The following is a 111,200-nucleotide window of genomic DNA, read 5'->3' on the forward strand; positions in this document are numbered from 1 at the left end:
CATCGAGCAGACCTTCGTCGAGCAGCGCCGCCACCATGGCGTTGGCCTTGCTCTTTGAATAGGCCAGGCGCTGCGCCAGCGCATTGCGCGACGCGCCAGCGGACCAAAAGATGGTCTGCAAGACGCCCAGGTCTTCGGCGCCGCAGTGACTCCAGCGGGTGGATGGCAAGGCTTGTCTCCTGTCGTTTTTTGTGCAGCACCTCATGGGATGGGTGCTTGACAGGGATGCTATGCGGTCTACTTTGGCCGGGCAAGACTGAACTTCGACCAAAATTAGGCCAATTGATGCTGCTATCGGTTAGCGTAATCTCTGATCACACTTTCTATTCTTTCCAGGATTGGCTTGAAGCCACTGAAATCAATCGTCGCGGCATTTTTCGCAATTACGTCGCGGGCAAATGCTGCTTTCCCATAGTGATGCTGGTTGTCAGCGTCATTCTTTCGCTCGAAAGTCTTCCCATTCAACTGCGTTGCAAGGGTTTTCGCGTCGAAAAAATCTTCAATGCTCGTTTTCTCGCCATTTTGCCCAAATGGTGTTGGCACCACGTAAAGGTTTTGATAGACATGGATAAATGGCTTCTTCCCTTTTGGTTTCTGTGCACCTAGGATTCCCGCAATAGCGCCATAAATAGAATCCGCACCCATATCATTATCAATCAAAATTATCACTGGATGTCGAGGAGGAGGTGCTCGAAACTTATTTATTATATCTGCATTATAGTATTTTATTAAATTACACAACCCTCCAACACCGCCGCTTAGTTTTGAAATAGTTGCCGTTTTTCTTTCGGCATACTTAAACAAGCGAACTTGTAGCTCCGGCTTACCCTCTCCATCCAACTTACCCAATAACGGATAATCCACAAAAAGACGCTGTATAGCGTTTTTTAAATACGTATTATCTGTTTTCCCCTCACAGACAATTACAGGCCGCTCTGGATTATAAAATAGGTCAAAATATATAACCCTTCGATACAACTCGAGTCTGCCGGGGGCCTCGACTACAGGCTGATTGTTTTTGACTGCGATTGCTTCGTTGTATAGATCTACTTGATGTATAAAGCTCAGCATTCCAAGGAGTTGACTTGCTTTACCATCTCGTTTTGATACAACCTCATCGCCGGTAGCGTTTTTATATTTTGTGATATGTTCAAAGCTCCCGGTCCTAAACAGGTTGCTAGCCATCGCTCGAACTGTATACCGATAGTCCGCCGGAACATTGACTTTTCTATTTACAGATAACCCCGTGACCTCTTGACGAGAGTCTCTATACTGCATGCGAGTTTTTTTCTCGTTAAAGTCAAAACCATTACGCTGCACTATTTTTACCAACCTTACCCCTAGAGCCCAGGAATCTTTATCATCATCGACTGGCAATGCAATTTCTGACGGGAATACGCGCTGATTAGTGCTAAATGTAAGGTCATCGGCATATCTACTGTATGTGCACTTATTTTTTCGCGCTAATTCGACGAGTGCAACATCAAGAATGTGTCCTAGCAAATTAGATATAACCGGAGAGCACGGGCTTCCTTGAGGGAGTTTATTCTCAAAACAGGCAATTTGGGCAAGAATCGTCGCTACTGCCTCTGCCAGCGCGAAATTATTATCCTTGATAAAAAAACCTCGCACTCTACCAAAATTTATACTTCCAAAAAAATCGGATAAATCGACATTAAAAACAAAACGCCGCGTCACATGCGACTGCCCATTAGTCATAATATTATGACCCGGCATGAAGCCGTGAGAAACACCCCTAAGTTCGAAGTTTTTGTTTTTTGAACTGCTTGCATGTTTTTGGCGCAGTTCTTTAGTACATTCAATTAATACAGCAGCCAACCTCTGTTGTATTAGCTTCAGGTGATTATAAGGTGCTGATATTTCTCGAACGCCGCCAGTGCGTTTTGGAATTTCGAACTTTGTATATAGTTCGATCTTAGGCTTTGTATATAAGATATACGACAGCATTGCAGGCTTAACTTGCAGAAGTCTCGCTACATCGCGCAAGCTAGTTGCTGCTTTAAGTTCGTTAAGCATGATTGTTAGTTGGACTCGCAAACACTCCTACGCGTACGCAAGGATCGCGCGTGGCCGAATGGCGAGGAACACCGAGGAGCATTTCCTGCGGACGTTTGTTTCACATGCCATGAAGCATGGCAAAAAATCTGTCTGCGAGTCCGCTGCTACTCTAGCATTGCTTCCCACACTGCTGCATTAATCGCTCGCCAAGCCTGCGATGCGCGCCCAGGGCTTCAACCGCCGCCGGATCTCCGCCACCATGGGCACACGCTCTTCGCGGGACGAGGTGAAAAGTCAGCAGACGCGTAGCGCAATCAATCGGCCCGGCCGCTGCACTTTCCACCTGGCCTTAGTGGAGTGCCACGTGGCCGTCTGGCACGCCCCGCGCTCTGCAACCGCTGTACCGCCAAGTTTTGCATGGGCTGGCTAGTATCCACGCCGTCGAACCGCCAGCCGGGGTGCGCCAGCGTCATGTCTTCCAGCTCCAGCCCGCCGCCTGCGCCCACCACCCGCACGCGACTGAGGGCCTGGAGAGTTCGCTCTGTATTTGATAGCTATCAACGCTTTAGCAATAAGCGCTAGAGTCTGCTTTCAATCATGTTTCTGCGCGCCATGTGCTTGCCTGCACTGCATTGAGTGCCCTGCACGTCATCAGCGCAAATCACGCGGTACCACGCCCACCCCTTCGCACCAGCTTTGGTAATCCGCCCGCCGATCAGCCGTAGTAATCCGCTGGAGCACCGTGTGGTGCGGGCCCAGGTACTCCACGCTGCCCTTGACCACCACATGCACCAGCAGCGTTTCGGTGCCCGTCGCCTCCCACCAGTCCACATTGCCGGCGGGCTCGTGGATGTAGTCGCCCGGCCGCACCACGCGGCCGTCGTTCAGGCGGCGCTCGCCTGCCAACGTCAGGGCGTGCACTTCGCCCGTGTGGCGGTGCAGGCCCAGCCGCGTGCCGGGCGACAGGCGCATCAGTTCCACCCAGCCGGCATCGTCGGGCAGGAACTGGATGGGCAGGGACCACTTGCCTTCGCCCTCGGGAATCCAATCCGCCAAGCCCGCGCGCTCCAGCGCCTGGGTCACGATCACGTCGGCAAGGTGGTTGTTCGTTGTCGTCATCGTCGTCATGTCGGTGCTCCTGGGTAGCTATTGGTTGATGGCTTGCTTGATTGCTTGACCGCTTATTGCTCGGGGTGCTGGTGGCGGTATTCCTGCGTGCGGCCGCCAAAGCCGTAGGCGGTGGCGCGCACGTCCTGCACGTAGACATAGCTTTCGGGGTGCAGCGTGCCCAGCAGGCCTTCAAAGGCTGCGAACGCCTCGGCGATGTAGCGCGCCTTCTCGGCCTTGGTGTTGGTCTCGTCCACCACCTTGACGTCGAAGTAGAAGCTCGACTGTTTCAGGTCGGCCAGCGACCGGCCGGCGACGTACCAGTCGGCGGGGTCGACAAAGGTGATGACCACGGCAGTGAGGTCGCGCCGTTTGCCGAGCACGCGGGTGGTCAGGTCCAGCAGGGTTTCTGCAATGCGGGCAGACAGCTCGGGCGTGCGTTGGGCAGACACTTTGACGTTGAGGATGGGCATGGAGGGCTCCTGTTGAATGCATTGGGTTGAACGAGCCTTCACTTTAGAAATTGCGCCCCGCCACGGAAACCGCCCGTGGCGATAATGGCTTTTGCTCCGCACGCAAAGGCGCGCATGATGAAACAAGAACCCCGCTCCTTCCTCCCCGACCCAGCCGACCTGCGGTGGCTGGTGCGGTCGCTCGACCTGCGCTCGTTTTCTGCAGCGGCGCGTGAAATGGATGTGGCGGTGTCGGTCGTCGCGCGCGGTGTGGACCGGCTGGAGGCCGGCTACGGCGTGCGCTTGCTGCGCCGGTCCACACACGGTCTGTCGGCCACGCCCGAGGGCGCAGAGCTGGCGCAGGAAGCGCGTGGCTTGCTGGCGCAGCTGGAGGACATCGGGGCATCGCTGTCGGACCAGCGCAGCCGCGTGGCGGGCACCTTGCGCCTGGCCTCCAGCCAGGAGATTTGCGAAGCGCTGGTGCTGCCCCACCTGGCAGACCTGCAGGCGCGCTACCCCGCGCTGCGGGTGGAACTGCTGGCCGATGACCGCGTGGCCGACCTGGTGACGGAGGGCATCGACGTGGCGCTGCGCACCACCGTGGGCCACAGCGACCTGGTGGTGGCGCGCGCGCTGGGCCGGTTCGAGCGGCGTCTGTACGCGGCCCCGGAGTATTTGCGCCTGCACGGCACGCCCGCCGACCCCAGCGATCTGCAGCAGCACCACACCGTCACGCACACCGCGCAGGGGCCGGCGGTGACTTGGGCGTTTCGCAATGCACAAGGCAAGCCGCTGGAGGTGACCGTGCGCTCGCGCCTGGCCGCCAGCAGCTCAGCACTGGTGCACCACGCGCTGGTGGGCGGCGCGGGGATCGGCATGCTGTCCTGCCCGCTCGCGGCGGCGGATGTGGCGCAAGGGCGGTTGGCGGAGGTGCTTGCGCCTTTTGCCTCGCGCACCGTGCACACGCTGTACGCGGTGTCGTCACCGGGCCGGCGCAATTCGGCCAGGGTGAAGGCGGTGATTGATTTTCTGGTGAAGGCGTCGAAGGACCGATGGGCGCTGGCGCCTGTGCGTTGAAGATTTTTTTATGCACCACCGGCTGGCTGGACGGGGCCGCTAACCCCAGCTGCAAGACAGCCTAGCGGTGAGCAAGGTGCAAGCATGCGGGGTCAGTGAGTTGGCCCGCTTTCGTTGGTTGCTAGCAGGCCGATGCCACCCAGCCTCTGAACGCAAACCCCATGTAAAACATCTGCACATCGGTGAAACCGGCCTCGCGAAGGATCGCTTCATCTTCCTGCGGCGTCAGCACCGCCAGCTCTGCCGCAATCTTGTCTCGCGCTCTGGCCGCATGCTCCGGCGGCACACCGGACGCCACCTGAAACGCGGCGTAGCGTGACAGCCACAGATCGCGCTCCCCTGCCCCGCCCTCACCGCCTGGGCCTGCGCCATCCGCCACGCTCAGATGCGCCACCACCAGCGGCGCACCGGGCTTGAGCCGCCCCCGGATCTCCGCCGCCATGGCCGCACGCTCCTCGCGCGGCACAAAGTGAAAAGTCAGCAGGCACGTGGCTCCGTCGAACGGCCCGGCCGGTGCGCTCTGCACGTAGCCGTGGTGCAGCGCCACGCGGTCGCCGGGCACGCTGGCGCTTTGCAGCCGCTGTGCCGCCAGGGCCAGCATGGGCTGGCTGGGGTCCACGCCGTCGAACCGCCAGCCGGGGTGCGCCCGCGCCATGTCTTCCAGCTCCAGCCCGCCACCTGCGCCCACCACCAGCACGCGACCATCGGCGGGCACATGCTCGGCCAGCAGGATGCGAACCATGGGCAGCAGGCTGTCGTAGCCGGGCACGTTGCGGCGGGGGCCTTCGGCGTAGCGGGCGACGGCGGCGGGGTCGGAGAAGGGGGATGCGGCGGGATGGGTCATGTGCAGTCTGGTGTGCGGCGGGTGCGACGGTTGGCGATGGGCTGGGTCCGCCGGTTTGCCAAGCCCGCGCAGGGTTTTGCCCGGCTCAGCCCGAACGGTTGGGGTGGGCAACGTGTCAAAGAAATCAAGCCAAATTGGCCTCTAGCCCTTGTCCATCAAGCGCTAGAAGCTATCAATTCAGAAGCATTCTGTTCGTGCGCCAGCACTGTTTCTGGTTGCATGCTAGCATCACGCAACTTTTAATGTTGCATGAAACGAGATAGCCGACTTTCCAATGTTCTCCACGCACTGCTGCACATGGCAGAGATGGAGGGGCCAGCCACGTCTGAGGCCATGGCGCAGGCCATGCAGACCAACCCCGTGGTGGTGCGCCGCCTGATGGCGGGGCTGCGGTATGCGGGCTTTGTGTCGTCGGCCAAGGGGCATGGCGGCGGGTGGGTGCTGTCGTGCCCGCTCACCGACATCACGCTGCGCGACATCTACGAGGCGCTGGGCGCGCCCACGCTGCTGGCGGTGGGTAACCGCGTGGAGAGCCCCGGCTGCATCGTGGAACAAGCGGTGAACCGCGCGCTGACCGACGCCTACCAGGCGGCCGAAGAAGCACTGTTGGCGCGGCTGGGCGCGGTGACGCTGGCACAGCTGTCGGCCGAGTTTCATGAACGCATGGTGGCCGGGTGCCACGGTCACAAGGAGATTGAGCATGGCGAGAGCAGCAATGACAACCACCCAGGCGTATGAGGTGATCGTGATAGGCGGCAGCTTTGCCGGCCTGTCGGCCGCGATGCAACTGGCGCGTGCCCGGCGGCGGGTGTGTGTGGTGGACGCAGGCCAGCCGCGCAACCGGTTTGCGGCAGCGTCGCACGGCTTCTTCGGGCAAGACGGCGAGCCGCCGCTGGCGATGATCGAGCAGGCGCGGCGCAAGCTGGCGGCCTACCCCACGGTGGTTTTTGTGCAGGGCACGGTGGTGTCGGCCACGGCGCAGCAACGCGCTGGGTCACCCGAGAACGGGTTTGAAGTGGTGCTGGACGATGGCGCAACCATGGAGGCCCACAAGCTGGTGCTGGCGTTTGGCGTGCAGGATGGCTTGCCTGAGATTGCAGGCCTGCGCGAGCGCTGGGGCGCATCGGTTTTGCACTGCCCGTATTGCCACGGCTATGAATTTGCAGGCCAGCGGCTGGGCGTGCTGTACCACTCGGCAGGCTCGGCCATGCACGCGCAGCTGATTGCCGACTGGGGGTCGACCACCCTCTTTCTGAATGGCGACACCACGCTGGAGAGCGCCGAGCGGGAGCGTCTACAGGCGCTGGGCATAACCATCGAGCCCGCACCCATCGCCGCGCTGGAAGGCCCAGGCCAGGTACTGCAGGGCGTGCGCCTGCAGGCCACCGGCAGCGGTGATGCACGCTTGGTGCCGCTGGCTGCGCTGTATGTGGCAGCCACCACCCGCCCTGCCAGCCCGCTGGCCGAGCAACTGGGCTGCGCGTTCGACGATGGGCCCATGGGCCCCTGTATCCGCACCGATATCAACAAGATGACCACCGTGCCAGGCGTGTATGCCGCTGGCGACCTGACGCTGATGCGGCACAACGCCACGCTGGCATCGGCCGAAGGCGTGCTGGCGGGTGTGGGGGCGCACCAGGCGCTGGTGTTTGGGGCGTGACCCAGCTTGCCGGGTGCGCGCAGGGTTTGACTGGAGGACTCAACACACGGCGCACGGACCAACGGTTGACGCAGCCCGCAGCGGGCACCTACACTGCCCTATCGCGTCCGGCCCTTTGGGCCTGAGCGAACCGCAAAGCCCTCCACCGCCGTTGAGGGCTTTTCTTTTTGGTCCATCGCATTGAAGGCTCTCCCTGCTTGCAGAGAGGGCTTTTTGCATTTCTGGAGCCTTTATCTCATGCACACCGCTTCAACCCACACCACCCACGCAACCGTTGCAGGCACCGCCCCCCGCATCCACCTGGTCATCGGGCCCGTGGGTGCGGGCAAGTCCACCTTTGTGCGCCAGCTGGTGCAGCAGCAAAGCGCCGTGCCGCTGAACCTGGACGACTGGATGGCCACACTGTTTTCGGCCGACCGGCCCGATGCGGCGGACGTCATGGCCTGGTACGTGCCCCGCACGCTGCGTTGCTTGGCGCAGATCTGGAAGACGGCCGAGGCCGTGCTGAACGCGGGTGGCGATGTGGTGCTGGAGGTGGGCCTGATCCAGCAGCACCAGCGCGATGCGTTTTACGCCCGCATGGGGCCGTGGGCCGATGCGATGGTGGTGTATGTGCTGGACGCCCCGCGCGAGGTGCGGCGCGCGCGTGTGTTGCGGCGCAACGCCGAACAGGGCGCAACGTTTTCGATGGTGGTGCCGCCGCACATCTTTGAGCTGGCCAGCGACCTGTGGCAGCCGCCGGACGAAGTGGAGTGCGCGAACCACACCGTGGTGTGGGTGCCCGTGGCGGACCACGGGGCTTGAGGACATGGCGCAGGCCTGGTTGCAATTTGCGCTGTGGGCAACGGCGCAGCCCGTGCCGCACCGTCCCAGCCGCGCCGCTCAGGCCTGGGCCACCTGCTGCAGCAATGTGTCGAAGTTGCCGTGCAGGGCCTGGCTGCCCAGCACACGGCGGCGGCCGGTGGCGGCGTCGCCCACTGCCAGTTGCGGCACGCCTTGCGCACCCAGGGCTTGCATCTCGGCACGGGCGGCGGCCACGCGCTGCAGCATGGCGGCGCGCAGGGCATCAGTGGGCTGGCGCACCAGTGCAGCAGCGGCATGCAAGCCCAGTGCGCTCAGCACATCGGCCAGCACGGTGGGCGCCGCGGTGTCGCGCCCGTCCACATACCGTGCGTGCTGCAAGGCGTGCAGTGCCTCCAGCTCGCGCGCGGGCTCGGTCTGCGCGACGGCGGTGAGGGCCAGCGTGGCAGGGCCCGAGTCAAAACGCCCGGCCGGCTGGCCCAGCACCTGCTCGCGATAGGCCTGGCTGAACGGCTGGCCGGTGAGCTGCGCGATGCGCTGGTCGTTGGACCAGGCGTAGGCGGCAAATTGCGCGTCCATGGGCCGGGCGCCTGCGCCTGCAAACAAGCCCGTGGGCGCCAGCACCACCTGCACGCCGGGCGTGGCTTGCAAGCGGGCCAGCACGGGTGCGGCGGCGTAGCACCAGCCGCACAGGGGGTCGAACAGGTACGTCACGGTGACGGTGGGCGTGGAGGGCATGGATCAGGGTCTCTCTTCAGAATCTTCAGGATCAGGCGGTGTGGCGGCGGCCGGTGCCGCTGCGGGTGCAGCCTGGGCAAGCTGGGTAAGGTGTGCGGCCAGTGCGGCCTCAAACGCTGCGATTTCTTCGGCCAGCGTGCCCCGGCTGCGGAAATGGCGGGCGGCGCGGTCGTACCAGTTTTCGGCGTCTTCCAGGTCGCCCTCTTGCAGGTGCAGGATGCCGTGCAGCCAGGCGCCGAGCATCGTGCCGTCGTGCTGCACCAGATCGTGCGCCGCGTTCCAGCGCCCGGCGTGCAGGTGCTGCAGGACTTGTTGGAGCGGGTGTGTGGCGGTCACGATCTGGTTCCTTTCAACAAACTGCTTTGACAGCTTTCAGCACGTCATCTCACCACTTCATCTCGCCCTTGTTCACCTTGGCGCCGATGTCCAGCGACAGGCCCATGGGCGCTGCGGGGTAGGCCTTCTTCATCGCGTCGATGAGTTCGGCGCTGGTCTTGGTGGCGGCGGCGTTCTTCTCAAACGCTTGCAGGTAGCCCTTGGTGTAGCTGATGTTTGCGGCATCCAGCGCGCCACCGGCGGGCATGTGGCCGGGCACCACCACCGAGGGCTGCAGGGCGGCCATTTCGTCGAGCTGGGCCACCCAGGCGCTGCGCTCGGCCACCGTTTGCGTGTCGGCCGTCCACACATGGGTGTTGGTGCCAAACACGCCGATGGTGCCCACCACGGCCTTGATGGACGGAATCCACGCATACGGGCGGTGCGCCAGCAGGCCGGTGGTGCCGCGGATCTCGACCGTCTGGCCGTCCACGCTCAGCGTGTTGCCAGCAATCGCCTTGGGCAGCACGGGCGTGCGCGGTGCGTTGGCGCCCATCTTGGGGCCCCAGAAGGCGAGCTTGCCAGCCAGCTTGGCGTTGATCTTCTCCAGCACGGCGGGCGTGGTCACCACGTCGGCCTTGGGGAAAATTTCTTTCAGCGTCTCCACGCCAAAGTAGTAGTCGGGGTCGGCCTGGCTCACGTAGATGGTTTTCAGCTCTTTGCCCGTGTCGAGCACGTTGGCGGCAATGCGCAGCGCGTCGGCACGGGTAAAGCCGGCGTCGATGACCATGGCTTCTTTGTCGCCATAGACCAGCGTGGAGTTCACGTTGAAGCTGTTGCCGTCGGCGTTGTAGACCTTGACCTGCAGCGGCTGGGCGGCCTGGGCGCCGGTGAAGGCAACGGCGAGGGTGGCGGCGATGAGGGTGGTGCGGAACATGGTGGTTTCTCCGGTGTGTTGAGCGGTGGTGCAGATGACGGAATGAAGTTTATTTGCGCCAATCGATCCAATAAACCTGATAATTCGCGCATATTTGTTTCGCCAATCGATCAAATAACCCCAAAACTTCCACGTTATGGACCGCCTGACCGCCATGCATGTGTTTGCCGAAGTCGCCACCAGCGGCAGCTTCAGCGCCACGGCCGACAAACTGGAGATGTCGCGGGCCATGGTCACGCGCTATGTGGGCGAGATGGAGCAGTGGCTGCAGGCCCGCCTGCTGCAGCGCACCACCCGCAGCGTGACGCTGACCGACGCGGGCGAACACGCGCTGCGCCGCTGCCAGCAGATGCTGGCACTGTCGCAAGACCTGGAAGAAGAAACCGCCACCACCACCGAAGGCGCATTGCGCGGGCAACTGCGGCTGACCTGCAGCGTGTCGTTTGCGTTTGCGCAGATGGGTGCGGCGATTGCGGACTTTCTGGCGCAACACCCTCAGCTCAAGATCGACCTGGACGCGAGCGAGGGCTCGCTCAACCTGGTGGAAAAGCGCATCGACCTGGCCATCCGCATCAGCGCCGAGCCCGACCCGTTGCTCATCGGTCGGCCGCTGGCGCGGTGTGATTCGGTGCTGGTGGCATCCCCCGCCTACCTGGCCGCCCACGGCGTGCCGCAGCAACCTGCCGACCTGGGGCAGCACCGGTGCCTGAGTTATGCCAACTTTGGCAAAAGCGTGTGGCAGCTGACGCGCGGCGATGAGGTGGAGCGTGTGGGCGTGAGCGGCCATTTCAGCGCCAACGAGGCCACCACGCTGATGCGCGCCGCGCTGGCGGGCGGCGGCATTGCGATGCAGCCGACGTATCTGGTCAACCCCTACCTGCACAGCGGCGAGCTGCAGGCCGTGTTGCCGGGCTGGGACTTGCCGGTGATGACGATCTATGCGCTGTACCCGTCGCGCCGTCACTTGTCGCCTGCGGTGCGGGCGTTGCTGGATTTTCTGGTGGCCCGGTTTGCGGGGGTGCCGTGGTGAGGGGCGGTCGCCTCGGCTGAAGAACTACTAATTTGATAGCTGCTAGCGCTTATCCATCAGGCGGTAGAGGTCAATTTGGCTTGATTTTTCACAGGCCTTTAAAGCGCTGGCACGCCTCTCCCCCGGTGGGAGAGGGGGGTGTATTGAGGGCGGCGCCCCGAAGAAGTGCCCCCTCTCCCCCGCCCTCTCCCGCGAGGGGAGAGGGAGCGGAAACGAGCCCCCCGCCGCTCAGGGCAACACCGCAGCGGCCTTGGCGCGCGCAATCTGCAGGTCCGCATCGCGCGGCAGCAGCAGGCGCTGTGCCACCAGGTCATTGGCGGCCTGCGTCACCGCAGCGACGTAGCCCTCCTGCGTGCCATACAGTTCTTCCAGCGACGGCCGTGCATCGCCCGCCGCCAGCCGCGCGGCGCGCGTCTTGTGGAAGGGGATGAAGCTGCCCGTGAGGTTGGCCAGGTCGGTGATGCCGGGTGTGGCCACGTAGTTGAACTCGATGCTGGTGCCCAGCGGCGCACGCGCCTCCACGCTGCGGATGCCAGCGCGGGTGAGGCCCGTGGACGCATCGACCTGCGGCACCAGGATGGCGTAGTCGCGGCCCAGGTTGTGCGGAGGCAGCACGGTGGCAATGCCGGCCTCGTCCTGCGGGATGTACTGCGGGCCAAAGTCGAACAGCGGGAAGTTGTTGTACAGGCCCCGGTAGCTGAAGTCCGGGATCGCCGTCTGCACGCCGCCCACCGCCCAGGTCAGCCCCTTCATGGCCGGGAAGGCCAGCGCCTCGGGCCTCACCAGCGTGCCGTCGGCCAGCTTGGGCACCTGGCTGGCGGGCGGCTGCGTGCCGCGCACCACCCAGTCTTCCAGGCTCAAGAACAGCGCGCGGAAGGTGTCGTTGAACTGCACCACCGTGCCCGTGGGGTACGTGGCGCGCGTGGGTGCATAGGCAATGCTGGCCGTGCCCCCTGCCCCGCCGTGCTGGGTGCTGGAGTAGTAGTAGATGCGGGCGTTGTCGGGCTGCGCCAGGTCCTTGGTGCCGTTGGCGTCGGTCAGCACGGGCGAGCCCTGCAGCTGCCAGAACTCCGTGCCCGACAGGCCCAGGAAGAACTTGGGGCAGGTGTTGGTGGCGGCGCAGCGCTTCATCACGCCGCCCTGGCGGCCGCTGATGTCGTCCTGGTAGTCCTTGTCCAGCCCGCGCGGTGCCGTCTGGCCGAAGGCGGTGTGGTCGGTGCGCAAGCCGCCGCCGCCACCGGGCACGGCAAAGCGGGTGTTGATGTTGGTCTGGCGTGCCGCCACGTGGGCGTACATGCCGTCGAACACCTTGCCACCATCCAGCGCCTGGTTGAAGCCCAGGTGCAGAAAGGTCTTCATCGCATTGCCCGACTGCGAGGTGCCCTGCCCTAGCGTGTGCGTGATGCGACCTGCGAGCGGGTTGGGGGTGCCGGTGGAATCGGCCGCCTTGCTGCGGAAGAAGCTCACCGTGTCGCGCAGCGCAGCCAGGCCCACGCCCATCACTTTGGGGTCTTTGGCGACGTAGACCAGCTCGTACAGATAGGCCGGGTCAAACCCGCCCTTCAGGCACACGCTGGTGGGGCTGGGCGTGCCGGGGAAGGCGTTGGTGCCCGTGTCGCAGGTGGCGAACTTCCAGTCGCTGGCGGGCACAGGCACGCGCGCATCCGTCTCGTTGGCACGGCGGGTAAGCGAGTAGCCGGGCTGGGTGTTGTCCAGGCTGGCGGGTTCGTACGGAATCATCGTGCCGTTGAACACGCCGCCGGGCAGCGTCATTGCGGGGCTGGCGGTGGTGGGCACCAGCTCGGCGCGGTAGGGGCCGGTGATGCTGCTGCCGTCCTTGTTCTTGGCCACGGGCACCGTCACCGTCAGGCGCGCGGCGGTGCTCTTGGGCACATCGCCCTGCCAGGCGGAATAGAGCATCACATAGCCGCGCTCCAGGTACACCGCATCGCTGGGCGTGGCCGTGGGGTTGAGCATGGTGAGGATGTTGCCGCGGTTGGGTGCGTCGTAGCGCAGCACGCCGCTGGCCTTGGCCATGTTCTTGGGCTTGAGCATGACGAAGTCGGCCTGGTACTCGACCATGCCGTTGGCGTTGGTGGGCGCCAGGGCCAGGTCCTGGATGACGGCGTTCTTGGGGTCCTTGGGGTCCACCTCGCCGCTGATGGTGCCGGTCACGCGCTCGTATTCGCCCACGTCGCCATAGGTGCCCGGAAAGGCCTCGGTGGCGGTGATGGCCAGCTTGAGCGCGGGGCCCTTGGGCGCATCGTTGCTGGAGCCCCCGCAGGCCGTGATGGCGGCTGCAGCGGCGGCCGTGAGCGCGAGTTTTCCGAATGCACGAAGAGGTTTCATGGTGTCTGTCTCCTTGGATGGATGGTGGTGCGTGCCGCTGGAACGGCTCTGGAACAAAACGGCAGCGTCTGGTGCGCTGCGCGCGGGCAAGGCTTCGCCCAGACCTGCCAGCAAAGGCAGGCTGAGAGAAGCTAAAACGGGAATGAAACGGCCCGGTGGGTGGGCCTGGCTGGTGAGCCGGTGGATGGGCCGGTGGCTTATTCGGCCTCGATACCTGCGGCCTTGATCACCTTGCCCCACTTCTGGGTTTCGGCGGCCTGGAACTTGGCGAGTTCATCGGGCGTGGTGGTCCAGGCTTCGGAGCCGGCGTTGTCATAGAAGCTCTTGGCCGCAGCGCTCTTCGTGGCGGCTGTCAGCAGCTCGTTCAGGCGCGCCACCACCGGCGCGGGCGTGCCCGCTGGCACGTAGGCCGCAAACCAGTAGCCCATGTCGTAGCCCTTCACGCCGGCTTCGTCGATGGTGGGCACGTCGGGCAGCTGGGTGCTGCGCTTTTGCGTGGAGTAGCCCAGGGCGCGCAGCTTGCCCGCCTTGACCTGGGGCACGCCGGTGGAGGTGTCGGTGATCATCAGGTCGATCTGCCCGCCCAGCAGGTCGGTGATGGCCAGCGGATTGCTCTTGTAGGGCACGTGCAGGATGTCCACGGCCGCCAGCTGCTTGAGCATTTCGCCCGCCATGCGGCTCGATGAGCTGCCGCTGCCAAAGCTGAGCTTGCCGGGGTTCTTCTTGGCAAAGGCCAGCAGCTCGCCCACGTTTTTGTAGGGTGCGCTGGCGTTGACCACCAGCACCTGCCCCCCTTTGCCCAGGCCGGTGACGGGGGCGAAGTCCTTCACCGGGTCGTACGAGAGCTTTTTGTACAGGTGCTCGTTGGCGGCGTGTGTGGTGTTGGTGGTGATGAGCACGCTGTAGCCATCGGCCGCTGACTTGGCCACGGCCGACGCGGCGATCATGCCGCTGGCGCCCGCCTTGTTGTCGATGACCACGGGCTGCTTGGTGTCGTTGGTGATGGACTGCCCCAGCGCGCGCGCCAGCTGGTCGGTGGCGCTGCCTGCGGCAAAGGGCACGACAAAGGTGATGGCCTTGGCCGGGTAAGCACTGGCGGCCTGGGCCAGGGCGGCGGGGGCGTGCAGTGTGCCCAGCGCCAGTACGGCAGCAGTGGCGAGCAGAGCGCGGCGGGGGGATGAAGGGGTCATTTTGTCTCCTGGTGTTGGTATGGATGGAAAAGCGAAATCGAAGGTCTAGGCCGTGGGGCCGCCAAAGTGCGGCGCCAGATCGGCGGGCACGGTGATAGGCATATCGAGCAGCAGATAGCTCAGGGCCTTGCCGTGGCTGTCGAGGTTGAGTGAATCGTTTACACCGCCGTCAAGCACATCGTCCAGCACGATGTTCATGGCCTGCAGCTGGGGCAGCAGGTAGCGGGTGACCTGGCGCGGGCGGCGCTGCGCAAACTGCTGTGCCACGGCGGCTTCGGTAACCTGATCGACCAGCACATCCCACAGCGCGGGGTGCCAGGCGATGACGCTGATGTTGGAGCGGTTGCCTTTGTCGCCGGTGCGGCTGTGGGCCAAGCGATACAAAGGAACAGTCACAGTGTGGTGTGTTGTGGTCATAGTTTGAGTCCTCAATCCACCATCTCAAAACGCACGGCCACGGCATCGCGCGGCACCAGGCACGACACGGTGCCCAGGCGGGGCCGCATGGCGGTGCGCACGCCGCCGCCGCCTGCGGGGCCGCAGGTGTAGAGCGCGGTGACCTCGCGTACCAGCTGCTGGGCGCTTGCGTGGTCGCGGTGCTGCAGGGCCACGCGCAGGCGCACATCGCGGTTGTCATTGTGGGCATCGCCCGCTCCGGAGTCGTCCAGCCAGCGGCTGGTGTCGTCGCCAAAGATGCTGGTCACGCCGATCAGGTCGATGCGCAGCGGGCCCAGGCCGTGCAGGCGCTCGCGCAGCACCTCGCCCGCCAGGCGGGCGCGGGCCTCTGCGCGCGGGCCGGCGTAGGAGATTTCGCCCTCGGCAAACCAGCCCGATTCAAAACACACGTTGACCTTGAGCGTGGCGGGCCGCGCGTGGCCCTGCACGCCCTCCAGCCGCACCGCGTCAGCGCCCACCGTGGTCACGCGGGCGGTGGTGATGTCGGCCACCACATCGGGCGTGAGGTACGCCGCCGGGTCGTGCAGCTCGTACAGCAGCTGTTCCTTCACCGTGCGGTCGGTGATGCAGCCGCCCGTGCCCGGGGGCTTGGTGATGGTGCAGTGGCCGTCGGCGTCGATCTCGGCGATGGGGTAGCCCAGTTGCGCCAGGCCCTCCACGTCTTTGTAGCCAGGGTCGGCAAAGTAGCCGCCCGTAACCTGTGCGCCGCATTCCAGCAGATGCCCGGCCATGGTGGCGCGGGCCAGCCGGTCCCAGTCGTCCAGCGCCCACCCGTAGTGCGCCAGTGCGGGGCCCAGCACCAGCGATGGGTCGGCCACGCGGCCGCACACCACGATGTCGGCGCCTGCGCGCAGCGCATCGGCAATGGCCTGCGCGCCGATGTAGGCGTTGGCGCTGACGATGGGCTCGGTGGGCATCGCGCTGCCCAGCGCGCCCTGCAGCAGCGCGCGGTGTTCGGGGCCGCTCAGGTCGTCGCCCTGCAGCACGGCAATGCGCGGGCGGGCCAGGCCCAGCTCGGCCGCCAGCGCGTGGATGCGGCGCGCGGCACCGTGCGGGTTGGCCGCGCCAAAGTTGCTGACGATGCGCACGCGGTGCGCCAGGCACTGCGCCAGCACGGGGCGCAGCAGGTCCACCAGCAGGGGTTCATAACCTGCATCGGGGTCAGTGCGGCGCGCCAGCTGGGCCAGCGCCAGCGTGCGCTCGGCCAGCGTCTCGAAGATGAGCACCGCAGGCTGGCCGCTGGCGATGAGCGCCTGCACCACGGGCAGGGCCGCGTCGGTGCGGTCGCCCGAGAAACCGGCGGCGCAGCCCACCAGCAGCTTGGTTTTTTGGTCGTTCGGCATGAATCCGTTGTCTCCTGACCGTGAATGTAGGAACATGGCTGTATTCTGTAAAATCGATTGTTACGATGAATCCATCTGAAAACCAGATGAATCACACCCACCCCGCATGAGCGCCCCCCATCTCTCCAGCCGCCAGCTCGATGCGTTCCTCGCGCTGGCCGAGCAGCGCAGCTTCACGCGCGCCGCCACGTTGTGCCACCTGTCGCAGCCCGCGTTCAGCGCCCTCATCCGCGCGCTGGAGGACGACCTGGGCCTGCGCCTGTTCGACCGCAGCACGCGGCATGTGGACCTCACGCCCGAGGGGCAGAACTTTCTGGAGTCGGCCCGCCGCATCCGCGCCGAAATCACCAGCGCCCTGGCCGCCGTGCGCAGTGCCGCCACGCTGCAGCGCGGGCGTGTGGCGGTGGCGCTGCTGCCGTCACTGGCGGCGGGCTGGCTGCCGGGCGTGCTGGCGCAGTACCGCACCGCTCACCCAGGCATCGAGATCGACATTGCCGATGTGCTGTCCGAGCCCTGCATCGACCGCGTGGCCAGCGGCCATGCCGACTTTGCACTGGCCGCGATCCGCGCCGACACGCCCGCGCTGCAGGCCGAGCCGTTTTGCAGCGACGACTTCTACCTGGTGTGCCCGGCCGACCACCCGCTGGCGCGCAGGCGCAAGGCCATCACCGCGCAGGACCTGGCCGCCTGGCCCTTCATCCACCTTGCGCGCACCAGCAGCGTGCGCCAGTACCTGGAGGCCGCCCTGCACCCGCAGGCCATGCACACGCTGATGGAGGTGGAGCAGCTCGCCACCGTGATGGGCATGGTGCGCGCGGGGCTGGGCATCAGCGTGGTGCCAGCGCTCACGCTGTTCCACTTTGACCAGCCGGGGCTGGTCACGCGGCCGCTCTCGCTGCCGGGGCTGACGCGGCAGATCTACCTGGTGCGGCGACGGGACGAGAGCCTGTCGGTGGCGGCGCAGGCGCTGTATGCGCTGGTGATGGCGCAGCGGCCTTGAGGCGGCCTGCCATCTGCTATCTATTCAATAGCTGCCAGGGCATATTAAATAAGCGCTTAGCGGTCATCCGGCTCAAAATTTTGCAGCGATTGCGCCGCAGCACTCCATGCGCTGCTCAATCCGTATCACGGTCGCGCGCCAGCACCGCCAGCTCCTGGTGCAGCAGCAGTTCCACCTCCGCCGGTTCAAACTGGTCCTGCAGCAGCGGGATGGCAAAGCGGTAATCGCCGCCCTCGTGTTTGCGCAGCACATAGGCCAGCTGCAGGCGTGCCAGTGACTGGCGCAGGGCCTGCGCGTCGCCCGCGATGCCATGGCTTTGCAGCAGCTGGGCCAGGGTGACCAGGCTGGACTGGCCCGCCTGGGCCGTGTGATAGACCACCATGCGGTCGAGGCGGCAGGCGGCTTCGTCGTGGCTCAGGCGGCCCCAGCCGGCCAGTGCGTCCTGCACGGCCTGCGAGGCCAGGGCCTGGTCGAGATGGCGCTTTTCGATCACGCGTTCGCCGGGCAACAGGGCCTCCAGGCATTCCTGGCAAAGGATGGCGACCAGGTTGGCGCGCTGGCCGCTGGCGTCCACCAGGCGGTTCACCAGGTGCTCGTTGTCAAAACCCAGCCGCAGCTTGCGCAGTGGCTCGGTGGCCAGTTCGCGGCAGGCATCGCGCTCCAGGCCGCCGATGGTCAGCACCTCGCCAAAGTTGCGCAGCGGGCTCTGGTAGTCCAGCACGGCGGTGGCGTACAGGTCCCAGAAGCCCGCGAGCATGAACCAGCAGCGGCCCTCCTCGCTGAGCGCGCGCAGGGTGGACAGCTGCACGTAGCCGTTGGCCGATTCGTCACGGAAGAACAGGTCGGCCTCGTCGATGAGCAGCACCAGGCGCTTGCCCTGGTACTGCGCCTGCAGGTGGTCCACGATGGCTTCGAGCGGTGTGTCGGCGGGCAGGCCAAACTGCAACGCCATGCGTGGCGCCAGGCGGTGGTCGCGCAGCGAGACGTAGTGGCACACAGTGTGCGGGTGGCCCGCCATGCGGCGCTGCACGGCCTTGAGCAGGCTGCTTTTGCCCAGTTGGCGCCCACCCACCACCAGGTAGTTGGCGGGCTCGCGGTTGATGACGCGGGCCAGCAGTTGCGCGCGGCCGAAGAAGGCGCCTTCGCGCGTGACACCACCGCGGGTCTGGTAGGGCGAGATGCGGGTGATGCGCAGCTGCGCAGCCAGCAGGCGCAGCAGCACTTGCAGGGCGTCGCCGCCAATCAGCCATTCGGTCTGGCTGGCGCTGTCGGCCATCACATGCAGGTTGGCGCGGTCTTGTGCGTGGGCGTGCAGCAGCGGCCAGGGGGTGTCCACGCTGTGCTCGCTCAGGATCAACAGCACGTCGCTGCCGGTCTGCACGGCGCGCAGCTGGCGCAGCACGGTGGCTTCGTCGATGCCGTGCGTGGGCACAAAGACCAGGCAACGGTCCAGCGACACGGGCAGGTCGGGCGGGAACGACCACTCAAACACCGCACCGGGCAGCGCCCAGTCGGTGCTGGGCTGGCAGCGGGCGGACACGCGTTCGGCCAGCGCGCGGGCCAGGGCCGGGGCGCGCTCGCTGCCCGTGGCCTGGGCGCAGGCCACCGCGCGGCGCCAGTCCACCAGGCGGACATCGGCGGCCTGCAGCGTGGGTTCCAGCCGCCGCAGCCAGCGCAGCAGCCGGTCGATCTGCGGCAGGCGCGCCAGCGGTGTGCGGCGCAGGCGCGCGGGTCGCAGCTGGCCCGCACCGATGAGCGGGTGGCGCACCACCCACAGCACTGCACCCACGCCAAAAATGACCGCGCACCACGTGATGAGCGAGCGCATCCAGCCGAAGGGGTCTGCGTCCGGCACCGGCTTGGCAGGCTCGAAATCGTCGGTGCTTCCTTGCTGGCAGTTGATGGGCAGGTAGCCCTGCGGGATGGGCGGGCTGCCGGGGCGGCAGGTCCAGGTGTGGGTGCCGGGCTGCAGCTCCACCACCACCTGCGTGCCCGCCAGCTTGCCAAACTCAGGGTTGTGGGCAATGTCGGCCTGCAGCACATTGGGGCGCGGGGAGGTAACGCGCAGCTGCGGGTTGGCAATGGGCGGCGCGTACTTCTGAATGTCCGCGGGCCAGGCATCCAGCTCGTTGCGGGCGTTGACCATCGCCACACGCCACTGCACAAGCTCGCCCCACAGCGGCCCCACATTCATCGCCGCCATGAACCTGCCCCGCGTGGCCGGGTTGTGCTGGGGCGTGAACACGGCGCTGGCCACAAACAGCGTGACCAGCGCAATGACCACGGCGCGCACCACGGGCCGGGACAGCCAGGGCGTCAGTCGGCCGAGCATGAATCCAGCACCATCCAGCCGGCCTCGCGCACCGTGGGGCTGCGCCAGTGCAGCCGCGCCACGTCTCCCACGCCGCGCGCAAGGATGAGGTTGCCCCAGAACAGGCTGCGCAGGTCGTCGTCCTGCAGGTAGGGTCGTGCGCGGCCGAGGTCGTCCGCGCCCAGCAACTGCTGCAGGCGGGCCCGGCTGGCTGGCACCTGCGCCAGCGGCAGAAACGTTTGCCACAGGCGCGGGCTGCTGGCCAGGTGGGTGCGCAAGGCGCTGAAGGCGGGCTGGCCTTCGTGCAGACTGGCGCCCGCGCCGGGGTGGTCCACCAGCCATTGCAGGCCTTCTTCAAACAGCGCGGGGTGGCCGCCGCTCAGGGCCTGCAGCGCGGCCACCACCGGCTCGGACCAGGGCTGCTCGGGCCAGCGGTGGCGGGCCATTTGCAGCAGGTCGGCAAGCGACGGGTCGGGCCAGTGGTGGACCTGGGCGATGTTGAGCAGCGACAGGTCGCCACTGCGGTACTTGAGGTCGGCCAGCGCCTGCCCGCCGCACAGCAGCAGGTGCAGGCGGCCGCTGTGCATTTCGCTCAGGCTGCGCAAAATGCCCGCCAGGGTTTCGCGCAGCGCGGGCGTGCCCTGCTCGAATCGGCTGACCAGGCAGAAGATGCGCTCGCCCGCCAGCAGGCGGCGCTCCAGCGCGGATTCAAACTCGTAGTCCGACGCCACATCGCCCAGCCCGCATTGGCGGCCGATGGCCGCGAAGTATTCGGCAGGCACCGTGCTCACGCTGTAGGGCGGCTGGATGTGCAGCACCGAGCCCTCGCCGTACTGCGCGCGGGCGCGCTGCAGCAGCTCGTGCCGGAACGGCGGCTGCCCCCAGTGCGCGGGCGACAGCAGCAACGAGATGGGGTATGGCACCGCCTGGGCCAGTTGCGCAAACAACTTGTCCTGGAACGCGGCAAACGGCTGCGCACCGGTGGATTCGGCCTGCAGCGGAAATTCTGGCGCAAACCCTGCGGCGCTGAGCAGGCGGTTGGCCTCACTCTCCGTCAGGCGCAGGTACCGGGTGCAGGCCACCAGCTTGTCGCGCGAGCGCGGGTTGGGCACCGAGATGCCGTTGCGCCAGTTGTTGACGGCCTCACGGCTCAGGCCAATTTCGGTGGCCACGCCGGAGGCGCTGGCGCGGATGCGGCGCATGTAGACCGACAGAAGATCGGCAAAGGAATCGGGGGACATGGAGTTGTGGACTAACGAAGGCGGGTACACCGAGCCAAAACCAAGGGCTGCGAAAAACATGGGGATGGTGGGCAGGCATTGTCAGCCTTGCCAGACCACCGCCATCCCACTGCGCACTGCGGATGCACTACGCCAGGCGCTGCACCATGGGCCAGGCCTTGTAGCTGGCGAGGCCACAGGCCGTGAGTACCGGGCTGTACAGCACCATGGCGCCGACCACCGACATCAGCCAGCCGGGCTCTTCGTACTCGTCGGTATCGTCGGCCTTGGCTGTCGCGCCCTCCTTCAAGGGCTCCTTGCTGCGCCCCTCTTCTTGGCCCTCGCCCGAATCGCCGGTCATCTCCTGCACCAGCATCACGGCCACCACCAGCAGCGAGACGGCCAGCAGCGCCAGGTAGCCGTATTGCAGCGCGGGCTGCGTGAGCGGGTAGAAGTAGCCCGCCAGCAGAGCGGCCGGGGCCAGAAAGAACACGTGCATCATGAGCCGGTACCAGGGAAAACCGTCCGTCGGCCTTTCCAGCGCCCCCATGACCATGCGGTAGGTCAGCGCCCCCAGCACAAAGATCACCCCACCCCACCATTCGATTTGCGTCAGCATGTTGTTGTTCTCCTGAGATGCTTTTACTGCGCTGCCATCACCGTGGCGGGGCCATCGTCGCCAGGCGGGGCGGCGTCATCGTCTCCGTCGTCCCCGCGCAGCGCCTTGTGTTCGGTGGCCATGTAGTAAAGCGGCAGCGCCACGGCCAGCACCAGCCCCAGGCCCATCCACAGCCAGAAGCCCTTGAACAGCAGCACAGTGACCACCGTGAAGACCACTGCGTGCACCAGCCCCTTGAGCCCGGCGCGCAACAGCAGCACGGCCATCAGGCCCTGCACGGGCGACTTGCCGCTTTTGCCCATCGCCTTCGCCATCTCGACAAACGCTTCGGCCGCCTCCTGGGCCTCGCGCTTGCGCTTTTCTTCCTGCTGGCGCAGCTTGGCCACGGCCAGCGGCTTGGCCGGGTCTTTGGAACAGGCGTAGCGGTCTTCGGCCTCCCCGTCCTGGCCTTCGCCGTCCTGGTGCGCGGGCTCCACCACAGCGCGCCACTGCGGGTTGGCGTCCATGAACGCCCGGCGCGACACCCACTGGCCCCGGTCAAAGTGCATGCGCTCGGTTTCACCGACCTGGTCGTAGAACACCTCCAGCACCGCAGCCCGCAGGCCGTGGGCGAACAGGGTCTCCAACGCGCGCAGCGGCAGGTCGTCGTGCGTGCCGGTGTCGAACCGCAGCGTGAGGTGACCGGGTTCGGCAACCGCCTCTTGGTTGAACCATTGGGCATCCCACAGCGCATCGAGATCGGCGCCACCAAGCTTGTCGGCCCAGCGCCGTGCCTGCTCGGTGTTGCCCGTGGCAAGGTACTGGTAGACCAACTGGCCCATCTTGAGCTTGATCGGGTCTTCGAAGAACAGGTGCAGGGTATGGGTGTTTTGCGACATGGCTCTGGGGATGGGGTGGGTACGTGTGAAAGTGCACGAATTGTTACCGCCCGATCAGGACCTGTCCCTCACGACGTTGTCCACCCCCCACACCCTGTGCACTGGACAGGATGTCAACCGCCCACGCCGCCCGCAGGTGCGGCGCACCGGGCGCGCTCAGCCCTGTGCGCGCTGGGCCTGTAGGCGCGCCCGCATGCGCAGCGCCACGTCCTTCACCCAGGGTTGGGCAGCCCAGTGTCGCTGGGCAAAGGCCTGTATCTGATCGGCATACGACAGCGATGCGCCGATCACATCTTGTCCCTGCAGGAACATGCCCTGGTGCCGGTCGGACAGCACAAACTGCGCGCTGTGCCCCGCGCTGCGCACCATGCGGTGCTGCACATCAATGGTGATAGCCAGGGGGCCCCGCACCTGCGCAGCCTGCGCCTTGAAGGCCTGCACATCCGCCTCGGAAACCATGGCCAGCAGCAGGCGGTTGTTGAGCGCATTGGAGTAGAAGATTTCGCCAAAGCTAGACGCCACCACGGCCCTGAAGCCGTACTGCTGCATGCCCCACACCGCGTGCTCGCGGCTGGAGCCGCAGCCATAGTTGGAGCCCGCGATGAGCACGTCCACCCCCTGGAAAGCCGCCTGGTTGAGGACGAAATCCGGGCGTGGCAATCCTTCCCCGTCAAAACGCAGATCGTAAAACAGACCGGGAGCCAGACCCGACTTGTCGATGCCACGCAGGAACTGCTTGGGCATGATCTGGTCGGTATCGAGGTTGGCAATGTCGAGCAGGGCCGCCTGGCCGTGCACGATGGTGTGGTGATCGGCGCTCATGCTGGCACCTCCAGGGTACGGACGTCGGTGATGCAACCGGTGACGGCGGCTGCTGCAGCCATGGCCGGGCTCACCAGGTGGGTGATGGCGCCCCGGCCCTGGCGGCCTTCGAAATTGCGGTTGGTGGTGGAGGCGCAGCGCTGGCCGGGGGCGAGCACGTCGTCGTTCATGGCCAGGCACATGGAGCAGCCGGGCTGGCGCCACTCAAAGCCTGCGGCCACCAGGCGCTCGGCAATGCCTTCCGCCTCGGCCTGGGCCTTCACTGCGCCGGAGCCGGGCACCACCATGGCGCGCACGCCGTGGGCCACGTGGCGGCTGCCCACAATGCGGTCCACCTCGCGCAGGTCCTCGATGCGCGCATTGGTGCAGGAGCCGATGAAAACATGCTGCACGGGAACACCCTGCAAGGACTGGCCAGCGACGAGCCCGGTGTAGCGCAGCGCTTGCTCGGCGCTGCTGCGCTGCACGGCATCGGCCAGTTCTTCGGGACGGGGAACCGTGGCGTTGATGGCCATGGCCTGGTCGGGGCTGGTGCCCCAGGTGACGAACGGGGCGACGTCAGCCGCGTCAAACACATGTTCCGCATCGAATGCCGCGCCCTCGTCACTGTGCAGGGTGGCCCAGTGCGCCAGTGCCTGCGCGCGCATGTCGCCCGCAATGTCGGGGGCCTTGGCCAGCACGTAGTCAATGGCGGTGGCGTCGGGTGCGATCAGTGCGCCTCGGGCGCCCGCCTCCACGGCCATGTTGCACAGCGTGAAGCGCGCCTCCACCGACAGCGCGCCAATGGCGCTGCCGCAGAACTCCACCACGTAGCCGCGTGCGCCCTGCGCACCGATGCGGCTGATGACCATGAGGATCAGGTCCTTGGCCGTCGTGCCGCTGGGCAGCGCGCCGTCCACGCGGATGCGCATGTCTTTGGCCAGGCGGTAGACCAGCGTCTGGGTGGCCAGCACATGCTCGACCTCCGAGGTTCCGATGCCAAAACCCAAGGCGCCCAGTGCCCCGTAGGTGGTGGTGTGGCTGTCGCCGCAGATGATGACCATGCCCGGGCGCACCATGCCGTGTTCGGGCGCGATCACGTGCTCGATGCCCTGCAAAGGGTCGTTGGTGTCGAACAGCGGGATGCCGTGGCGGTCGCAGTTGGCCTTGAGGTTGGTGGCCTGCAGGGCCGAGGGCGGGTCCTGGATGGTGCGCCAGCGCACCGGGTGCGTGGGGATGATGTGGCTCACCACCGCCACGTTCTGCCCCGGCACGGGTACGCCGCGCCCGGCCTCGTGCAGGCCGGCAAAGGCCTGGGGGCTGGTGTATTCGTTCATCAGGTGCAGGTCGCAAAACAGCAGCACGTTCTGTTCGTCCAGAACGGCCACGGTGTGCGATGCCACCAGCTTCTGGTAGAGCGTTGAGGGAGTGGTCATGGTCAGCGTCGGGGGTTGTCGTTGGGTGCGGCCTTACCGGTCGGCCAGCAGGAAGGGCAGCGCCGCGTCAAGCAGCGCATCAGGGGCCTCCTCGGCGATGTAGTGGCCACAAGGCAGTGCATGGCCGCGCACGTCGGCCGCCACGCGCTGCCACTCGGCCAGAGGCTGGAAGCACTGGTGCACCACGCCCTGCTCGCCCCACAGCGCCAGCAAAGGCATGGGCAACTGGCGGCCCGCATCGCGGTCGGCACGGTCGTGCACCAGGTCGATGCCCGCAGAGGCACGGTAGTCCTCGCAGATGCCATGGGCCGTGCCGGGCAATGCCAGGCAGCGCACGTACTCGGCCAATGCCCGCGCATCGAACGGGGCCAGACCCGCACTGCGTCGGCCCATCACATCGCGCACGTAGGCTGCGGGGTCGGCCTCGATCAGGCGCTCGGGCAGCGGCGCGGGCTGGATCAGGAAGAACCAGTGCCAGTAGGCGCGGGCGAAGGCATTGCTGGTTTGCTCGTACATGGCCAAGGTGGGCGCTATGTCCAGCAGCACCATGCGCTGCACGGCCGCCGGGTGGTCGACCGCCAGGCGGTGCGCCACGCGGGCGCCCCGGTCATGGGCCAGCACGGTGAAGCGCGGGTGGCCCAGGTGCTGCATCACGGCCAGCATGTCGGCGGCCATGGTGCGTTTGCTGTAGAGCAGGTGCTCCGCGTCGCCCTCGGGCTTCGCCGAATCGCCATACCCACGCAGGTCCGCCAGCACCAGGGTGAAGTGCTGCGCCAGCTTTGGCGCCACCTTGTGCCAGATGGCCGAGGTCTGCGGGTGCCCGTGCAGCAGCAGCAAGGCCGGGCCTGTGCCGCCCACCAGCGTGTGGATGTGCTGGCCGTCGGGCGTGGGCACGCGGCGGGCGGTGAAGCCGGGGAAAAGCGGGGTCGTCGTGGTCGTGGTCATGGGTGTCGGTGGGTATTGCAGCGCAGGCGTGTTCACTCTGCCGTGATGCCCCGCTCCTTGATGAGCTTGGCCCATTGCGGCATTTCCTGCTCCAGCCGGGCGCGGGCCTGCTCTGGCGTCGAAGGCGTCGGGTCGAATCCATCCCTGGCCATGCGCTCTCTCAGAGCGGGGGTGTTGAGTGCCTGGTTCAGGCTGGTGTTGAGCTTATCGATGACTGGCTTGGGTGTGCCGGCCGGCGCAAACACGATGAACCAGGTTTCAAACGTGTAGCCCGGCAGGCCAGCCTCGGCAATGGTGGGCACGTCGGGCATGAGTGGCGAACGTTTCGTGCCCGTGACGCCCAATGCGCGCAGCTTGCCCGCCTGCACATGCGGCTGCGCTGCAGACAGCACCGAGAAGCTCATGGCCACCTGGCCGGACATGGTGTCGATCATGGCCGGGCCGCCACCACGGTAGGGGATGTGCACGATGGGCGTGCCTGCCACGGCCTTGAACAGCTCGGCTGACATGTGGAAGGTGCTGCCCGCCCCCGCTGAACCATAGGAGTATTGCCCCGGCTTGGCCTTGAGCAGGGCCACCAGTTCCTTGACGTTCTTGGCTGGCAACACGTTGTTGACCACCAGCACATGCTGCGAACTGGCCACCATGCCGATGGGCGCCAGGTCCTTCAGGGTGTCGTAGGGCATCTTGGCCGTCAGGCTGGGGTTGATGGCCAGGGACACGGTCTGCAGGCCGATGGTGTAACCGTCCGGTGCGGACTTGGCCACCATGTCCACGCCGATGTTGCCGCCCGCGCCGCCCTTGTTCTCGATGAACAGCGAGCCGCCCAGGGCCTTGCCCCATTCGTCGGTGATCAGGCGGGCCGCAATGTCCGCGCTACCGCCGGGTGCATAGGGCACCACGAGCTTGATGGCCTTGGCGGGGTATGCCTGGGCCCATGCGCCAGCGGCGGCAGACAAGGTCAGTGCGGCCGTGGCCACGGCGCGCCATGTTCGTGCCCGCCAGGGGTGGGATGTGTTCATGGGTTTGTCTCCTGCAAGGTTCTTGTGTTGTGTTGCAGTGGCATCTTATGAGTGAGCAGGATTCACATAAAGTCATTCAAAATTACTTCATTCGTAAATCAAACACACTAATCACCCATAAGCCCATGGACGCTTTTTCCGACTTGCGGTTCTTTGCACTGCTGATGAAGGAAGGCAGCCTCGCTGCTGCCGCCCAGCAGATGGGCATCACTCCGCCGGCCGCCAGCAGGCGCCTGGCGCAGCTGGAACGGCGGCTGGGCGTGCGGCTGCTGCGCCGCACCACCCGACGCATGAGCCTGACGCCCGAGGGTGAGACCTACCTGCTCGACGGCGCGCGCATCCTCGGTGACCTGGATGCGCTGGAGCGCACCGTGGCTGGCGCGCGCAGTTCGCCACGCGGGCTCATCAAGCTGGCAGCCACGCTGGGTTTTGGCCGAATGCACATTGCCCCCGCCCTGTCGGCGTTTGCACGCGCCTACCCCGAGGTGGAGGTGCAGCTGCACCTGACCGACCGGCCCGTGAATCTGGTGGAACAAGGCTTTGACGCCGCCGTGCGATTTGGTGACCTGCCGGACTCACGCCTCACGGCCCGCAAACTGCTCGCCAACCGGCGTGTGCTGTGCGCATCGCCCACCTACCTCGCCCAGGCAGGCGAGCCCGTGCAACCGGCAGACCTGCTGGCCCACCAGTGCATCGTGATCCGCGAAAGCGACGAGACCTACGGCACCTGGCATCTGCGCCAGGGCGAGCGCCAGGAGACGGTGAAGGTGCGCGGCATGCTGAGCACCAACGATGGCGCAGCTGCCACCACCTGGGCACTGGAGGGCCACGGCGTGCTGATGCGATCCGAATGGGATGTGGCGGTCCACCTTTCTGCAGGCCGCTTGCTGCGCGTGCTGCCAACATGGTCGCTGCCGGCGGCCGATGTGACGCTGGTCTACCCCACACGCAGCGATCTGTCGGCCAAGATGCGCGCGCTGACGGACTTCCTGCGGGAGTGGTTCTCGGCACCGCCGCACGCATGAAGGCCCGCAGGCTGAAGTCATCGCGCGGGCCACGGCTTGAGATTTCTGCGGATGTGCCGATAACACAGCATGCAGATCTCAAGTGCAACCCCTTCGACGGGCACAGCGTCCAGCGCCAGTGCAGCCAGCAACATCAACAAGCTGCAAAAACGGATGCGCGAACTGACCGACGAGCTGCGCAACGTCGCCGGACAGGACATGGAGCCCAAGGCCAAGCAGGAGAAGGTCAAACTGCTGCAGGCCCAGATCCAGATGGTGCAGCAACAGATAGCAGCCATCCAGCGCCAGATGCAGCAAGAGCAGATGGACCGAGCCCAGGCACAACAACAGGCCAAGGCCAGCCAGCAGCCACGATCCACCCCGGTGAACAAGCCGCAGAGCCTGCCTGGGCTGGGAGAGTCGGTCGATACCTTTGCTTAGTGCTCTGGCACTACGCGAGGACATGCTGCGGAGCGTGCAGTCTCACGCAGTTTTGAATAACGGCTAGGGTCTGTTCACCAGGGTCAGCGTGGCAAACGGCAGGTGGTGCATCAGCTCGCGCAACACCAGCAGCGTGCCCGCAAAGACAGGATCCTCCGGCAGGCCTTCGTGTGCGGCGGGCCGCCCTTCGGCCACAGCGGCCAGGCGGTTGAAGAGACGCTCCATGGCCTCCAGCGTCAGCACGCGCTGGGCCCCCGGCGGTACGCCCCCCAAGGTGGCCAGGTCATGCAACGCCGCATCTGCAGACCATGGGGCCCACACCTGCCCGCCGGGCAACAGGCCTTGCAATTGCTGGTGGCCCACATGGACCTCATCCTCCACTACGGCAATGGCGTTCTCCAGTTCCAGAGGTGTGGGCACGGCATGGCGGAAAAACTGGCGCGCCGTGCGCTCGCCACCCAGCGGCAGACTCAGCCGCACGGACGGCATGGGGGTATCTGCCCCCGCAGCCCAGAGCACCTGGTGAGGCCCCAGGTGCAAGCCACAGCTCCATGCACCCGGCAGGCCGTTGCGCCGCGCCTGCTGGTAGCTGCGTGTGGCCGGGTCGTCGGCAGCAAGACTGTGTTGCTGCGCCTGTGCCGAGGCGGCAGGGAGCGCAGAAAGGGATGGAGAGCTGGGATGGTTCACGGGACCTCCTTGACAACATAACGGCCGAACGCGGGAGGGGTGGAGAGGCCCCACTGCCGTTGCCCTGCAGCACTCTAACCCCGCAGGGGCAGGCTGCATGCATACATCGATGACAACCCACAGGACATGCCACACGCGGGCTGCTCAATGCCCACGCTACGGCGACAACGACCGGACAGGGACACCAGACCCGCCACACCGCCGACACCGGGCGCCAGCGCCTTCCTACACCGGGCGCATTCCACGGTCCCTACAGTCGGTTGCGAAGAGAGGGGCACAGCCAACGCGCTGGCCCCAACACCAGAACCCACCCACAGGAGAACCCGCCATGCAAGCCATCCGCACCGCACCTCGCCGCTCCCCCTGGCCGCTCATCGTGGGCGCGGCTGCGTTGATGGGTGTGCTGGTGCTGTCAGCGTGCTCGACGCCACGCACACCGGATGGCGTGCAACCTGTCACGGGCTTTGACGTGGACCGGTATGCAGGGCACTGGCACGAGCTGGCGCGCATTGAAAACTCGTTTGAGCGGGGGCTGACCCAGGCCAGCGCCACGTACAGCCGCAACGCGGACAACACCATCAAGGTGGTGAACCGAGGGTACGACCCGGTGCGCAAGCAGTGGAGAGAGGCCGAAGGCCGGGCAGAGTTTGTGGACAGCCCCGACCGGGCCGCACTCAAGGTGTCGTTCTTCGGACCGTTCTATGGCGGCTACAACGTGGTGGCGCTGGACGAAAACTACCAGTGGGCGATGGTGGTGGGCTCCAGCACCGACTACCTGTGGGTACTGTCACGCACCCCTACCCTGCCCTGGCATGTACGCGAAGACCTCATGGAGCGCGCGAAGGCCCTGGGAGTGGACGTGAGCAAGATCGTCTGGGCGCAGCCCGGTGCAGAGCAACATGCGCGCCGGGTGGCGGTCAGGACCTGATGACAGCGCGGCGGGGCCTGAAGGCTTGCGGCGCCCAGTCAACAGCTCGGCGCCGACGGCACCAGATAATCAAAATTGATAGCAACCGGCGCTTGTTGCACTAGCGCCTGCGGCAGATTTGGCCTGAAACTCACCCACTAGGCACTGTGGCGGCAGCTACCAGACGCTGGGTGTACGGGTGCTGGGGGGCATCCAGCACATCGGCCACGCTGCCACTTTCTAGCACCGCGCCGTCCTTCATCACCACCACATCGTGCGCCATGGCGCGGATCACATCCACGTCGTGGGTGATGAGCAAGTAGCTCAGGCCCTTTTCTTTTTGCAGGCGCTGCAGCAGGCCCAGCACCTGCTGCTGGATGGTCACATCGAGCGCGCTGGTGGGCTCGTCGAGCACCAGCACCTGGGGCTGCACGATCAGGGCGCGCGCAATGGCCAGCCGCTGCCGCTGGCCGCCGGAGAATTCATGCGGGTAACGCTCGAGCAAACGCGGGTACTGAATCTCGGCCAGGCCCACCTCGTCCAGCGCGGCCTCGACGCGCACGCGGCGCTGGGCCACGGTCAGTGTGGGCTCGTGCACCTTCAGGCCCTCGCCCACGATCTCTTCGACTGTGAGACGCGGTGACAGCGATGAAAACGGGTCCTGGAACACCACCTGCACCCGGCGGCGCAGCTGCTGGTTGGCTGGTGTGTTGCGCGTGGCAGGCTGTTGCCACGCCTGCCCTCCCACCTGCAACTCACCTGCGTATGGCAGCAGCCCCAGGATGGCCTGTGCCAGCGTGGACTTGCCCGAGCCGGATTCGCCCACCACGCCCAGCGTCTGGCCGGGCAGCAGTTGCAGCGTGGCACCTTGCACCGCCACAAACTCACCTTTTTTGAACCAGCCCCTGATGCCCGGCAATGGCGTGGGGTAGACCACGCGCAGATCCTGCGTCTGCACCACCGGCGCGGTGCCTGCGGGTGGGTCGGGCTCGACCACATCGCGGCGCGGCTGACTGGCGATCAGGCGACGGGTGTAGGCATGCTGGGGGGCGCCGAACACGTCGGCCACTGGGCCCTGCTCTACCAGCACCCCCTGCTCCATCACGGCCACACGGTCGGCAAAGCGGCGCACCAGATTCAGGTCGTGCGTGATCAGCAGCACCGCCATGCCCGTCTGGCGCTGCAAGTCGCTCAGCAGGTCCAGGATCTGGCCGCGCAAGGTCACGTCCAGTGCGGTGGTGGGCTCGTCGGCCAGCAAGAGCTTCGGCGCGCTGGCCAGGGCCATGGCGATCATGGCGCGCTGGCGCTGGCCGCCCGAGAGCTGGTGTGGAAAGCTGTTGGCGCGGCGCGCGGGCTCTGGGATGCCGGTTTGCGCCAGCAGCTCGATGGCGGCTTGCGCGCACTGGGCGCCGGTGAGCCCCTTCTTGAGCAGCAGGATTTCGGCGATCTGCTGGCCTATCGTCATCAGCGGGTTGAGCGCGGTCATGGGCTCCTGGAACACCATGGCGATGTCGCCGCCACGCACGCCGCGCATCTCGCGCTCGGTCATCGCCAGCAGGTCGCCCCGCCCTTGCAGCAAGGCCTGGCCGGTGATGGCGGCATTGCCCGCCAACCGCAGCAGGCTCAACGCCGTGATGGTCTTGCCCGAGCCAGACTCGCCCACCAGTGCCAGCTTTTCGCCCGCAGCCAACGTGAAGTTGACGCCGCGCACCACCTCTTTGGAGCCAAAGCGCACATGCAGGTCGTGGACGCTCAACAGCGGCAGACCTGCAGCCGAGCCGCCGCCGAGCCGACCCAAGGCGGCGAGAGCCCCCTCGGGGGGCAGCGAGGACACGCCAGTGCCGAGCGTGGGGGACGTCATTGGTCTGCCTTTCGCGGGTCGAGGGCATCGCGCAGCGCATCCCCCATGAAGGTCAGCAACAACAAGGTGACCACCAGCACGCCGAAGGTGGACAACGATATCCACCACGCATCAATGCTGTTCTTGCCCTGGCTGAGCAACTCGCCCAGCGAGGGCGTGCCGGGCGGCACACCCAGGCCCAGAAAATCCAGCGATGTGAGCGCCAGGATGGCCCCGCTCATGCGGAAGGGCAAAAACGTGACCACGGGCGTCAAGCTGTTGGGCAGGATGTGGCGCCAGATGATCTGGGCATTGCTCACCCCCAGGGCGCGCGCCGCCTTCACATAGTCAAGCTGGCGGTTGCGCAAGAACTCGGCCCGCACATAGTCCGACAGCCCCATCCAGCCAAACAGGCTCAGCAAGATGAGCAGCAGCGCAATGCTGGGCGCGAATACCGCGCTGAAGATGATGAGCAGATACAGCTCGGGCATGGAGCCCCAGATCTCGATGAAGCGCTGAAACGCCAGGTCGGTCTTGCCGCCAAAAAATCCCTGGATGGCGCCGGTGAGCATGCCCAGCAACACGCCTGTGATGGTGAGCGCCAGACCAAACAGCACACTCACACGGAATCCGTACAGCAGCTGCGCCAGCAGGTCACGCCCGCGGTCGTCCGTCCCCAGCCAGTTGTCTGACGTGGGCGCCGAGGGGTTGGGCGCCTTGGCGAAGTAATTGAGCGTGTTGGGACCGTAGGGGTTCAAGGTGTAAAGCGCCCAGTTGCTGCCAGCGGAGAGGCGCTCCTTGATGAAGGGGTCCAAGTAATCGGTTGGTGTCTCGAAGTCTCCGCCGAAGGTCTTTTCGGGGTAGTCCCTGAGCATGGGGAAGTAGGTTTGCCCCTCGTAGCGCACGATAAGAGGCTTGTCGTTGCTGACCAGCTCGGCGCACAGGCTCACCAGCACCAGGGCGCAGAAGATCAGCAGGCTCCAGTACCCCAGGCGATTGCGCTTGAAGCGCAGCCACGCGCGGCGGGAGGGCGAGAGCGAAGACGATGCGGGAGCAGAACTCATCAGGGCCATGGGTTCGTTCGGGCTAGTCAAACTTCACGCGCGGGTCCACCCACACATAACAAAGGTCGCTGACGAGCTTGGTGACCAGCCCGATCAGCGTGAACAAATACAGCGTGCCCAGCACCACGGGGTAGTCGCGGCGGATCACGCTCTCGTAGCTGAGCAGGCCCAGGCCATCGAGCGAGAACAGGGTTTCGATGAGCAGCGAGCCCGCAAAGAACGCTCCGATGAAGGCAGCGGGAAACCCGGTGATGATGGGGATGAGCGCGTTGCGGAACACATGCTTCCACAGCACCTGGCGCTCGCTCAGGCCCTTGGCACGGGCCGTCAGCACGTACTGCTTGCGGATCTCCTCGAGGAACGCGTTCTTGGTCAGCATGGCCGTCACGGCAAAGCTGCCCAGCACCATGGCGATCACCGGCAGCGTGATGTGCCACAGATAGTCCACGATGCGCGCACCCCAGGACAGCTCGTCCCAGTTGGCCGACGTGAGCCCCCGCAGCGGAAACCACTGCAGCTGCCCGCCAAAGATGACCAGCAACGCCACACCCAGCACAAAACCCGGAATGGCATAGCCCAGCAGGATGAGCAGCGTGGTCACCAGGTCAAACCGCGACCCGGCCCGCACCGCCTTGGCCACACCCAGCGGCACGGCGACGAGGTAGCTGATGAAGAAGGTCCAGAGGCCGAGGCTGATGGAGACCGGGAGCTTCTCGACCACCAGTTGCCACACGTCCTTGTTCTGAAAGAAGCTCTTGCCCAGATCAAAACGCGCGAACTGGCCCAGCATCTGAAAAAAACGTTCATGTGCAGGCTTGTCAAAGCCGTACAAGGCCTTGATCTGCTCCAGCCGCTTGGGGTCCACGCCCTGCGCGCCCCGGTAGCTCAGGCCGCCGCCTTCGGCACCACCGCCCCCGCCAACGCCAGCCTTGGCTTCGGCCATGTACTGCTCAACAGGGCCGCCCGGCACAAACTGGATCACCACAAAGGTCAGCAGCAGCACGCCCAGCAAGGTAGGGAGCATCAGCAACACGCGTTTGAGGATGTAGGCAAACATGGGTGGGCTGGCGGGTGGTTATTTTTTGTCGGGCGCGGTCTGTGGCGGTATGCGTGCCCACCAGGTGTCAATGACCCAGCCCTCGCCGCTGGAGTACGGCGGCACCGTGGCGGGCTTGGCCAGTCTCCAGGCGTTGTAGGCCATGCGGTGCGTGGCCGCTGTCCATTGCGGAATGAGGTAGTGGCTGTGCGCAATGATGCGCTCCAGCGCGTGGCAGGCGGGCAGCAGCTGGGCTTCGGTTTTGGCCGAGGTCATGGCCTTGATCATGGCATCCACCGCCGGGTTCTTCACGCCCGCAAAGTTGCCGGAGTCCTCCACGTCGGCCGCCTGGCTGCCGAACATGTCGGCAAACTCCTGCCCTGGGTTGTGGGTGCCCTGGAAGGCCATCGAGGTGATGTCGAAGTCAAACTTCTGCAGGCGCTGCTGGTACAGCGCAAAGTCCACGGAGCGGAAGCGCAAGGTGACACCGATCTTTTCGAGGTTGCGCATCCAGGGGGTGATGGTGCGCACTCCACCTTCGTTGCTGTCCATGTATTCCAGCACCATGGCCTCGCCCTTCGCGTTGCGCAGGGCGCCATCGCGCACCTCCCAGCCCGCCTGTTTGAGCAGGGCCTGCGCGCGGCGCAGGTTGGTACGCAATGACGAATCGCCGTCGGTGCGCGGGGGCACGGTCATGGGGCCAAAGGCGGTTGCGGGAATGTCTTTGCGGTAGGGCTCCATCAGCGCAAGCTCCTCGGGCGACGGGCTGCCCCTGGTTTCGCACGCGGTGTTGCCAAACAGGCCGTTCACGCGCTGGTAGGCGCCGTAGAACATCTGGCGGTTCATCCACTCATAGTCCATCGCCAGGCCCAGGGCCTCTCGCACGCGCGCATCCTGCAGCAGCGGGCGGCGGGTGTTGAGCACGTAGCTCTGAAAGCCCGACGGCAGCTTGTGCTTGAACTCGCCCTTGACCAGCTCGCCGGTGTCGAATTTTTTGCCCGTGACGCGGCGGGCCCAGTCGCCCGCGCTGAAGAACCGCATGAGGTCGAACTCGCCCGCCTTCAGGGCCTCCAGCCGCGCCGTGTTGTCCTTGTAGATCTTGACGAGGATGCGGTCGAAGTTGGCCGTGCCCTTGCGCACATTGAGGTCGCGCGCCCAGTACTGCGGGTCGCGCACATAGGTGATGTCCTTGCCAAACCGCACGGGCCCGATCTTGTAGGGGCCGCTGCCGATGGGGATGTCCATCACCACCTGGTCAAAGGGCTTGGCCTTGCCGTTTTCCACGCCCCAGTCGCGACTGAACACCGGCAAGCCGCCCACGGTGATGGGAAGCTCTCGGTTGGGTTGCTTGAAGCGGTAGCGCACGGTGCGGTCGTTGATCACATCCACGCCCGCCACCTCGATCAGCAAAGTCTTGTACGCAGGCGAGGTGAAGGGACCCACCAGCGTTTCGTAGCTGTGCTTCACGTCCTGGGCCAGCACGGGCTTGCCGTTGTGAAAATGCGCCTCGGGCCGTAGGCGGAAGGTGGCAGACAGCCCATCGGGGGCGACTTCCACGTCCTCGGCCAGCAGACCGTAGCCGGTCGCGGTCTCGTCCATGGAGCCCACCAGCAGCGAGTCGAACATCAGCGACGACAGGTAAGCGGGTGCGTTGCCCTTGATGGTGAACGGGTTGTACTTGTCGAAGGTGGAGACGCGCAGGTTGCTGACCAGCCGCAACTCGCCGCCCTTGGGGGCGTCGGGATTCACGTAGTCGAAATGCGCAAAACCCGCCGGATAGCGCGGCGCGCCCCACAAGGCATACGCATGCGCTGCCCACGCTGGAACAGCACACCCCATCAGCAACAAAGCCAGCCAAAACCGCATGCGACAATTCTGCACTACGTTCGCAGGGGCTTGCAGCCAAAGCCGCATATCCACATGCACCGGGCGCCAAGCCTGCATTCCGCTATTCCACAAGGAGATTTCACATGGGTTTTCTGACCGGCAAGAAGCTGCTCATCACGGGCGTGCTGTCCAACCGCTCCATTGCCTACGGCATTGCCAAGGCCTGCCACGAGCAAGGCGCCGAACTGGCGTTCAGCTACGTGGGCGAGCGCTTCAAGGACCGCATCACCGACTTTGCGGCCGAGTTCAATTCCCAGCTGGTGTTTGACTGCGACGTGGCCAGCGACGAGCAGATCGCGCGCATGTTCGCGGATCTGTCGCAGACCTGGCCGAAGTTTGACGGCTTTGTGCACAGCATCGGCTTTGCACCGCGCGAAGCGATTGCGGGCAACTTTCTGGACGGCTTGAGTCGCGAAGGCTTCCGCATTGCACACGACATCAGCGCCTACAGCTTCCCGGCCATGGCCAAGGCGGCCCTGCCCTATCTGAACGACAAGTCGTCGCTGCTGACACTGAGCTACCTGGGCGCGCTGCGCTCCATCCCCAACTACAACACCATGGGTCTGGCCAAAGCCAGCCTGGAAGCCAGCGTGCGCTACCTGGCAGAGGCCGTGGGCCGCACCGAAGACGGCCGCAGCATCCGCGCCAACGGCATCAGCGCAGGCCCCATCAAGACGCTGGCTGCCAGCGGCATCAAGGACTTTGGCAAGCTGCTCAGCCGCGTGGCCGATGCCTCGCCCCTGCGTCGCAACGTCACGATTGAGGACGTGGGCAATGTGGCGGCCTTCCTGCTGTCGGACCTTGCCTCGGGCATGACCGCAGAGATCACCTATGTGGATGGCGGCTTCAGCCAGACGGCGGGCCTGAGCGCCGACCAGGTGTAAATCCTTACCAGGGCTATACGCTCACTACGCAATTGGCTTCTAGCGCACGTAAATCATGCGCTAGAAGCTATTTTTTGATAGCACCACGCTACCTATGCTCCGCAGACACTGGCTGGCCTGTATGGGCCTTGCACCCCTGGCGGCACTTGCAATACCCCAGGCCTGGGCCGCCGATGCACCCCCCCTGTTGCTGGCCAATGTGTACCGCCCCGGCATGCGGCTGGCGGACTACTGGGTGAGCGAAAAATACGATGGCGTGCGAGGCTATTGGGACGGCCACACACTGCGCACGCGGGGCGGCGAGACCGTGGCGGCCCCGGCATGGTTCACCGCCGGCTGGCCTGAAACTCCCATGGACGGCGAGCTGTGGGCAGGACGCGGCCGGTTCAGCCACGCCCAGTCCACCGTGCGCCAGCAGCGGCCGGACGATGCCGCATGGCGCGAGATGCGCTTTATGGTGTTTGACCTGCCCGCCCATGGTGGCACGTTTGACCAGCGCCTTCCTGCACTGAACAAGTTGGTCGAAGCGCTGGACCAGGCTTGGGTGCAGGCGGTGCCACAACAGCGTGTGGCGAGTGACGCCGCACTCCAGAAGTTGCTGCTGCGCACCGTGCGTGCGGGTGGCGAAGGACTGATGCTGCACCGTGGCGCATCGATGTACCGCGCAGGACGCAGCGACGATCTCATCAAGGTCAAGACCCACGAAGACACCGAGGCCCGCGTGGTGGCCCATCTGCCCGGCCAAGGCCGCCACGCGGGGCGGCTGGGTGCCCTGGTAGTGGAGATGCCTTCGGGCCAGCGGTTCCGGCTGGGCGCAGGGTTGACCGACGCCGAGCGCGATCACCCGCCGCCCGTGGGTAGCTGGGTGACCTACCGCTTTCGGGGCACCCACGACAGCGGAGTGCCGCGCTTCGCGAGTTTTGTGCGGATGCGGGACGACATGCCGCCGATCCGCTGACAGGGCCACAGCGACCCCTGGCCGATCCCGGCCCTGCGATGCGGCGGCCATGCCAGCGGGCGGGCAGCCCCTCCCATCAGTTGCGCAATCAGTTCGGCAACAGGACCTTGTCCACCACGTGGATCACGCCGTTGGACTGGTACACGTCGGCAATCGTCACCGTCGCCGTACCGCCCTTTTCGTCCGTCACCATGACGGCATTGCCGCTGGCCTTGGCGGTGAGCGTACCGCCCGCCACCGTCTTGAGGCTGGCCATGCCTTTGCCGTCAGCAATCATCTTGGACAACGCAGCAGCGTCGTACTTGCCCGCCACCACGTGGTAGGTGAGCACCTTGGTCAGGGTGGGCTTGCTCTCGGGCTTGAGCAGCGTGTCCACCGTGCCGGCGGGCAATGCGGCAAACGCCGCATTGGTGGGCGCAAACACGGTGAACGGACCGGGACCCTTCAGCGTCTCAACAAGGCCTGCCGCCTTGACCGCCGCCACCAGGGTGGTGTGGTCCTTGGAGTTCACGGCGTTGTCGATGATGTCCTTGCTGGCCAGCATGGGCGCACCGCCCACCATGACCTGCGCCATGGCAGGCATTGCGGCAGCTGCCATGGCAGCCGTCAGAGCGATGGTGGCAAGGCGGGCGTTGAATCGAAGGGTCATGAAGATCTCCTGAGTGGTTTGTGAAGACAGTCACCGCATGAGAATCACGCGGCTGATAGTCAATACGACCTCAACACCACAACGGATTCAAGCGCATAAAAAAATCGCTCCACCAGCCAAGCCGGGGGAGCGATTTTTGAGACGCTGGTGCACCCACACACCAGCGCCAAGACGTGCTTACACGTTGCGCCCGTACGGGCCGTCGTCGCCCACCTGCACCAGGTTCTTGGCCGTCGCCAGTGGCTTGGGGTTCTTGCCGGTCTTGCCTTGCTCTGCCACGCAGTCGGCGTAATAGCGCACCTGGCCGTTCTCGTCTTCCACTTCCACCAGACCGTGGATGTCGGTCTCGAAACCGGGGCACAGCTTGGCGAATTCGCGCGCAAACTTGAGGTAATCCACGATCTTCTTGTTGAACACTTCGCCCGGAATCAGCAGCGGAATGCCAGGTGGGTACGGCGTGACCAGGCCCACGGTGATGCGGCCTTCCAGGTGGTCGATCTCCACACGCTCGGTGGTGCGGTGCGCGATGTGCGCGTACGCGTCCGAGGGCTTCATGGCGGGCGTGAGGTCCGACAGGTACATCTCGGTGGTCAGGCGTGCAATGTCGTACTTGGCATACATCTCGTGCACGTGCTGGCACAGGTCCTTGAGACCCATGCGTTCGTAGCGCTTGTGCTGCTGGCAGAACTCGGGAAGGATGCGCCACATGGGCTGGTTCTTCTCGTAGTCGTCCTTGAACTGCTGCAGCGCAGTCAGCAGCGTGTTCCAGCGGCCCTTGGTGATGCCGATGGTGAACATGATGAAGAAGCTGTACAGGCCCGTCTTCTCCACCACCACGCCGTGCTCGGCGAGGTACTTGGTCACGATGGACGCGGGGATGCCGGTCTTGTCGAACTTGCCGTCCAGGCTCAGACCCGGCGTGACGATGGTGGACTTGATCGGGTCCAGCATATTGAAGCCGTCAGCCAGCTGGCCGAAGCCGTGCCACTTGCTGCCCTTCTTGCTCTTGCTGTCGCTGCGGATGATCCAGTCTTCTGCGCGACCAATGCCCTCGTCGGTGAGCTTTTCAGGGCCCCAGACCTTGAACCACCAGTCGTTCTTGCCAAACTCCTCCTCCACCTGGCGCATGGCACGGCGAAAGTCCAGTGCCTCCAGAATGCTTTCTTCCACCAGCGCGGTGCCGCCGGGCGGCTCCATCATCGCGGCGGCCACATCGCAGCTGGCGATGATGCTGTACTGAGGGCTGGTGCTGGTGTGCATCAGGTAGGCCTCGTTGAACAGGTGGCGGTCGAGCTTGGTGGTCTGCGAGTCCTGCACCAGCACATGCGATGCCTGGCTGATACCGGCGAGCAGCTTGTGGATGGACTGTGTGGCGTACGTCACCGAATGCTTGGGGCGCGTGCGCTTTTTGCCCATGGCGTGGTAGCTGCCATAGAACGGGTGGAACGCCGCGTGCGGCAGCCAGGCCTCGTCAAAGTGCAGGTTGTCCACATAGCCATCGAGCATGCCCTTGATGGTCTCGGTGTTGTACAGCACGCCATCGTAGGTGGACTGCGTGAGCGTCAGCACGCGGGGCTTGACCTTCTTGGCATCCACGCCTTTGAGCAGCGGGTTGGCCTTGATTTTGGCCTCGATGGCCTTGGGCTCGAACTCGCTTTGCGGGATGGGGCCGATGATGCCGAAGTGATTGCGCGTGGGCTTCATGAACACCGGGACGGCCCCGGTCATGATGATGCTGTGCAGGATGGACTTGTGGCAGTTGCGGTCCACCACCACCACATCCCCGGGCGCCACAGTGTGGTGCCACACCATCTTGTTGGATGTGGACGTGCCGTTGGTCACAAAGAAGCAGTGGTCGGCATTGAAGATGCGCGCGGCGTTGCGCTCGCTCTCGCCAATGGCGCCGTTGTGGTCCAGCAGCTGGCCCAGCTCTTCCACCGCGTTGCACACGTCGGCGCGCAGCATGTTTTCGCCGTAGAACTGGTGGTACATCTGGCCCACGGGGCTCTTCAGGAACGCGACGCCGCCGGAGTGACCAGGGCAGTGCCAGCTGTACGAGCCGTCTTCGGCGTAGTCCAGCAGCGCCTTGAAGAACGGTGGCTGCACGCTCTCCAGGTAGCTCTTGGCCTCGCGGATGATGTGGCGCGCCACGAATTCGGGGGTGTCCTCGAACATGTGGATAAAGCCGTGCAGCTCGCGCAGGATATCGTTGGGCAGGTGGCGACTGGTCTTGGTCTCACCGTGCACATAAATGGGCACTTCGGCGTTCTTGCGGCGCACTTCGCCAATGAAGTTGCGCAGGCTCAGCACGATGGGGTCCAGCCCTTCGCCCTCGGAGAATTCTTCATCGTCGATGGACAAGATGAAGGCACTGGCGCGGCTTTGCTGCTGCGCAAACTGCGAGAGGTCGCCATAGCTGGTGACCCCGACCACTTCAAAGCCCTCGGCCTCAATGGCCTGTGCAAGCGCACGAATGCCAAGCCCCGAGGTGTTCTCGGAACGATAGTCTTCATCGATGATGATGATGGGAAAGCGAAACTTCATGCGCAGCCTCCAAGGAGCCGTGGCCTGCCCGGCCAAAAAACGAAATAGGCGCGAAGTGTAAGGAATAACGTTGACGCGCCTTTGAACTGCCATCCTTTTGACCCAGAATGTGGTGCACTAAACACAACCACACAAGGAGGTTCTACATGGAGGCATCCACCATCTGGTGGCTGGCAGCAGGGGCCGTGGTCGTGGCAGAACTGCTCACCGGCACGTTCTATTTGCTGATGGTGGCCTTGGGGCTGGTAGCCGCCGCCCTGGCCGCCCACCTGGGCCTGGCGTCCGCAATGCAGATGGTGTCGGCCGCCATCGTCGGCGGCGGGGCCGTCGTGGCCTGCTACCTGCTGCGGAGAAAGCGCCCCGGCGATCCGTCTGCACGTGCCGACCGCAGCGTCAACATGGACGTAGGCGAAACCATCCTCATCGAAAGCTGGAGCCCCGACGGCACCACCACCGTGAAGTACCGGGGCGCCCAATGGACGGCCATGCACCGCCCCGGCGTCACCCCGTCTACTGGCATGCATCGCGTCGCCGAGCTGGTGGGCAACCGCTTGCTGGTGGACCCGCTGTAAACACCGAAGACTCCCTGTCGATCACCCAAGAAAGGCTTCCCATGGAAATTGCCATCGTCATCCTGATCATTGCCGTGATCTTCATCGCCCGCTCGGTCAAGGTCGTGCCCCAGCAAAACGCCTGGGTCAAGGAACGCCTGGGCAAATATGCGGGCACGCTGACTCCCGGGCTGAACTTTCTGATCCCCTTTGTGGACAAGGTCGCCTACAAACACAGCCTGAAGGAAATTCCGCTCGATGTGCCCAGCCAGGTCTGCATCACGCGCGACAACACGCAGCTGCAGGTGGACGGCATCCTGTACTTTCAGGTCACCGACCCCATGCGCGCCAGCTATGGGTCGAGCAACTACATCATGGCCGTGACCCAGCTGGCGCAGACCTCTCTGCGCTCGGTCATCGGCAAGCTCGAACTCGACAAGACCTTCGAAGAGCGCGACATCATCAACGCGCAGGTGGTGCAGGCCATCGACGAAGCCGCCCTGAACTGGGGTGTGAAGGTGCTGCGTTATGAAATCAAGGACCTGACCCCGCCCAAGGAAATCCTGCACGCCATGCAGGCCCAGATCACTGCGGAGCGGGAGAAGCGCGCACTGATCGCCGCCTCAGAAGGCCGCCGCCAGGAGCAGATCAACATCGCCACCGGCGAGCGCGAGGCCTTCATCGCCCGCTCCGAGGGCGAAAAACAGGCCGTCATCAACAAGGCCCAGGGCGAGGCCGAATCCATCAAGGCCGTGGCCGAAGCCAACGCCCAGGCTATCGAACGCGTGGCCGCAGCCATCCGCCAGCCCGGCGGCGAGCAGGCCGTGCAGCTCAAGGTGGCTGAAAAAGCCGTGGATGCCTACAGCCAAGTCGCGTCGGACGCCACCACCACCCTCATCGTGCCCAGCAACATGACCGAGGTTTCGGCGCTGATCGGCTCGGCGATGAAGATGGTGCAGACATCCCAAAAGACAGGCTGACAACGTGTCGGCCCACTGAAATTTTCAGGCGATACCGATCAGTGACCGGAATGCACCCAATCCTGTGGCTATAATCGAGGGCTCCGGAGAGGTGGATGAGCGGTTTAAGTCGCACGCCTGGAAAGCGTGTGTGGGCTAATCCCCACCGCGGGTTCGAATCCCGCCCTCTCCGCCACATATCAACCCAGGTGATTCCGGTCACCTGGGTTTTTTGTTGTGGGGGCTGGCTTTTTGCACACAGGACCCCGGCGCTTTGGGCTGAACATCAGCGACTTTGCGCCCCGCTCGGCGCATGGCAGTGTCTGCGACAGCCATGGCCATTCATGTCAACGACCCAGCGATTGCGGGGCTGGGGCTGACCTCCAGCGTGGTGCGCAGGAGCACACCGGGTGCAGTGCCCACACAGGACCTGCAGGCCATACAGGTCCCGGTACTGGTCGACCACCATGCCAGGGACGGCTGCAGACACTGCCAGGCCAGCGATACGCCCGCCATTCTGAGAGAGCTGGCGCGGGCGCCGGTCAAAAAGCTCATGGTGGTCCATGGCGTCGCCAACCCCCATCGGTGATGAGGGTGCTGGCCAACATTGGCGCGGCTTCATTGGCATCGAGCAGGAGGCCATTGCCCAGATCACCGCTTGGATTCAGACGCCCGAGCCCTGGTCTATGCATGCCGCGATGACCGCTGGACGGCTCCACAGGAGCCCTCTGCAATCCGTCCGCCTGGCACTCCATCCGCCTCCAACTCAAGGCCCTGAACCGGACGTCCGGACGCTTGCAGGGCGCGGAACGTTTCTGGCAGGTTTGTAAAGGCAACAGGCCGTAACAGTTGCCCATGGAGCCCTGTTATGGCACTTGTCTTACACGCGGAACTGCGGCACTTTGCTGAAATCATAGCCAGCAGCCATTGAGGTTGCACCGGGAGGTCATTGCGGCCCCCACCCCTTTTTTCAAAAGGACTTCACCATGAAACGCCATTCCTTACCGCCGGGAGCGCGCGCGTTGATAGCGTTCATCGGAACCGTGGTGCTGGCAGTGCTGGCGGCGGTGTCATTGCTGATGCCGGACGTGGCCGTGCAGTCTGTGGATTCGATGTCGCACGGGCTTACCGGGCTCGACCAGATTTTGTCCACCAGCTTTCTGGACCACTGAGTTGTGATGCGTGCAGAAGTGGCTGGCGCTGCGCTGCAGCGCGTGTGGGTCCAAACAGCAACACAGTAGCAAAAAGCATAGCATCGGAGTACCATTCGGCGCTGCACACCGGGACTTTTCGGTGGCATTCTGGAATGGAGGACGATCGTGACCACACGTTTTCGCATCTCTGCAAACCGTTTTTCCTTGATTCACTCCCCGAAATTCTGGGGTTCGATGGTGTTGCTGGCCGCTGTGGCGGGCTGTTCCAGTCCCCGCGACAACGCCTTGGACGAGTTCTCGCGCTGGTACGACGGTGCCAGGGCCCAGGCCCAGGCAGGGGCCATGAGCTGGAGCGAGCTTTACAAGCAAAGCTTTGACCGCCTGACCGCCCTGCCCCCCTCCCTGCAACAAGACACACGTCTCGAAAACACGGTGCTGCTGCTGTCTGTGGCCCGCAAGCTGGAGTCCAACGAAATCAGCCCCCAGCAGTTCGCCATGGAGCGAGACGACATCGAGACCCAGTTGCAGGCTCGCCTGCGCTGACGACGCCACCAGCAGCGGCAATGCAGCTTCTGGCGGCCTGGCTAATGGCTTGAGTGGCGGTTGCTGAAGCAACTGGGGCAGCTTTTTGCCCGCGCCACGGCTCGTTACCTGCATCCTCCCTAGCGTGGCGGCCAACGCTATCGAGACGTAGACCCCGACTGCTCCACCACCCCCACGCGACGGCGCAACGCATCGGCTGCCGCAGTGTCCCCAGCAGCCTCTGCCCTTTGCACCTGCAGCAGCAACCATGCCATCAGCGGCCTGCGCCAGCCCTGTGCCGACGCGGTATCGGTGGCTGTGGCGATGACTGCCGGGCTGGCGTGCCCCGTCTGCAACAACACGCCCGCCGCCACCAAGCGCGAAAGGGGGTCGGCAATGCCTGCCAAGGTGGCAGCGTTGCCTGCCGTGGCGACCGCACGCTGCGCCGGTGGCAATAGGGCCACGTGGCCGGCCTGCACGCGGCCCGCCAGATAGTCGGCGTAGGCCTGCTCGGGCGCAGCGGCGTCGGCGCGCAAGGCCTCAAAACGCTCGCACGGTTCGGTGACCAGACTCGCCACCTGGGCCGCGCAGCGCATCAGCTCCAGGCGCGCCAGCAGATCGAGGCGCCCCGTGCGCGCCACTTCGGCGCGGGCCCGGTCCCATTCGAGCTTCTCCACGCGCGCGTTGCCGGACAGGTAGGCCTCGATGGCCTTCTGGGACGCACCCTGGGCGTTCATCTGCCAGTCAGGCACCGGGGGTTGGCTGGAACACGCAGCCAATGCGAAGGCACAGCCGATGGACAGGAGCCGCAATGCAGCCCGCAAACGAGGTGCAGCAGAGGGGTTCATGGCAGCTTCAGCTCCGTGTCGCGTGCAAAGGGCCATTTGCGGTTGATCTCGTTGACCAGGCTTTCCACCTTGCGCAGATTGCTTTCCACCTCGGCGCGCAGCGCGCCCAGGTCCGTCGTGGCTTCGCGGGCATTGGCGCCAATGGCCTGGGCCTCCACCAGCACGGCATCCACCTTCTTGAGGCTGGTGCGGGTGTCGGACAACAAACCATTGAGCTGGGCCACGGTGGCGCGCACCTCGGGCACCAGCGCGTCCTTGTTGCCCTCGCTGCCAAACACCTGTTTGTCGGCGCGGGCGGCCATACCGTCCAGGCGCGCCAGCAGCGCGTTGGTGCGCTCCAGCGTGGCCACAATCTTCTTCGCGTCGGCTTCGTTGCCCATCAGCACGCCCAGGGCGCCGCCCGGCCCGTTCAGGCGCTCCGTGAGGGCCTTGACGTTGGTCAGGGTGTTGCCCAGCGCGGCGTCGGGCGACGTCAGGGCGTTCAGGTTGGTCAGCAGCTCGCGCGCGGTGGCCATGAGCTGCGGGATCTCCGCCGTGGCATCCCCGCGCAACACCGGCCGCACGGCGCCATCGGGCAGTGCGGGGTCGGTCAGGATGCCGGAGTACGCCCGGATGTTGGTGCCCCCCACCAGACCGCGTACCAGCGTGAACACGCTGGACTCGCGCAGCCAGTGCGCGTCCTTGCGGGGCACGTCCACCAGGATGCGGGCATTGCCCGATTCGGCCAGCTCGATGCGCCGCACGCGGCCAATGGGAAAGCCCGAGAAGGTCATGTCCATGCCCACCACCACGCCTTCGGAGTCATCGGCCGTCAGCACCAGCGTCTGCGTGGGCTCAAAAGCACCCCGCGCATACAGCAGGTACAGGCCCGAACCCACGATGAGGGCCAGGGTGAACAGCAGCAGCGCCGCAGCCTTGAGTTCCAGATAGGCCACCGGGCGCAGGGTCTCGACCGGAGGCGCGTCGGCCCCGGCGGGGCCATGCGATGGGGGAGGAGGATGGTCGTTCATGTCGTGGGTTTATGCGGGTGGGTGCGACCGGCGCGGGCCATCAGTAGTAGTTGCCCATGAGCGAGGCCACCTCGATCAGCAGCAGCACCGCAAACATGCGGGCCAGGCCGCCCAGTTCCGAGTCGGGCTGGGTGCGTTCGCCGCTGTCATACAGCCCGGCAGCCATGGGGATCAGCGCCACGGCCAGGCTGAAGAACAGGGTCTTGAGCACAAACATCATGGTCACGCTGGGCGAAAACACCTGGCCGAACATGCGCGTGTAGCTCGGCAGCCCCGCCATGTTGAAGCCGTACACCCCCAGGTACGCCAGCACCAGCGCCACCACGCAACTGAGCGCAGCCAGCGTGACGCAGGCAAACACCCCGGCAATCACGCGGGGCAGCAGTTCGATGCGCACTGGGTCGGAGCCCTGGCGGCGCAGCGCCTCGAACCGGCCCGTGAGCCGCAGGTGCGCCAGTTGCGAGCCGTTGGGAATGGTGCAGCGCATGGCCACAAACAAGGCGGCTGTGAGCGGGATGAGCTCCAGCACCAGCACGCGGATCACCATCTCCAGCGCATAGCGCGACAGCCCGTAGCTCAGCGCCGTGACCACCACAATGCGCGTGAGCACCAGGCTGATGAGCGCCGCCAGCACCGTGAAGCCCAGCAGCACCGGCGCGGTGTCCAGGTACAGGTGCCGGGCCAGCGCGCGGCGGGTGCCCTTGCCGTAGCTGGACGGCGACAACACCAGCACCAGCACCACCGCGCCCAGGTACAGGATGCGCCACCAGGCCACCGCCCAGCGCCGCGCCGTGTTCCACACACGTTCGGGCAGGGAGAGGCCGGGAAGGCGCGAGATCATGGGCGGATCATAGCGGGGGCATGCGCCAGGGCAGCCCATGGCAGGCTTCTGGAGATATTTGGGCCATTTTCGGGCGGTAGCGCTACAAACATATGCCCAAGCAGCTATTAATTAAATAGCAAACAGCACACACGCAGCCACGCCGTACAACAACTGCTCACACATGGCGCTTGCCCTGGCCGGGAGGGGCGTTGACGCCCACGGGCTGCGCGTCAGCCCGCGCATGCAGCGCTTCGATGATGTGGCAGGTGGCGTCCGCGCCATCGCAACGGCTGCGCAGCGCCTGCAGGTCGGCCTCCAGCGCCTGCAGCTCGGCCAGGCGCGTGCGCACATGCACCAGGTGTGCATCCAGCGTGTCGCAGGCGGCATGGCAGTCGGTCTTGCTGTCCCAGTCCAGCGCCAGCAAGGTCCTGACCTCGTCCAGCGACATGTCCATGGCGCGGCACAGGCGGATAAACCGCAGCTGGTGCACGTCGGCGCTGCTGTACAGGCGGTAGCTGTTATCGCCGCGCGCACCGGGCGGCAGCAGCCCCTCTTTTTCGTAGTACCGGATGTTGGCGGCCGACACGCCGGACTGCTGGGCGGCCTCGCCAATGCGGAACTGTGCAGCGTGGGGGTCCATGGGCTTGACCTTCAAGTGACTTTAAGGTTTCCAATGATGCCATCGCTTTCCAAAACCGCCAGGAGAAAACACCATGTCCGCCCATTGCCATCACGGCCACCACGACCACAGCGCCCCCGGCCACAGCCACGATGTCCCCGCCAGCGCAGACCCGCGCTACCGCCGCATCCTGTGGATTGCGCTCGTCGTCAACGCCGCCATGTTTGTGGTGGAACTGGGCGCGGGCACCCACTCGGGCTCGGCGTCGCTGCTGGCCGATGCCATCGACTTTCTGGGCGATGCGGCCAACTATGGCCTGTCGCTGTGGGTGCTGGCCATGGCGCTGACCTGGCGTGCACGCGCCGCGCTGCTCAAAGGCGCCAGCATGCTGGCGTTTGGCGTGTTCGTGATCGGCCGGGTGGCCTGGGGGGTGTGGCAAGGGGTTCCGCCCGAGCCCTTCACCATGGGTGGCGTGGGGCTGCTGGCGCTGGCGGCCAACCTGGGTGTGGCCGCCCTGCTCTACGCCTGGCGCGAGGGTGACGCCAACATGCGTGGCGTGTGGCTGTGCACCCGCAACGACGCGCTGGGCAACCTGGCCGTGATGGCGGCCGCGCTGGGGGTGCTGGGCACGGGCACGGCCTGGCCCGACCTGGCGGTGGCGGCCGTCATGGCGGGCCTGGCCATCAGCGGCGGCTGGAGCGTGATCCGCCACGCGCGGCAGGAGCTGGCCAGCACCGCCGGCGCCCCCGCAGCACACGGGCACTGATCCATGCGCGTACGCCTGTCCACTCCGCTCCATGCACCGCCCCAATGGGTGGCTGCGCAACTGCAAAGCACATCAGTGTTCCGCCACGTCACGGCGCCTCTGGTGCGGTTCAAGCGCCCTGGCGGCGCGCCCTGGCCCACCCACTGGTCTCCCGGTGATCTGCCGTTGCAGATGCGGCTGCTGGGGCTGCTGCCCATGGGCTCCCAAACCGTGCGCATCTCCATCGAGCCATCTGCCCAGGCCGGTGCCTGGCCCACGCTGCGCGACAACGGCGAGGGCACGCTGATGCGGCGCTGGGACCACCGCATCACGCTGCAGCCGCTGCCAGACGGCCGCACGCTCTATACCGACGACATCGACGTGGTCGCGCGCCACCTGCCCGGGCTGATGACGCACCTGAGCGCGGCGTTTGCCCAGGTGTTCTACCGGCACCGACAACGGCGCTGGCGCCAGCTGGCGGCGCGCCACGCTGCAGCACCCATGGCTGACCCCTTGCAGAGGGAGCGCGCATTCGACCACCTGCTGGCAGCGTTTGCGCGCGATGCCGGGGCACCGCCTGCCGCCCGCTGGCATTGGCTGGAGGCCGCGCACGTGCTGGGGCAGACCACGCTGTCCCTGCATTGGCGGTCACACAGCGCCATGCTGCGCTACGCACTGCAGTTGCGCGACCTGCGCGAGGCCGGCGGACAGGTACTGCGGCTGGCACTGGTGCCCCTGGGCCACGCGCTAGCGCGGCTGCCCATCGGCAACACGGGCCGGGCGCAGATCAGTGCGCTGGCGCCCATGGCGCCGCAGCCGCACATCACGCAGCTGATCGACGGTGCGTTGACAGCTGCCAGCCTATCGGCCACCCAATTTCAGCCAAAACCCGATGCTAGCGCTTGAATCATATGCGCCGGCAGCTATCAAATCAGGAGTGATCGGTTGACCGGCGCGATGGCAAGCTGGCACCCGGAAGTTGACGCACGACAAGCCCGGCATGGGGCTTGCATGGTCCAATCCCATGCCTGTGCGCCGCCCTCTGCCCCGGGGGCCGCGAGCACAGCCTTCATCCCTTTGCCCTTTGCCCATGCCATCCCGCTCCCCTGCCGCCCCCACAGCCCCCGCCCCGCTGGTCGTGCCCCACAGCCTGACGGAAGACGCCGTGGCCATCTTCACCGGGGTGCTTCTGATCTCGGTGGGGGTGGCGTTTTTCACCAGCGCGGGGTTGCTCACGGGTGGCACGGCGGGGCTGGCGTTTTTGCTGCACTACGCCACGGGAATCGGCTTTGGCAAGATCTTCTTTGTGCTCAACCTGCCGTTTTACTGGCTGGCGCTGCGCAAGCTGGGCCGGGCCTTCACCGTCAAGACTTTCATCGCGGTGCTGCTGTTGTCACTGCTGACCGAGCTGCAGTCGCAACTGCTGCAGTTCGCGCAGTTGCAGCCGCTGTATGCCGCCATTGCGGGCGGGCTGATCACGGGCACGGGGTTTCTGGTGCTGTTCCGCCATCGCTGCAGCCTGGGCGGCGTGGGCATTGCGGCGCTGTACCTGCAGGACCGCTACGGCTGGCGCGCAGGCAAGGTGCAGATGGCGGTGGACTGCTGCATCGTGCTGCTGGCCCTGTGGACGGTGGAGCCCGTGCGCGTGGCCTGGTCGATTGCGGGCGCCGTGGCGCTCAACCTGGTGCTGGCCATGAACCACCGGCCGGGCCGCTACATGGCGGTGTAGGCCCCGGCCAAGGGCGGTTGAGCGCCCTGCAGAGACACACCTTCTACGTGGACACCTGCCAGCCCAGCCCACTGTGCAGCCGGTGCTCCAGCACCTCGATGGGCACCGGGCGGCTGAACAGGTAGCCCTGCCACAGCGTGCAGCCGTGGCGCTCCAGAAACGCGCGCTGCGCCTCGGTCTCCACCCCCTCGGCAATCACGTCGATGCCCAGGCTCTGCGCCATGCCGATGATGGTCTGCACGATGAGCGCGTCGGTGTGCTGGATGCCAATGTTGCGCACAAAGCTCTGGTCGATCTTGAGCTGGTCCAGCGGCAGCCGCGTGAGGTACGACAGCGACGACTGGCCGGTGCCGAAGTCGTCCATCGAAAAGCGCAGGCCCAGCGCGCGCAGTGCATTCATCTTGGCGATGGTGTCGTCCACGTTGTCCAGCGCCAGACTCTCGGTCAGCTCCAGCTTCAGGCGGTCGGGCCGCGCGCCGGTCTGCCGCAGCACGGCCACCACCTGCTCCATGAAGTCGGCCTGGCGGAACTGGCGGGCGCTTACGTTCACCGCCAGTTGCAGGTCGGCCGTGGCAGGGTGGTCCTGCCAGCGGCGCAGCTGGCTGCAGGCGGTCTGAAGCACCCACAGGCCGATGGGCAGGATCAGCCCGGTCTCTTCGGCCAGCGGGATGAACTCGAACGGCGGCACCATGCCGCGCGCCGGGTGGTTCCAGCGGATCAGCACCTCGGCCCCCACCACATGCTTGCCGCAACCCACCTGCACCTGGTAGTGCAGTGTGAACTGGCCCTGTTCCAGGGCCGTGCGCAGGTCATTCTCCAGCGCCGCGCGGGCAGTGACGGCGGCCTGCATGCGCGGGTCAAAAAAGCGGATGCCATTGCGCCCGGCGGTCTTGGCGGCATACATGGCCAGGTCGGCGTGCTTGACCACATCTTCCACCGTCTGCGCCTGGCCGCTGAACAGCACGGCGCCCACACTGGTGGTGCTGTGCACATGGTGTGATGCGAGCTGGTAGGGCTGGTTGAGCGCGGCCAGAATCTTTTCGCCCACCATCTGCGCCTGCTCGGCAGCGTCGGTGGCGAGGGCGCCCAGGTCTTCCAGCAGCACCAGAAACTCGTCACCACCCAGCCGCGCGACGGTGTCACCTTCACGCACACAGGCCGTCAACCGCTGGGCCACCTGCTGCAGCAGCACATCGCCCATGTCGTGGCCCAGGGTGTCGTTCAGGGTCTTGAAGTGGTCCAGGTCCAGGCACAGCAGCGCCCCTTGCAGGCCAGCGCGCGCACTGGTGGCAAACGCCTGCTGCAGGCGGTCCATCATCAGGCGGCGGTTGGGCAGGTGGGTGAGCGGGTCGTAGAACGCCAGGTGCTCGATCTCCCGCGCCGCAGCCGCGCTCTGGGTGATGTCATTGAGGGTGGCGACATAGTGCGTCAGCACCCCGTGCTGGTCCGTCACGGCGGTGATGGCCATGAAGTGCAGGTTCACCTCGCCGCTCTTGCAGCGGTTCCACAGCTCGCCCTTCCACTCGCCAGTGCTGGCCAGGCTGGCCCACATGGCATCAAAAAATGCCTTGTCATGGTGGCCCGAGGCCAGCAGGCTGGTGCGGCGGCCCACCACCTCGTCGGCGCCGTAGCCGGTGATGCGGCTGAAGGCGCGGTTGGTGCGCAGGATGAGGGTGTCCGCGTCGGTGACGATCATGCCCTCCTGCGACTCGAACGCAATGGCGGCAATGCGCAGCTCGTTCTCGTCGCGCTTGCGGGCGGAGATGTCCTTGCCCACGCCCCGATAGCCACAAAACACACCGTCGTCATCAAACACGGGCGTGCCGCTGATGGACACCCAGTACGAGCAGCCCTGCTGGTCGCGGCGCTCGAACTCGAAGTCGCGGAACTCCTGGTGGCGCTCCAGCAGCGCGCGGTGTTCTTCCCACAGCGCGTCGCTCATGCCCGGTGCGGCCAGCTCCCAGCGCGTCTTGCCCATGTGCAGCGCGGCCTCCTGCACCAGCCGGTCATCGGCCCGGCCTTCGACATGCGTGAGGCGAAACTGCGCGTCCTGCTCCCAGTACCAGTCGGACGACAACGCGGTGAGGGTGCGAAAACGCGCCTCGTTGTCCTCCAGCTTGCGGCGCACGCGGTAGGACTCGCTCACGTCGCTGAACACCAGCACCACCCCCACGATCTGCCCCTGGGAGTTGCGAATGGGAGCGGCGCTATCGGCAATGTGGTACTCGGCGCCATGCCGGGCCTGCAGCGTGGTGTGGTTGCTCAATGCCACCACCTGGCCCCGGTCCATCACCAGCTGTACCGGGTCCACCTGCGGCTCGCGGGTACCGGTGTTGATGATGCGGAACACCTCGGGCAACGGCTGGCCCATGGCCTGTGCCAACGGCCAGCCTGTCAGGCGCTCGGCCACCACATTCATGCGGGTGATGCGGCCCTGCGCATCGGTGGCGATCACGCCATCGCCGATGGAAAGCAGCGTGATGGCCAGGTTTTCTTCGCTCTGGCGCAGTTCGGCCTCGGCTTTCTGTCGCGTCAGGGCCATGCGGTCAAACCGGCGGCCCAGCTCGGTCAGCTCCTGCAGGCCCGTGGCGGGAACGCGCGATACATAGCGCCCCTCGGCCAGCTCGTCCGTGGCGTGCATCAGGCGCCTCAGGGGCCGCATCACGCCGCGCCGCACGCCCACTTGCGCCACGACAAATGACAGCACCAGGCCGCCCAGCAAGAACGCCATCTCGGTCCACATGCGGCTGTTGGCCGCGGCGTACAGGTTGTCCAGCGGCACGGCCAGGCTCATGGTGGCCACCGGTTTGCCGCCTGCCTCGATCAGCGGCTGGAACACCACCAGCTCGGGCGCGCCATCAGGGCGGTACCGCTGGCGCTGCCCCTGGGGCGTTTGCAGCACCAGGGCGCGGAACTCGGCATCGGCAAACGGTGCCCCCAGCTCGCTGGCGTCGGGGGGATAACGCGCCAGCACGCGCCCCTCAGGGTCGGACACCCGGGCCACCGCGCCGTCCGGCAGCCCCAGGTCGGTGAGCCGCCGGCTCCACCACTCCAGCGACACCACCGCCACGGCGGCCGCCACCACCTCCTGCGTGCCGGGCGGTATCACCGGGTAGGCAAAATTGACACTGGCCACCTGGGCGGCACGGTCCACCTGGAAGCTGCCCACCGCAAAGTCCCGCCCCGAAATCGTCTGCTGAAAATATGGGCGGTTGGCGACGTTGACAGGCGCCTTGAGCGGACGCGCATTGCACAGCAGCTCGCCGTCCGCCCGTGGCACGCCAATGTTGACGTAGGTGGCATTGAGCGACAGCACTTCGGCCAGGTAACGCCCACACTGGGACGCTGAAGGGTCGTGCACCTGCGGCATGGCGGCCAACTGCTGCAGAAACTGGCGGGTGTTCTGGATCAGCCGCTGCTGGGTGCCAGCCACCGACTGCAGGGTCTGCAGCGCGCGCTCTTCGGCCGCAGCAATCGCGTCTGTGCGGTGGGCCCGTGCCTGGTACACCACCAGCAGCACCGCTGGCAGCGTGGCCCACAGCACCAGCCAGCGAATCCGCGCGGACAAGGTGCTCCACATTCCAGCGACCCATGAGGGCATACCGACCTTTCTGTGCAAGAGAAAGAACGCTTGAGCACATATCTGCCGACAGCCGCAGGCAAGCGGGCAGACATGTTTCGTCACATGTTACTGCCCATGGTCGGAAAAGGCATTCACGATTTGCGCAGGGTTGCCCGTAGGGCCAGAAAGTGGTTACCTGCGGAACCTTGAGCGGCTCCGCCGTATCATTGAAGGATGCGTCGCGGCTTTTTCTTCCTGCTGATGGTGGTGCTGGTCCTTCGGGGCCTGACGGGCACGGCCATGGCGGCGGGCATTGTGGCTCCGCTGCTTCCTGCAGGCGCCGCACAGCACACCGAGGCCCATCAGCCTACGGCGGAAGGCATGGCCCACGACCAGGGCCATTCCCACGATCATTCCGCAACCCTGGCGCAGGCCGAGGGCGTGGCACCCGCCGACGCCCACGCCCACCATGGCGCCCCGGCCGCTGAGCCCGGCATCGACCACACTGCCAGCCACTCTGCGGCCTGCCAGAACCCCGATGCGGGCTGCAAATCGGGCGACGACCACGACCACCACAGCGCCAGCTGCTCGGCCTGCGAAATCTGCCACTCGGCCATGCTGGGCCTGCCCGCATCGCTGACCCCCGCCCCCCTGCCCGCCGGAGCCTTGCTGCCCCTGGCCTCTGCGCAGTTTGACAGCGCCCCTGCGGCGCTGGCCATCAAACCACCCATCGCCTGATCTCCGACGCCCGAAGTGCGTCTGCCATAGCCTGATGGCCCCTGAGTAACAGGGTTCGTCGGGCGGCAGTGCACTGTTTTTTCGTTCGTTGTCTGGAGATCGCCATGCGCGCCCCTGCCATTTTTCTCTCCTTGCCGTCGCCCGGGCCATCGTGGCTGATGCGACTGGCTTGTCTTGCCCTGTTGTCGCCCTTGCTGGCGCAAGCCCAGGGCCCATCTGCACCCGACGCTACCCGCGCCGATGCGCCCACGGCCCCCCTGCCGTACACGGCCATGCCGCCGCAGCCCCCGCTGGTGGACGCCTTGCCCACACCCCAGGCCTGGCGGCAGGCGCACGAGGCCGTGGGCGCGTTCCCGCGCGGCCATGCGGACATCGTGGCCTGGGAGGCGCAAAAAGGCTCGGCACCTTCTCCCACGCCCGCAGCCTCCACGGCTGCTCCCATGCCACACCATCCCCAGGGCATGCAGCACGGCATGCCGCATGGGAAGCAGCACGGCACACGCCATGAAATGCATCACGGAAGCCCAGGGAGTGCCCACCCCGCCCACCACCCCGAGCAGAAGGGCAAGCCATGATCAGCACCCATCGCCTCTCCATACTGGCTGCCGCCACCCTGCTGGCGGGCTGCGCCAGCGTGTCGCCCGACGGCCTGCGCAGTGATGTCGCGGCCCTCACTGCGGGCCGTACTGCCGGGGTGCCCCAGGCGGCCTTGCCCGCCACAGACCCGAGCGCTCGCGCAAAGGCCCAGCAGTCCGTCGACAGCTGGCTCGCACAACCCCTGACACAAGACGCCGCCGTGCGCATTGCCCTGCTCAACAACCCCGGCCTGCAAGCCCGGCTGGCCGCGCTGGGCGTGGCCGATGCCGAGCGGGTGCAGGCCATCACGCTGCCCAACCCGCACCTGACCCTGGGGCGTTTCACCAACAGCCAGGAGCGTGAGATCGAACGCACCCTGGCCTTTGGCCTGATGGACCTCATCACCCTACCCTGGCGCACCCAGCGCGAGGCCGAACGCCTGCAGATTGCCACGCTGCAGGCCGCGCAGGATGTGGTGCAACTGGCCGCAGACACCCGCCGCGCCTGGCTGCGGGCGGTGGCCGCTGAGCAGGTGGCCACCACGCACGACCGCATGGTGGAAGCCGCCGGGGCCGGGGCCGAGCTGGCGCACCGCATGGCGCAGGTGGGCAACTGGAGCCGCCTGCAACAAGCCCGCGAACAGGCCGTGCTGCACGAGGCCACCCGCCAGCGTGCCCGCGCCCGCCTGGCCGCCGCCACCGAGCGTGAGCAGCTCAACCGCCGCATGGGCCTGTGGGGGCAGCAAACCCAATACCAGCTGGCCCAGCAGCTGCCGCCCCTGCCCACCACCGCCTTACCCGCCGATGGCATCGAAGCCACGGCGCTGCGCGAGCGGCTGGACGTGCAAGCCGCCCGCCGCCAGCTGGACACCCAGGCCACGCGCCAGGGCTGGAGCCGTGCGGGCGCCGTGTTTGGTGACATTGGGCTGGCATACAGCCGCAACACCGCGACCGAACGCGACACCGGCCGCAGCGACACCAAGCGCGGCTGGGAGATCGAGCTGCCCCTGCCCCTGTTCGACTGGGGTGGTGCAGCCCGCACCCGCGCCCAGGCCGAGGTGGAGCAAAGCGCAGCCCAGCTGCAAGACACCGCCGTGCGCGCCCGCAGCGAGGTGCGCGCCGCCTGGCTCACCTACCGCACGGCCCTCGACCTGGCGCGCCAGCAGCAGGCTGAAGTGGTGCCCCTGCGCCAGCTCATCGCCGACGAGACCACGCTGCGCTACAACGGCATGCTGGCCAGCGTGTGGGACATGCTGGCCGAAGCGCGCAACAGCACGCAGGCCGTGGCCAACGCCATCGAAGCGCAGCGCGACTTCTGGCTGGCCGAGACCGACCTGCAACTGGCGCTGACCGGCACCTCGCCCGGCGCACTGCAGGGCCTCACCTCCGGCGCCGCAGCCTCCACCACCCCACAAGGCCACTGACATGAACCGCCGCAATTTCTTTTCTGGCGCCGCCACGGCCGTGGCCGCAGCCTCCGTCAGCCGCGTGGCCCTGGCCGCGCTGCCCGAGCCCGCCACACAGTCCAGCGCCGACACCGCGCCACCGCTGCACCCGCCCACCGGCCGCCCCTACAACCCCGTGGTCACCCTGAACGGCTGGACCGCCCCCTGGCGCATGAACGCGGGCGTCAAGGAGTTCCACCTGGTGGCCGAGCCCGTGGTGCGTGAGGTGGCGCCCGGCTTCATGGTCAACATGTGGGGCTACAACGGCCAGAGCCCCGGCCCCACCATCGAGGTGGTCGAAGGCGATCGCGTGCGCATCTTCGTCACCAACCGCCTGCCAGAGCACACCACCATCCACTGGCACGGCCAGCGCCTGCCCAACGGCATGGACGGCGTCGGCGGCCTCACCCAGCCCGCCATCCAGCCCGGCAAGACCTTCGTGTACGAGTTTGTGGCGCGCCGCCCCGGCACCTTCATGTACCACCCGCATGCCGACGAGATGGTGCAGATGGCCATGGGCATGATGGGCCTGTGGATCACCCACCCGAAGGGCAGCCACCCGCAGATCGCCAAGGTGCAGCGCGACTACGCGTTTTTGCTCAACGCCTTTGACGTGGAGCCCGGCAGCATGACCCCCAAGGTCAACACCATGCTGGACCACAACATCTGGTGCTGGAACAGCCGCGTGTTCCCCGCCATCAGCCCGCTGGTGGCGCGCCAGGGCGAGCGCGTGCGCATCCGCGTGGGCAACCTCACCATGACCAACCACCCTATCCACCTGCACGGGCACGAGTTTGAAGTGACCGGTACCGACGGCGGTCCTGTGCCCAAAAGCGCGCGCTGGCCCGAAGTGACCACCGACGTGGCGGTGGGCCAGATGCGGCAGGTGGAGTTCATTGCCGACGAACCCGGCGACTGGGCCCTGCACTGCCACAAGAGCCACCACACCATGGGCGCCATGGGGCACGCCGTGCCTACCATGATCGGCGTGGACCACCGGGGCCTGGTCGGCAAGATCCAGAAGATCGTGCCCGACTACATGGTGATGGGCGAGCGCGGCATGGCCGACATGGGCTCCATGGAGATGCCGCTGCCCGACAACACCTTCCCGATGATGACGGGCACCGGCCCCTTCGGCCCGCTGGAGATGGGCGGCATGTTCACCACCCTGAAGGTGCGCGCCGACCAACCCGCAGGCAGCTATGCCGACCCCGGCGACTTCAGGCAGCCACGTGGCACCCAGGCCTTTGAATGGCAAGGCGCCCCGGCCGCCACACCACGCCCTGCACGCACCGACACCCCAGGCACCGCCCCAGGCGCGGCCAATGCACGCAAGCCCGCTGCCAGCGGCCACCAACATTGATGCCAACGATCACCATGAACACTATCAAATTCATAGCTGCCTGGGCAATGTGCACTAGCGCATTCGGCACTTTTTCTGCCTATGGGCATGAAAACATGCCCCACCGCACCTCCACAGCCCCCGTGGTCAAAGAGCAAAAGGACTGGGGCATTGCAGGCGACGCCCAGCAGGTGCGCCGCACGATCACCGTGCGCATGGGCGACGACATGCGGTTCAGCCCCCGCCACATCGAAGTGCGCGAGGGCGACACCGTGCGACTGCGCGCACAGAACAAAGGCCAGGTGCTGCACGAGATCGTGATCGGCACCAAGGCGGAGCTGGACCAGCACGCCGAAATGATGAAAAAGCACCCGGGCATGGAACACGACGAGCCTTACATGGCCCATGTGGCGGCGGGCAAGGCCGGCGACATCGTGTGGCACTTCAACCGCGCAGGCAGCTTTGACTTTGCCTGCCTCATCCCCGGCCATTACCAGGCCGGCATGACCGGCACCATCACCGTGCTGCCCCGCCATCCATAACGCCAGGAGAAACACCATGACCCTCCAACGCCCTCGGGCTGCATCCGCATCCATGACCGCGCTCCCCAGCCCTGCCCGCCGCCAATGGCTGGCCACCACTCTGCCTCTGCTGAGCGCGGGGTTGGCCGTCGCTTTGCTGCCGGTTGGGTCCCGCGCCGCCACCAACACGCCCACACCGCTGGAAGTGTGGAAAGACCCCAACTGCGGCTGCTGCCAGGACTGGGTGGACCACATGCAAGCCAACGGCTTTGCCGTGAAGGTGCATGCCACCGGCAACAACGCCGTGCGTGCCCGCCTGGGACTGCCGCCAAAACTGGGTTCGTGCCACACCGCGCTGGTGGGCGGCTACCTGGTGGAAGGCCACGTGCCCGCCAGCGATGTGCGCAAGCTGCTGCAGCAAAAGCCCAAGGCCCTGGGCCTGGCCGTGCCGGGCATGCCCGTGGGATCGCCAGGCATGGACGGCGCCGTGTATGGCGACCGGCGCGACCCGTACGACGTGCTGCTGGTGGCCCACGACGGCAGCACGCGCATCTTCAACAGCTACAACAAAAAGGCATCCACATGACCCAGCACCTCTACTCCATCCCGCTGGCTGCCGCCCTGTTTGTCCTGGTTGCAGGGCCCGCCCTGGCGCAGGCGCCCGCAGGGGCTGCCGCAGACAGCCACAGCAGCCACCACCCCGCCGCCACCGCACCGTCCGCGCCACAGGCGGAGCTGAGCGAAGGCGAAATCACCCGCTGGGACCCGCGCACCCTGCGCCTGACCCTCAAACACGGCGAGATCAAGAACCTGGAGATGCCGCCCATGACCATGGTGTTCCGCGTGTCCGACGCCAGCGTGGTGGGTGACCTGAAACCCGGTGACAAGGTGCGTTTTAGGGCCGAGCAGGTCAGCGGGGCCTACCATGTCCAGCGGATCGAGAAAGCGCCCTGACGCGACTCCACGTGCAGCGCCAGGGCCCTGATGCTGCGCAACTGTCGCCCGGCCCCAGGGCACCATAATCACCAGCCATGAGTTCTCCACACGCAATGGCTGGCGACGCCGGCAGCATCACCCGCGTGGCCGGCATCGAGGTCGGCCACTTCACCGAAACCCGCCGCCCCACTGGATGCACCGTCATCATCACCCGCGAGGGCGCTGTGGCCGGGGTGGATGTGCGCGGTGCCGCACCCGGTACGCGCGAGACGGATTTGCTCCACCCCTCCAACCTGGTGGACAAGGTGCACGCCATCATGCTCGCGGGCGGCAGCGCCTGGGGGCTGGATGCCGCCACCGGCGCCGTGCGCTGGCTGGAAGAGCGCGGCGTGGGTTTCGACGTGGCCGTGGGCCGCCTGCCCATCGTGCCCGCCGCCGTGCTGTTTGACCTGCTGGTGGGCGACATGCGCGTGCGCCCCGATGCTGCGGCGGGCTACGCGGCGTGCGAGGCCGCCTCCACCGCAGACCCGGCCGAAGGTAACGTGGGCGCGGGCACCGGTGCGGCGCTGGGCAAGATCTTCGGCATCCAGCGTGCGATGAAGGGTGGCATCGGCACCGCCTCCGTCACCGTGGACGGCGTCACGGTGGGTGCCCTCATCGCCTGCAATGCGCTGGGCGACGTGATCGACCCCGACACCGCGCAAGTGATTGCCGGGGCCCGCACCGACGACGGCCTGCGTTTGCGCGACACGCGCCGCGCCCTGCTGCGCGGCGACCCGCCCCAGCCCCTGCTGGCGGGCACCAACACCACCATCGGTGTGGTCGCCACTGACGCGGTCATCACCAAGGTGCAGGCCCACCGCCTGGCCGTGGCCGCGCACGACGGGCTGGCCCGCAGCATCAACCCCGTGCACACCATGTCCGACGGCGACACCCTGTTCAGCCTGGGCACGGGCCGCAGCGGCAAGAGCCCGGGCATGATGGTGCTGGCCACCATGGCGGCCGAGGCCACAGCCATCGCCACGGCGCGGGCTGCACGGGCTGCGCGCGCCATCACTACCGCCGAGGGGTTGTACCTGCCTTCGGCCGCCGATCTGGGCTGAAGCGCAAAAATCGGCATGCGCCACGCAGACGGTGCGTGGCGTCTCCTTCCCGTTGGCATCGGCTGGCGTTGACTGGCGTTGACTGGGGTTGACTGGCGTCTGTTGCCGGCTTCGTCCCATGCGCCGGAGCTGGCGGCTTCTGCCCCCCCGCGCCAGCCCTCAGGCGTATTGCGCCAGCCCGTGGCCGAAGGACCAGTTCTCCTTGGCCACCTCAACAATGTTCACGAACACATCTTCCGGCCTGAGGCCAGGGCTTTCGCCCAGAAGCTGGGCGATGCGCTGAAACAGCGCCTTCTTCTGCTCCAGCGTGCGTGTGTTGTTGGCAGTGATCTGGATGAACACCACATCGTCGCTGCGTGCCACACCCAGGTACGACGGGCTGTAGCGGAAATTCGCGGCATCGTGCTCGGTGAGAGTCATGAACTGATCGTCCTCGGGCACATTGAAGGTCTCGCGCATGGCGCGGTACAGCATGTCGAAAATCGCTTGCCGGTAGGCAGCGGGCTTGCCAGCACGCATGGCAATGTGGATGAGCGGCATGGAGGGTCCTTTTGTGAAAAAGCTGGTGCCATGCTATCCATATTGATATGCTATTGATACTTATATCAACAATAACAAAAACATATCATGCAACGCCCTCTGGATCTGGATGCCGTCGAGGCTTTTGTCCGTGTTGCCGAGCTGGAGAGCTTTACCCGAGCAGCCGAGGCCATGCAGACCAGCCAGGCCGCTGTGAGCCTCAAGCTCAAGCGGCTGGAGGACCGGCTGGGCTGCCGGCTGCTGGAGCGCACCCCCCGGTACGTGGAACTGTCAGCCCAGGGAGCCGCCTTCCTGGACCATGGCCGCGCACTGCTTGCTGCACATGAGCGTGCCCTGGCTGCGCTGGGTGAAGCACCGCAGCGTTTGGCCATCGGCATCAGTGACCACGTCGCCGGGCCTGAACTGCCTGCACTGATTGCTCGCATGAACGCACAAGACCCTCAGCTGTTGATCGACATCCGGATCGGCTCGTCGGGCGACCTGCTGCAAAGCTTTGACCGGCGCGAACTCGACGCGGCCATGGTCCGCATGCATGCCGGGCGCAGCGATGGCGAAGTGCTGGCCGAAGAGCGATTTGGCTGGTTTGCCGCGCCTCACTGGCAGCACCGCGCTGGTGCCCCCCTGCCGCTGGCCACCCTGGCAGAGCCCTGCGGCGTGCGTGCGATGGCTGGAAAACTGCTCGATGCAGCCGCCATCCCCTGGCGCGAGGTGTTTGTGGGCGGCGGCGTGGCGGCAGTGTCCGCAGCTGTTGTTGCAGGGCTGGGCGTAGCCGCACTGGCACCCCGCATGTTGCCCTGGGGCGCGGTGGACGTAGGTGCCCGGCTTGGGCTTCCTGCACTGCCAAGCCTGCCGGTGGTGCTTCACAGCCGGGCCCCGGATGGCCGACCCAGCGATGCCATTGCAGCACTGTCTGCTGCATTCAGAAGTGCGGTGCGCGGTTAGGGCAGGTCACGCCCGCCCTCGCTTACCCCTGCACAAGCAGGGTGCCCAGCGCGCCTTTCGCACCTTTCGGTCAAAAACTTCTTGACGCGCGCCGGAACCCCCAGAAGATCAGGGCCTGTGCACCATCGTGTGCCCAAGGCGGCGGCTGCGCACCGCCGCATCGATATCGCCAGAACGCCGCAGGGTGGCGGTGGCAACGTGTTGCGCCCCACGTTGCGAAATGGTAAACACCGGTTTCCTGCCGCTCCTGCGTGCTCCGAAAAAGCGCCTCATCCCGTATCACCAGCTGGAGGGTCCATCGCATGAATGTCCTGCAGAACCTGAGCATCAAAACGCGTCTTGGTATTGGATATGTTGTCCTGACCTGTGCACTGATCCTGGTCGCCATCATGGGTATCCGTGGCGAGTCCATGACACAGGAGAGCCTGGACAACCAGGTCAATCACCTGAACGTGATCAAAAGCCTGGGCAACCGGGTGCTGGATACAGCCAATGCGAGGGCCGTGTCTGCCCGCAACCTGGTGATCGCGGGCTCCAAGGAAGATGCCGACGCGGAGACACGTCGCATTGGAATCGCACATGAAGGCATGGGCAAGGCACTCCAGGGAGTCGAAGAGGCCCTCAAGGTCGGCCCGCCTGAAACCGCCCCCCTCAACAAGCTGCTGGCCCAGATCAAGAACACCGAAGCGGCCTATGGACCCGTGGCGCTGGAGATCACCCGACTGGGGAGCCAGGGGGAAAAAGATGCGGCGATCAAGAAAATCAACGAGCAATGCCGCCCCCTGCTGACCAAGCTCGTGGCCGACATCGAGGCCTTCCTGGCCGAGAGCGACGCCATCAGCAAACGTGCCAGCCAGGAATCTATGCGCCAGTTTGAATCGCTGCGGCTGCAGCTGATCCTGCTCAGCGTGGCCATGGTGGTGTTTGCCTGCGTGCTGGGTGTGGCCACCACCCGCTCCATCGTCCGGCCCCTGAACGAGGCAAGCCAGGCAACGCGGGAGTTTGCGCGGGGCAACCTGGCCACCCCGCTGGTAGCGCAGGGCAAGAACGAAATCGCTTCGGTAGTCACTTCGATGGAAGCCATGCGGCTGAGTCTTTCCAACCTGGTGGCAGGGGTGCGCCAGGGATCAGAAAGCGTATCGACCGCCAGCGCCGAGATCGCGCAAGGCAATCACAACCTGTCGATGCGCACGGAACAACAGGCCAGCGTGCTGCAGCAAACCGCTGCCTCCATGGAGCAACTGGGCTCCACCGTGAAGCAGAACGCAGACAACGCGATCCATGCCAACCGCCTGGCGCATTCAGCGTCGACCGTTGCGCAACAAGGCGGTGACGTGGTGGCCATGGTGGTGGCCACCATGAAGGACATCAACGACTCCAGCCGCAAGATCAATGACATCATCAGCGTGATCGACGGCATTGCATTCCAGACCAACATCCTGGCGCTGAACGCGGCCGTGGAGGCCGCACGCGCAGGCGATCAGGGCCGGGGCTTTGCTGTGGTGGCCAGCGAGGTGCGCAACCTGGCCCAGCGCAGCGCGGCTGCGGCCAAGGAGATCAAGCAGTTGATCACGGAAAGTGTCGGCCGCGTGGAACACGGCACGGCTCTCGTGGACAAGGCCGGCCACACCATGACAGAGGTGGTTGCCAGCATACGCAACGTCACCCACCTCATGGGGGAGATCAGTGCTGCCAGCTCTGAGCAAAGCTCGGGGGTCACGCAGGTGGGCGAGGCCGTCACGCTGATGGACCAGGCCACGCAGCAGAATGCGGCCCTGGTGGAGGAGATGGCTGCTGCTGCATCCAGCCTGCGTGGGCAGGCCGATGACCTTGTGAGTGCTGTGGCGGTGTTTCGTACTCACGGCAGCGGATCGGCGCTGCTGATCAAGTAGCGCCCCCGTCCCCTGCCGCGCCATCCAACAGGGCGGGATCAATCTTGCGCCGAGCCACGTGGTGAAACGGCTGGCTGCGGGCGCATGCCGGCCAGCAGATCATTCAGCGGCATGGCACGGGCAAACTTCCAACCCTGGGCCTGGCGCACACCCCGGGCAATCAGGAAGTCCACCTGGTCCTGAGTCTCGACGCCCTCGGCAATCAGTGCCAGCTTGAGCATGTGGGCCATTTCGATGATGTGGGTAGTCACCGGGCTGATGGCGGCTTGCGCGCCGATGCTGGCGATGAAGATGCGATCAATCTTGAGGGTGTCGATGTCGATGGACTCCAGCATGGACAGGCTGGAGTAACCCGTACCGAAGTCATCCAGCGCAATCGATGCACCGATCTGCCGAGCAGCCTGCAGCGCGGGCCGTGCAGCCTCGATGTCCACCAGCCCGCGCTCGGTGACCTCCAGCATGAGCGCGCCCGGCGGCATCTCCATGGCGCTGAAGCGCCGCTGCAGGTACTGCACGGGTCCGTCGGCCACCAGATCCTGGGGCGAGAGGTTCAAACTCACATGAAAACCCGGGCGTACCTTGAGCATCTCGGGCAAGTCGGCCAGCACCACATCCATCACGTACCGCGTGATGTGCACGATCACCCCGGCCTTCTCCGCTTCTGCAATGAATTCATCCGGGGGCACCAGGGTGCCGTTGCGGCGACGCCAGCGCAGCAGAGCCTCCGCCCCCACCCACTGGCCGGTTTCCAGATCCACGATGGGCTGATAGAGCACGAAGAACTCGCGCCGACGCAGGGCCGCCCGCAGTCTGACGCGGGGCGACAACTGCCACCGGGTGAGCATCGCCACGCCCAGCGCAAACAGGGCACTGGCCACCAGCCCCAGGGGTGCCAGGATCAGCGCCTGGGCCTTGAGCCCTTCGTGGGCCAGCGCCTTGGGAGCCGCCGCGACCGCCGCCACATTGTTTTCCTTCGACACCCGGAAGACGATGTAGTGGGTCTCGCTTTCAGCCACGTTGTTCACATGGGGCGTGTAGAGGTTCAGCCACTCGGTATCCAGCGGACCTTTGGACCGGATCAGCGCCCGGGGCGTGCTGATCAGAAGCCCCAGCGCGACATCCGCATGAAACACAGGCATGTCAATCACGATGCCCGGGTGAATGATCACCGCATGGCCGTTGCGGGCGTAGATGTTGAAAGGCTGCTCCGGGGCAAAGGGCAGGCGGGCGCCAATCCAGGTGGAGATACCCGTCGAGGTGACCATGTGGTTGCCGGTGAGCGGTACCACCTCATTGCCCGTGGTGAGCGTGCTGCAGACCAGCGCTCCATCCCTCACCGCCCCCATGCCCTGCAGATAGAACGAGGTGCCCACCAGCTGCTGCATGCGTGTGAGGCTGGCCTGGCTGCAAGCGGGGTGCGGATCTCCGTCCAGATCGTTGAGCGCCGCCACCAGCTGCTGGCGCGAGGCCACGCCGCGTCGCAGCACCTCGTCCGCCAACGAGGTCAGATAGGCGACCTGGTCTTCCTTGGCCTGGCGGTGGGCCACCCACAGGGACGCAGCAATGGGGATGAGCGCCGCCAGCAGCAGTGGGATGGAGGCAACGACATAGAAGCGTTTCATCGGACACGGCAGTGGGTGGGTGGGTAGTACACAGGCAGACAAGGGGCTGCCCCAGCGCGATGCCATCATGCACGAACAGCCCCCGCTGCTCCAGCGAGATTTCAACCGATGGCGCCCCTGTCGCCGGGCGCACAAGCATCAGACCGTCCTATGATGCCGGTGACGGTTGGTGCCCTGGGCCGGGGCCCACTGCACTACACCCATCCCCATGGCCCCTGATCGGAACAAGGAGAGTGAACCCATGAGAGACCAGGCCTTTCGGAAACATGCATGGCTGCTGTGCCTGCCAATGCTCGTGAGTACCCCGGCGGCACAGGCGCAGGACCAGTTGGTGGATTTGCAGTCCAGCGGCGGCTACACCTCCTACCGCCTCGCGGACGACGTGACCCAGGTGGATCTGGTGGAACAAACCCAGGGGGCCTGCCGCTTCAACCGCACCTGGGGCTACGACCTGACCAATCGCGAGCTGTGGACCAACGGTGGTTGCGGGGGACGTTTCAAGATCACACGCACCTATGCATCCGGTAGCAGCAGCGGCTCCAATGCCGGAGCAGCTGTGGCGGCCGTGGCGGCCATTGCCGGCATTGCGTTGCTGGCCAACCACAACCGGCACGACAACGACCGTCGCCCCGAGTACCCGGACTACCCCGGCCAGGGCGGGGACTGGGGGCGCGAGATCCGGGTGGACGGCCGCCTGTGCCTCGACGTGAGGGGTGGCAAATTCCAGCCCGGCACCACCCTGCAGGTGTACGAATGCAACGGGACGGCGTCCCAGCGTTTTGCGGTGGGGCGCGGCGGCGAGATCCGGGTGCGCGACCTGTGCGTGGACGTGGACCGAGGCGACCCACGGGACGGCGCGCGGGTGGTGCTGTGGTCCTGCTCGGGCTCGCGCAGCCAAAGCTGGTCTACCCCGGGTGGGCAGATCGTGAGCCAGCTCACCGGCAAATGCCTGGATGTAGACGCAGGCCAGGTCCGCCCTGGGGCACACACCATGGTCGGGCCCTGCAACCGCAGCCCCAGCCAACGCTGGTGGTGGTAAGGAGGTCCCATGCAAACAACTCTTCACTGGATCTGTGCAGGCGCCTGCGCCCTGGTGCTGGCAACAACGACGCACGCGGCCAATGCGGCCGACACCTCCATATCGTCGCCCACCACGCCACCACGCCCTGCCAAGGCGCACAAACCGGTGGCGCCAACCCTCACCCACCGGCTGCAGGCCATCTGCTCGGCAGCCGATCTCAATCATGACGGCAACGTGTCGCTGGACGAGTTCCACCAGGACATCGTGCAGAGCTGGCACAGCCTGGGGCCCGATGCAGAGGGCTACGTCCATCTCTCCCAGCTGGGCCAATTGCCCCGCATCGGCAAAGGCCAACTGAGGCGGCTGGCGGCAGCCGACAAGGACGGGGACGGAAAGCTGTCGTTCAAGGAGGTGGTGCAGGCACGCATGGCCTACTTTGAGGCAGCGGATGTGGACCAGAACGACATGCTCTCGCTGCAGGAATGCATGGCCTATGAGCGCCAACGCAGGCGCCTGCCGCAGTAGGAGCCCTCGCTGGCCGGCGGTTTCAGTCCTCCAGCTATCTGAGACCTGGGCGACTCCCGGTGCGGGATGCCCGGAGCTGGTGCGCGTCGCCGCCACGCCTGCCTGGATAATCCACCGGCTCGCAGATAGCGAGATATGGCTCCGGGTCCACCCAGGGGCCGCGTCACCCCATCCAGGCATACCGCCGCCCCGTTTCGCTCTGTTTGTCCATCCCCCATGCCCCAGGCCTTTCGCAACACTTTCCTCACTCTGCGCGATCTGATTGTGTCAGCAGGCCCCCTCGCCTTCTTGGCGGTCGGGCTGCTGGTGCTGGCCTATTGGTGGCTCAACCCCAATCCCCCCAAGACGGTGACCCTGGCCACAGGCCCTGCCCAAAGTGCCTATGAGGAGTTTGGCAAGCGCTACCAGAAGGCGCTGGCGGCGGACGGCATTGATGTGGTTCTGCTGCCCAGCGAGGGCTCATCGCACAACCTGCAGCTTCTGCGCGACGGCCAGGCCGATGTCGCTTTTGTACAGGGCGGCACAGCCGAACTGCAACCCGATGATCCGGATAACCTGGTATCGCTGGGCAGCCTGTTTGTAGAGCCACTGTGGCTGTTCTACCGCACCGATGCAGCAGAGCGCATGCACAACGCACCCCGGCTCGATGGCCTGCGGCAGCTACGCGGCTGGCGGGTCAATGTGGGGTCGGAGGGCAGCGGCGTGCCCACGCTGATCGAGCGGCTGCTGCAGGCCAATAAGGTGGAGCCCAGCGCAGTCAAGCTATCGCGCCTGGAACAGACGCCCGCGACGGTGGAGTTTTTGGCGGGGAGGCTCGACGCCTTGGTATTTGCCTCGGCGCCTGAATCGCTGATGGTGCAGATGCTGCTGCAAACGCCCGGCGTGCAGCTGCTGGATTTTGCGCAGCACGAGGCCTACGCAAGGCGGTTTCCGTTCCTCACCCCCGTGACCTTGCCACGCGGGGTGGTGGACCTCGCGGCCAACGTGCCCCAGCGCGATGTTCGGCTCGTGGCCACCACCACGTCCCTGCTGGCGCGCGACGGCACGCACCCCGCCCTACTGACCCTGTTTGCCCAGAACGCACAAAAGCTGCACAGCGGCGCGGGCTGGTTCAACCGGGCGCGTGAGTTTCCCAACACGCGCGGCAGCGAGCTGCCGATAGCCAAGGAGGGCGACCGCGCCATGAACGAGCCGGTGCCCATGCTGCAACGCTACCTGCCGTTCTGGATGGCCAACCTGATTGAGCGCATGTGGCTGGTGCTGGGCATCTTGCTGGCCATCATGCTGCCGCTGTCGCGCATCGTGCCGCCGCTCTACCAGTTCCGGGTGCGGTCACGGGTGTTCCGCTGGTATGGCCGCCTGCGCGAGATCGAAAACGACCTGGAAATGGGCAAAAGCGACCCCTCAACCCTGCTGCGCACCCTCGACGGACTGGAAGCCCAGGCCGAAAAGGTGAGCGTGCCTCTGTCGTATGCGGACGAGCTGTATGCCCTGCGCAACCACATCCACCTGGTGCGCAAAAAACTGCTGCGCGCGTCGGAAGGGGCTGGTGGATCTGCTGACCACAGCACGCCGGGCGAAGGGATGACGAACAACAGCGTGACGGAAACAGGGAGTGCAGCAGGAACTGGGCGTTGACCAGCTCTACAGCTGCACAAGGCCGCTCGCGGCCTCAAGGTGGCACCCGCAGCGCGCGTGTCTGTGCGATCAGCGATTCTTGGGCGACTTGGCACCCGAAGCCGGGGCCAGGGGGGCGGATTTGGACAGCGGCGCCATTTTGGAGCCGAAGCCCGTACGGCCCTCGGACGACTTGCGATCTACCCCGCCCGTTTCCGTAGAGCCCGAAGCGCGGACCGCAGGCTTGGCGGGCTTGGGCGGCTGGGCCGGCACCACGCGCAGCGAGCCTTCGGCCGCCAGCTTGTCGCGCATGCGGCGGGTCATAGATTGGGTGCTGGCATCCGGCGCAGTGAACAAAAACAGGGTGCCATGCGGGCTGGCCCAGGTCAGCTGGGTGCGCACCACCCGGCCATTGGTCACCAGCTCCACCCAGGCCCCGATGACAAAATCAGCGTAAGGGTCCGGGGTGTCCAGCGGCGCCTGGGCACTGTCCTGCGGTGCAGGAGCGGACGCCTCTGCCGATTCGGACGGCTCTGTCGCCTCCGGGGCCACTTCGGGCTCTCCCGCAGGGGCGGACACTGGGGCAGGAGCCGGTTTTTCAAAAGCGGCCTGGTGCAACGCCACGAGCCGCTGCAAGAATGCGCTGGTCTGCACCGCAGGGTAGTTGATGGTTTTGAGGCCCTTGCGCAGCTTGGCCAGCAGGCCGGGGATGGCTTCGTTGAGCCGGTCCGTCTCCTGGCGCGTGAGGTCAGGCTGCGCAGTCCACAGCAACACCGGAACCAGCGCCAGGTAACCGCTGGGGTCATCTTCCTGGCTATCGTCACTGCGCATCACCTGCGCCAGCGCCACTACGTCAGCCCAGGGGCCCGCCGCAAAATCCAGCACGTCCGACGGCACCTTGTCCACATCCGGCAGCTTGCGGATATCGGCTGCGATCTTCTCGGCCAGCAGTTCGCGCTGCTCCGCCTGCAATTTGGCTTTCTGCTCGGCCTCCTGCTGGGCCTTGATCTTTTGCTCCTGGGTGTCCCAGGCAGACTGCAGCGCCTTGAGCACGGTGTCGAACGGCCCCGCGTCCTTGACCTCATGGGCAGACAGGTGGCCCACAGCCTCGGTCACCAGTCGCATGAAGCGGCTGAAGCCAGGCTCTGTCTCGGCGGTGAATGCCAAGCTGCGCTGCGTAAGCTCGTCAAGCAGGCGGCGCGCAGGGTGGCTGCTGTCGGTAAAAAACCGGCCGTCGTGGTGCACCAATTGCTTGAGCGCAGGCTCCAGGCTCTTGACGGCCTGCTGCACAGGGGGCAGCAAACGGGCGTCCTGGGAGATGTTGGCCATCATGCGCCCCACCACCTCCACCGCCATGGCGGTGGACTGGGTAGCAGCCTCCATGGGCATGGCTGCATAGACCACCGGCGCAACGCCAGGCCCACGCCAGCCTGCGAGAGGCACGGGCAAAGAGCCCGCCTGGCTGACCGTGCCCCCACCGGCAAGACGGCCCACCAGGCGCTCCAGCTGCGCCATGTCTTCAATCGCTTCAGCGGCCGCACCCGACGGGTAGTAGCCCCCGGCCAACGATGACTGAGCGCTGGCGGCTCCCGCGCGGGGGTCCACCCAGCCCGGCTGACCCGCGCCGCTGGGCATGACCACCGCCTGTGCGGGCACGGCGCCGTAGACCGGAGGAGGGGCAAATGGATCACCGCCCGCCAACATCTGGCGCAGGATGCCGACCGTGAGCAATGCCTCTTCGGCAGCGTCAACGGGCACGGGCACCATGGCACCCTGCTGGGAGTCGCCGCTCCAGCCTGTGCTGGGGCCCATACCACGCCCATAACCTGTGTTGCCATAGTCGCCCATGGGCGCGTTCATTGAGGGGCCGTACCCGGAATAACCGCCCCCGTAACCCGTACCGGGCCCGCCATAGCCAGACCCACCGTAACCGGTGCCTTGGCCGCGACCGCCGCCCGCAGGCGTGCCCAGCACTGCGTAGCCCACCGGCTGTACGCCATGCTCACGCAAGCTCTGAGCGGTTTTTTTGTATTCTTCGGCCAGCAGCTTCCCGAGTAGGTCGCGCATGTGCTGCATCCACAGCTGCCGTACCTCGGCCGAGACGCCGGTCTCACCCACCACCTGCTGCAATGCACGGATGTAGCTCTCGGGCCGCAGAGGGTTGCGCTCGGGTTGCACGCTACGCAAACCTTGCGCAGCGCTCACCAGGGTGTTGAGTTCGGCCAGTACGGCGTCGGTGGCATGCAGCGCAGACTGCTGGGCCTTGGACAGTTCCACCTGGGCCTGCATCTCGCTTTCGTCCATGAGCGAAAGCTCGCCAAAGTCCATGCCGGTGTCGTCGGCCGAACTGCGCCCCTTGGCGACCGCAGGGCCTTCGGCAAATATCTCCAGCAAGGCCATGGGATAGCCCTTGACCAGCGCAGCCTCGTGCTCGTTGAGCAGCCGCAGCGCATCGCTGAGCAAATTGCGCTGCTGGATGTTGCGGCTCGCCGACTCCTCGCTGGTCAAGGCACTTTGGGTGACCTTGACGAGCTGCCCCATCAGGGCCTCGCCACCGCGAACGGCGTTGACAACGCAGGCGCGAAAAACGGCTCTCAGACGCGATGCGGGCAGGGACATGGTGGGAGGGAGGAATCGGACAAGAGGTTTCCAGATGCAATCCTACTTGACCTCGGCCTTTATTTGAGGGCCTTGAAACGCATCCGCTTGGGCTTTGCACCTTCTTCACCCAGCCGCTTCTTCTTGTCGGCCTCGTACTCCTGGTAATTGCCGTCAAAGAACGTCCACTGGCTGTCACCCTCGGCGGCCAGAATGTGCGTGGCGATCCGGTCCAGGAACCAGCGATCGTGGCTGATAACCAACACTGTGCCCGCGTATTCGAGCAAAGCGTCTTCCAGCGCGCGCAGGGTTTCCACGTCCAGGTCGTTCGAAGGCTCGTCCAGCAGCAGCACGTTGCCGCCAGCAATCAGTGTCTTGGCCAAGTGCAGACGGCCACGCTCACCGCCCGACAGCATGCCCACCTTCTTTTGCTGGTCGCCACCGTTGAAGTTGAAGCGCCCTGCGTAAGCACGGCTGGCCATGGTGAACTTGCCGATGTTGATCATGTCCAGGCCGCCGGAGATGTCTTCCCACACGGTCTTGTCGTCCGACAGGGCATCGCGGTGCTGGTCCACAAAGGCCATCTTCACGGTCGAGCCGATCACCACCTCACCGCTGTCCGGCTGCTCGCGGCCCGCGATGAGCTTGAACAGGGTCGATTTACCGGCACCGTTCGGACCGATGATGCCCACGATGGCACCCGCAGGGATAGTCATGGACAGGTTGTCGATGAGCACACGGTCGCCGAAAGACTTGGTGACGTTGTGGAACTCAATGACCTGGGTGCCCAGGCGCTCGGCCACAGGAATGAAGATTTCCTGGGTTTCGTTGCGCTTTTGGTATTCGTAGTCGCTCAGTTCCTCGAAACGGGCGATACGCGCCTTGCTCTTGGCCTGACGGCCCTTGGCGTTCTGGCGCACCCATTCCAGTTCCTTCTTCAGGGCCTTGGCGCGTGCCTCCTCACCCTTGTTTTCAGATTCCAGACGGGCCTGCTTCTGGTCCAGCCAGGTGCTGTAGTTGCCCTTGTAGGGGTGACCGTAGCCGCGGTCCAGTTCCAAAATCCACTCCGCGGCGTTATCGAGGAAGTAGCGATCGTGGGTGATGGCCACCACGGTGCCCGGAAAGCGGTGCAGGAACTGCTCCAGCCAGTCCACCGATTCAGCATCCAAGTGGTTGGTGGGTTCGTCGAGCAGCAGCATGTCGGGCTTGGACAGCAGCAGGCGGCACAGCGCAATGCGGCGCTTTTCACCACCAGACAGCAGCCCGACCTTGGCGTCCCAAGGAGGCAGGCGCAGGGCATCGGCAGCGATTTCGAGCTGGTGCTCGGAGTCAGTCCCCGCCGTCGCAATGATGGCTTCCAGGCGAGCCTGTTCAGCGGCCAGTGCGTCAAAGTCTGCATCGGCCTCGGCGTAGGCGGCGTACACCTCTTCCAGCTTGGCCTTGGCGGCAAACACCTCGCCCATGGCCTCTTCCACGCTTTCGCGGACTGTGTGCTCCGAGTTGAGCTGGGGCTCCTGGGGCAGATAGCCGATCTTGATGCCAGGCATCGGAATGGCTTCGCCTTCGATCTCCTTGTCCACGCCGGCCATGATCTTGAGCAGCGTGGATTTGCCAGAGCCGTTCAGACCCAGCACACCAATCTTGGCGCCCGGGAAAAAGCTCAGGGAGATGTCCTTCAAGATCTGCCGCTTGGGCGGCACGGTCTTGGAGACGCGATTCATCGAATAAACGTATTGGGCCATGGAGGGTTCTAGCTTGCGAAAGTGGGCAGGAAGTCTGCATCCGAGCAGGTTCAGAGGGCCATTTGGAGCATTCCAAAAAGACGCCGAACGCGCTCTCAAACCCTAGATTATCGGTCCATGCGACAATACCCCCGTTGTGGGCTCCAGTTGCCCGCCACATCAGCACACTGCTGGGGACGAAGGAAGCCACGCTTCCGGGCTCCCAATCCTGAACCTCATCAGCCTGAGACTGGCTCAGCAACCTCCCGGTTGCACGACAGGCGGATACCCAGCGCCCCGGACGGGCGCATCCAACGACATGACATTTGACGAACTGAACCTGGCTCCTGCCATCCTGAAGGCCGTGCACGAAACGGGCTATGAAACCCCCACGCCCATTCAGGCCCAGGCCATTCCCGCCGTTCTGGAAGGCCACGACCTTCTGGCCGGCGCGCAGACTGGCACCGGCAAGACCGCTGCGTTCACCCTGCCCATGCTGCACCGCCTCTCGCAAGGCACGGCACCCAAGAACAAGTTTGGCGGCAAGGGCATCCGCGCCCTGGTGCTGACCCCCACCCGTGAGCTCGCAGCCCAGGTCGAAGAATCGGTGCGCGAATACGGAAAGTACCTGGACATCAACTCCACCGTGGTCTTCGGTGGTGTGGGCATGAACCCACAGATCGACCGCATCAAGCGCGGCGTGGACATCCTGGTGGCCACCCCCGGCCGTCTGCTGGACCTGCAGCAACAGGGCTTCCTGGACCTGTCCACCGTGCAGGTGCTGGTGCTTGACGAAGCCGACCGCATGCTCGACATGGGCTTCATCCACGACGTGAAGAAGGTGCTGGCCCTGGTGCCCAAAGACAAGCAAAGCCTGCTGTTCTCGGCCACCTTCAGCGACGAGATCCGCGAGCTGGCCAACACCCTGCTCAAGAACCCGCAAAGCATCCAGGTCACCCCGCGCAACACCACGGTGCAGCGTATCTCGCAAGTGATCCACCCCGTGGGCCGCGGCAAGAAAAAGCAGGTGCTGCTGCACATCATCCAGCAACACAACTGGAGCCAGGTGCTGGTGTTTACGCGCACCAAATTCGGCGCCAACAACGTGGCCGAGTTCCTGACCAAGAATGGTGTGCAGGCCATGGCCTTGCACGGCAACAAGAGCCAGAGTGCCCGTACGCAGGCCTTGGCGGGCTTCAAGAGTGGCGATATCCGTGCCCTGGTGGCCACCGATATCGCCGCACGTGGCATCGACATCGATGACCTGCCGCACGTCGTCAACTACGAAATCCCGAACGTCTCCGAAGACTACGTGCACCGCATCGGCCGTACGGGCCGCGCAGGCGCTACGGGCGAAGCCGTGAGCCTGGTCTGCATGGACGAAGAAGGTTTCATGATGGACATCGAGCGCTTTACCAAGCAGCAGATTCCTGTCCAGGTGATCGAAGGTTTTGGCCCAGAACCCGGAGAGAAGGCGGAACCCATCGCCATGGGCCGCCAGACCATCTGGGGCGGCGCAGGCAAGCCCCCGAGCCGTGATGTGATGCAGGCAGCCGCCAAGGCCGCCCGCAGCGAAATGATGGAGCGCATCCGCACCAACAAGGCAGGCCAGGGCGGCGGCCAAGGTGGGGAGCGCGGCCCCCGTGCAGGCAACGGTGGTGGCGGTGGTGGCCGTTCCGGCGGCGGGGCTCCACGCAGCGCCCAGGGTCCAGCCGGCGGCGGCCGCGGAGGCCAGGGTGGTGGTCGGGGTGGTGCCCGTGACGGCGCCGCCCAGGCACCTGCGCGCAGCCGAGGCCCACGCCCCGAAGGCGGCGGTGGTCATCGCTACGATGACGCACAACCTCCCCGCGCCAATGCGCACCTGGGCACACACCTGGGTCACAGCAACCCAGGCCATCGCAGCTCGGGCCACGGTGCGGGCGGTCAGCCCGACCCCATGCGGACCAGCGTGGACAGCATGGCTGAACGCGGCCGCCGTGGCGGCGGTGGTGGTGGTGGTGGGTATCGCAACTCTGGAGGTGGCGGCTATGGTGGCGGATCAGGCACGGGTGGCGGTGGTGGCCGGGGCAACGGGCCTCGTGGGCCAGGCGGTCCTCGCGGCTCTTTTAACCGCTGATACGCGCAAAGCGCCCCCTGCCAACACCACGGACGCAGCGGGCGCCAGCATCCATGTGCTGCACGCCAAAGGGCGGCGTGCGCCAGCGCTGAACCATCCCCGCCTGCAACTGCACGCGGTGGATTTTGCGGCGATGCCCGCCTTGCCGCACGTCGATGATGTTTACATCACCCTGGGCACCACCATGGCTGCAGCCGGCAGCCAGAGCGCGTTCCGTGCGGTGGACTATGACGCCGTGATGGCCACGGCCCGCGCAGCGCGCGCGGCGGGCGCCACCCGCTGTGGCGTGGTCACCGCCATGGGGGCCAATGCGCAGTCGCGCATCTTTTACAACCGCGTCAAAGGCGAGGTCGAGCGCGACCTTCAGCAGCTGGGTTTTGAGACGCTGGTCATTGCACGCCCATCCCTGCTGATGGGCGAACGCCGGGCGCTGCAACAAGCCCACCGGCCCGCAGAGTCCCTGTCGCTCAAACTGTTTCAGTGGCTGAACCCGGTCCTGCCCGCCAACTACCGTGCCCGCCCCGGGGCGGAGGTGGCCCGTGCGCTCGTCCGTGCCGTACAGTTGGGCCGACCCGGGCTGCAAGTGCTGTCCGGCCGCGCGCTGCAGGCCAGTTGATACAGGGTGCAGCCGTCGTGACCCCGCCTACGCTGTACGCCCTTCATGCGCCCCAACGAACTCCCCCAACCGCTGGACACCCTCATGGTGGCCACTTGCAATGTGCTCAACCTGGCCAATCCGGGACGCCTGTTCTACGAGAACCAGGACCCCTACAGCCAAACCGAGTTTGAACGCAAGATCACCTGGCTGGGCGAGCGCTTTCGGGCACTGAACGCCGATGTACTGGCGGTGCAGGAGGTCTGGGACGACGCGGCCTTCAAAGGGGCACTGGGTCGGGGTGGCTTGCGCTACGACTTCGTCGCCGTACCAGGGGCCGAGAACAACGACACCCAACAGGGCGCACAGGGAACGCCCCGTGTGGGCCTGGCCACGCGGCTCAAGGTCGAGGCATTGCAGTCCTTTGCCGACTTCCCACCGGGCTTTCAGGTGGATGTGCCTGGCATTGGCCAACACACGCGCTTCGAGCGCCCACCCCTCGTGGCCACGTTGCGGATGAAGCATGGCCAAACCCTCAACGTCCTCACTGCCCACCTCAAATCCAAACGCCCCAAGTTTCTGCAGGATGCCCTAGGCCAGCCCACCGAGGACCGGGACGACCGCAAGGTGGTCGCACTGGCATCGCTGCGCTCGCTGATCATGCGCGGCGCCGAGGCCATGGCGCTGCGGTGCCTGGTGATCGACCTGCTGCACCGCACCAGCGTGCCCCTGGTGGTGCTGGGCGACTTCAACGACACCCCCGACAGCGTGACCACGCAACTGATCTGCGCCACCACCGACATTGCCTACGACCGGTCAGCCCGTGATGTGGCCCTGTTCAATGCGTACGACCTGCAAGGCGATTTCGCCTTGAAAAAGGACGTGGCCTACTCCCACATCCACCAGGGCGCGCCCTATGTGCTGGACCAGATCCTGGTCAGCGAGGAGTTCCTGCCCAATGGGCGCAACAGCGTGGGCGATGTGCGCCGGGTGGATTATTTCAACGACCACCTGCATGAGGGACGCGACCGCACGCGCTCGGACCACGGCTTTGTGCGCGCCTTGCTGCGCCTGAAACTGCCCAGTTCTCCTCTGGCCCAGAGCATCTCGCCGCCGCCCGCCGACGCCACCGCACCCAGCGACACCCCTCGATGATCACTGCGTCAGCCCACGGCGCCACGGGTTTGCAACGGGATGTACGCTGACAAGGAGAGGCGGGTGCGCGCAGGTAACATCCACGTACAAAGCGCCCCACTCGCCCCACAACAGGGGCTCTCTCTGGCAGCCCACACCATGACCCAGCACAATTTCCTGCGCCGCAGCGCCGATACCGCCCCGCTTTCCCGTCCTGAACCACGGATTGCGCGCTGGGCCGCCTCGGCCACGCTGGCAGCACTGCTGCTGACAGCCTGCGGCAGCACCCCGCTGCCCCCTTGGCCATCCACCCCCACTGCCCAGCAGCGCAGCGCCCCCGCGCCACTGCCGCGCGTACAACAAGGTACGGTGGTACCCGCACCGCTGGGACAGCAAACGCCCTCGCAGCTGCCGCCACAACGGGCTGCCGTGGTGGCCAGCCCCCTGCCCCCGTCCGCACCGCTCTTGGTGCGCGACGAGGCGCCCATGGCGCCGCCCTATGGCGATGCGGTGGCCGCGCGGTTCCCCAACCCTTCTGTGGTCTACAGCACACCCGGCCTGGGTGCCGACCGCAGGGCCTTCACCACCAATGCCGAGCTGGGCCAATGGCTGCGCGGGCTGAGCGACGGCGTGCCCCGTGGCGGCACACGCGCGCAGTTGCTGCAGATTGGCACCTCGCAACGCGGCGAGCCCATCCAGGGCCTGCTGCTTACCCGTGCCCCAGGCACAGACCCTGCCAGCCTGGACAAGAGCGGCCGCCCCACCGTTGTGCTGATCGGCCAGCAGCATGGCGACGAACCCGCAGGCAGTGAGGCACTGCTGGTCATCGGCCGTGAGCTGGCCCAGGGCCTGCTGGAGCCGCTGCTGGACCGCATCAACGTGGTGGTGGTGCCCCGCGCCAACCCCGATGGCGCCGAGGTGGGCACCCGCGTCACCGCCAATGGCGTGGACCTGAACCGCGACCACCTGTTGCTCAACACGCCCGAGGCCCGCGCCATTGCGCAGGTCATCAACGACTACCGCCCCATCCTGGTCGTGGACGCCCATGAATACACCGTGGTGGGCCGCTACCTGCAGAAGTTCAACGCCATCCAGCGCTACGACGCACTGCTGCAATACACCACCACTGCCAACTATCCGGAGTTCCTCACCAAGGCATCGCAGGAATGGTTTCACCAGCCCATGGTGGCGGCCCTCAAGGCCCAGGGCCTGACGAGTGACTGGTACTACACCACTTCGACCAACCTGCAGGACAAGCGCATCTCCATGGGGGGCACCCAGCCCGACACGGGGCGCAACGTCCATGGCCTCAAGAACACGGTCAGCCTGCTGATCGAGACCCGTGGGGTGGGCATCGGTCGCATGCACATCCAGCGCCGCGTGCATGCCCAGGTCACCGCCATCACCAGCGCGCTGCGGACCACCGCCGAGCGGGCGGCCAACCTGGAGCAGGTACGCTCGTTCGTGGCCCGCGACGTCAGCGCCCTGGCCTGCCGCGACCAGGTGGTTATTGAAGCGGAGGCCACGCCCACCCAGCGCGACCTGGATTTTCTGGACCCCGAGACCGGCGCCGATCGCAGCATTCGCGTGGACTGGAACTCGTCGCTGACGCTGCGCAACACCAAGGTGCGTGCGCGGCCCTGCGGCTATTGGCTTTCGGCAGACGCCAGCGGTGCAGTGGAACGCCTGCGCCAGCTGGGCATCCAGGTCATGCGGGTGGCAGAGCCCGGTTCTGTCCTGGCCGAGAGCTACCGCGAAACCGGGCGCGAAACCGGCAACCGCCAGGACGTGATCGGCACCATTGCCGGTGGTGGCGACATCGTGCGTGTGCAAGTGTCTGCCGTACGGAGCGCCATTGATGCACCTGCTGGCAGCTTCTATGTGCCCCTGAACCAGCCGCGTGCCAATCTGGCTGTGGCAGCGCTGGAGCCCGACACGCAGAACAGCTACTTTGCCAACCACCTGATCCAGGACCTGGGCCAAAGCGCCCGCGTGATGGCCGTGCCATCGCTGGTGTTTGAAGAAACAGATTGATCCGTGCCTTGCGGCAGGTCGCTGCATGGCGCGAGGCTGAGGTCTGCGTTCTTGGCGGGGTCAGGTGGGACGCTCCGTGAGGACGCTGCCCGGATGCTGCGCTGCGACTGTGGCTGCAGACGCACTATTGCTATCAATTTTATAGCTTCCAAGGCATATTCTTCTAGCGCTACAGGCAGATTTCTTTCAAATCATGCCGGTCCATGCAGTGGCGCGGGCAGCGTGGCGCGGGCCTGGCGGTCCCGGGCACGCTCCAGCACATGGCGTGCCATGGCCTGTGCCAAGGCATCTTCTGCCAGGAACACCTGGGCATGGCTGCATTCCTGCACCAGCCGCTGGGCCTCGTCCTCATTGTGGCTGCGCACCACGATGTCGATGCCCGGGTTCAGGGTCTGCGCCGTCTCGATCATCTGGCGCACCTGCAGCGCGTCCGGGGTAGCCACCACCAGCATGGCGGCCCGTGCAATGTGGGCCTGGATCAGCACGGCAGGCTCCACCGCGTCACCAAACACGGCGGCCACGCCATCGGCCCGCAAGGCTTCCACCAGCTCCCGGTTCTGCTCCGCCACCACAAACGGAATATCGTTGGCCGCCAGCGTTGCCGCCACACGCCGCCCTACCCGGCCGTACCCCACCAGAACCACCTGCCGCGCGAGGTAACGCGAATCGGTGCTGGTGGGCAGTTCGGCCAAAGGGTCATCCCGCTGCTCCAGCCGCCGCGCAAGCGCGGATCGGGCGCGCAGCCAGCCCTGCAACGGCGCAATGGCATGGAACAACAACGGGTTGAGCGCCATGGAGAACAGGGCCCCCGCCAATACCAAGCTGGCCCCCTCTGGCGGCAGCAGCCCCAACGAAGAACCCAGTGCGACCAGAATGAACGAGAACTCACCAATCTGCGCGAGGCTGGCCGATACGGTGAGCGCTGTGTTGAGCGGATAACGGAACGCCAGCACCAGGCCCGCAGCGGCCACCGTCTTGCCCAGCATGATGATGGCGACCACTGCCAACACTTGCAGTGGGCGCTCCCACAAGACGGCGGGGTTGAAGAGCATGCCGACCGACACGAAAAAGAGTACGGCAAAGGCATCGCGCAAAGGCAGCGACTCATGCGCAGCGCGGTGGCTGAACTCGGACTCGCGCATCACCATGCCGGCAAAGAAGGCCCCGAGCGCAAACGATACGCCAAACAGCGCAGCCGACCCGAACGCAATGCCCACCGCTGCGGCCACCACGCACAGCGTGAACAACTCACGCGAGCCTGTGCGAGCCACCTGCCATAACAGCCAGGGAAACAGCCGGCGCCCGACCAGCAGCATCAGCACCACAAACGCGCCGACCTGCAGCAGGGTCCAACCCAGCGTGCGCCAGAGCTGCGCAGCATCCAGGTCGGCCCCGGTGCCGCCTCCCAACCATCCCCCCAGCGGTGGTAGCAGCACCAGTATCAGCACCATGGCGAGATCCTCCACCACCAGCCAGCCCACTGCGACGCGTCCGGTGTAGCTGTCCAGAATCCCCAGGGTCTCCAGCGCACGCAACAGCACCACCGTGCTGGCCACCGACAGTGCCAGACCAAAAACCAGGGCGCCACCCATGCCCCAGCCCCACCACAGGGCCAACGCCATACCCAGCGACGTCGCCACGATCATCTGCACCACAGCACCCGGCACGGCAATCTTTCGCACGGCCAGCAGGTCTCCCCACGAAAAATGCAGGCCCACGCCAAACATCAGCAGCATCACACCAATCTCCGCCAGCTGGCTGGCCAGGGCCGCATCTGCGACAAAACCGGGAGTGAACGGGCCGATGGCCACCCCTGCCAGCAAGTACCCCACCAATGCTGGCAGCCGCAGACGGGCGGCCAGAAAGCCCAGCACCAACGCCAGGCCCAAAGCGGCAGCAATGGTGTGGATCAGCGTGACGCTGTGTGGCATGGACAAAAGCTCCAGTGAGGCAGGCAGTCAAGGGGGATAGCCCGGTTATAACCGCATCACCATAACGGCAGCAAAATCGCCCCTGCAGCAGCGCCAAGAGCACGGGCCAGGGCGGGTATGATTAGCGTCCTGCGTTACGCAGATGCGGACACTCCGCAAGCCCGTCCGGCCACACAGCCGGCCAACATCCATCTGCCCGTAGCTCAACTGGATAGAGCAATAGCCTTCTAAGCTATAGGTCGGGGGTTCGAGTCCCTCCGGGCAGGCCAGCAATCACAATAAAATCAACAAGTTAGAGATACACTCAGTGCTTTTCGAGCACTTTCGAGCACTTTCGGATACCCCCGCATCCGCACAAATTCCGCACATTTTTTTGTGGCGCGGACGTTGACACACACTCCTCAATCGAGTCAAACTAACGCTAACCGTTACCAAGCCGACATGGTTTGGCCGGACGTCCAAGGTTAGGATCTTGGACTGCCAGGTGGGATTGGGCACCCACCCGGAAGCACGAGTCACACCACGACGGTGACTCACCCACTCATCCATAGTTGTGCCGCCCGGTCGCGCTCGCGTTGATTCGCGAGCTTTTGGCCCGGTTTTTCGGAACCGGTGTGCCGCTGTGCGACCAAGCGGCGCAACTGCGATCCGCTGCGCGGGTTGCTTGGATGGAGTGGTGCAGCATGGCTGCTAAATCAACTGCGGGCGAGAAGCTCACGTGGGACGTCGGCGATCTCGCCGAAGTCATTAAGAAAAGTCGGCCGGTCGTTCACCGGATTCTGAAAACAGACCCTGACCTCCTGCCTCCGCCCGCGAGGCGAATCGGGCGCGTTTATCTATGGCTCCCCGACGAGGTCATGGCTTGGTTGCGGGGCGAGGAGAGGCCCTCTTCCCCGGCTGTTGTCTGCCCACCAGCTAAACGCGGGCGCGGGCGCCCGCGCAAGGATGCTCAGCAGTCCGCAGGGGGTGCAGCATGAGCGCCACGCCCCGGAAAAGTTATCCACAGCCCGAGGAAGTTGGAGAAACCGGTAAGTTGTTAGTTGTTGTTAATACTAAAAACAACAACAACAACAACAACGCAGCGCGCAGCGCGGCCCCCGTACTCAGCTTTGCCAACGGATCTGGTTTGACACAGGCCGAGCAGGAACATCTTTCCAAGCTGCTCCAGTACCACCCGCATGGCCAGGCCATCGCCGACGAGCTGGCCGGTCAACTGCGGGCGCGCGGGCGCGGCGGCGCGGGCATCAGGAGCCCGCGCGCCCTGGCAGTGCGGTTGGCCAGGGAAGCCACGATCCGTGGCGTAGGGCTGTGGTACTACTGCCTCGATGAAGCGGACCGGCGGGCCTTGCAGCCCGGGGGCACGCACGATGAAGCCCCCGCGCCTGCAAGTCGGGAGACGATTGAACGAGCTAGGGCGGAGGCGCAAGCAATCAGAGAGCGCATGGCAGCAGAGCGGCTGACGAGAGGTGGTAAATGACCACCCCCCGCACTAAAAAAATCGAGGAACTGCAGCAGCGCTTGGCGCGCCTGCAGGCCGAGCAGCGCCAGGCAGCGGCCCGCGCTCGTGCTTCGGCCAGCAAGGCCTGCCGAGCCCAAGAAACGCGCCGCAAGATCCTCCTCGGCGCATTCATGCTGGAGCAGCTCGGCGGCGCGTCGGGCGTGGCTGGCTTGAGCATTCAAGGCAAGCGATTCGACGCTTGGTTGACGCGCGCCGACGACCGTGCGCTGTTCAGCCTGCAGCCGCTCGCTTTGCCCCCGCCTGCCCCCACCTCGCCTGTCGGCTCGGTGGTGTCTGCGGCGGGTACGGCGCACCCTGCTGCCGGAGGTGGATCGTGAGGCGCCGCTGCCGACCCCCGTTCGCTTTTCAAGCGAAGGGCGCACTTACCGGTTTCTCTCCGAGAAACCGTGTGCGACGGAGGCGTGCCGCCTCCTGTACCTCCTGCCTGCCGCACGCCGCGAGGTGAAAAGCATGGCAATTTTTCATCTACGCGCGCGCACGGTGACGCGCGCAAGCGGCGCGTCCGCTGCGGCCGCAGCGGCATACATTTTGCGACTCGGGCGCTTTGCCAAAGCGGACAGCGACCCCTGTGTTTTCAGCCGGTCGGGAAACATGCCGACCTGGGCTGCAGGTCCCGGCAAGCGCCTTGAATATTGGCGGGCGGCCGACCTGCAAGAGCGCTCCAATGGGCGCCTCACAAAGACGGTGGAGCTGGCCTTGCCCTTGGAGCTGAACCACGCACAGCGCGTGGCGTTGGTGCTCGATTTTTGCGAGCGGGTGGCGCGCACCAATTCGGGCGAGCCGCTCCCATACCTCGCCGCAATTCACGCCGGGAAACTCAGCAATCCCCACGCCCATGTGATGGTCAGCGAGCGGGTGGCCGACGGCCACGACCGGACGCCGGAGCTTTGGTTCTCCCGGGCTTCGCCAAAGGGCAAAAACCCGGCGCAGGGGGGCGCCAGGAAAACAGAGGACCTGAAGCCAAAAGCCTGGCTGCTGGCCAAGCGCGAGCTGCTGGCGAGGCTCACCAATGACGCCCTCGCAGCTGCGGGCTTCGCGGCCCACGTGGACCACCGTAGCCTCCGCGAGCAGGGTATTGACCGCCCCCCCGGCGTGCACCTTGGCCCTGTCGGGGCGGCCAGGCTGCGACGGGGCAAGCACTCGCGGCGCGCCCACGATCTCGAGCTGCACCAGTCCGCAGGGCGGGAGGCGCAGCAACTCATGCATGAGCTGCGCCGGGAGGCCCGCGCCGTCGAGCTTGAGTTGGCCTCGTTGATCACTAGCCCCGCCGCGGCGCCTATCAACACGGCAGGCGTGCTGGCGCGCGCACAGCGCCAGGCCGAAGCAGCGAAAAACAGCCCCCCCCAAAGGAGTAAATCAAATGATTCTGAACTCAGACCTTGATTCTGAAGAGAAATGGGTTATTCAACGCCGGGTTTATCGGCGCGGTGAAAAATGTTCGTGGAGAACCATTTCACCGCCGATTAATTACGGCGAGGCGGTAAGTGAACTATTTAAATTCCCAGCCGAAACAACGCGCCTAATGACCGGCATTGAAGAATATTTTCCAATCAACTCAATTCAGCGAGAAATTTAATCATGGATTTTACAATTGAAAAACGAAGCCTAACCAAAGAGCAGCGCATTTCTATCTGGCAGACTGAATTTCAGCCTGGCGCACCGACCGGATTCGAAGTATACGACTGCGACCTAAAACAAGAAAATATCTTGACTCTTAGTCTGGATAAATACTGGTGGGAAGAAAGTATTGTTCACTATTCAGAGTCAGATTTGGTTAAGCGCTGGCTAGATGATGAATATCCCGAGCGGCAGCAGGACATGGAAAACCTTACGAAATATCTACTCCTAACGCGCGATAAATCAAAAACTGAGAGAGCATGCTATCTAGCATGCCTCTGGGCCGAGCGAAGTGGAAAACTAACTCGAATGACGAACTTCAAGTCCGCCAACGATATGCTTCTTGAGAAATATCCCACACTTGATTCTAACGCTCGCGAAGCTATTGTTATTGATTGGCTCTCACCTGGATTTTTTGGTGAGTTGCCAGAGTCAATCTTAAAAATTCTTGCGCTTGCTATCGATGAGGATATGCACAATTTTTCATTGTGGATCAATCAAAATATGGTCTTTGAACTCGATGATATGTTGGGATTCCTTGTGCGTGCGCATCAAGTCGATCCAGACTCTTCAAATAACCTACCGAGCCAGGGCTCTCCAGATGACCATAGCGGAGAAGCAAAGTCGAGCATGGAGATTGAATTATGAGCGTACCAGTGCTCGTTAAGCATTTGGTTCAGGCGGATGAGTGTAAGACTCAATGGCTGAACACCATGCTTGCCACTGCGGTTGAAGCATGTCGTTTCGAGAAGGTGCCAGGCGTCAGAATTGCCCCCCTTTCCGGTCCGCGAACAAGATTTTCAGGCTGCGTGGATCGCTGGAACTATGAATGGGCAATTCAGCTAAGCATTTCTGTTGGATTCTGGAGGAAAGAGGAAATTGCTTCTGTCTATATCCACGAATGCGCCCATTTAATGGTCATCAATGAAGAGAGAGCGCGCGGTGTTTACACCTTAGCTCATGGCCCGGTGTTTTTTCTCACCAATCTCGTTCTTTGCTCAAGAGTGGACGCAGCATGTAATCTGCCCAGGAGTTTAGTAAGGCTAGTTGGCCTATATGACTTCCAAGACTCGCCCTTTGAGAGCTGGCCGGAGGCCAGATGGCGCAGTTCAGTTGTTCATTTTGCGTTTAAAAACTATGCCCGCTTAGCCGACAGCGATCTATCTGCTGAGGCAGTAGCTCGTGAAGCCTGGAATTTGTGGGAAATAGAGCGTGAAGACCTTTTATGCAGGGATCAAGCGAAAATAGCTGAGATCAAGGAAAAAAATCGCCTCGTAGATGAGTGCGATGACCTTAAGGCTAAAGTAAATGAGCTGGAGCGCCAACGGGCTGTGTCATTTGGCTGGAGGTTCCTATTTGGAATTGGGTGGGCCGGATTGATTTTGCCCGGTTTTCTTTTTCTGGCGATTTATACCTCAGGTGTGGCGTCCATTGCGTATACCGCTGGCTTGCACAGGCTCCTGTGATTTGGCATGTCCCCGCGCGAGCGCGGGGCCGGGCTCTGGCCCTGCGGGTAGAGCCCGCCAGCGGTCTCCAACGGCCCGCGGCCGCCTTACGATCCCTCATGCAGGGGGAAGGCCATGGCCATCCCCCTCGAAGACCGCAAGGCGCGTCGCGCCATGCAGAAGTCCTTATTCCCGCCTGGCGGCGGCCCGCGCCGCCAGGCGCGTAGCAGGTGGCCACTGCGTGGCCAGCAGGCTGCTCGCCGCGCGGCGTCTATTGCCCGTCAGTGATTGCGCCCAGCACCGTTCCCCTGAGTTCTTCGCCTCTTCGGCCAACGCTAAGCCAGGACCGCGCCGATGGCGCTTTGGCTTCCTGCGGGGGGAGTCCATAAAGCTACGCTTTACAAACCCTCCCCCCGCAGGAATCCAATCCCGGCATCGCGAATGGCACGGCGACGAACTCAGGGGAACGGTGCAAGCAAAGGCCGCTTGCACGGGCAACAGACAAAAGTTGCTCGGCTTGGAATCTAGGGGCCCGGTGCACAAAGAAAGGCAGATCATGTCGATAAAACAGGTACGCAGCGAAGAGGAAATGCGGATTACATTGCAGACATTGACTTTACAGTTCGGCGCGGACACTACCCCCGCTCGGGGCCTGTGCGGCTCAGAACTGGAAGCATGGCTCAATCAGGCAGAGGATGAGTTGTTTGACCAGCTTTTCTCAAGATTAAATGCGCAATATTGAAATACAAAGGAGTCTCGTATGGGGATGGGTGACGCACTTGCCGATGTAATGCTTGAAGGTCGTGCAAGAGACGCAGAAAGCTCCGCCCGCTTTGCTCAAGCGGAAGCCAGCAGATTAAAGAGCGAAATTCACAATTTAGAACTGGCGAAGATCGCTGCCGCAGCTGTTTCTCAGCGGCTTCAATGGAAATATGTCGGCCAAGGAGAAGGATTCAAGGCACTAATGCTTGGATTCAAAAAGACCGCCGAAAAAATGCTATCCGAAGAGCAAAAAAGGGAGCTTTTTAGAGATTCAATTGTTTTTGCACGCCAGTTCATACAAGAGGAAAGCGGAAAAATCGAGAACCTTCAGGAGAGCACGCACAGTGCATGGACAGACGAACACTTCGGATGGAGTGCAGCGTATCCGTTTTTTGAAATTGATCCTCCATGCCCTGAACCTATTGCTCCAACTCGACCCAAAGATATTGAAACCAGAATAGAAAATTTATTTTTCCTCATTCCGTATCGGGTCCATTTCGTTGGAGAGCAGAAGTTTCATAAACTGCGCAATGCGAAAAGATTCTATGATTCATTAATTGAAACTCATAAAAAGGAGATGACTCACCACCTCTCTTTTCATGCCAGATGGGTCCGCTACAAAGAAAAATATGAAGAACAGCAAGCAAGAATTGCTGAATACTCCCTTTAGTGATAAATCGCTACCCATGGCGCAATACATATATTGAGGTTTAAATATATGAATTTCAATAAGCAAATTGAACTCAGATGTATTGAGGCAGAGATGCCCGATCTGAACGACTCTGAGCTTAGAGCTCGACTTGAAGAATTTTTGAAGGGATATTCCGTTAAAGGCATAGAGCTTCCTTCGGGTACTTTCGTGTACCGTGCGCGTTGCTTAGGAGCGGGGTTTGAAAAGGCGCATGCCAACAATATCAGCCAATTTCATATGCCACCTGCTAACTATGCTTCGAGGCAGAGACTAAATGCTGCGGGTGCGCCTGTTTTCTATTGCAGCACTGCTTGGGAACCTCTGCCATATGAGGTTCGTGCCACTACGGGAATGAATTTAATTATTTCTTCTTGGAAGCTATCCCGGTCTGCGATGGTTGTAGCCTTGGGCTACTCAAAAGCCTCTTTGACCATGCTGGGCGCTGAAAGAGAATTTCCAGAGTGGGGTGTTAGTCCTGGTTTTTCTAGCACTTCAAAGCGTCCGGCAGGGGAAGAGGATTTTTTGGCTGAGCTGCTTATGAGACCTGTCAATGATGATGATCTAAGTCACTATCGCCTCACATCTGCATTAGCTGGAATTCTGCTGGGAAAAGTTAGGGGTGAAGATCGTGTTTTGGCTGGATTAGTATATCCCAGTGTTTCTATGAGTGGGAATGGTGACAATATCGCTTTCGCCCCCTGGTTTGCCAATGACCATTTAATCTGCTTGGGTTCACAAGAGCATGCAATTGTTGACAGAAACGGAATGGAGATTGAAACAAAATGCGTTGATCGCTCAATACTGATTGGTGAAGATGGTAGTGTTTCTTGGAGCGGCACAGGCGGATTCACAATACCTGGGGGAGGCAGTGTTATATGCACTGCGAAGTCTGGCCTTGCCTCGGACGGGTTTTATATGAGACTTGGGGATGGCACGCGTGGTCATTGGGAAATAAAGAACGATGCAGATGGCAGCGTTATAGCAACCCTTGCCTAACAAATACTCGTTTCGCCGGCAATCTATGGAAGATGTCATCGCGTATGCGCGCTGCGCTTGAAGATTTTTCGATCAATGAAAAGGTCAATTTCACTGGCAGCGGCAAATAATTTCAAGCGACAAAACCTTCAGTGCTCCTGGTGCATACGGGGCATAAGATGCTCAATAGGAATTTCTTGCCTCGGAGTACCGCTGATGAAAACTGAAATCCCTATGCCAATGGAGGGCTTCGTTAGCAGCCCGTTTAAAGTTGCTCCATCGCAGACTTTGAAATTGAGTGACCTGTTTGAGGTCGCTAGGTTGAACTTTGACGGTTCAGCGACCTTTTCAAGGTCGTTAGAGCAATAACAAAGGGGCATCAGAATTCGTTCTGATGCCCCTTTTTTCGTGTAAAGCGCCCAACGCAAATGGCCCACGACCTGTTTCGACCTGCCGAGTTCAAACTACGGCGCTTCGACCGACAACCTCACAGCCCCTGCCTCCCACTAAATTCTGGAGCACCAGTCCGTTTTGCTTGGCGCAATATGACAAATACTAACTCGACTGTTTTAAAGCAAAAATCTTGCAAAACCATATTTGCAGATTTTACTTCAAAATAATCTAACGACTGTACAGCATCAATATATTTCAGCATATCGGCATCAAAATGTCCTCCCGCAACATTTCTAACATGACGATATTTTTTTAGAATTTTAAGTGATTTAGAGAAGATTTTTCTGATAGATTGAATATCTTCAATCCGAATCTCCACCTCAAAATCTGCTGCAATTCCCTTAATTTTTCCAACATACTCCCTCGCAAACATTTCATCGAACTCATACATTTTGTGAACTGCATTTTTCAATCCAATTGATCTACTAAAATCATTTGATCCAAGCATCGCACCGTGAAATGAAACAGCAACCTCGTATGCATATGTAGCGACACTAACAATAAACAACCAAGCATTCTTTTCACGTTCGGTTGTTGCCTCTTTCATTTTTTTTAAAGGCAGTAGCAGCATTTCATCTGCTTTCTCTACTCCTTTCATCGAGGCTTCTTTCAACTGGACTCTTACATTCTGCAATTTGCGCAGCGTTTCCAACACGTGCGCTGTTCTTTCATCCAAAAGCGCATCAATGTCGTCGGTTTTTTTCATATTGATTCAATTAAGGAAATCATTAAACGAGAAGAACTTTTCAACCGAGTTTTTTTGCCAATCGCTCCGCATCCATGTGCGTATATTTCCTCAGTTGAGACAGGCTCTTATGTCCTGTCATACTCGCCACCTCCATAATTCCCAAGCCTTTCTCGAATAATCGAGACGTAGCCTCATGACGAAGATCATGAAAGCGCAAATCGCTTAAGAAATTTTGATCGCGAGCTTCAGCGGGTAGTGCATCAGAATAAAGGCGCAATGCGCGGGCCTTGCACCGACGCCAGGCGTTCTCAAACGAGTCAGAGGCCACCCACCCCCATACCCTTCCATCTAAGCGCCTTGGAAGACCCTCAAGTGCCTTTGCTCCGGTACTCGACAAAGCCACCGTCCGAGATTCGCCGTTTTTGCTGGTTGGAAGGTGGACAGTTCGACGGTGTAGATCGACAAGAGGCCAGCGCATCGCCAGCAATTCGCCGAGCCGCATGCTGGTCTCAATCGCAACAGTGATGATGCACGCTAAGTCGGGATGCGGCGACAGCCGAGCAGCTTTCATTAGCCACTCCAACTCATCTCCCCGGAGACGCCGGTCTCGGGCTTTGCCCAGCTTAGGCCGAGCAACCAACCGGACAGGGTTTTCGAGCAGATGCACACCCATCGAGCGGCGCGCATATTCGACCAACCCAGATAGGGTGTTGAGGTGATGATGCACGGTCTGCACGCTTAAATCAGCACCGAGCAGACCTGCTGACCACTCGGTAATCTCGTGCACGCGCAGACTGGTGACGAACTTCCGGCCGAATGCCTCTTCGACTCGATCCAGTTGGGAATTGCGCCCTCTTCCCCCGTTGGCCAAGCCAGGCAGATAGTTTTCCCGATAACTCTGAATGGCCTGACTGACCGTGACTTTCTGAGCGGAGCCTGTGAGCAAATCAACTGTGCCCTGTCCCTTTGCCCGCTTCACTTCGCGCTCAAACGCTTCCGCCTGGGTGCGCAGGTGAAAAGTCCTCGTGACAGGCTTATGGCCCAGAGGCTCATACCGCACCATGTACGAATTTCCGCCGTCTTTTCGCTTGCGCACTGTGATCGCCATGATTGCCTTTCCTGGGGTGTTGATCCGCACATTTTCTGCACATTTCACCCTAAAATTTAGGCACTATCAAGGATTCATGCGGGTCTCAGGCCAGACACATATTCCCTTCTAAGCTATAGGTCGGGGGTTCGAGTCCCTCCGGGGCCAGCCGCCCAGCTGGTAGCTTTCAATCTCCCCATCCATACCAATCAATCCGTTCTGACGAGTGTGGAACAGCCAAGCAATGCGCGCGCGGGCTGGATGACGGATGTGGATCAAGCACCTCGCCGCGTACAGCCCCAACCCTAACGATTGGGCTGCGGCACAGCAGCGTAATTCATGGCAATGGCCTGCACCACGGCGCCAATCAATGCCGCATCGCCAGCGCTCTGCGGCAACACGTCGCGCACGATCTGGACCGCGTATTGAAGTTGCTCTTTGGCCAAGGCCGCAGACATGGCGTTGCCGCGCTTTTCACTGGGCGACGCGTCGCGAATCACAAGGCTCATCAGAAACTCCCAAAAAGTGGAGCATGTAGTATGCGCCGTGTGGGGCTGTGGTGAGCGAGAGGCGGGGCTTTGATGGTGAGAAAACCCCCTTGACGCTCAACGCTGCACAGGGGGGCATGCGCAAGGCGAGATTCCATACAGCCCCAAAGCAAAAAGCGCTGCAACATTTCTGCTGCAGCGCTTTGCTATTTTGGGGTGGCTGATGGGGCTCGAACCCACGACAACAGGAATCACAATCCTGGACTCTACCAACTGAGCTACAGCCACCGTAGCTTTGTATTATAGCCCGGGATTTTGGCCCCGGACATCAAATCGCTTAATTTTCTGCAGTCACTGTTGCCGCTGTCTCAGGACGTGGTGCTTTGATCTGCACCTTGAAGCGCTGCTTGAGCAGTTCATAGTACGCCAGCCCTTCGGCCGTGGCCAACCACTGCACGTATTGTTGGCGCTCCTGCTGCGCACGCTGCGCATCCGGTGCCTGGCGCGGCACGACGCGGTTGACCTTGACCACGGCATAACCCGCAGCGCCCAAATCCACCCCCGTCCAGCCTGGCAGCGTTTCGGAGGGAGCCCGCAGTGCGGCGTCGATCAGGGCACGCGGCAGGTTCTGGGTCTGTTCGCGGGAGACTTCGGTCGCTGCGGCCAAGCCTGTGGCAGAAGATGGGGCAGCCTTCCATGCATTGAGCTTGGCCTCGCCCTCCTTGCGTGCGAGTTCGGCAGATTTCTCAGCCACATACAAGGTGCGAACACGGGCCTTCACTTCGTCGTAGGGCAGTGTCAATGCAGGGGTGTAGGTGGTCACACGACCGGCAGCCATCTGGCTGGGGCCCACTTCCACCGCCTCGGTGTTGCGCTTGTTCTGCAGCGAGTCGGTAGCAAAAAGTGCTTCGAGGAACTTGGCGTTGGCCAGAGGGCCCTTAGCACCTGCGGCAGGGGTCCGGGTCACGCCCTTGGCAGTCTGGATCTTCAGCTTGAGCTTGTCGGCCACGGGCTGGAGGCTGTCTGCCTGCTCATACACACCATTGGTGAAGGACTCTGCCACCTCGGCAAACTTGCGCTGCGCCTGCTGCTGCTTGAGCTCTGCTTCCATGGTGGGGCGCAGTTCTTCAAAGCTGGGCTGGCGGGGTGTCTTGATGTCGGTGAGCTGGATGATGTGATAACCAAACTCGGTTTCCACCAGATCACTGATTTCGCCCTTTTTCAGCGCAAACGCAGCTTCTTCAAAGGGCTTGACCATCGCACCCCGGGCAAAGAAGTTCAGGTCTCCGCCCGCAACGGCCGAACCCTTGTCGTCAGAGGATTTCTTGGCCACATCAGCAAAGCTGCCGGGAGCCTTGCGCACCTGGGCCAGCAGTTCAGTGGCACGGGCCTTGGCCTTCTCGCGGTCCGCGGCGGATGCATCCTTGGGAGCGTTTACCAGGATGTGGCTGGCGCGGCGCTCTTCCTTCGCCGTCATGCGAGCCACATTCTCTTTGTAGTAAGTACGCAGGTCGTCTTCACCCAGGGTGATGGACGCCCGCACGCTGTCGAGATCCAGCACCACGTATTCGATGGCTGCCTGTTCCAGTTGCTGGAACAGGGCGGGATGGGCCTTGTAGTAGGCCTCCAGGTCTGCATCTGTCGGGGTGACTTTGCTGGCGAAGTCGGCAGCGTTGAATCGGGCCACCTGGATCTCACGGCGCTCATACAAAGCGTCGAGCGCAAGTTTGACCTGGGCATCGGCGCCAAATGCAGTGCTCATCACTCCGCCCATCACTTGGTTCACCGAGATGTCGCGGCGCACATTGGCTTCGAAACCTTCGGGCGTCAGGCCTTGAGCAGCGACCAGTGCGCGATAGGCATCGGCGTCCAGCGTACCGTCCGGGCGCTTGAGTCCCGCAATGGCGGGAATCTCCTGCAGGCTGCGGGCCAGGCGCGCATCGCCGGTCACGAGGTGCATCTTTTGCGCGGCAGCCGCCAGCACACGGTCACGCACCAGGCGCTCCAGCGTGGCATACCGGGCGCTGGGAGAGTCCAGCAACTTGGGATCGACCGAGGGAGACTGGGCGCGAATGCGGTCTGTCTCCATGCGATGCGCATTGTCCCAGTCCGTCTGGTTGATGTTGTTACCATCGACACGGGCTACCACAGGGCTCTTTTCAGAGAAATAGTTGCGGTCGATGCCTACCAGCACAAACGAAGGAATGATCAGCAAGAACAAGAAGATCATCACGATCTTGGAGTGCTTGCGGATGGATTCAAACATGGTCGATCTTTCAGAAGGCAAAAAACAAAAGGCGAACTTGCGTTCGCCTTTGTTCGGTGATGGTGGGTCCTGACGGTCTCGAACCGCCGACCTACTCCGTGTAAAGGAGCCGCTCTACCAACTGAGCTAAGGACCCCACCTAAACTGATCCTCAGTTCAAGGCATCTTTCAATGCCTTGCCAGGACGGAACTTCGGAACTTTAGCAGCTTTGATTTTAATCGTAGCGCCAGTACGGGGATTGCGACCGGTACGGGCAGCACGCTTGCCCACAGCGAACGTACCGAAACCGACGAGCGACACGGTGCCGCCCTTCTTGAGAGTCTTCTTGACAGCCTCGATCGTGGATTCCAGGGCACGCGCAGCAGCGGCCTTGGAGATGTCGGCGTTGGTAGCGATGTGCTCAATCAATTCGGTTTTGTTCACAAGAAGCCTCTCGGAAAAGAGTTAATGGAATGTCTCGAGGATATCTGGTCTTCACACGCCTGAAAGCACAGCCGTGGGCTGGTGGAGAACAGGCGGGGGAATGACTGGCATACACAGCAGTGGCTGCTGCATCAGATTAAAGCCATCGAGTTTCAGAGTGTCAATACAACACGCTGTTTTGCGTCAGCGTTGTTTTGAATTCTAGTCGTATTTCACGCTGCGACAGGGCTTGGCGGGGGTTTTTGTCTCAAACACGCCGTATCGGCAGCACTCCGTATTGACACCCCGCAGCCAGCCGTACTCAACGAGCAGCGAGTGCCTGAGCAATGGCTTTGCCCACATCCTGCGTGCTGCCCGTGCCGCCCAGGTCCGGGGTGCGCGGAGCACCACTGCCGGGTTGCAACACGGTTTCGATAGCGGTCAGAACGGCGTCGTGCGCGGCGCGGTAACCCAGGAAGTCCAGCATCATTGCGCCGCACCAGATCTGCCCGATGGGGTTGGCGATGCCCTTGCCCGCTATGTCGGGCGCCGAGCCATGCACCGGCTCAAACAGCGACGGCATGGTGCGCGTGGGGTTGAGGTTGGCGCTGGGCGCGATGCCGATGGTGCCGGTGCACGCAGGCCCCAAGTCCGAGAGGATGTCGCCAAACAGGTTGCTGGCAACCACCACATCAAAGAAGTCGGGCCGCTGCACGAAGTGGGCGGTGAGGATGTCGATGTGGAACTTGTCCACCTTCACATCGGGGTATGCCTTGGCCATCTCGGCCACGCGCTCGTCCCAGTAGGGCATGGTGATGGCGATGCCGTTGGACTTGGTGGCGCTGGTCAGGTGCTTCTTGGGGCGCGACTGGGCCAGTTCAAACGCAAACTTCAGCACACGGTCCACGCCGTGGCGCGACATCACTGTCTCCTGCATCACGATCTCACGCGGAGTGCCTTCGTACATGCGGCCACCGATGCTGGAGTATTCGCCTTCGGTGTTCTCGCGCACGATCAGCATGTCGATCTCGCCGGGCAGGCGCGGGCTGCCGTCACGGCGCACCACAGGGGCGATCACGCCTGGCATGAGGCGTGCGGGCCGAAGGTTGATGTACTGATCGAACTCGCGGCGGAACAGCAGCAGCGAGCCCCAGAGCGAGACATGGTCAGCGATCTTGTCGGGCCAGCCCACCGCGCCGAAGTAAATGGCCTCATGGCCGCCAATCTGGTCCTTCCAGTTATCGGGCAGCATCTTGCCGTGCTTTTCGTAGTAGTCCCAGCTCGAAAAGTCGAAGTGGTCGAAATGCAGGTCAATGCCAAACTTGCGGGCGGCCTCGTCCAGAACGCGGAGGCCCTCGGGCATGACCTCTTTGCCAATGCCGTCACCGGCAATGACTGCAATGCGATGCTTCGCCATTCAGATGCTCCTGAAAATATAGCTGCCTGCGCTTATATATCGAGCGCTTCAGACATCAAAGACTTGAAAACTATTTGACGCGTGCCCGGATCTCGGGCAACGCCTTCTGCAGGTAGTACACCATCGACCAGACGGTGAGCACCGCCGAGGCCCAGATGAGCCAGGTACCCCACACGCCGGTATCGATCACCCCAAACATGCGCCCGTCGTACAGCAGAAAGGGGATGGCCAGCATCTGCACCGTGGTCTTGACCTTGCCGATCATGTGCACGGCCACGCTCTTGCTGGCGCCGATCTGCGCCATCCACTCGCGCAGGGCCGAAATCGCGATCTCGCGGCCGATGATGATGAGGGCCACAAACACGTCGGCACGTTGCAGGTGCACCAGCACCAGGAGCGACGCACACACCAGAAACTTGTCGGCCACCGGGTCCAGGAAAGCACCGAAGGACGAGGTCTGGTTGAGCTTGCGGGCCAAGTAGCCGTCCAGCCAGTCGGTGGCCGCGAACACCACGAACATCACGGTGGCGATGAGATTGCGCGTGGCCGGGTCCAGCGGTGCGTAGAACACCCCCACGATCAAAGGTATCGCGACGATGCGCGTCCAGGTCATCAAGGTGGGGATAGTCCAGAACATGGCGGCGATTGTGTCACGGCGCGGCCGTGGAACGGCACATGGGGCTTATCTCAAGGCCTTGTAAATTTCTTCTGCCAATTCATGCGAGATGCCATCCACGGTGGCCAGGTCCTCCACGCTCGCGGATGCCACCCCACGCACACCGCCAAAACGTTGCAACAGGCGCGCTCGCTTCTTGGGTCCCACCCCCGCAATTTCCTCCAGTTGCCCGCCCCCCACGCGCACCTTGGCCCGTGCCGCGCGCATGCCGGTGATGGCAAAGCGGTGCGCCTCATCACGGATCTGCGCCACCAGCATCAGCGCGGCCGAATCCTTGCCCAGGTAGACCTTTTCGCGCCCGTCGGCAAACACCAGCTCTTCCAGGCCCACCTTGCGGCCCTCGCCCTTCTCTACCCCCACGATGCGGGTCAGGTCCAGCCCCAGTGCCGTGAACACCTCACGCGCCACGCCCACCTGGCCCTTGCCGCCGTCGATGAGCACCAGGTCTGGCAAACGCGCCTGGCCCTTGGGCCGGGCTGCGGCTTGCGCCTCGGGCGATTGCGCATAGTCGATGCCGCCCTCCTCGCGCTGCGCCTCCACCACCTTGCTGTAGCGGCGCGTGAGCACCTGGCGCATGGCAGCATAGTCGTCGCCGCCGGTGATGCCTTCGATCTTGTAGCGGCGGTATTCGCTGCTCTGCATCTTGTGGTGGTGAAACACCACACACGACGCCTGGGTGGATTCGCCTGCCGTGTGCGAGATGTCGAAACACTCGATGGTGAGCTGATCCAGGTCTTCGGGCGGCAGATCCAGCGCCTCGGCCAGCGCCCGCGTGCGGGCCTGCTGCGAGCCCTCCTCGGCCAGCAGACGGGCCAGTTGCAGATCGGCGTTTTTCTGCGCCATGTCCAGCCACGCGCGGCGCTGTTCGCGCGGCTGGTGGATAGCGTTCACGCGCAAGCCACTTTGTTCGGTCAGCGCGTCCAGCAAGGCCTTGTCCACCGGCACACTGGTCACCAGCAGCGGTGGCACGGGCACACCGATGTAGTGCTGGGCAATGAAGGCCTCCAGCACCAGGGCCTCCACAGGGCGAACCGGGCGAGACGGGGTGGCCACCGTTTCATCCGCACCGTCCCCGCCTTCTTCTTCAAACACCGCCGCAGCGTCCTCGACATGGACCGGGAAATACGGCCGGTCTCCCAGGTGGCGGCCACCGCGCACCATGGCGAGGTTCACACAGGCACGACCGCCTTGCACGCGCACCGCCAGGATGTCCACATCCTTGTCATCCACCGTCTCAATGGACTGCTGGTGCAGCACGCGCGACAGCGCCTGGATCTGGTTGCGCACCTCGGCAGCCTGCTCAAACTCCAGCTTGTCCGAATGCGCCATCATCCGCGCCTCCAGCGCCTGCAGCAGCTCCTGCGTTTCGCCGCGCAGCAGCGCCTCCGCGTGCTGCACGTCAGCCGCATAGGCCTCGGGCGAGATCAAGTCCACGCAGGGCCCGGTGCAGCGCTTGATCTGGTACAGCAGGCAGGGCCGTGTGCGGTTGGCAAACACCGTGTCTTCGCAGGTGCGCAGCCGGAACACCTTTTGCAGCAGCTGAATGGTTTCCTTCACCGCCCAGGCGCTGGGGTACGGGCCAAAGTAGCGGTGCTTCTTGTCCACCGCGCCCCGGTAGTAGGCCATGCGCGGAAACACCTGGCCCGGCGCATCGCTCCGCGTGTGGGCGCCCGGTGTGCCGGTGATCTTGAGATAGGGGTAGCTCTTGTCGTCGCGGAACAGGATGTTGAACTTGGGGTTCAACGTCTTGATAAGGTTGTTTTCCAGCAGCAGCGCCTCGGCCTCGGAGCGCACCACCGTGGTCTCCATGCGCACGATCTTGCTGACCATGTGGCCAATGCGGGTGCCACCATGGTTCTTCTGGAAGTAGCTGGACACCCGGCGCTTAAGGTTGAGCGCCTTGCCCACATACAGCAGCGCATCCTGCGCGTCGAAATAGCGGTACACACCCGGCAGCGCGGGCAGCGCAGCCACCTGCGCCAGGAGTTCTTCGGAATGCACATCAGACATGGCGCGTATTGTGGCCCCGTGCGCAGCCTGCCCTATTCACTATCAAAAAAATAGCTACCAGCGCATATTCAACCAGCGCTTGCAGCCATTTTTATCAAAAAATCACCGTACCCCGGTCACTCCGCCTCGATCTTCGAGGTCTTCACCACCTGCGCCCAGTTGGCCAGATCGGCCTTCACCTTGTCACCCAACTGCGCCGGGGTCTGGTAGTCGGCCGTGGCGCCCTGCTCCTGCGCCTTTTGCTGGAAGGCCGCGTTCTGCACCACGGTGCGGATGTCGGCCGTCAGCTTGTCCACCACGGCCTTAGGCACGGTGGCGGGGGCAAACACCGCAAACCATGAGGTGGCATCGACCTTGGGGTAGCCCGCCTCTGCGGTGGTGGGCACATCAGGCAGGCTGGGCAGGCGCTGCTTGCCCGTTACGGCCAGCACGCGCAGCTTGCCGCTGGCGATGTGGGGCATGAACGGCGGTGCAGTGCCAAAGGTCAGGTCCACCTGGCCGCCCAGCAGGTCCTGCAGCGCCGGGCCCGTGCCTTTGTAGGGCACGTGGACCATCTTGATGGCGCCCTGCTGCTCCAGCATGGCACCGGTCACGTGCTGCAGCGACCCGTTGCCCGACGAGGCATAGTTGAGCTTGCCGGGGTGGGCCTTGGCGTAGGCGATCAGCTCGGGCAGCGTTTTCACCGGCAGGTCGGCACGCACCACGATGATCTGCGGGGCCGAGATCACGTTGGCCACGGGTTGGAAGTCACCCTGCTCCCACTGCTTTTGTTTGGTGATGTGGGGCGAGATGACGTGGTAGCCCGAGTACTGCATCAGCAGCGTGTAGCCATCGGCCTCGGCCCGCTTGACGGCGCTGGCGGCAATGTTGCCGTTGCCCCCGCCCTTGTTGTCCACGATGACCGACTGGCCCAGCACCGGCGCCAGCGCTTGCGCCAGCATGCGGGCCGACAGGTCGGTGGTGCCGCCTGCGGCGGTGGGCACCACCATGGTGACGTTCTTGGACGGGTAAGCGCCTTGTGCCGCTGCGTGGCCGATGAAGCCGATGGCCAGTGCGGCCAGGGCGAGGGTGGTGAACTGCTTGCGGGTGGTTTTCATGAAAGGGATGTCTCCGTCGTTGTCGTTGTTGTCAAAAAATCTGAGTTGCGAGAGGCAAAAAAAGGCGCAGAGAAAGCCCCCGATCAATCCACCGTGGCACCCGTGTCCTTGACCACGCGGCTCCACTTGGGCAGGTCAGACTGCACCAGCGCCGCCAGCTGCGCCGCCGTGCCCTTGAAGGGCTCGCAGCCCACGGTGGCCAGCTTGTCCACCACGTCCTTGTGCTCCAGCGCACGGGCCACCTCGGCCTGCAGCTGCGCCACGATGGGCGCGGGCGTGCCAGCCGGGGCAAACAGCGCATACCAGGGCGCCTGGCCAAAGCCCTTGATCGTCTCGCCGATGGTGGGCGCATCGGGCAGTGCGGCCACGCGCTTTTCATTGACCACACCCAGCACCTTGAGCTTGCCTGCCTTGATGAACGCAATGGCTGACGGCAGGCTTTGGACCGACAGCGGCACTTGCCCGCCCACCACGTCTGTGGCTGCAGCGGCGGAACCCTTGTAAGGAATGTGCTGCAGCTGGATGCCTGCCGCCTTTTGCAGCATCTCGCCGATCAGGTGGTTCAGCGTGCCGTTGCCCGCCGAGGCAATCGCATATTTGCCAGGGCTGGCCTTCGCCAAAGCCACCATTTCGGCCACGGTGTTGGCCGGGAAGGACGGATGAGCCACCAGCACATAGCCCGCAGTGGCCACGGGCGCCACGGGTGCAAAGTCCTTCACCGGGTCAAAGCCCGGGTTCTTGTACAGCGCAGGGCCAATCACATGGGCGCTGTCGGCCGTGAGCAGCAGGGTGTAGCCATCGTTGCGCGCACGGGCCGTGGCGCCGGTGGCCAGCGTGCCGCCCGCGCCAGGGCGGTTGTCCACGATCACGCTCTGGCTCAGTTGTTCGCTGAGTTTTTGCGCCACCACGCGCGCAATGGCGTCGTTGGCGCCACCCGCAGCCTGGGGCACCACCACGGTGATGGGCTTGGAGGGGTATTTGTCCTGCGCGCCCGCTGCCAAAGCAGCGGAGCACAGCACGGCCGCCGTGAAAATGCGGCGGGACAGTGGGGCGGGGAAGGTCATGGCTTTTGTCTCCTGGTGTTATGTATGAATGCCGGCTCGCCCGCATTCAGCGGGCCAGCGCTCTTTCGCGAATGGCTTCGAAATCCGCAGGCACCGGGTGCAGCGCCAGGCGAGGGCCCGCCTTGGCAATCTGGCTGGGAATGTCGTGGCCAATGAACGCAGGCAGTTGCTGCGCAGCGGCCACCAGTTGTGCCAGATCCACCCCGGTGTCATAGCCCATCAGCGCCAGCGCATGCACGATCTCTTCGCTGCACACATTGCCGCTGGCGCCGGGTGCATACGGGCAGCCGCCCAGGCCGCCCAGCGAGGCGTCGAACCGGTCTGCGCCTGCGTCAATGGCCGCCAGCACATTGGCCAGCCCCATGCCGCGTGTGTTGTGGAAATGCAGGGTGAACTCCACCCCCGGCCAGCGCGCGCGGGCGGCCGCGGTGAGCTGGTGCACCTGCGTGGCGTAGGCCATGCCCGTGGTATCGCACAGCGTGGTGCCGCGCACGCCGAGGTCCACAAAGCGCTGCACCCAGCCGAACACATCGGCCTGGGCCACATCGCCTTCCATGGGGCAGCCGAACACGCAGGACAGCGACACATTCACCGCCACGTTGGCGCCCTGCGCCAGGGCCACCACCTGCGCCAGCGCCGCGAACGACTGTTCCTGCGTCATGCGCAGGTTGGCCAGGTTGTGCGTGGCGCTGACCGACATGACGAGGTTCAGCTCATCCGTGCGCGACTCGATGGCGCGCTCGGCACCGCGCAGATTGGGCACCAGCGCGGTGTAGACCGTGCCGGGGCGGCGCGTGATCTCGCGCATCACAACCTCGGCATCTTTCAGCGCAGGAATGGCGGTGGGCGAAGTGAACGAAGTCACCTCGATCTTGGCCAGGCCTGCCGCCGACAGCGCATTGCACAGCGCGATCTTGTCGGCCGTGGGCACAAAGGCCTTCTCCATCTGCAGGCCGTCGCGCAGGCCGACTTCCTGCATGTGGATGCGGCGGCCTGCGCCCTGCCACACCGTGTTGGATGCACTCATTGAATCACCCCCTTGCTGCGCAGCAGCGCGATCTGTTCGGCCGTGAGCCCGGCCTCGGCCAGCACCGCATCGGTGTCGTCGCCCAGGTGCGGCGCGCTGCTGCGGATGCTGCCCGGCGTGGCCGAGAGCTTGGGCACGATGCCGGGCACCTCCACGCTGTAGCCGTCGCGTGTCTGCTGGGTCAGCAGCATGTCGCGGGCGCGATAGTGCGGGTCTTCGGCAATGTCTTTGGCGGTGTAGACCTTGCCCGCTGGCACGCGGGCAGCGCCCAATGCATCCAGCACCTGCTGCACAGTGCGCTGCGCGCTCCAGGCGCCAATCGCAGCGTCGATCTCTTCCACCCGGGCCACGCGGCCGGTGTTGTTGGCGAGGTCCGGCGCAGTGCCCAGGTCGGGCCTGCCAATCGCATCCATCAGCCGCTTGAAAATGCTGTCGCCATTGCCCGCCACCAGCACCCAGCCGTCCTGGCAGGGGTAGGCGTTGCTCGGTGCAATGCCCGGCAGCGCGCTGCCTGCGGCCTCGCGCACGGCGCCGAAGGCGCTGTATTCGGGGATCAGGCTTTCCATCACGTTGAACACCGCCTCGTGCAGCGCCACGTCAATCACCTGGCCCTGGCCGCCGTTGACCTTGCGGTGGTACAGCGCCGTCAGCACGCCGATGGTGCCGTGCAGCGCCGCCAGCGTATCGCCAATCGAGACACCGACGCGCACCGGCACGCGGCCGGGCTCGCCCGTCAGGTGGCGCAGGCCGCCCATGGCTTCGCCGATGGCGCCAAAGCCTGGCAGGTCGCGGTACGGCCCCGTCTGGCCGTAGCCAGAGATGCGCAGCATCACGAGGCCGGGGTTGAGTTGGTGCAGCTCATCGGGCGACATGCCCCAGCCTTCCAGCGTGCCGGGGCGGAAGTTCTCGACCAGCACATCGGCTTCTGCAATCAGCTGGCGAGCGATGTCCTGCCCCTCCTTTTGCCGCAGGTCCAGCGCTACCGAGCGCTTGTTGCGCGACTGCACCTGCCACCAGACAGAAGTGCCTTCCTTGATCAGGCGCCAGTTGCGCAGCGGGTCGCCGGTCTCGGGCGCCTCGATCTTGATCACATCGGCGCCAAACTCGCCCAGCGTCTTGCCGCAGAAAGGCCCGGCAATGAGCTGGCCCATTTCGATGACGCGCACGCCTTGCAAAGCGGCGGGGGAAGCAATGGAATCCATGGGTGGGCTTATCTCCTGCGGCCAGCCCCACGCCGGGGCGGCTCGGGGCGAATGATGCGCAGGGTGTGCGGGGCCGTAAATCGCTCAAGCAACAAGATGCCATCGCAAACCGGCATGGCAGCTTGTTACCATCAGGCCCCCATGAAACTTGATCCCGTCTCCCTGCGCCTGTTTGTGGCCGTGATGGAAGAAAGCACCATCGCTGCCGCCGCCGCGCGCGAGCACCTGGCCGCCTCGGCCGTGAGCCGCCGCCTGGCCGACCTGGAAGACGCGTTGCATGTGGCCCTGTTCACCCGCAGCAACAAGGGCACCGAGCCCACGGCCGCCGCATTTGCGCTGCTGAACCTGGCGCGCGGCGTACTGAATGACCTGGACGGCATCGCCACCCAGATGCGCGAATATGGCACCGGAGTGCGCGGCCACGTGCGCGTGGTGGCCAACATCTCGGCCATCACGCAGTTTTTGCCTGGGGAACTGCAGAGCTTTCTGGCACAACACCCGCAGGTGGATGTGCGGCTGCAGGAGCAGATCAGCAGCGCGATTGCGCATTCCGTGGCCGAGAACGCGGCCGACGTGGGCATCCTGAACGAAGGCCACTACGGCGAGCGCGTGACGCTGCTGCCCTACCGCACCGACGAGCTGGTGCTCGTAGTACCCACCGGCCATGCGCTGGCGCGGCGCAAGTCCGTGCGGCTGGCAGACGCCCTGCCCTATGACTTTGTGGGCGCGCACCCCAACAGCGCCATCAACAACCAGCTCACCCGCGCATCCGCCGAAGCTGGCCTGCCGCTTCGACTGCGCATGCAGGTCACCAGCTACGACGCGCTGTGCCTCATGGTCAACGCCGGGCTGGGTGTGGGCGTGATGCCGCGCGGCAGTGCGCGGCTGTACCAGGGCGCGCTGCAGATCCGCACCGTCACCCTGAACGAGCCCTGGGCCCACCGCCGCCTGTCGCTGTGCGTGCGGTCGGAAGAATCCCTCTCCACCGTGGCCCGGCTGCTGGTGGACCACTTGCGCACGCAGCCCGCCACACCATGACCCCCGACCGCCAGCCCCTGCAGTGGGATGTGTTCTGCCGCGTGATCGACAACTTTGGCGACATTGGGGTGTGCTGGCGCCTGGTGGCGCAGCTGGCCGCACTGGGCCACCGCGTGCGCCTGTGGGTGGACGACGCCTCGGCGCTGCAATGGATGGCCCCTGGGGGCTGCCCCGGGGTGGAGGTGCGGCCCTGGGGTGCGCCGCCGCCGGGCCCCAACGAGCCGCCACCCGATGTGATGGTGGAGGCCTTCGGCTGCGATATTGCTCCTGAATTCATAGCGTATAGCGCATATTCCACTAGCGCTTCTGGCCAAAATCGCTCCAAACCTGTCTGGATCAACCTGGAATACCTGTCTGCAGAGGCCTACGTCGCACGCACCCACCGCCTGCCGTCCCCCATCCTGTCCGGCCCGGCATCGGGGTGGACGCGCTGGTTTTTCTACCCCGGCTTCACGACCGGCACCGGCGGCCTCCTACGCGAGCCCCATCTGATGGCGCGGCGCGAGGCTTTTGACCGCAGCGCCTGGCGCACGGAGCACCGGGCACTGTTTGGCAGGGGCGAAGAAATACCGGGCAGCCGCTGGGTGTCGCTGTTCTGCTACGAGCCCCCGGCGCTGGCCCACCTGCTGCAACAGTGTGCGCTGCAACCCACCGAGCTGCTGGTCACGCCTGGCCGCCCGGCCGCTGCGGTGCGGGCGACGCTGGCCGAGCCCTCCGGGAACCAAGGAGGTCCGCAAGCGCATGACCAGCGGGGGCTGCTGTCCTTGTCCTACCTTCCCCACCGCCCCCAGCCAGCGTTTGATGAGATGCTGTGGGCCTGCGACTTCAATGCGGTGCGGGGCGAGGACTCGCTGGTGCGTGCGCTGTGGGCGGGTCAAGCCTTTGTCTGGCAGATCTACCCGCAGCACGACAACGCCCACCACGACAAGCTCTGGGCCTTTCTGGACTGGCTGCAGGCCCCTGCGTCACTGCGGCAGTTCCACGCGACCTGGAACGGGCTGGACGGCGCGCCGCTGCAATGGCCGGACGACAACACACTGGCAGAGTGGACCGCCTGCACCCTGGCTGCCCGTGCGCGCCTGCTGACGCAGGACAACCTCGTCGCACAACTTTTGGGCTTTGTCGCCGAAAAACGGTAAAATCCGAGGCTTTGCGCAAATCAGGTGCGGCATGTCAGTGCCTGCTCCCCGCGCACTTTCGCCGCAGAACATGCACCGGCGCGCAAACCAGATGGTTTGCCAGCCCGCGCGTTGAGCGGCCCCAACCCAAGCAACTTGCTATGAAAATCGCTCAAGAAATCCGCGCCGGCAACGTCATCATGCACGGCAAGGACCCCATGGTGGTCCTGAAGACCGAATACGCCCGCGGCGGCCGCGGTGCAGCCACCGTGCGCATGAAGCTCAAGAGCCTGATCGGCAACTTCGGCACCGAAGTCGTGTTCAAGGCCGACGACAAGATCGACAACGTGATCCTGGACAAGAAGGAGTGCACCTACTCCTACTTTGCCGACCCCATGTACGTGTGCATGGACACCGAGTACAACCAGTACGAAGTGGAAGCCGAAAACATGGGCGACTCGCTGAACTACCTGGAAGACGGCATGACCGTGGAAGTGGTGTTCTATGACGGCAAGGCCATCTCGGTCGAACTGCCCACCAGCGTCGAGCGCGAAATCACCTGGACGGAACCCGCGGTCAAGGGCGACACCTCCGGCAAGGTCATGAAGCCTGCCAAGATCGCCACCGGCTTCGAAGTGCCCGTGCCCCTGTTCGTCAGCCAAGGCGACAAGATCGAAATCGACACCCGCACTGGCGAATACCGCAAGCGCGTCTAAGGGGGCGGCAAGGGCTCGCTGCCCTCTCTCCCTCCCAGGAGATCCCCCAAAGAAAAAGGCTTCCCTCGGGAAGCCTTTTTTTATGATTCAGAGCCAATGCGCCAGTGCTGCACGGGTCTAACGCTATGAATTAAATAGCAATCAGATAGGTTGCGCCACCAGGTCGTGCCCCTGCACGCCCACGATACGTGCCTTGGTGAACTCCCCCACCTTGAGCTGCTTGCTGATCTTCTCGGGCGGCAGCAGCTGCACGGTGCCGTCGATCTCGGGCGCATCCGCATAAGTGCGGCCCACGCCCCCCTTGCGGCCCAGGGCAGGGGCATGGTCCACCAGCACCTGCATGGTGGCACCCACCCGGCGCTGCAGTCTGGCGATCGAGACCTCTTCCGCCACCGCCATGAAGCGGGCACGGCGATCTTCGCGCACGTCCATCGGCAGCATGCCGGGCAGCTCGTTGGCCGCAGCGCCATTCACATCGCTGTAGGCAAAGCATCCCGCACGGTCAATCTGCGCCTCGCGCACGAAGTCGAGCAGGTGCTGGAACTCTTCTTCCGTCTCGCCCGGAAAGCCCGCAATGAAGGTGCTGCGGATGACCAGCTCGGGGCAGGCTTCGCGCCAGCGCAGGATGCGCTCCAGGTTGCGCTCGCCGCTGGCGGGGCGCTTCATGCGCTTCAATACGTCAGGGTGGCTGTGCTGGAAAGGCACGTCCAGGTACGGCAGCACCTTGCCCGTGGCCATGAGTGGGATCACTTCGTCCACGCTAGGGTACGGGTACACATAGTGCAGGCGCACCCAGGCGCCATAGGGCTCGGCAATCTCGCCCAGCGTCTGCACCAGCTCCAGCATGCGGGTCTTGACAGGCTTGCCATCCCAGAAGCCCGTGCGGTACTTCACGTCCACGCCATAGGCCGAGGTGTCCTGGCTGATCACCAGCAACTCTTTCACACCACCTTCAAACAAGGCCTTGGCCTCGCTCAGCACATCGCCAATGGGGCGTGACACCAGATCGCCGCGCATGGACGGGATGATGCAGAAGGTACAACGGTGGTTGCAGCCTTCGCTGATCTTGAGGTAAGCGTAATGCTTGGGCGTGAGCTTGATGCCCGCGATGCCGAAGCTGCCGGGCACCAGGTCCACGAACGGGTCGTGGGGCTTGGGCAGGTTCAGATGGACCGCATCCATCACCTCTTGCGTGGCATGGGGCCCGGTCACGGCCAGCACGCTGGGGTGCATCTGACGCACCATGTTGCCGCCATCGTCACCCGTGCGGGCGCCCAGGCAGCCGGTGACGATGACCTTGCCGTTCTCGGCCAGGGCTTCGCCAATGGTGTCCAGGCTTTCTTTCACGGCATCGTCAATGAAGCCGCAGGTGTTGACGATGACCAGGTCTGCACCCTGGAAGGTCTTGGAGGTTTCGTAACCCTCGGCGCTCAGCTGCGTGAGGATCAGCTCGGAATCGGTCAGCGCCTTGGGGCATCCCAGGCTGACGAATCCGACTTTGGGTGTTTTGGTGGGGGCAATTGCTTCGCTCATATCCCCGTATTGTCCCAGTTCCGGCGTTGAGCGGTCAGGATTGCCGATTCATCGCAAGGATTGCCACCTGCCGCAACCTGCGCAACCGGTGCTGCACCAGCCCGTAGCCACCATTCAAAGGCAGCACCACCGCTCTAGCGGCGCCGCCCGAGGGCAAGGCGCCGCAGGCGCCTCGGGGGTTATCTTTTCAGTCCAAATGCGCCCAGCATCTGCTCCGTCTGCTTTTGCATCTGCTCCTGCATCTGGGCCAGCATGGTCTGCGACTGCTCGACATAGTTGCCCATCATGCCCTTGAGCATGGGCGACTGCAGGCTCATGAACTGCGCCCACATCTCGGGCGTCACGCTTTGGGACTGCTCGGCCAGCTTGGTCTGCACGTCGGTGAAGGCCTGGACGTTCTTCTCCAGGTACGCGCCCATGAACCCCTGCATGGCATGGCCGTAGAACCGGATGATGTTGGCCAGCACCGCCTCGGTGAACATCGGGGCGCCGCCCGCCTCCTCTTCCAAAATGATCTGCAGCAGGATGCTGCGTGTGAGGTCTTCGCCCGTTTTGGCGTCGCGCACCACCACGTTCTGGTGGTCCATCACCAGCTGGCGCACCTCGGCCAGGGTGATGTAGGTGGAGGTGTCTGTGTCATACAGACGGCGGTTGGGGTACTTCTTGATGACGCGCTGGGCCGATTTGGACGCAGCGGTTTTCGGTTCGGACACAACGAACTCCTCGGGCTCAAAACCCATGTATTGCAGTGCAGCACATTCTAGGGAGACTGCTGCGCCGCGGCGGCAAAGGAATACCCTGAGGACGCAGGACAACCGAGTGTCGCGCGTGTGACTGATAGGTCCTGCGCTGTGTGTCGTGGAGCTTCCGGCACCACACACCACAGCCCGGCAACAGCGCGTGAAGCGAAAGAATGAAGCGAAAACAAAAAAGCCACCTTGCGGTGGCTTGCTGCATGAACACCGCTTGCGGTGTTGTTGCCAAGTTTTTTGCACTGAAAGCTGGTGTCTTTCAGAAAAACTTGGTAGGCGCGATTGGACTCGAACCAACGACCCCCACCATGTCAAGGTGGTGCTCTAACCAGCTGAGCTACGCGCCTGTCGTTATCAAGACCACTATTATAGCCATAAAAATCGCCCCCTCGGGCACGGCAGGCTACAAATCACACAACGCGCGCGAAGCGGGCTCACAGGCAAGGCCCGCGCGCGTCTCGCCTCAACGACGGCGGGCAGAACGAACGCCCTGCACCCCAGCCACGATGCCGAGCACCTTGTTCAGGCGGCCTGAGTCAGACACTTCTACCGTGAACGTCATCCACGCCGTGCCTTTGACGGACTGGGTCTGCACACCGATCACATTGGTTTTTTCGCGGGCAAACACTTCCGAGATGTCACGCAGCAGGCCCTGGCGGTCGGCGGCCTCCACCGCGACGTCCACCGGGTACACCGCCGTGGATGCCGATGGCTTGGGCACGCCCCACTCCACCTCGATCACACGCTCGGCATTGCGTGCCGCCATCTCGCGGAAGTTGCTGCAGTCGGCACGGTGCACGCTCACCCCTTTGCCACGCGTGACAAAGCCACGGATGGTGTCCGGGGGTGCGGGCTTGCAGCACTTGGCCAGCTGCGTCATCAGCGAGTCGATGCCCACCACCAGCACACCTCCCTTGGGGGCCGCATCGTTGGTGCGTGTTTTCTTGAGCAGCAGATAGTCGTCGGGCTGCAGCACGGGCTCGGGCGGGCGCAGCACCGTTTCAATGTTGCGCAGCGAAAACTCGTCCTTGCCCACCACCTCAAACAGCGCGTCGGCCGACTTGAAGCCCAGTTGCACCGCCAGATCATCAAGCTTGATGGCGGTCTTGCCCTCGCGCTGCAACAGCTTTTCGACCGCCTCACGGCCCCGGGCCACTGTCTCGTGCGTGGCCTGTGCGTTGAACCAGGCACGCACCTTGGCCTTGGCGCGGTTGCTGGTGAGATAGCCCAGCTCGGCATTGAGCCAGTCGCGCGAGGGGCGCCCTTCCTTGACCGTGGAGATTTCGACCGTCTGCCCGTTCTGCAACGGGGTATTGAGCGGCACCATCACACCATCGACCTTGGCGCCCCGGCAGCGGTGGCCCAGGCTGGTGTGGACGGAGTAGGCAAAGTCCACCGGGGTGGCGCCCTGGGGCAGCTCCACCACGGCGGCATCGGGGGTCAGCACGTAGATGCGGTCCTCGAACAAGCCCCGGTTGGGCAACGCGCCCGCCAGGTCCCGCTCCCACGCCAGCAGCTGGCGCAGCACGGCAATCTTGGCGTCGTACTCGCCCGTTGCGGACACACCCGCATAACCTTTGGCCCCGGCCTCCTTATAGGCCCAGTGCGCTGCCACGCCATGCTCGGCGTGTTCGTGCATGGCCTGGGTGCGGATCTGGATCTCGATGGGCTTGCCGTTGTCGTCCCGCACGATGGTGTGCAGCGACTGGTAGCCGTTGGGTTTGGGCTTGGCGATGTAGTCGTCAAACTCCTCCACGATGGGCTTGAACTGCTCGTGCACCCAGCTCAGGGCGGCGTAGCAGTCCTTCACCGTGGGCACCACCACACGCAGCGCGCGGATGTCGAACACCTGGTCGAAGTTGAGCGACTTGCCACGCATCTTCTTGACGATGCTGTAGATGTGCTTGGGGCGGCCCGCCACGGTAGCGCTGATGCTGCGCGCACGCAGGTCGGATTCGAGCCGCGCGCGCAGCTGCTCCATGTAGACCTCGCGCTCGCCGCGCTTTTCGTCGAGCAGGCGGGCCACTTCCTTGTAGGTGTCGGGCTCCAGGAAGCGGAAGGACAGGTCCTCCAGCTCCCACTTCACCTGCCAGATACCCAGGCGGTTCGCCAGCGGCGCAAAAACCTGCAGCGACTCGCGCGCCAGGCTGGGCGACACGGGGCGCTTGCTGGCCGCATGAAAACGGAGCGTCTGCAAGCGCGAGGCCAGCCGCAGCATCACCACACGCAGGTCGCGCGAGAACGCCAGCAGCATCTTGCGCACGTTCTCCGTCTGCACGGCGGGGTCGTCCAGCGGCGCAGCCGCGCGGGCCTGCTGCTGCACGCGCATCAGCTTGGTGGTCTCCACCGCCAGCGCCGCAAAGTTGGCGCCAAAGGCCTTGGCGATCACCTCCTCGGGTTTGTTCAGATGGATGCAGGCGTGCACCAGATAGCTGGCCGCCTGCATGGCTTCGGAACCGCCAATACCCTTGAGGATGGCGGCCACGGCATCGGCATGGGCCAGCGTGTTCTCGCCGGAGTCGAGCGTTTCGCCCGCCATCAAGGGTTCGGCAAAAGCGCGCGCGCGGGCCAGTGCGTTCACCTGCTCCGGCAGGGTGTGCGCCGTGGCAGCGATGAGCTGGGGGACAGCGTCGGCCTGGGGGGTGAGAGACGCTGGTGCAGGAGGGTTGGTTTTCATCCGGCCACAGCACCTTCTGCCGCCAGCAGGAAATCCGCGACTGCGGCGACCTGATCTTCCGCCACCAGCGTGGGCGCGTGGCCCACACCGTCGAACTCCACCACGCGGGCCCGGGGCCCGCGCTGCGCCATGGCCTGCGCCGTATCGCGTGAGAGCAGGTCGGACTGCGCACCGCGCAACAGCAACGTCTGGGCCGTGATGTGGTCATACAGCTGCCACAGTGCCGCCTCGCCCGCCGCCGCAGCCTCCTGCGTCAACGTCTTGAACGGCACGGCAATCGCCGGGTCATAGTGCAGCGCGAGGCCGCCTCCGGCGGACTGCGGCAGCGCGCGCACCATGGCGCGCGACAGCTCCAGCCACTGGGCGGACGTGTGGGGGCCAAAGCTGGTGGAGATGGCCCACATTGCATCGGCCGCCTGCTGCAGCGATGCAAACCGCGCGGGCTGCCCCAGATACTGTCCGATGCGCTGCAGCGCCTGCCACTGGATGACAGGCCCCACATCGTTCAGCACCAGCCGGCGCACAGGCACCGGCAAGGGCAGAGCGGGCTGGCCGGTGATGCCCATGCCGATGAGCCCGCCCATGCTCGTGCCCACCCAGTCCAGCGTGCTTATGGGGGCTTGCTGGTGCAACTGCGCCAGCAATGCCAGCATGTCCGCCGCGTATTGGGGAATCTGGTAGCCCATGGGGTCGGCCAGCCAGTCGCTGCGCCCCCGGCCCACCACGTCGGTGCAGATCACCCGCGCATGCTGGCTCAGCACGCGGGCCAAGGTATCAAAATCGCGCCCCTGGCGCGACAGGCCGTGCACGCAGACGATGACGTGCGGGTGCGCCGGGTTGCCGGTGGCGTTCCACTCCCAATACGCCATGCGGTGCTGCTGTGCGGGAGCGGGTGCGCGGTCTGGAGTCTCCGGCGAGGCCGCGGGGCCTGGGCACAGTACGTAGTTCAGCGTAGGTTCAATCATGGGTGCGAAATCCGGGGGCAGCGCTCGATAATGCTGTGGTCGTTGGCACCCATCGCTTGCCCCTGAGTGCCGACTTTTTCTTGTCGTCGCATCGTAATTCATTCGGAGAGACTCCCATGCTGAAAGGCAAAACTGCCCTCGTCACCGGCTCCACCAGCGGCATTGGTCTTGGCATCGCCAAGGCCCTGGCGCGCCAGGGTGCCAACATCGTGCTCAACGGCTTTGGCGATGTGGATGGCCCCCGTGCCGAGGTGCTGACGGCCGGCGAGGCTGCGGGCGCCCAGGTGGCTTACCACGGCGCAGACATGAGCCGTGTGGCCGACATCGAAGACATGATGAAGTACAGCGCCAGCCAGTTTGGCCGCGTGGACATCCTGATCAACAACGCAGGCATCCAGCACGTGGCCAATGTGGAGAACTTTCCCGTCGAACGCTGGGACTCCATCATCGCCATCAACCTGACCAGCGCCTTCCACACCTCGCGCCTGGCCCTGCCCGCGATGAAGAGCGCCAACTGGGGCCGCATCATCAATGTGGCGTCGGTGCACGGCCTGGTGGGATCGGCCCAGAAGTCCGCCTATGTGGCCGCCAAGCACGGCATCGTGGGCCTGACCAAGGTCACCGCTCTGGAAAACGCCACCACCGGCGTGACCTGCAACGCCATCTGCCCCGGCTGGGTGCTGACGCCACTGGTGCAAAAGCAGGTGGACGCCAAGGCCGCCGAACACGGCATATCCAATGAAGAAGCCAAGAAGCTGCTGCTGGGGGAGAAGGAGCCTTCGATGCAGTTCACCACGCCCGAAGAGCTGGGCGAGCTGGCCGTGTTTTTCTGCTCCCCCGCCGCCAACAACGTGCGTGGCGTGGCGTGGAACATGGACGGCGGCTGGGCTGCTCAGTAAGCCGGCGCTGAGCAATCGCTCTGCTTTTGATAGCTGCCAGCGCTTATTACACTAGCGCTTGCAGCCGTTTTTATTTCAAACAGGGCACACCCAGCGACTCAGGGGGCTCAGAGGCCTCAGCGCATCTGCACCGAGCCCGACACGTTCACCGTGACCTGGGCCTTGCCCGCTTCCACCGGCACGGCTGAGTCCGAGAACGACGCCGCCTTGGCCTCGGCGGCCATCATGCGGGGCCGGGGGCCGGGCGACATTTCATTGCTATTCACCGCCACTTCGCGCAGGCTGTAGTTCGCGAATCCAAAGCCCTTGGCCAGTTCGGCCGCACGGGCCTTGAATTGCTCGATGGCCTGGGTCTGGGCCTCGGACTCCACCTTGGCGCGGGCCTCGCGCGACAGACCAAACGCCACCTGGCTGATCGCCAAGGTCTGAATCTTGCCGGCGGTGGCCGTGATGCGTGCAAAGTCACGGCCCTCCAGCACCAGTTCGGCCCGGCCCTGCCAGCCGTTGATCTTGCCGTCCTTGCCGTAGCGCGGGTACAGCCCGAACGGACCGGTGCGCACGTCCAGCTGGCCTGGCTGCGCATTGCGCTTGGCCTCGGTCAGTGCAGCATCCAGCGCCTGCTTGAGTTGGGTTTGCACGGTAGCGGCATCGGCGGCCTCTTTGCTGGTGGCAAGGTTGAGCACCAGCAAATCTT

103 protein-coding genes and 5 tRNA genes (2 of these 108 cut by a window edge) are annotated in these 111,200 nt (G+C 64.3%); 51 read left to right on the top strand and 57 right to left on the bottom strand.

All coding sequences use genetic code 11. The features are described 5' to 3' along the window. From ACTJKQ_RS12255 to ACTJKQ_RS12270, 4 genes are all read right to left on the bottom strand, one after another. Window positions 1-169: the 5' portion of an ROK family transcriptional regulator gene (locus ACTJKQ_RS12255; RefSeq protein ID WP_440596954.1), read on the bottom strand. Its footprint begins 1,070 nt before the window's first position; the window shows 169 of its 1,239 coding nt (coding positions 1-169); its start codon is at window positions 167-169; its stop codon lies off the left edge, out of view. Window positions 170-291: 122 nt separating this feature from the next. Then, window positions 292-2,037, bottom strand: coding sequence for a retron Ec67 family RNA-directed DNA polymerase/endonuclease (locus ACTJKQ_RS12260; protein WP_440596955.1), 1,746 nt, complete (start codon window positions 2,035-2,037; stop codon window positions 292-294). 633 nt (window positions 2,038-2,670) lie between these two features. After that, window positions 2,671-3,147 carry a cupin domain-containing protein gene (locus tag ACTJKQ_RS12265; RefSeq protein ID WP_440596956.1) on the bottom strand — a complete coding sequence of 159 codons (477 nt, stop codon included), beginning with the start codon at window positions 3,145-3,147 and terminating at the stop codon, window positions 2,671-2,673. Between the two features lie 53 nt (window positions 3,148-3,200). Further along, the gene (locus ACTJKQ_RS12270) at window positions 3,201-3,599 is read right to left on the bottom strand and encodes a tautomerase family protein (protein WP_121942668.1); all 399 of its coding nucleotides are present in this window, start codon (window positions 3,597-3,599) and stop codon (window positions 3,201-3,203) included. A gap of 117 nt (window positions 3,600-3,716) precedes the next feature. Here ACTJKQ_RS12270 and ACTJKQ_RS12275 point away from each other — a divergent pair, with 117 nt between their 5' ends. After that, window positions 3,717-4,655, top strand: coding sequence for a LysR family transcriptional regulator (locus ACTJKQ_RS12275; RefSeq protein ID WP_440596957.1), 939 nt, complete (start codon window positions 3,717-3,719; stop codon window positions 4,653-4,655). A gap of 121 nt (window positions 4,656-4,776) precedes the next feature. Here ACTJKQ_RS12275 and ACTJKQ_RS12280 read toward each other — a convergent pair whose 3' ends face one another. After that, a complete protein-coding gene (locus ACTJKQ_RS12280) occupies window positions 4,777-5,499 on the bottom strand; it encodes a class I SAM-dependent methyltransferase (protein WP_440596958.1) in 723 nt (240 codons plus the stop codon). Window positions 5,500-5,748: 249 nt separating this feature from the next. On the opposite strand from ACTJKQ_RS12280, the gene ACTJKQ_RS12285 reads away from it, so the two are divergent. The 3 genes from ACTJKQ_RS12285 to ACTJKQ_RS12295 all read left to right on the top strand — a co-directional run bounded on the left by ACTJKQ_RS12285 (window position 5,749) and on the right by ACTJKQ_RS12295 (window position 7,963). Next, window positions 5,749-6,237: an Rrf2 family transcriptional regulator gene (locus ACTJKQ_RS12285; RefSeq protein ID WP_288851244.1), complete on the top strand. Its 489-nt coding sequence runs from the start codon at window positions 5,749-5,751 to the stop codon at window positions 6,235-6,237. Next, a complete protein-coding gene (locus ACTJKQ_RS12290; RefSeq protein WP_440596959.1) occupies window positions 6,215-7,159 on the top strand; it encodes an NAD(P)/FAD-dependent oxidoreductase in 945 nt (314 codons plus the stop codon). The genes ACTJKQ_RS12285 and ACTJKQ_RS12290 overlap by 23 nt, the downstream gene beginning before the upstream one ends. Window positions 7,160-7,396: 237 nt before the next feature. Next, the gene (locus ACTJKQ_RS12295; RefSeq protein ID WP_440596960.1) at window positions 7,397-7,963 is read left to right on the top strand and encodes an AAA family ATPase; all 567 of its coding nucleotides are present in this window, start codon (window positions 7,397-7,399) and stop codon (window positions 7,961-7,963) included. A 78-nt stretch (window positions 7,964-8,041) separates the two neighbouring features. Here the strand turns inward: ACTJKQ_RS12295 and ACTJKQ_RS12300 are convergent, their stop codons facing one another. From ACTJKQ_RS12300 to ACTJKQ_RS12310, 3 genes are read right to left on the bottom strand one after another with little or no spacing between them, the layout of a single operon-like run. Continuing rightward, on the bottom strand, window positions 8,042-8,698 hold the full coding sequence (locus ACTJKQ_RS12300) for a DsbA family protein (RefSeq protein WP_440596961.1): 657 nt from the start codon (window positions 8,696-8,698) through the stop codon (window positions 8,042-8,044). Window positions 8,699-8,701: 3 nt separating this feature from the next. Next, window positions 8,702-9,037: a hypothetical protein gene (locus ACTJKQ_RS12305; RefSeq protein WP_440597026.1), complete on the bottom strand. Its 336-nt coding sequence runs from the start codon at window positions 9,035-9,037 to the stop codon at window positions 8,702-8,704. A gap of 46 nt (window positions 9,038-9,083) precedes the next feature. Continuing rightward, the gene (locus tag ACTJKQ_RS12310; protein ID WP_440596962.1) at window positions 9,084-9,950 is read right to left on the bottom strand and encodes an MBL fold metallo-hydrolase; all 867 of its coding nucleotides are present in this window, start codon (window positions 9,948-9,950) and stop codon (window positions 9,084-9,086) included. Between the two features lie 136 nt (window positions 9,951-10,086). On the opposite strand from ACTJKQ_RS12310, the gene ACTJKQ_RS12315 reads away from it, so the two are divergent. Next, on the top strand, window positions 10,087-10,980 hold the full coding sequence (locus ACTJKQ_RS12315; RefSeq protein ID WP_440596963.1) for a LysR family transcriptional regulator: 894 nt from the start codon (window positions 10,087-10,089) through the stop codon (window positions 10,978-10,980). Window positions 10,981-11,208: 228 nt separating this feature from the next. Here ACTJKQ_RS12315 and ACTJKQ_RS12320 read toward each other — a convergent pair whose 3' ends face one another. From ACTJKQ_RS12320 to ACTJKQ_RS12335, 4 genes are all read right to left on the bottom strand, one after another. Further along, entirely contained in the window at window positions 11,209-13,329 is a 2,121-nt protein-coding gene (locus ACTJKQ_RS12320; RefSeq protein WP_440596964.1) for an alpha/beta hydrolase domain-containing protein, read from the bottom strand. 197 nt (window positions 13,330-13,526) lie between these two features. Continuing rightward, window positions 13,527-14,519 carry a Bug family tripartite tricarboxylate transporter substrate binding protein gene (locus tag ACTJKQ_RS12325; RefSeq protein ID WP_440596965.1) on the bottom strand — a complete coding sequence of 331 codons (993 nt, stop codon included), beginning with the start codon at window positions 14,517-14,519 and terminating at the stop codon, window positions 13,527-13,529. A 45-nt stretch (window positions 14,520-14,564) separates the two neighbouring features. Continuing rightward, entirely contained in the window at window positions 14,565-14,936 is a 372-nt protein-coding gene (locus ACTJKQ_RS12330) for an AtuA-related protein (RefSeq protein WP_440596966.1), read from the bottom strand. Window positions 14,937-14,947: 11 nt separating this feature from the next. After that, entirely contained in the window at window positions 14,948-16,318 is a 1,371-nt protein-coding gene (locus ACTJKQ_RS12335) for an acyclic terpene utilization AtuA family protein (protein ID WP_440596967.1), read from the bottom strand. A gap of 106 nt (window positions 16,319-16,424) precedes the next feature. On the opposite strand from ACTJKQ_RS12335, the gene ACTJKQ_RS12340 reads away from it, so the two are divergent. Continuing rightward, window positions 16,425-17,318 carry a LysR family transcriptional regulator gene (locus ACTJKQ_RS12340; protein ID WP_146871863.1) on the top strand — a complete coding sequence of 298 codons (894 nt, stop codon included), beginning with the start codon at window positions 16,425-16,427 and terminating at the stop codon, window positions 17,316-17,318. A 115-nt stretch (window positions 17,319-17,433) separates the two neighbouring features. Here ACTJKQ_RS12340 and ACTJKQ_RS12345 read toward each other — a convergent pair whose 3' ends face one another. From ACTJKQ_RS12345 to ACTJKQ_RS12380, 8 genes are all read right to left on the bottom strand, one after another. Beyond that, on the bottom strand, window positions 17,434-19,650 hold the full coding sequence (locus ACTJKQ_RS12345; protein WP_440596968.1) for an ATP-binding protein: 2,217 nt from the start codon (window positions 19,648-19,650) through the stop codon (window positions 17,434-17,436). Next, window positions 19,635-20,870, bottom strand: coding sequence for a hypothetical protein (locus ACTJKQ_RS12350; protein WP_440596969.1), 1,236 nt, complete (start codon window positions 20,868-20,870; stop codon window positions 19,635-19,637). Before ACTJKQ_RS12350 ends, ACTJKQ_RS12345 begins: the two co-directional genes overlap by 16 nt. 127 nt (window positions 20,871-20,997) lie before the next feature. After that, entirely contained in the window at window positions 20,998-21,468 is a 471-nt protein-coding gene (locus ACTJKQ_RS12355) for a hypothetical protein (protein ID WP_440596970.1), read from the bottom strand. Between the two features lie 23 nt (window positions 21,469-21,491). Next, complete coding sequence (locus ACTJKQ_RS12360) at window positions 21,492-22,346, bottom strand: hypothetical protein (RefSeq protein ID WP_440596971.1); 855 nt, start codon at window positions 22,344-22,346, stop codon at window positions 21,492-21,494. A gap of 156 nt (window positions 22,347-22,502) precedes the next feature. After that, window positions 22,503-23,168, bottom strand: coding sequence for a 3-isopropylmalate dehydratase small subunit (gene leuD / locus ACTJKQ_RS12365; RefSeq protein ID WP_440596972.1), 666 nt, complete (start codon window positions 23,166-23,168; stop codon window positions 22,503-22,505). Then, the gene (gene leuC, locus ACTJKQ_RS12370; protein WP_440596973.1) at window positions 23,165-24,583 is read right to left on the bottom strand and encodes a 3-isopropylmalate dehydratase large subunit; all 1,419 of its coding nucleotides are present in this window, start codon (window positions 24,581-24,583) and stop codon (window positions 23,165-23,167) included. The genes leuD and leuC overlap by 4 nt, the downstream gene beginning before the upstream one ends. Window positions 24,584-24,616: 33 nt before the next feature. Beyond that, the gene (locus tag ACTJKQ_RS12375; RefSeq protein ID WP_440596974.1) at window positions 24,617-25,528 is read right to left on the bottom strand and encodes an alpha/beta fold hydrolase; all 912 of its coding nucleotides are present in this window, start codon (window positions 25,526-25,528) and stop codon (window positions 24,617-24,619) included. A gap of 32 nt (window positions 25,529-25,560) precedes the next feature. Beyond that, window positions 25,561-26,550, bottom strand: coding sequence for a tripartite tricarboxylate transporter substrate binding protein (locus ACTJKQ_RS12380; protein ID WP_440596975.1), 990 nt, complete (start codon window positions 26,548-26,550; stop codon window positions 25,561-25,563). Between the two features lie 125 nt (window positions 26,551-26,675). Between ACTJKQ_RS12380 and ACTJKQ_RS12385 the strand changes: the two genes are divergently transcribed. Both ACTJKQ_RS12385 and ACTJKQ_RS12390 read left to right on the top strand, forming a co-directional pair. Beyond that, window positions 26,676-27,575, top strand: a complete 900-nt coding sequence (locus ACTJKQ_RS12385) for a LysR substrate-binding domain-containing protein (RefSeq protein WP_192421856.1) — start codon at window positions 26,676-26,678, stop codon at window positions 27,573-27,575. A gap of 69 nt (window positions 27,576-27,644) precedes the next feature. Next, window positions 27,645-27,995, top strand: a complete 351-nt coding sequence (locus ACTJKQ_RS12390) for a FlxA-like family protein (RefSeq protein ID WP_056746573.1) — start codon at window positions 27,645-27,647, stop codon at window positions 27,993-27,995. A 63-nt stretch (window positions 27,996-28,058) separates the two neighbouring features. Here ACTJKQ_RS12390 and ACTJKQ_RS12395 read toward each other — a convergent pair whose 3' ends face one another. Then, the gene (locus tag ACTJKQ_RS12395; RefSeq protein WP_440596976.1) at window positions 28,059-28,682 is read right to left on the bottom strand and encodes a hypothetical protein; all 624 of its coding nucleotides are present in this window, start codon (window positions 28,680-28,682) and stop codon (window positions 28,059-28,061) included. A gap of 328 nt (window positions 28,683-29,010) precedes the next feature. Between ACTJKQ_RS12395 and ACTJKQ_RS12400 the strand changes: the two genes are divergently transcribed. Continuing rightward, window positions 29,011-29,610, top strand: a complete 600-nt coding sequence (locus ACTJKQ_RS12400; protein ID WP_440596977.1) for a lipocalin family protein — start codon at window positions 29,011-29,013, stop codon at window positions 29,608-29,610. A 130-nt stretch (window positions 29,611-29,740) separates the two neighbouring features. Here ACTJKQ_RS12400 and ACTJKQ_RS12405 read toward each other — a convergent pair whose 3' ends face one another. The 4 genes from ACTJKQ_RS12405 to ACTJKQ_RS12420 are packed head-to-tail and all read right to left on the bottom strand — an operon-like array spanning window position 29,741 to window position 35,395. Next, a complete protein-coding gene (locus ACTJKQ_RS12405) occupies window positions 29,741-31,450 on the bottom strand; it encodes an ABC transporter ATP-binding protein (RefSeq protein ID WP_440596978.1) in 1,710 nt (569 codons plus the stop codon). Further along, a complete protein-coding gene (locus ACTJKQ_RS12410; protein WP_440596979.1) occupies window positions 31,447-32,493 on the bottom strand; it encodes an ABC transporter permease in 1,047 nt (348 codons plus the stop codon). Before ACTJKQ_RS12410 ends, ACTJKQ_RS12405 begins: the two co-directional genes overlap by 4 nt. Window positions 32,494-32,515: 22 nt before the next feature. Continuing rightward, window positions 32,516-33,550: a microcin C ABC transporter permease YejB gene (locus ACTJKQ_RS12415; protein WP_099730569.1), complete on the bottom strand. Its 1,035-nt coding sequence runs from the start codon at window positions 33,548-33,550 to the stop codon at window positions 32,516-32,518. An 18-nt stretch (window positions 33,551-33,568) separates the two neighbouring features. After that, a complete protein-coding gene (locus tag ACTJKQ_RS12420; protein ID WP_440596980.1) occupies window positions 33,569-35,395 on the bottom strand; it encodes an extracellular solute-binding protein in 1,827 nt (608 codons plus the stop codon). 104 nt (window positions 35,396-35,499) lie between these two features. On the opposite strand from ACTJKQ_RS12420, the gene fabI reads away from it, so the two are divergent. Both fabI and ACTJKQ_RS12430 read left to right on the top strand, forming a co-directional pair. Beyond that, window positions 35,500-36,300, top strand: a complete 801-nt coding sequence (gene fabI / locus ACTJKQ_RS12425; RefSeq protein WP_056064037.1) for an enoyl-ACP reductase FabI — start codon at window positions 35,500-35,502, stop codon at window positions 36,298-36,300. Between the two features lie 94 nt (window positions 36,301-36,394). Further along, a complete protein-coding gene (locus ACTJKQ_RS12430; protein ID WP_440596981.1) occupies window positions 36,395-37,258 on the top strand; it encodes a DNA ligase in 864 nt (287 codons plus the stop codon). 88 nt (window positions 37,259-37,346) lie between these two features. On the opposite strand, the gene ACTJKQ_RS12435 is transcribed toward ACTJKQ_RS12430, so the two are convergent. Together ACTJKQ_RS12435 and ACTJKQ_RS12440 are read right to left on the bottom strand one after the other, a co-directional pair. Then, window positions 37,347-37,907 carry a fasciclin domain-containing protein gene (locus tag ACTJKQ_RS12435; protein ID WP_015014682.1) on the bottom strand — a complete coding sequence of 187 codons (561 nt, stop codon included), beginning with the start codon at window positions 37,905-37,907 and terminating at the stop codon, window positions 37,347-37,349. A gap of 177 nt (window positions 37,908-38,084) precedes the next feature. Further along, a complete protein-coding gene (locus ACTJKQ_RS12440) occupies window positions 38,085-40,451 on the bottom strand; it encodes an arginine/lysine/ornithine decarboxylase (RefSeq protein ID WP_056064046.1) in 2,367 nt (788 codons plus the stop codon). A 146-nt stretch (window positions 40,452-40,597) separates the two neighbouring features. Between ACTJKQ_RS12440 and ACTJKQ_RS12445 the strand changes: the two genes are divergently transcribed. The 6 genes from ACTJKQ_RS12445 to ACTJKQ_RS12470 all read left to right on the top strand — a co-directional run bounded on the left by ACTJKQ_RS12445 (window position 40,598) and on the right by ACTJKQ_RS12470 (window position 43,658). Continuing rightward, window positions 40,598-41,023: an NfeD family protein gene (locus tag ACTJKQ_RS12445; protein ID WP_099730573.1), complete on the top strand. Its 426-nt coding sequence runs from the start codon at window positions 40,598-40,600 to the stop codon at window positions 41,021-41,023. A 41-nt stretch (window positions 41,024-41,064) separates the two neighbouring features. Beyond that, a complete protein-coding gene (locus ACTJKQ_RS12450) occupies window positions 41,065-41,982 on the top strand; it encodes an SPFH domain-containing protein (RefSeq protein WP_440596982.1) in 918 nt (305 codons plus the stop codon). Window positions 41,983-42,067: 85 nt separating this feature from the next. Continuing rightward, a tRNA-Ser gene (locus ACTJKQ_RS12455) sits at window positions 42,068-42,157 on the top strand. A gap of 117 nt (window positions 42,158-42,274) precedes the next feature. Next, complete coding sequence (locus ACTJKQ_RS12460) at window positions 42,275-42,550, top strand: hypothetical protein (RefSeq protein ID WP_440596983.1); 276 nt, start codon at window positions 42,275-42,277, stop codon at window positions 42,548-42,550. Between the two features lie 397 nt (window positions 42,551-42,947). Further along, window positions 42,948-43,133, top strand: coding sequence for a hypothetical protein (locus tag ACTJKQ_RS12465; protein ID WP_056064060.1), 186 nt, complete (start codon window positions 42,948-42,950; stop codon window positions 43,131-43,133). A gap of 147 nt (window positions 43,134-43,280) precedes the next feature. After that, window positions 43,281-43,658 carry a hypothetical protein gene (locus ACTJKQ_RS12470; protein ID WP_082565025.1) on the top strand — a complete coding sequence of 126 codons (378 nt, stop codon included), beginning with the start codon at window positions 43,281-43,283 and terminating at the stop codon, window positions 43,656-43,658. 137 nt (window positions 43,659-43,795) lie between these two features. Here the strand turns inward: ACTJKQ_RS12470 and ACTJKQ_RS12475 are convergent, their stop codons facing one another. From ACTJKQ_RS12475 to ACTJKQ_RS12490, 4 genes are all read right to left on the bottom strand, one after another. After that, on the bottom strand, window positions 43,796-44,485 hold the full coding sequence (locus tag ACTJKQ_RS12475) for a hypothetical protein (protein WP_369882129.1): 690 nt from the start codon (window positions 44,483-44,485) through the stop codon (window positions 43,796-43,798). Next, on the bottom strand, window positions 44,482-45,495 hold the full coding sequence (locus ACTJKQ_RS12480) for an MlaD family protein (protein ID WP_440596984.1): 1,014 nt from the start codon (window positions 45,493-45,495) through the stop codon (window positions 44,482-44,484). Before ACTJKQ_RS12480 ends, ACTJKQ_RS12475 begins: the two co-directional genes overlap by 4 nt. Before the next feature lie 40 nt (window positions 45,496-45,535). Continuing rightward, a complete protein-coding gene (locus ACTJKQ_RS12485) occupies window positions 45,536-46,336 on the bottom strand; it encodes an MlaE family ABC transporter permease (protein WP_440596985.1) in 801 nt (266 codons plus the stop codon). A 157-nt stretch (window positions 46,337-46,493) separates the two neighbouring features. After that, complete coding sequence (locus ACTJKQ_RS12490) at window positions 46,494-46,958, bottom strand: Cd(II)/Pb(II)-responsive transcriptional regulator (RefSeq protein ID WP_056065109.1); 465 nt, start codon at window positions 46,956-46,958, stop codon at window positions 46,494-46,496. Window positions 46,959-47,031: 73 nt separating this feature from the next. Between ACTJKQ_RS12490 and ACTJKQ_RS12495 the strand changes: the two genes are divergently transcribed. From ACTJKQ_RS12495 to ACTJKQ_RS12505, 3 genes are all read left to right on the top strand, one after another. Continuing rightward, a complete protein-coding gene (locus ACTJKQ_RS12495; protein WP_440596986.1) occupies window positions 47,032-47,703 on the top strand; it encodes a cation transporter in 672 nt (223 codons plus the stop codon). A 3-nt stretch (window positions 47,704-47,706) separates the two neighbouring features. After that, the gene (locus ACTJKQ_RS12500; protein ID WP_440596987.1) at window positions 47,707-48,588 is read left to right on the top strand and encodes a DUF3703 domain-containing protein; all 882 of its coding nucleotides are present in this window, start codon (window positions 47,707-47,709) and stop codon (window positions 48,586-48,588) included. A gap of 184 nt (window positions 48,589-48,772) precedes the next feature. Continuing rightward, on the top strand, window positions 48,773-49,411 hold the full coding sequence (locus ACTJKQ_RS12505) for a YitT family protein (RefSeq protein WP_056746596.1): 639 nt from the start codon (window positions 48,773-48,775) through the stop codon (window positions 49,409-49,411). Window positions 49,412-49,454: 43 nt separating this feature from the next. Here the strand turns inward: ACTJKQ_RS12505 and ACTJKQ_RS12510 are convergent, their stop codons facing one another. Continuing rightward, window positions 49,455-52,979, bottom strand: a complete 3,525-nt coding sequence (locus ACTJKQ_RS12510) for an EAL domain-containing protein (protein ID WP_440596988.1) — start codon at window positions 52,977-52,979, stop codon at window positions 49,455-49,457. 228 nt (window positions 52,980-53,207) lie between these two features. Here ACTJKQ_RS12510 and ACTJKQ_RS12515 point away from each other — a divergent pair, with 228 nt between their 5' ends. The 8 genes from ACTJKQ_RS12515 to ACTJKQ_RS12550 all read left to right on the top strand — a co-directional run bounded on the left by ACTJKQ_RS12515 (window position 53,208) and on the right by ACTJKQ_RS12550 (window position 59,633). After that, entirely contained in the window at window positions 53,208-53,711 is a 504-nt protein-coding gene (locus tag ACTJKQ_RS12515) for a hypothetical protein (protein WP_440596989.1), read from the top strand. Between the two features lie 104 nt (window positions 53,712-53,815). Continuing rightward, complete coding sequence (locus ACTJKQ_RS12520) at window positions 53,816-54,286, top strand: hypothetical protein (protein ID WP_440596990.1); 471 nt, start codon at window positions 53,816-53,818, stop codon at window positions 54,284-54,286. Beyond that, window positions 54,283-55,710 (top strand): TolC family protein, encoded by a 1,428-nt coding sequence (locus ACTJKQ_RS12525; protein WP_440596991.1) that lies wholly within the window; start codon window positions 54,283-54,285, stop codon window positions 55,708-55,710. Before ACTJKQ_RS12520 ends, ACTJKQ_RS12525 begins: the two co-directional genes overlap by 4 nt. Window position 55,711: 1 nt before the next feature. Continuing rightward, window positions 55,712-57,094, top strand: coding sequence for a multicopper oxidase family protein (locus ACTJKQ_RS12530; protein WP_056064092.1), 1,383 nt, complete (start codon window positions 55,712-55,714; stop codon window positions 57,092-57,094). A 14-nt stretch (window positions 57,095-57,108) separates the two neighbouring features. Beyond that, window positions 57,109-57,615: a cupredoxin domain-containing protein gene (locus ACTJKQ_RS12535; protein ID WP_440596992.1), complete on the top strand. Its 507-nt coding sequence runs from the start codon at window positions 57,109-57,111 to the stop codon at window positions 57,613-57,615. A 16-nt stretch (window positions 57,616-57,631) separates the two neighbouring features. Then, window positions 57,632-58,180 carry a DUF411 domain-containing protein gene (locus tag ACTJKQ_RS12540; RefSeq protein ID WP_440596993.1) on the top strand — a complete coding sequence of 183 codons (549 nt, stop codon included), beginning with the start codon at window positions 57,632-57,634 and terminating at the stop codon, window positions 58,178-58,180. Continuing rightward, window positions 58,177-58,548, top strand: a complete 372-nt coding sequence (locus ACTJKQ_RS12545) for a copper-binding protein (protein WP_440596994.1) — start codon at window positions 58,177-58,179, stop codon at window positions 58,546-58,548. The genes ACTJKQ_RS12540 and ACTJKQ_RS12545 overlap by 4 nt, the downstream gene beginning before the upstream one ends. 77 nt (window positions 58,549-58,625) lie before the next feature. Further along, window positions 58,626-59,633, top strand: a complete 1,008-nt coding sequence (locus tag ACTJKQ_RS12550) for a P1 family peptidase (RefSeq protein ID WP_192421841.1) — start codon at window positions 58,626-58,628, stop codon at window positions 59,631-59,633. A gap of 159 nt (window positions 59,634-59,792) precedes the next feature. On the opposite strand, the gene ACTJKQ_RS12555 is transcribed toward ACTJKQ_RS12550, so the two are convergent. Next, window positions 59,793-60,173, bottom strand: a complete 381-nt coding sequence (locus ACTJKQ_RS12555; protein ID WP_116747355.1) for a tautomerase family protein — start codon at window positions 60,171-60,173, stop codon at window positions 59,793-59,795. 84 nt (window positions 60,174-60,257) lie between these two features. On the opposite strand from ACTJKQ_RS12555, the gene ACTJKQ_RS12560 reads away from it, so the two are divergent. Continuing rightward, complete coding sequence (locus ACTJKQ_RS12560; protein ID WP_440597027.1) at window positions 60,258-61,115, top strand: LysR family transcriptional regulator; 858 nt, start codon at window positions 60,258-60,260, stop codon at window positions 61,113-61,115. Between the two features lie 302 nt (window positions 61,116-61,417). Next, complete coding sequence (locus tag ACTJKQ_RS12565; RefSeq protein ID WP_440596995.1) at window positions 61,418-63,007, top strand: methyl-accepting chemotaxis protein; 1,590 nt, start codon at window positions 61,418-61,420, stop codon at window positions 63,005-63,007. 38 nt (window positions 63,008-63,045) lie between these two features. Here ACTJKQ_RS12565 and ACTJKQ_RS12570 read toward each other — a convergent pair whose 3' ends face one another. Then, complete coding sequence (locus tag ACTJKQ_RS12570; RefSeq protein ID WP_440596996.1) at window positions 63,046-64,629, bottom strand: EAL domain-containing protein; 1,584 nt, start codon at window positions 64,627-64,629, stop codon at window positions 63,046-63,048. 241 nt (window positions 64,630-64,870) lie between these two features. Here ACTJKQ_RS12570 and ACTJKQ_RS12575 point away from each other — a divergent pair, with 241 nt between their 5' ends. The 3 genes from ACTJKQ_RS12575 (at window position 64,871) to ACTJKQ_RS12585 (ending at window position 67,813) form a co-directional block, all read left to right on the top strand. After that, window positions 64,871-65,668: a lectin gene (locus ACTJKQ_RS12575; RefSeq protein WP_440596997.1), complete on the top strand. Its 798-nt coding sequence runs from the start codon at window positions 64,871-64,873 to the stop codon at window positions 65,666-65,668. 9 nt (window positions 65,669-65,677) lie between these two features. Beyond that, window positions 65,678-66,175, top strand: a complete 498-nt coding sequence (locus ACTJKQ_RS12580; RefSeq protein ID WP_116747359.1) for an EF-hand domain-containing protein — start codon at window positions 65,678-65,680, stop codon at window positions 66,173-66,175. Between the two features lie 216 nt (window positions 66,176-66,391). Further along, the gene (locus ACTJKQ_RS12585) at window positions 66,392-67,813 is read left to right on the top strand and encodes a TAXI family TRAP transporter solute-binding subunit (protein WP_056064112.1); all 1,422 of its coding nucleotides are present in this window, start codon (window positions 66,392-66,394) and stop codon (window positions 67,811-67,813) included. Between the two features lie 69 nt (window positions 67,814-67,882). Here ACTJKQ_RS12585 and ACTJKQ_RS12590 read toward each other — a convergent pair whose 3' ends face one another. Together ACTJKQ_RS12590 and ettA are read right to left on the bottom strand one after the other, a co-directional pair. Continuing rightward, window positions 67,883-70,411, bottom strand: a complete 2,529-nt coding sequence (locus ACTJKQ_RS12590) for a DUF1631 family protein (protein WP_440596998.1) — start codon at window positions 70,409-70,411, stop codon at window positions 67,883-67,885. Between the two features lie 59 nt (window positions 70,412-70,470). Next, window positions 70,471-72,132 carry an energy-dependent translational throttle protein EttA gene (ettA, locus tag ACTJKQ_RS12595; RefSeq protein WP_056064117.1) on the bottom strand — a complete coding sequence of 554 codons (1,662 nt, stop codon included), beginning with the start codon at window positions 72,130-72,132 and terminating at the stop codon, window positions 70,471-70,473. 298 nt (window positions 72,133-72,430) lie between these two features. Here ettA and ACTJKQ_RS12600 point away from each other — a divergent pair, with 298 nt between their 5' ends. From ACTJKQ_RS12600 to ACTJKQ_RS12615, 4 genes are all read left to right on the top strand, one after another. Beyond that, entirely contained in the window at window positions 72,431-74,227 is a 1,797-nt protein-coding gene (locus tag ACTJKQ_RS12600) for a DEAD/DEAH box helicase (protein WP_440596999.1), read from the top strand. Window positions 74,228-74,282: 55 nt separating this feature from the next. After that, window positions 74,283-74,843, top strand: a complete 561-nt coding sequence (locus ACTJKQ_RS12605) for a nucleoside-diphosphate sugar epimerase (RefSeq protein WP_235509386.1) — start codon at window positions 74,283-74,285, stop codon at window positions 74,841-74,843. 45 nt (window positions 74,844-74,888) lie between these two features. Next, a complete protein-coding gene (locus tag ACTJKQ_RS12610; protein WP_440597000.1) occupies window positions 74,889-75,977 on the top strand; it encodes an endonuclease/exonuclease/phosphatase family protein in 1,089 nt (362 codons plus the stop codon). Window positions 75,978-76,115: 138 nt separating this feature from the next. Further along, on the top strand, window positions 76,116-77,990 hold the full coding sequence (locus ACTJKQ_RS12615) for a M14 family zinc carboxypeptidase (RefSeq protein WP_440597001.1): 1,875 nt from the start codon (window positions 76,116-76,118) through the stop codon (window positions 77,988-77,990). A gap of 191 nt (window positions 77,991-78,181) precedes the next feature. Here the strand turns inward: ACTJKQ_RS12615 and ybaL are convergent, their stop codons facing one another. After that, on the bottom strand, window positions 78,182-79,921 hold the full coding sequence (gene ybaL, locus ACTJKQ_RS12620; RefSeq protein WP_440597002.1) for a YbaL family putative K(+) efflux transporter: 1,740 nt from the start codon (window positions 79,919-79,921) through the stop codon (window positions 78,182-78,184). A gap of 192 nt (window positions 79,922-80,113) precedes the next feature. Between ybaL and ACTJKQ_RS12625 the strand changes: the two genes are divergently transcribed. From ACTJKQ_RS12625 to ACTJKQ_RS12670, 10 genes are all read left to right on the top strand, one after another. Beyond that, window positions 80,114-80,190: transfer RNA gene (locus ACTJKQ_RS12625), tRNA-Arg, on the top strand. Window positions 80,191-80,894: 704 nt separating this feature from the next. After that, complete coding sequence (locus tag ACTJKQ_RS12630; protein ID WP_440597003.1) at window positions 80,895-81,398, top strand: hypothetical protein; 504 nt, start codon at window positions 80,895-80,897, stop codon at window positions 81,396-81,398. Continuing rightward, window positions 81,395-81,757, top strand: coding sequence for a mobilization protein (locus ACTJKQ_RS12635; protein ID WP_440597004.1), 363 nt, complete (start codon window positions 81,395-81,397; stop codon window positions 81,755-81,757). Before ACTJKQ_RS12630 ends, ACTJKQ_RS12635 begins: the two co-directional genes overlap by 4 nt. Window positions 81,758-81,890: 133 nt before the next feature. After that, entirely contained in the window at window positions 81,891-82,823 is a 933-nt protein-coding gene (locus ACTJKQ_RS12640) for a MobA/MobL family protein (protein WP_440597005.1), read from the top strand. Continuing rightward, on the top strand, window positions 82,801-83,016 hold the full coding sequence (locus ACTJKQ_RS12645; RefSeq protein ID WP_440597006.1) for a hypothetical protein: 216 nt from the start codon (window positions 82,801-82,803) through the stop codon (window positions 83,014-83,016). Before ACTJKQ_RS12640 ends, ACTJKQ_RS12645 begins: the two co-directional genes overlap by 23 nt. Window positions 83,017-83,018: 2 nt before the next feature. Further along, complete coding sequence (locus ACTJKQ_RS12650; RefSeq protein ID WP_440597007.1) at window positions 83,019-83,705, top strand: hypothetical protein; 687 nt, start codon at window positions 83,019-83,021, stop codon at window positions 83,703-83,705. Next, the gene (locus ACTJKQ_RS12655) at window positions 83,702-84,523 is read left to right on the top strand and encodes a hypothetical protein (protein WP_440597008.1); all 822 of its coding nucleotides are present in this window, start codon (window positions 83,702-83,704) and stop codon (window positions 84,521-84,523) included. Before ACTJKQ_RS12650 ends, ACTJKQ_RS12655 begins: the two co-directional genes overlap by 4 nt. A 535-nt stretch (window positions 84,524-85,058) precedes the next feature. Then, window positions 85,059-85,244, top strand: a complete 186-nt coding sequence (locus ACTJKQ_RS12660) for a hypothetical protein (RefSeq protein WP_440597009.1) — start codon at window positions 85,059-85,061, stop codon at window positions 85,242-85,244. Between the two features lie 18 nt (window positions 85,245-85,262). Continuing rightward, window positions 85,263-85,934 carry a hypothetical protein gene (locus ACTJKQ_RS12665; protein ID WP_440597010.1) on the top strand — a complete coding sequence of 224 codons (672 nt, stop codon included), beginning with the start codon at window positions 85,263-85,265 and terminating at the stop codon, window positions 85,932-85,934. Between the two features lie 48 nt (window positions 85,935-85,982). Next, on the top strand, window positions 85,983-86,951 hold the full coding sequence (locus ACTJKQ_RS12670) for a hypothetical protein (RefSeq protein ID WP_440597011.1): 969 nt from the start codon (window positions 85,983-85,985) through the stop codon (window positions 86,949-86,951). 466 nt (window positions 86,952-87,417) lie between these two features. Here ACTJKQ_RS12670 and ACTJKQ_RS12675 read toward each other — a convergent pair whose 3' ends face one another. From ACTJKQ_RS12675 to ACTJKQ_RS12740, 14 genes are all read right to left on the bottom strand, one after another. After that, on the bottom strand, window positions 87,418-88,089 hold the full coding sequence (locus tag ACTJKQ_RS12675) for a hypothetical protein (RefSeq protein ID WP_440597012.1): 672 nt from the start codon (window positions 88,087-88,089) through the stop codon (window positions 87,418-87,420). A gap of 40 nt (window positions 88,090-88,129) precedes the next feature. Continuing rightward, entirely contained in the window at window positions 88,130-89,179 is a 1,050-nt protein-coding gene (locus tag ACTJKQ_RS12680) for a site-specific integrase (protein WP_440597013.1), read from the bottom strand. Between the two features lie 284 nt (window positions 89,180-89,463). Then, window positions 89,464-89,667 (bottom strand): hypothetical protein, encoded by a 204-nt coding sequence (locus ACTJKQ_RS12685; protein ID WP_056064167.1) that lies wholly within the window; start codon window positions 89,665-89,667, stop codon window positions 89,464-89,466. A gap of 191 nt (window positions 89,668-89,858) precedes the next feature. Next, window positions 89,859-89,934, bottom strand: a tRNA-His gene (locus ACTJKQ_RS12690). A gap of 49 nt (window positions 89,935-89,983) precedes the next feature. Next, window positions 89,984-91,912, bottom strand: a complete 1,929-nt coding sequence (locus ACTJKQ_RS12695; protein ID WP_440597014.1) for a SurA N-terminal domain-containing protein — start codon at window positions 91,910-91,912, stop codon at window positions 89,984-89,986. Window positions 91,913-91,972: 60 nt separating this feature from the next. Beyond that, window positions 91,973-92,048 (bottom strand) — tRNA-Val (locus ACTJKQ_RS12700). A 15-nt stretch (window positions 92,049-92,063) separates the two neighbouring features. Beyond that, window positions 92,064-92,336, bottom strand: coding sequence for an HU family DNA-binding protein (locus ACTJKQ_RS12705; RefSeq protein WP_008906675.1), 273 nt, complete (start codon window positions 92,334-92,336; stop codon window positions 92,064-92,066). 301 nt (window positions 92,337-92,637) lie between these two features. Then, entirely contained in the window at window positions 92,638-93,732 is a 1,095-nt protein-coding gene (locus ACTJKQ_RS12710) for a tartrate dehydrogenase (protein ID WP_440597015.1), read from the bottom strand. Between the two features lie 70 nt (window positions 93,733-93,802). After that, window positions 93,803-94,369: a CDP-diacylglycerol--glycerol-3-phosphate 3-phosphatidyltransferase gene (pgsA, locus tag ACTJKQ_RS12715; RefSeq protein ID WP_288852476.1), complete on the bottom strand. Its 567-nt coding sequence runs from the start codon at window positions 94,367-94,369 to the stop codon at window positions 93,803-93,805. Window positions 94,370-94,414: 45 nt separating this feature from the next. Further along, complete coding sequence (uvrC, locus tag ACTJKQ_RS12720) at window positions 94,415-96,418, bottom strand: excinuclease ABC subunit UvrC (RefSeq protein ID WP_116747380.1); 2,004 nt, start codon at window positions 96,416-96,418, stop codon at window positions 94,415-94,417. A 116-nt stretch (window positions 96,419-96,534) separates the two neighbouring features. After that, complete coding sequence (locus tag ACTJKQ_RS12725) at window positions 96,535-97,515, bottom strand: Bug family tripartite tricarboxylate transporter substrate binding protein (protein WP_440597016.1); 981 nt, start codon at window positions 97,513-97,515, stop codon at window positions 96,535-96,537. A gap of 83 nt (window positions 97,516-97,598) precedes the next feature. Next, on the bottom strand, window positions 97,599-98,579 hold the full coding sequence (locus ACTJKQ_RS12730) for a Bug family tripartite tricarboxylate transporter substrate binding protein (RefSeq protein WP_260667822.1): 981 nt from the start codon (window positions 98,577-98,579) through the stop codon (window positions 97,599-97,601). 46 nt (window positions 98,580-98,625) lie between these two features. Beyond that, entirely contained in the window at window positions 98,626-99,606 is a 981-nt protein-coding gene (locus ACTJKQ_RS12735; RefSeq protein WP_440597017.1) for a hydroxymethylglutaryl-CoA lyase, read from the bottom strand. Then, on the bottom strand, window positions 99,603-100,808 hold the full coding sequence (locus tag ACTJKQ_RS12740; RefSeq protein WP_440597018.1) for a CaiB/BaiF CoA transferase family protein: 1,206 nt from the start codon (window positions 100,806-100,808) through the stop codon (window positions 99,603-99,605). Before ACTJKQ_RS12740 ends, ACTJKQ_RS12735 begins: the two co-directional genes overlap by 4 nt. 141 nt (window positions 100,809-100,949) lie before the next feature. Here ACTJKQ_RS12740 and ACTJKQ_RS12745 point away from each other — a divergent pair, with 141 nt between their 5' ends. The 3 genes from ACTJKQ_RS12745 (at window position 100,950) to efp (ending at window position 103,680) form a co-directional block, all read left to right on the top strand. Then, entirely contained in the window at window positions 100,950-101,846 is an 897-nt protein-coding gene (locus ACTJKQ_RS12745; RefSeq protein WP_056064190.1) for a LysR family transcriptional regulator, read from the top strand. Next, on the top strand, window positions 101,843-102,985 hold the full coding sequence (earP, locus tag ACTJKQ_RS12750; RefSeq protein ID WP_440597019.1) for an elongation factor P maturation arginine rhamnosyltransferase EarP: 1,143 nt from the start codon (window positions 101,843-101,845) through the stop codon (window positions 102,983-102,985). Before ACTJKQ_RS12745 ends, earP begins: the two co-directional genes overlap by 4 nt. Window positions 102,986-103,125: 140 nt before the next feature. After that, window positions 103,126-103,680: an elongation factor P gene (gene efp, locus ACTJKQ_RS12755; RefSeq protein WP_008906801.1), complete on the top strand. Its 555-nt coding sequence runs from the start codon at window positions 103,126-103,128 to the stop codon at window positions 103,678-103,680. Window positions 103,681-103,821: 141 nt separating this feature from the next. On the opposite strand, the gene rimO is transcribed toward efp, so the two are convergent. The 5 genes from rimO to ACTJKQ_RS12780 all read right to left on the bottom strand — a co-directional run bounded on the left by rimO (window position 103,822) and on the right by ACTJKQ_RS12780 (window position 109,607). Then, entirely contained in the window at window positions 103,822-105,213 is a 1,392-nt protein-coding gene (rimO, locus tag ACTJKQ_RS12760) for a 30S ribosomal protein S12 methylthiotransferase RimO (RefSeq protein WP_056746646.1), read from the bottom strand. 179 nt (window positions 105,214-105,392) lie between these two features. Beyond that, window positions 105,393-105,953 (bottom strand): polyhydroxyalkanoate synthesis repressor PhaR, encoded by a 561-nt coding sequence (phaR, locus tag ACTJKQ_RS12765; RefSeq protein WP_056064204.1) that lies wholly within the window; start codon window positions 105,951-105,953, stop codon window positions 105,393-105,395. A 282-nt stretch (window positions 105,954-106,235) separates the two neighbouring features. Beyond that, window positions 106,236-106,312 (bottom strand) — tRNA-Val (locus ACTJKQ_RS12770). Window positions 106,313-106,428: 116 nt separating this feature from the next. Next, on the bottom strand, window positions 106,429-108,642 hold the full coding sequence (locus ACTJKQ_RS12775; RefSeq protein WP_056064207.1) for a RelA/SpoT family protein: 2,214 nt from the start codon (window positions 108,640-108,642) through the stop codon (window positions 106,429-106,431). Continuing rightward, complete coding sequence (locus ACTJKQ_RS12780) at window positions 108,639-109,607, bottom strand: alpha/beta fold hydrolase (protein WP_440597020.1); 969 nt, start codon at window positions 109,605-109,607, stop codon at window positions 108,639-108,641. The genes ACTJKQ_RS12775 and ACTJKQ_RS12780 overlap by 4 nt, the downstream gene beginning before the upstream one ends. 116 nt (window positions 109,608-109,723) lie before the next feature. Between ACTJKQ_RS12780 and ACTJKQ_RS12785 the strand changes: the two genes are divergently transcribed. Beyond that, window positions 109,724-110,506 (top strand): 3-hydroxybutyrate dehydrogenase, encoded by a 783-nt coding sequence (locus ACTJKQ_RS12785; protein WP_121942604.1) that lies wholly within the window; start codon window positions 109,724-109,726, stop codon window positions 110,504-110,506. A 116-nt stretch (window positions 110,507-110,622) separates the two neighbouring features. Here the strand turns inward: ACTJKQ_RS12785 and ACTJKQ_RS12790 are convergent, their stop codons facing one another. Then, window positions 110,623-111,200 carry the 3' portion of an SIMPL domain-containing protein gene (locus tag ACTJKQ_RS12790; protein WP_440597021.1) on the bottom strand. It continues 136 nt past the right edge of the window, so only the last 578 of its 714 coding nucleotides appear in the window; its start codon lies beyond the right edge, outside the window; it ends in the stop codon at window positions 110,623-110,625.

This window comes from Acidovorax sp. 22279, assembly GCF_052045435.1.
In the GTDB taxonomy this organism is placed as follows: domain Bacteria; phylum Pseudomonadota; class Gammaproteobacteria; order Burkholderiales; family Burkholderiaceae_C; genus Acidovorax; species Acidovorax delafieldii.

Excerpts from the sequence above, each read along its gene's own strand:
- ACTJKQ_RS12530 (WP_056064092.1), top strand. The coding sequence starts at position 55,712 with ATGAACCGCCGCAATTTCTTTTCTGGCGCCGCCACGGCCGTGGCCGCA.
- ACTJKQ_RS12580 (WP_116747359.1), top strand. The coding sequence starts at position 65,678 with ATGCAAACAACTCTTCACTGGATCTGTGCAGGCGCCTGCGCCCTGGTG.
- ACTJKQ_RS12655 (WP_440597008.1), top strand. The coding sequence starts at position 83,702 with ATGAGCGTACCAGTGCTCGTTAAGCATTTGGTTCAGGCGGATGAGTGT.
- ACTJKQ_RS12590 (WP_440596998.1), bottom strand. The coding sequence starts at position 70,411 with ATGTCCCTGCCCGCATCGCGTCTGAGAGCCGTTTTTCGCGCCTGCGTT.
- pgsA (WP_288852476.1), bottom strand. The coding sequence starts at position 94,369 with ATGTTCTGGACTATCCCCACCTTGATGACCTGGACGCGCATCGTCGCG.
- ACTJKQ_RS12545 (WP_440596994.1), top strand. The coding sequence starts at position 58,177 with ATGACCCAGCACCTCTACTCCATCCCGCTGGCTGCCGCCCTGTTTGTC.
- ACTJKQ_RS12500 (WP_440596987.1), top strand. The coding sequence starts at position 47,707 with ATGCGCGTACGCCTGTCCACTCCGCTCCATGCACCGCCCCAATGGGTG.
- ACTJKQ_RS12665 (WP_440597010.1), top strand. The coding sequence starts at position 85,263 with ATGGGGATGGGTGACGCACTTGCCGATGTAATGCTTGAAGGTCGTGCA.
- leuD (WP_440596972.1), bottom strand. The coding sequence starts at position 23,168 with ATGAGCGCCGATCACCACACCATCGTGCACGGCCAGGCGGCCCTGCTC.
- ACTJKQ_RS12645 (WP_440597006.1), top strand. The coding sequence starts at position 82,801 with ATGATTCTGAACTCAGACCTTGATTCTGAAGAGAAATGGGTTATTCAA.
- ACTJKQ_RS12280 (WP_440596958.1), bottom strand. The coding sequence starts at position 5,499 with ATGACCCATCCCGCCGCATCCCCCTTCTCCGACCCCGCCGCCGTCGCC.
- ACTJKQ_RS12460 (WP_440596983.1), top strand. The coding sequence starts at position 42,275 with ATGGCAGTGTCTGCGACAGCCATGGCCATTCATGTCAACGACCCAGCG.
- ACTJKQ_RS12730 (WP_260667822.1), bottom strand. The coding sequence starts at position 98,579 with ATGACCTTCCCCGCCCCACTGTCCCGCCGCATTTTCACGGCGGCCGTG.
- ACTJKQ_RS12410 (WP_440596979.1), bottom strand. The coding sequence starts at position 32,493 with ATGAGTTCTGCTCCCGCATCGTCTTCGCTCTCGCCCTCCCGCCGCGCG.
- earP (WP_440597019.1), top strand. The coding sequence starts at position 101,843 with ATGACCCCCGACCGCCAGCCCCTGCAGTGGGATGTGTTCTGCCGCGTG.
- ACTJKQ_RS12575 (WP_440596997.1), top strand. The coding sequence starts at position 64,871 with ATGAGAGACCAGGCCTTTCGGAAACATGCATGGCTGCTGTGCCTGCCA.
- ACTJKQ_RS12710 (WP_440597015.1), bottom strand. The coding sequence starts at position 93,732 with ATGGCGAAGCATCGCATTGCAGTCATTGCCGGTGACGGCATTGGCAAA.
- ACTJKQ_RS12615 (WP_440597001.1), top strand. The coding sequence starts at position 76,116 with ATGACCCAGCACAATTTCCTGCGCCGCAGCGCCGATACCGCCCCGCTT.
- ACTJKQ_RS12275 (WP_440596957.1), top strand. The coding sequence starts at position 3,717 with ATGAAACAAGAACCCCGCTCCTTCCTCCCCGACCCAGCCGACCTGCGG.
- ACTJKQ_RS12445 (WP_099730573.1), top strand. The coding sequence starts at position 40,598 with ATGGAGGCATCCACCATCTGGTGGCTGGCAGCAGGGGCCGTGGTCGTG.
- fabI (WP_056064037.1), top strand. The coding sequence starts at position 35,500 with ATGGGTTTTCTGACCGGCAAGAAGCTGCTCATCACGGGCGTGCTGTCC.
- ACTJKQ_RS12660 (WP_440597009.1), top strand. The coding sequence starts at position 85,059 with ATGTCGATAAAACAGGTACGCAGCGAAGAGGAAATGCGGATTACATTG.
- rimO (WP_056746646.1), bottom strand. The coding sequence starts at position 105,213 with ATGAGCGAAGCAATTGCCCCCACCAAAACACCCAAAGTCGGATTCGTC.
- ACTJKQ_RS12685 (WP_056064167.1), bottom strand. The coding sequence starts at position 89,667 with ATGAGCCTTGTGATTCGCGACGCGTCGCCCAGTGAAAAGCGCGGCAAC.
- ACTJKQ_RS12745 (WP_056064190.1), top strand. The coding sequence starts at position 100,950 with ATGAAACTTGATCCCGTCTCCCTGCGCCTGTTTGTGGCCGTGATGGAA.
- ACTJKQ_RS12265 (WP_440596956.1), bottom strand. The coding sequence starts at position 3,147 with ATGACGACGATGACGACAACGAACAACCACCTTGCCGACGTGATCGTG.
- ACTJKQ_RS12345 (WP_440596968.1), bottom strand. The coding sequence starts at position 19,650 with ATGCTCGGCCGACTGACGCCCTGGCTGTCCCGGCCCGTGGTGCGCGCC.
- ACTJKQ_RS12330 (WP_440596966.1), bottom strand. The coding sequence starts at position 14,936 with ATGACCACAACACACCACACTGTGACTGTTCCTTTGTATCGCTTGGCC.
- ACTJKQ_RS12535 (WP_440596992.1), top strand. The coding sequence starts at position 57,109 with ATGAACACTATCAAATTCATAGCTGCCTGGGCAATGTGCACTAGCGCA.
- ACTJKQ_RS12630 (WP_440597003.1), top strand. The coding sequence starts at position 80,895 with ATGAGCGCCACGCCCCGGAAAAGTTATCCACAGCCCGAGGAAGTTGGA.
- ACTJKQ_RS12520 (WP_440596990.1), top strand. The coding sequence starts at position 53,816 with ATGCGCGCCCCTGCCATTTTTCTCTCCTTGCCGTCGCCCGGGCCATCG.
- ACTJKQ_RS12650 (WP_440597007.1), top strand. The coding sequence starts at position 83,019 with ATGGATTTTACAATTGAAAAACGAAGCCTAACCAAAGAGCAGCGCATT.
- ACTJKQ_RS12525 (WP_440596991.1), top strand. The coding sequence starts at position 54,283 with ATGATCAGCACCCATCGCCTCTCCATACTGGCTGCCGCCACCCTGCTG.
- ACTJKQ_RS12600 (WP_440596999.1), top strand. The coding sequence starts at position 72,431 with ATGACATTTGACGAACTGAACCTGGCTCCTGCCATCCTGAAGGCCGTG.
- ACTJKQ_RS12640 (WP_440597005.1), top strand. The coding sequence starts at position 81,891 with ATGGCAATTTTTCATCTACGCGCGCGCACGGTGACGCGCGCAAGCGGC.
- ACTJKQ_RS12490 (WP_056065109.1), bottom strand. The coding sequence starts at position 46,958 with ATGGACCCCCACGCTGCACAGTTCCGCATTGGCGAGGCCGCCCAGCAG.
- ACTJKQ_RS12775 (WP_056064207.1), bottom strand. The coding sequence starts at position 108,642 with ATGAAAACCAACCCTCCTGCACCAGCGTCTCTCACCCCCCAGGCCGAC.
- ACTJKQ_RS12440 (WP_056064046.1), bottom strand. The coding sequence starts at position 40,451 with ATGAAGTTTCGCTTTCCCATCATCATCATCGATGAAGACTATCGTTCC.
- ACTJKQ_RS12295 (WP_440596960.1), top strand. The coding sequence starts at position 7,397 with ATGCACACCGCTTCAACCCACACCACCCACGCAACCGTTGCAGGCACC.
- ACTJKQ_RS12355 (WP_440596970.1), bottom strand. The coding sequence starts at position 21,468 with ATGCTGACGCAAATCGAATGGTGGGGTGGGGTGATCTTTGTGCTGGGG.
- ACTJKQ_RS12360 (WP_440596971.1), bottom strand. The coding sequence starts at position 22,346 with ATGTCGCAAAACACCCATACCCTGCACCTGTTCTTCGAAGACCCGATC.
- ACTJKQ_RS12670 (WP_440597011.1), top strand. The coding sequence starts at position 85,983 with ATGAATTTCAATAAGCAAATTGAACTCAGATGTATTGAGGCAGAGATG.
- ACTJKQ_RS12390 (WP_056746573.1), top strand. The coding sequence starts at position 27,645 with ATGCAGATCTCAAGTGCAACCCCTTCGACGGGCACAGCGTCCAGCGCC.
- ACTJKQ_RS12785 (WP_121942604.1), top strand. The coding sequence starts at position 109,724 with ATGCTGAAAGGCAAAACTGCCCTCGTCACCGGCTCCACCAGCGGCATT.
- ACTJKQ_RS12550 (WP_192421841.1), top strand. The coding sequence starts at position 58,626 with ATGAGTTCTCCACACGCAATGGCTGGCGACGCCGGCAGCATCACCCGC.
- ACTJKQ_RS12485 (WP_440596985.1), bottom strand. The coding sequence starts at position 46,336 with ATGATCTCGCGCCTTCCCGGCCTCTCCCTGCCCGAACGTGTGTGGAAC.
- ACTJKQ_RS12480 (WP_440596984.1), bottom strand. The coding sequence starts at position 45,495 with ATGAACGACCATCCTCCTCCCCCATCGCATGGCCCCGCCGGGGCCGAC.
- ACTJKQ_RS12415 (WP_099730569.1), bottom strand. The coding sequence starts at position 33,550 with ATGTTTGCCTACATCCTCAAACGCGTGTTGCTGATGCTCCCTACCTTG.
- ACTJKQ_RS12675 (WP_440597012.1), bottom strand. The coding sequence starts at position 88,089 with ATGAAAAAAACCGACGACATTGATGCGCTTTTGGATGAAAGAACAGCG.
- ACTJKQ_RS12270 (WP_121942668.1), bottom strand. The coding sequence starts at position 3,599 with ATGCCCATCCTCAACGTCAAAGTGTCTGCCCAACGCACGCCCGAGCTG.
- ACTJKQ_RS12680 (WP_440597013.1), bottom strand. The coding sequence starts at position 89,179 with ATGGCGATCACAGTGCGCAAGCGAAAAGACGGCGGAAATTCGTACATG.
- ACTJKQ_RS12405 (WP_440596978.1), bottom strand. The coding sequence starts at position 31,450 with ATGACGTCCCCCACGCTCGGCACTGGCGTGTCCTCGCTGCCCCCCGAG.
- ACTJKQ_RS12735 (WP_440597017.1), bottom strand. The coding sequence starts at position 99,606 with ATGAGTGCATCCAACACGGTGTGGCAGGGCGCAGGCCGCCGCATCCAC.
- phaR (WP_056064204.1), bottom strand. The coding sequence starts at position 105,953 with ATGGGTTTTGAGCCCGAGGAGTTCGTTGTGTCCGAACCGAAAACCGCT.
- leuC (WP_440596973.1), bottom strand. The coding sequence starts at position 24,583 with ATGACCACTCCCTCAACGCTCTACCAGAAGCTGGTGGCATCGCACACC.
- ACTJKQ_RS12300 (WP_440596961.1), bottom strand. The coding sequence starts at position 8,698 with ATGCCCTCCACGCCCACCGTCACCGTGACGTACCTGTTCGACCCCCTG.
- ACTJKQ_RS12635 (WP_440597004.1), top strand. The coding sequence starts at position 81,395 with ATGACCACCCCCCGCACTAAAAAAATCGAGGAACTGCAGCAGCGCTTG.
- ACTJKQ_RS12695 (WP_440597014.1), bottom strand. The coding sequence starts at position 91,912 with ATGTTTGAATCCATCCGCAAGCACTCCAAGATCGTGATGATCTTCTTG.
- ACTJKQ_RS12570 (WP_440596996.1), bottom strand. The coding sequence starts at position 64,629 with ATGAAACGCTTCTATGTCGTTGCCTCCATCCCACTGCTGCTGGCGGCG.
- ACTJKQ_RS12565 (WP_440596995.1), top strand. The coding sequence starts at position 61,418 with ATGAATGTCCTGCAGAACCTGAGCATCAAAACGCGTCTTGGTATTGGA.
- ACTJKQ_RS12420 (WP_440596980.1), bottom strand. The coding sequence starts at position 35,395 with ATGCGGTTTTGGCTGGCTTTGTTGCTGATGGGGTGTGCTGTTCCAGCG.
- ACTJKQ_RS12725 (WP_440597016.1), bottom strand. The coding sequence starts at position 97,515 with ATGAAAACCACCCGCAAGCAGTTCACCACCCTCGCCCTGGCCGCACTG.
- ACTJKQ_RS12495 (WP_440596986.1), top strand. The coding sequence starts at position 47,032 with ATGTCCGCCCATTGCCATCACGGCCACCACGACCACAGCGCCCCCGGC.
- ACTJKQ_RS12285 (WP_288851244.1), top strand. The coding sequence starts at position 5,749 with ATGAAACGAGATAGCCGACTTTCCAATGTTCTCCACGCACTGCTGCAC.
- ybaL (WP_440597002.1), bottom strand. The coding sequence starts at position 79,921 with ATGCCACACAGCGTCACGCTGATCCACACCATTGCTGCCGCTTTGGGC.
- ACTJKQ_RS12340 (WP_146871863.1), top strand. The coding sequence starts at position 16,425 with ATGAGCGCCCCCCATCTCTCCAGCCGCCAGCTCGATGCGTTCCTCGCG.
- efp (WP_008906801.1), top strand. The coding sequence starts at position 103,126 with ATGAAAATCGCTCAAGAAATCCGCGCCGGCAACGTCATCATGCACGGC.
- ACTJKQ_RS12515 (WP_440596989.1), top strand. The coding sequence starts at position 53,208 with ATGCGTCGCGGCTTTTTCTTCCTGCTGATGGTGGTGCTGGTCCTTCGG.
- ACTJKQ_RS12450 (WP_440596982.1), top strand. The coding sequence starts at position 41,065 with ATGGAAATTGCCATCGTCATCCTGATCATTGCCGTGATCTTCATCGCC.
- ACTJKQ_RS12505 (WP_056746596.1), top strand. The coding sequence starts at position 48,773 with ATGCCATCCCGCTCCCCTGCCGCCCCCACAGCCCCCGCCCCGCTGGTC.
- ACTJKQ_RS12465 (WP_056064060.1), top strand. The coding sequence starts at position 42,948 with ATGAAACGCCATTCCTTACCGCCGGGAGCGCGCGCGTTGATAGCGTTC.
- ettA (WP_056064117.1), bottom strand. The coding sequence starts at position 72,132 with ATGGCCCAATACGTTTATTCGATGAATCGCGTCTCCAAGACCGTGCCG.
- ACTJKQ_RS12540 (WP_440596993.1), top strand. The coding sequence starts at position 57,632 with ATGACCCTCCAACGCCCTCGGGCTGCATCCGCATCCATGACCGCGCTC.
- ACTJKQ_RS12320 (WP_440596964.1), bottom strand. The coding sequence starts at position 13,329 with ATGAAACCTCTTCGTGCATTCGGAAAACTCGCGCTCACGGCCGCCGCT.
- ACTJKQ_RS12380 (WP_440596975.1), bottom strand. The coding sequence starts at position 26,550 with ATGAACACATCCCACCCCTGGCGGGCACGAACATGGCGCGCCGTGGCC.
- ACTJKQ_RS12780 (WP_440597020.1), bottom strand. The coding sequence starts at position 109,607 with ATGATTGAACCTACGCTGAACTACGTACTGTGCCCAGGCCCCGCGGCC.
- ACTJKQ_RS12310 (WP_440596962.1), bottom strand. The coding sequence starts at position 9,950 with ATGTTCCGCACCACCCTCATCGCCGCCACCCTCGCCGTTGCCTTCACC.
- ACTJKQ_RS12350 (WP_440596969.1), bottom strand. The coding sequence starts at position 20,870 with ATGTCCCCCGATTCCTTTGCCGATCTTCTGTCGGTCTACATGCGCCGC.
- ACTJKQ_RS12385 (WP_192421856.1), top strand. The coding sequence starts at position 26,676 with ATGGACGCTTTTTCCGACTTGCGGTTCTTTGCACTGCTGATGAAGGAA.
- ACTJKQ_RS12475 (WP_369882129.1), bottom strand. The coding sequence starts at position 44,485 with ATGAACCCCTCTGCTGCACCTCGTTTGCGGGCTGCATTGCGGCTCCTG.
- ACTJKQ_RS12740 (WP_440597018.1), bottom strand. The coding sequence starts at position 100,808 with ATGGATTCCATTGCTTCCCCCGCCGCTTTGCAAGGCGTGCGCGTCATC.
- ACTJKQ_RS12400 (WP_440596977.1), top strand. The coding sequence starts at position 29,011 with ATGCAAGCCATCCGCACCGCACCTCGCCGCTCCCCCTGGCCGCTCATC.
- ACTJKQ_RS12325 (WP_440596965.1), bottom strand. The coding sequence starts at position 14,519 with ATGACCCCTTCATCCCCCCGCCGCGCTCTGCTCGCCACTGCTGCCGTA.
- ACTJKQ_RS12335 (WP_440596967.1), bottom strand. The coding sequence starts at position 16,318 with ATGCCGAACGACCAAAAAACCAAGCTGCTGGTGGGCTGCGCCGCCGGT.
- ACTJKQ_RS12260 (WP_440596955.1), bottom strand. The coding sequence starts at position 2,037 with ATGCTTAACGAACTTAAAGCAGCAACTAGCTTGCGCGATGTAGCGAGA.
- ACTJKQ_RS12375 (WP_440596974.1), bottom strand. The coding sequence starts at position 25,528 with ATGACCACGACCACGACGACCCCGCTTTTCCCCGGCTTCACCGCCCGC.
- ACTJKQ_RS12585 (WP_056064112.1), top strand. The coding sequence starts at position 66,392 with ATGCCCCAGGCCTTTCGCAACACTTTCCTCACTCTGCGCGATCTGATT.
- ACTJKQ_RS12430 (WP_440596981.1), top strand. The coding sequence starts at position 36,395 with ATGCTCCGCAGACACTGGCTGGCCTGTATGGGCCTTGCACCCCTGGCG.
- ACTJKQ_RS12315 (WP_440596963.1), top strand. The coding sequence starts at position 10,087 with ATGGACCGCCTGACCGCCATGCATGTGTTTGCCGAAGTCGCCACCAGC.
- ACTJKQ_RS12435 (WP_015014682.1), bottom strand. The coding sequence starts at position 37,907 with ATGACCCTTCGATTCAACGCCCGCCTTGCCACCATCGCTCTGACGGCT.
- ACTJKQ_RS12290 (WP_440596959.1), top strand. The coding sequence starts at position 6,215 with ATGACAACCACCCAGGCGTATGAGGTGATCGTGATAGGCGGCAGCTTT.
- uvrC (WP_116747380.1), bottom strand. The coding sequence starts at position 96,418 with ATGTCTGATGTGCATTCCGAAGAACTCCTGGCGCAGGTGGCTGCGCTG.
- ACTJKQ_RS12555 (WP_116747355.1), bottom strand. The coding sequence starts at position 60,173 with ATGCCGCTCATCCACATTGCCATGCGTGCTGGCAAGCCCGCTGCCTAC.
- ACTJKQ_RS12610 (WP_440597000.1), top strand. The coding sequence starts at position 74,889 with ATGCGCCCCAACGAACTCCCCCAACCGCTGGACACCCTCATGGTGGCC.